Raw genomic sequence first — 114,366 nt, 5'->3', positions numbered from 1 at the left:
CCAGGCCGAGCACGGCGATCATTTCGGTCCCACCTTCGCGTACCGCAGCGCGATGGTGGCATCGGCTGGCACCAGCAAGGAGTCCTCCGTCGTGGTCGTCATCCGGACATCGAAGTTGCTCACCAGGTACTGCACCCACTGGCCGCCCGAGCTCTGCGCGAACCGGGCCGGCAGCGTGTTGGTGTCGCCGATCGCGAGCACCGTGTACGGCGGGTTGAGCGAGCTGTAGTCGACCGTGATCGCGCTGCCGGCGCCGCGGATCGCGGTCAGGCTGGTCAGCCGGTGGCCGTTCACCGCGATCGCCTCGGCGCCCGCGGTCCACAGCCCGTTGACCAGCTGCTGGAGGTCGACGTCGAGCAGCCGGCCCTCCTTGTCGTCGGCGTTCTTGGCGTCGTCGACCACGACCTTGAGGCCGGGCCCGGTGACGGCGACCGAGCCGACCTGCAGCTCCAGGTCGTCGACCTTCTTCTGCAGCGCGGCGTCGGCCTCGCTCAGCGCGCCGGCCTGCAGCCCGCGGACCTCACCGGCCAGCGCGGTCTGCCGGTTGCGCAGGTCGTTCAGCCGGGTGTCGGCCTGCTCGACGCGCTCGACCAGCTCGTTGCGCTGCTTCTCGGCGGCCGGGGCGCTGCGGTAGTTCTGCGAGGCGGCGATCGCCAGCAGGAAACCCAGGACGACGAACGCGACCACGAGCATGATCCGGTGCCGGGCCTTCTTCGGCCCGCCGGACAGCGGACGCGCCCGTGCGCTGATCGCGTACCCCTCGTCGAGCGGGTGCGCCATCAGGTTGTTCAGCAGCGACATGGACGCGTCCACGCGCCGCTGCCCGGGCGGAGCTTGCTGAGTCACGATCTCCCCGGCTGCCCGCTGATCGGTTTGACGGTCTGGACCAGGTGCCGCAGCTGGACGAAGTACAGGGCGCCGGCCCAGTAGTACAGCGCCGTGCCCCAGATCGCGAACGCCCAGCCGAAGACGCGGGCCAGCAGGTTGAGCGTGCTGTCGCCGTCACCGAGCAGCAGCAGCGGGAAGGCGTAGAGCAGGCAGAAGGTCGCCGACTTGCCGAGGAAGTGCACCGGCAGCGCGTTGAAGCCGCGGCGGTGCAGGGCCGGCAGCGTGAAGGTCAGCAGCAAGTCGCGCAGTGGCAGCGCGATCGCCAGCCACCACGGGATGATGTCGCGCAGCGCCAAGCCGAGCACGGTGGCGAAGATGTAGAGCCGGTCGGCGACCGGGTCGAGCATCTGGCCGAGCCGGGTGGTCTGGTTCATCCGGCGGGCGATCTGGCCGTCGGCCCAGTCGGTGAAGCCGGAGATCGCGAGCACCAGCAGCGCCCAGCCGTCCTCTTCCGGCCCGAGGATCAGCCACAGGAACAACGGCACCCCGAGCAACCGCACGAAGCTCAGTGCGTTCGGGATCGTCAGTACCCGGTCGGAGACCTCCACGTCCGGCACGCGACCCTCCCCCTTTGTCCTGTCAGCCCACCACTTCCGCCGGTAACTCTACTGGGGCAGGCGACCAGGTTTCGCTCGGGCCACACCGGGGAAGCCCTGAGATGCCCCTGACTGTGGAACGCGGCCGAACCGGTTCGGCTACGCGCGTCACCGACCGGTGACCTGATCGAGACCGGAGGGTGACTGCTTCGGCTCCTACTCTGGGGTGATGAAGTTCCTGATCCTGATCTACGGAAACCCCGAAGGCCGTGAGTTGTGGAACCAGCTGTCGGAGGAGCAGCGGCGGGAGTCGATGGCCGGGTACGGCGAGCTCGAGGAGGCGCTGACCGCTCGCGGTGAGCTGCTGGCCAGCGAGTCGCTCGACGATCCGGGGCTGACCAAGCAGGTGCGCGTGCGGGAGGGTCGCGCGGTCACCACCGACGGGCCGTTCGCGGAGATCAAGGAGCAGCTGGCGGGCTTCTACCTGGTCGACTGCGAGTCGTTCGAGCGGGCGACCGAGATCGTGGCGCGGATTCCCGAGGCCGAGCACAGCATCGTCGAGATCCGCCCGGTCCGGGACCTGAGCGCGCTGCAGTGAGCGCTGGTACGCCGGATCTCGAGGGCCTGCTTCGGGAGTTGGCCCCGCGGATCGTCGGGCCGCTCGTCCGGCGCTACGGCGGGTTCGACCTGTGCGAGGACGCCGCCCAGGAGGCGCTGCTGGCTGCTGCTCAGCAGTGGCCGCGCGACGGCGTACCCGATCAGCCGCTGAACTGGCTGATCACCGTCGCGTCCCGGCGCCGGATCGAGCTGCTGCGCAGCGAGAACGCCCGGCGCAAGCGTGAGGACGCGGTGGCTTCGCTCGACGCTCCGGAGGTTTCGGCCCCCGAGACCGACGACTCGCTCACGCTGCTCTTCCTCTGCTGCCACCCCGCGCTCACTCCCCCGTCGCAGATCGCGCTCACCCTGCGCGCGGTCGGCGGGCTGACGACGACCGAGATCGCCCGGGCCTTCCTGGTGCCCGAGGCAACCATCGGCCAGCGGATCAGCCGCGCGAAGGCGACCATCAAGTCCGGCGGTGCCACCTTCCAGATGCCTGCCGCCGAGGAGCTCGGCGAGCGCCTGGCCGCCGTACTGCACGTGCTCTACCTGATCTTCAACGAGGGCTACACCGCCAGCTCCGGCGAGACCCTGCACCGCGTCGAGCTGAGCACCGAGGCGATCCGTCTGACCCGCCAGCTGCACGCGCAGCTCCCGGCCGAGGGCGAGGTGAGCGGTCTGCTCGCGCTGATGCTGCTCACCGACGCCCGCCGCCCCGCGCGCACCTCGGAGACCGGCGCCCTGATCCCGCTCCCCGAGCAGGACCGCACCCGCTGGCACCGCGACTTCATTGCCGAAGGCACCGATCTGATCAGTACGACGCTCAGCACCGCGCCCGTCGGCCCGTACCAGCTGCAGGCCGCGATCGCCGCGGTGCACGCCGAGAGCCTGGACGCCGATGCCACCGACTGGCGCCAGATCCTCGTCCTCTACGAGCTGCTCGAGACGCTCTCCCCCGGCCCGATCGTCACGCTGAACCGCATCGTCGCGGTCGCGATGGTGCACGGCCCGCGGACCGGTCTCGACCGCCTCGATCGCGCAACCGAGGACCCGGCGCTGGCGAGCCACTACCGGACGACCGCCGTACGGGCTCACCTGCTCGAACTGGCGGGTGATCTCGACGCCGCGCGGACGGCGTACGAGGAGGCGGCCCGGCAGACCCAGTCGCGCCCGGAGCAGCAGTACCTCAGCGCGCGGGCCGCTCAGCTGGTGAAGGGATCGGCGCCATAGCCAGCTCCTGGTAGATGGCCGCGGCCTGCTCGCTGTACTTGGCCGCGCGGCCGTCGGGGTCGCCCAGCGCGCGGTGGGCATGGCCGAGCCCGACCAGCGCCCGCGCCTGCTGCCCGCCCGACGAGACCGCGCCGGCGACGGCGAGCGCGTCGGTGAAGAGCGTGATCGCGTCGGCGTACCGGCCCTGCTCGTGCGCGGCCTCGCCCAGACCGCTCAGCGACGCCGCTTCGGCGTCGCGCGCCCCGATCCGCCGGAAGATCGGCAGCGACTGCTCGAAGTACTCGATCGCCTGCTCGGGCCGGCCGGCCCAGATCTCGAGTTCGCCGAGGGCGTCCAGCGCGCCGCCCTCACCGCCCCGGCTACCGAGCTCGCGGTAGAGCAGCAGGCCGGCCTTGAACTGCGCCCGGGCGGCGTCGTGGTCGCCGAGCCGCATCGTGACCACGCCGACGGCGAGCTCGGCGCGGGCCTCGCCCAGCCGGTGGCCGATCTGCCGGAACAGGTCCGGCGCGCGGCCGGCGTACCGGGCGGACCGCTCCAGGTCGCCGACGAACTCGTAGACGACCGCGAGGTTGGTCAACACCGCCGCCTGGCCGTCGAGGTTGCCGAGCTGCTCGTACAGGGAGAGCGCGGCGTGCAGGGTCTCGAGCGCCTCGGGGTAGTGCGCGGTGCGTTTGTGGACGTTGGCGAGGTTGGACAGGATCAGCGCCTGGCCGTCCAGGTCGCCGATCCGCTCGAACTCGGCCAGCCCGCGCCGGAAATGGTCGGCGCTGCGCTCCCAGTCGTTGGTCTGGGTGTAGTAGTTGCCCATGTGGTTCAGCGCGGACGCCGTACCGACCGGGTCGTCCATCGCCGCGAAGGAGCGCAGCGCCAGCTCGAGCCACGCCAGCGCCTCGGCGGACTTGGTCAGCTGGGAGTGGAAGGTGCCCAGGTTCAGCGCCGCGTAGGCCTCGCTCTCCGCGTCGTTCCTGGCGCGGGCCGCCCGGTAGGCGTGCTGCAGGATCGTCACGGCGCCGGTGCCCAGGTTGGTGACCAGGTACCGACTCAGTGTCCTGGCGAGCAGCGACGCGTGCTCCGGCCAGTCGTGCTCGGCCGCGTGTACGGCGGTGGCCACCAGGTTCGAGTGCTCGGTCTCCAGCCAGGCCAGGGCCTGCTCGGACGCGGTGAAGACCGGTGTCGGGGTGGACGGAGTGGACACCCGCGGCCGGTGCGCTGCCTGCGACGGGTGCAGGACGTCCATGGACTGGGCGGCGGTGCCGAGGTAAAGGTCGAACAGGCGGGTCAGCGCCGCCTGGCGATCGGTCCGGCGCTCCTCGTCCGCAGCCTTCGCGGCGCCGTACACGCGGACCAGGTCGTGGAACGCGTAGCGGTCGGAGGCGGTTCGGATCAGCAGGTTGTCGCGCTGCAGGTCGTCCAGCACCTGCTCGGCCGTCAGCAGGTCGCTGTCGGTCAGTGCCGCGGCGGCGTACGCGTCGAAGCCCTGGCCGGGGTGCAGCGCGAGCAGTCTGAGCATCCGGCGGTGCTCAGCCGGCAGGTGCTCGTACGACAGGTCGAGCGCCACCTCCACCGCGTCGTCGATGCGGTGGCTGCGGTGACGCTCGTCGAGGCGGTCGGCGTGGTCGGTGAGAGTCCAGCCGGTCGTCGTACCGATGTGGGCGGTGACCAGGCTGAGTGCCAGCGGCAGGAAGCCGCAGCGGTGGGCGATGCGCTCGGCGGCCGCCGGGTCCTCACCGACCGGCATGGCGGGGAGGTGGCGGGTCAGGTAGCCGACCGCTTCGTCGCGGCTGAACACGTCGATCTCGAAACGGGTCGTCCCGGGCAGCGTGCTCAGACTGCGGCGGCTGGTGATCATGGTCAGGCAGCCGGGGGTCTGCGGCAGCAGCGGGCGGACCTGCTCCTCGGTGGCCGCGTTGTCCAGGACGACGAGAGTCCGGGTGCCGGTGAGGCGTTCCCGGTAAAGCGCCGTACGAGCTGCCAGGCCGTGCGGGATCTTGCCGGCCGGTACGCCGAGCCGGCGCAGGAAGCCGTCCAGCACGGCGGCCGGGTCGGCCGGAGGCTGCTGGGGATCCAGGAAGAACCCGCGCAGGTTCACGAACAGCACGCGCTCGAACGGCTCGTCCTCCGCCAGCAGGTGCCCGGCGTGGACAGCGAACCGGGTCTTGCCGACTCCTGCCATCCCCTCGATGGCAGAGATGACCACTGCGTTGCCCTCGGTCTGACTGGTGACCAGTAGGTCGCGCAGCCGGTCCAGCTCGGCAGTGCGCCCGGTGAAGCCGACCAGGTCCTCCGGCAGCACCTGGTCGACACTCACGTGCGCCGACGCCGCGGTCTCCCCGGCCACCACGCGCAGCGCATGCTGCCAGCGCGCGACGTAGCCGGCGTCCGGGTGCAGCGCCTGCACGATCTCCAGCAGCAGCTCGGCGTCGATCCGCCGCCGGCCGAGCCGGAAACAGTCGGCCACCGTCGACTTCCGCGCGGGCTGCCCGCTGCGCTCGGCGATCCGGCGCGCGATCACGTCGTACGACGGGTTGCCGCCCCAGACCTTCAGCGCCCGCAGCTGCTCGACCAACTGGTCGAGATCCGTGACGCCGTCGGGATCGGGCAGCTCGTTCACCCGGGCCACTCTATGCGCGCGACAGCGGGCCGGCACGGGATATCTCGCTGCTTGAGGTCAGAGCAGGAGGACTACTTTCGCTTGTGCGTGCTCGACCTCCAAGTAACGGATCGCCTCGGCAGCCTGGTCGAACGGGTACTCGCGATCGATCGCCGCCACCACCTTGCCGGTCTCGGCCAGGTCAGCGAGCGTGCGCAGGTTGTCCGCGCGCGGGACGGCGTCGAGCACCGAGATGCTGTGGCGCTTCACGAACTTCTCGGCGAGCTTGCCCCGGACGATCAGGCCCACTGGGCCGATCAGGCTCCCGCCCTTGGAGACTCCGCCGCCGGAGAGCACGAGCCGGCCGTGCGGTTTCAACGCCTGCCGCAGCTCGCGCAGCTTGCGGTTGCCGACGAGATCCAGCAGTACGTCGTACCGGGTCTGGCCGCGAGTGAAGTCGTCGGTCGTGTAGTCGATGACGTGATCGGCGCCGAGCTCGCGGAGCAGCTCGACGTTGCGCGTGCTGCAGACCGCCGACACCTCCACGCCGTACGCCTTCGCGATCTGGACGGCAAACGTGCCGACCCCGCCGGACGCGCCGTTCACGAGCAGGTGCTGACCGGCCTCCAGGTCACGCAGCCCCATCAGCGCGGTGTTGGCCGCGAGCGGGAACGCGGCCGCCTGCGCGAAGCTGAGCGCGGACGGCATGTGCGCGACGACGGTCTGCGGCGCGCACACGTACTCCGCGAACGCGGCCTGCGCCTCGCCGAAGACGGCGTCGCCGGGCTTGAACGTCGTCACGCCCCGCCCGACCGCCTCGACGACACCGGCGAAGTCGGTGCCGCGGACCGGCTGGTTGGGGCCGTGGCGGCCGAAGGTCTTCTTGTCCATCAGGCGGGCGACGTACGGGTCACCGCGCATCAGGTGCCAGTCGCGCGCGTTGACGGCGGCGGCCCGGACCTTGACCAGGACGTCGCTCGCGCCCGGCTCCGGCTGGTCGATCTCGCGGACCGCGAGCACGTCGGGTGCGCCGTACCGGTCCTGAACAATGGCTTTCATCCGAACCCCCACCTCGAGCCCCCAGGCCGCACATCGACCTTAGGGACGCGTGGGGCGCCCGCGCATCGGGGAGAAACCCCGAGCCGACCCTCTGTCAGGGCCAGGGTGTCGCGTTGGCCGCGAACTCCTCGGGGTCGGAGTGCACCGGGATGACGCAGAGCAGCTGGCCGCCGGGGACCTGCATCGTGTTGCAGCCCTGCCAGCTCCCGACCTGTCGCGCGCCGAGCTCGGTGAGCCGCGCGGTCTCGGCGGCAACGTCGTCGGTCTCGATGTCGAGGTGGTAGCGGGGCTCGCCCTCTTCTATCGCTTGGACAGCGGTCACGAGGTTCGGCACGGCCTTGTGGAGACTGATGTACTGCGGCTCGCCGGGCGGGCTGCTCGTGGTGACGCCGAGCGCGGCACTCCAGAACTCAGCGGCCCGCGGCGCCTGGTCGGCCGGAACGTCGATCAGCAAGGTGGAGACGCGACTCTTGTGCATACCTGGTGATCGTAGTCAGCTCACGAGCATCGTGAGGTAGGTGTCGAGCCGCTCCGCCGCGACCAGCGTCGTCAGCTCCGCGCGCCCCATCTGCCGCCAGACCTGCGCCACCGGCCCGAGATCCTCCGAGAACGACAACGCGTCGCGGATCAGCCAGTATCTGTGGTTGTCCTCATCCGCCAGCACACCGCCGGCCTTCTCGTACGCCGCCACGAAGCGCGGCGCCCACTCCGGTCCGTGCAGCAAGGCGAGATTCGTGCAGCAGTGCGCGACATCGAGATCCGCCGGGCCCCAGCAGGCGCCGGCCCAGTCGACGACGCCGGTGATCTCGGCGTCGTCGTCGAAGAGCACGTTCCCGGGGTGGAAGTCGCGGTGCAGGAAGCACCCGTCGTACGCGGGTTTGGGTGCGCGGATCACGTCGATCGCCCGCCGCCAGACGTCTGCATCACCGTCCTCCGGGACCACCACCGTCTCCGCGGTCGTCCACGTCTTGAACTCCGGCAACCGCTCAGCGAGCTGCGTCTGATGAATCCGCACCAACTGCTCAGCCAGCAAGAGCAGCCGACCCTCCAGCCCGGCGTCGACGTACACGGGTCTTCCCGGCAGGTGTGTCATCAGCAGCGACATGTGCTCCTTGGCATCGACCGCAACCAACTCCGGCGCCGTCACGCCGCTCCCGACCAGCAGCCTCAGCGCGGCGCTCTCGCGTTCTAGAGCCTCCACCGCGTAGTCCGCGCCGACGTAGGTCCGCAGCACCAGATCGCGGCCCGGCTCGACGTACAACCGCCGCATCGCGGCGGTCAGCCCACCATGCAGCACCTCAACACCGGTCACCTGCTCCCCGCCCGGCAACTGCTGCTGTACCCAGGCCATCGTCCCCGGCTCGATCATCAGCTCAGCCAACACTGCCCGAGCGACTGGGCCAACTGATTTACGGGTCTTGCTGCAGCTGGCGATGCGCGCGGTTACGCGCCTTCTGCAGCTGGCGATGCGACTTCGCGCTCCTGCTGCAACCGCGCCATACCCCCACCCGCGCCACATTCCCACCCGCCCTCTGCAGCCCGCGATGCGCTCTTACGCCTCCTGCGCCGCGCGCCCCGCCCTCAGCAGCCCGCGCCCCGGCTTCACGCGCCCACCCGCACCTCGCGCCCACCCTCTGCAGCCCGCGTGACACCTGCACCCGCCTCGGCCGCCAGCGATGCACACTTCCGCGCCTCCTGCACCGCGCGCTCCGCCCCCACCCGCAGCTCGCGACGCGCCCTCACCCGTTTTCCGCAGCCCGCACCACACCCTCACCCGCCCTCTGCAACTCGCGCCACACCTTCACGCGCCTTCTGCAGCTGGCGATGCGCCCGCTGAAGCCGCCGTCGCGTCGACAGCCGCCGTACCTGAAGCTGCCGGGCCCCCGCCAGCGAATGCCTCGCCGGACACGCGATGTGCCGCCGCTGAACCGCCAGCAAATGCCGCCGCGCGAACCGCAGATGCCGATGAGCCGCCAACCGATGCCGCTGCCGGTGAGCAGCCAGCAGATGCCGCCGAGCACACACCAGCTGGTCCTCGACCAGATCAGTCATAACTCGCTTCGATCCACCACTGCGTGTTCCGCACCGCAGCCAGCCACGCCCGCCCGTCCGCGGTCACCAACTGAAACCGAGCCAGCCGATTCTCCGCCTCCGCATCCCACCACCGCTCGTCCACCGGCCACGGCCCCGCCCACGCCGTCACCGGGTACAACTTGTTGCTATCAGCAACCTGAGCCCCCGCCACCCACCGAAACACCGAAGGCACCCCCGACAGCGCACCCCGAGCGCTGACCGTCACCTGCCGCCCGTCCCCCGCCAACACCTCAACAGCATGCGGAACCGGATAAACCAACGCCGGCACCGGCACCGGCCACCCCGAAGTACCCCCCAAAGCCAACGGAGTCCAAGTAGGCGCAGGCCGCCGAAAAAGCTCCTCCTCGTCATACCAACTAGCCCCACCCCCCAAATCCACAGCAGACCCAAGCCCCACATCCCCAGCCACAACCTCCGCGGCCACCGCGCTGCCCGCGCCCACCCCAGCCGCACTCCCCGCCGCAGCAGACCCAACCTCCTGCCCAACCACCTCCACCGGCGCAAGCCCACCAGCATCCGCAACCGCAGCCCCAGCAAGCGCAGACACAAGCTGCACCGCCCCGGCATCCCCAGGTCCCACGGCGGCGAGCACGACACCCCCAGGTACGGCGGAGGCGAGCGCGACTGGTGCGAGCACAGGCGACGCGGCCGCGGTGTCTGCGGGTACGCCGGACGCGAGCACAGGCCGCACGGGCGCGACCTCCGCGGGTGCGGCTGCGTTGGATGCAGTCGGCGCGGGCTCGTCGGAGGCGAGTACGGCCAGCGCCGGCACAAGCTGCACCGGCCCAGCAGTCGCAGGTACTGCGGTAGCGAGCACGGCTTCTTCCGGCGCGCTGTCTGCGGCGGTGGCGAGCACGTCGCCAGCGGGTGTGGCGGAGAAAAGCGCGGGTGGGGCGGATGCAGGCCGCTCGGACGCGACGTCAGCGGGTGCCGCTGGGGCCAGCGCGGCTGGTGCGAGCACGGGCTGCACGGGCGCGACCTCAGCGGAGGTGGCTGGAGCGGGCTCAGGGCACACATCCGCGGATGTGGCTCTGCTGGATGCAGCCGGCGCAGGCTCGTCGGAGGCGAGCACGGCTAGCGCCGGCACAAGCTGCACTGGTCCAGCACTCGCAGGTGCAGCGGAAGCGAGCGCGGCTTCCGGCGCGCCGTCTGCGGCGGCAGGCACGGTGGCCGCGGGTGTGGTGGAGGTGAGCGCGGCAGGAGTGGGCGCAGGTCGCGCGGGCGTGGTGTCTGCGGGTGCGACGGAAGCGAGTGTGGCTGGGATGGTCGTGGGCCGCGCGGGTGCGGTGTCCGCGGGTGGAGCGGCGGTGAGTGTTGCTGGGGTGGATGCAGGCCGCGCGGGCGTGGCGTCTGCGGGTGGGACGGAGGTGAGCGCGGCTGTGGTGGGCGCAGGCCGCGCGGGCGTGGTGTCTTCGGGGGGAGGGACCAAGTGCACTGCGGGCTGGCGGAGGAGGGTGATGGTGGAGCGGGCGGGGCTGGGCTCTGGCTTGGGGGTGGGGAGGCTGGGTTGGCCGGGTAGGGCGCCGGGCCAGGGCGACGTCGGGTCTCGGACAGGGATGAGGGGGTCGCCCCAGGGGATGTGGGATTGGCGGTCTTTGTAGCTTCGGCCGCCGGTGATGACGGGGGTGACGACTGCGCCGTGGCCGAGCATGCTTTGGACTCGGGAGAGGGCTCGGTGGATGCGTTCGTCGGGGCCGGTGCCCCAGAGGGTGTCGGCGTGGGCGCCGACTGGGTCCACTCGTTCGGGGATGAGGCGGAGGCGGGTCACGGGTGAGGTGAGGTCGGCGGTGCCGTTGCCTTGGAGTTGCCAGCGGACGCGGTCGACGATGTCGGTGGGGGCGAACCAGCGGGGGTGCAGCCACTCGCGTTCGTGGACGCGGCCGGAGTCCGTGCCGACCTCCAGGCGGAGCGTGGTGCAGACCAGGCCGAGCGCGGTCAGGCGGGCGACCAGCTCGTCGGCGACTGTGCGGACCGCGAACGCGACCTGGTCGACGCGGTCGACGGGGGGTTCGAAGTCGAGGGTGCGGATCAGCTCGGGCGGGACCTCGCGGGCGACCACCGCGCGGTCGTCGTCGCCGCGGGCCAGGCGGTGGGCGAAGGCGCCGTCGGGGCCGAAGCGGGTGAGCACTTCGGTTGGTGGGAGCTGGGCGAAGGCGCCCAGTGAGCGCAGGCCGAGCCGGCGCAGCAGGTCGGTGAGCTCGGGTCGCTCCAGCGTGTCGACGGTGAGCGGCGCCAGGAACTCGGCCGACCCACCAGGCGGGATCACCCGCACCCGGGTCTGCGCCGACGCGGCGCGCGCGGCTTGCTCCGCGGCGAACGGGCCGTCGGCGATCCCGACCCGTCCACCCGGTACGTCGTACGTCTCGAGCCGGTCGAGCAGCTTCTCCGCGGCGGCCTGCTCGCTGCCGTAGAACCGGCTCGGGCCGCGGGCCTTCAGCGCGCACATGCCGGGCCGGATCACCTGGATGCCGGGGGTGAGCGCCTCCAGGCAGCTGATCACCGGGTCGAACGCCCGCGCGTCGATCACCGGGTCGTACTTGAGCACGAGCAGCTCCGGGCACCGCGACTGGGCGTCCCGCGCGCGCAGCCCACGCCGCACGCCCTGGGCCCGAGCCGAAGCCGAGCTGGCCAGCACCCGGCCCTTCGACAGCACCGCCACCGGCTCCTCCGCCGAAACCCCTTCCCCAGAAGCCGCCGCCAGCACCGGCCAGTCCGGCACCCACACCACCATCGTCCGCACACCCATCAGCCGACCGCCTCCCGCAACCAGCGCACCCGCGTGCAAGCAGAACGAACCGCCGCCTCCACCGAACCCGGCACCCACACCACCATCGTCCGCACACCCATCAGCCGACCGCCTCCCGCAACCAGCGCACCCGCGTGCAGGCAGGACGAGCCGCCGCCTCCACCGAACCCGGCACCCACACCACCATCGTCCGCACACCCATCAGCCGACCGCCCCCTGCAACCAGCGCACCCGCGTGCAAGCAGAACGAACCGCCGCCTCCACCGAACCCGGCGCCCACACCACCACCGCCATCAGCCGACCGCCTCCCGCAACCGACGCACCTGCATGCGAGCAGAACGAGCCGCCGTCTCCACCAAACCGTCCCGCGGGCCGTCGAGGGGTGGCACGCACCGGGTGAGCCGGTGTCCCCTGCCGAGGCGCTGGCCCAGACGTTCGACCCTGGGCCAGCGGCGAGAACGCGATCACGCCGACCGGCGCCACCGCCGCCATCAGCTGACCGCCTCCTGCAACCAGCTCGCGGGCTTGTCGGCCGGACGAGCAGCCTCCTCCACTGTCCGGATGGTCCCGTCCATCGCCGGCAGCCAGAGCTGATGCTGCTGAGGCCGCACCGCAGCCCCGCGCCCGGTGACCGCCACGGTCGCCTGCCGCGCAGTCAGATGCCCCTCGCCGGCTCCCAGCCCGCTCCACGTGCTGGCCTGGACCTCCAGCCGGGCCTCGCTCCCCGGCCAGGACCCGACAGCGATCAGCATCGCCCCGCGCGTCCGCAGCCGCGCGGACAACCGGGATGCCTCCCCCGGCGTGACCTCCCCCGGCGGCCGAACCACCACCACGGTCAACGCGTCGACCAGCGCAGCGACCACGCTCAGCCAGTCGTGCCGTGGATCGGGGACGAGCACCAGCCGCTCGAGGTCGACCCCGAGACCGCGCGCCGCCTCGGCACCGAACGACGGCATCCCGACCACGCCGCACCAGGCGCCCTCGGCGGACGGCCCGGCCATCATCGCCATCACCAGTGCACTGGAGCCGCGCACGGAGTACACCGCACCACCGCGCAAGGCGCCGGACAGCAGCTCGGAGATCGCGGGAAGCGTCGGCAGCGTCCGCTCGGTGGCGGCGGTGTCGAGCGCCTGCTGGACCCGCGTCTCCGTGGTCCGCGGCGCCGGCACCGTCCGCGCCGGAAGCGTGGACAGCGCGGAGTCAGCGGCCTGCGCCGCCTTCTGCGCCTGCGCGCGGGCCAGCAGGTCCCGCGCCTGATCGGCTGCTGTCGATGTCCCCGTCACCCCCCTATGTTCGAACACCTGTTCGACTCATGTCAATCGGAGTGTCCGGACCCGGCCACCTAGACTCCCGGGCATGCTCCGCGTCGACCACCCGCGCTTCCGCGCCGCCCTCCGCGAGGTCGAGAACAGTATCGACACCGCCTGGCACGACCTCTGCGCAGACCTCGGTACGACGGACGCCCGCACCCTGGCCGAGGTCGTGCTGCAGGATCCTGCCGAGTTCGACTGGCGGGTCGTCGACGGCGCCCTGAAGCAGCTCACCTGCCCCGACTGCACCGAGCAGCTCGGAGCCGGCCCCACGGACTGCCACAGCTGCGAACTCGCCAACGGCTACCGCTTCGCCGCCCGCGAGACCGACCGCCCCGACGTCCCGCCCGGCAACGAGCACGCGATCCGCGTCTCCTCAGCAGTCGCCAGGACTCGCCACCGCTACACCCCACGCGCCCGCTGCGGCTACGAGCTGCTGCTCCCCGACGTACTCGCCGGAGCGCTCCCCACCACTCCGCAGGCCCAGCGCCTCAAGGCCCTCGTCAACGAGCTCACGGACGACGAGCTGGAACACCTCACCGACCCGGACGACCTGCTACGGAAGGCCACCCCCATGAAGATCGAGGAGGAGGTCGTGCAGCACCACCAGGACCTCGCCCGCTGGCTCGGCACCGAGGCCGACGGACAACTGCTCGAGACCTTCCGGCAGATGCACCGGCCCGACTTCACCCTGGTCACCACCGACGGCACGCAGCTCGACCTGGACGCACTCAGCACAGCACTGGCCCGAGCAGGCAACGCAGCGCCTGGTCTCACGATCGCGATCGAGGAGTTCACCCAGGTGGCCCAGACCGCCGAGCTGACGATCTGCCGGTTCCTGGAGCGCCACTCGATCGGGCAGTCCCGCCGCGTCACCGCCGTACTGACCCCTGACGACACCGCCCGGTACGGCGTGCGCTGGTTGAGCGTTCACGAGACGGCCCTAGGCTGAGCGGCATGCCACGAACCATTGCCACCAACACGAAGGTCGACCTCGACGGGCTGCTCGAGTTCGTCCGTCCCCGGCACCACATGCTGCTGATCACCACCCGCGTCGACGGGACGCCGCAGGCCTCGCCGGTGTCCGGCGGGGTCGACGCGGAGGGCCGGATCGTCATCTCCTCCTACCCCGAGCGCGCCAAGAGCACCAACGTGCAGCGCAACCCGCAGACCAGCGTCATGGTGATGTCCGACGACTGGAACGGCGCCTGGGTGCAGGTGGACGGCACCGGTGAGGTGATCGAGCTGCCGGACGCCGTCGAGCCGCTGGTCGACTACTACCGCTCGATCTCCGGCGAGCACCCGGACTGGGACGAGTACCGCGAGGCGATGCGGACGCAGGGCAAGTGCCTGATCCGGGTCACGCCGGTCCGCTGGTCCCCGATCGCGACCGGCGGCTTCCCGGCCCGACTGGCCGACTGACCAGCCCGGAACCGGACACCGAAGCCAGGACGGGCTGCTGAGCCCGGTAGTCGGCCACCCGGCTCAGCACCGCCTGGCACGTCCCCTCACCCTCGACCTGCCAAGCACGCATCCGCGCGAACTCCCGCAGCGGGCGCAGGTAGTAGTACCGGTCAGCTCCCCGCGACTCCAGCAGGTGCGCGTCGACCAGCGACTCCACCACCGCCTCGGTCTCCGCCTCCGCCAGCTCCAGTACGACGGACGCCCCCCGCAGCGTGAAGTCCGCTTCCAGAAATGCCAGCAACCGAAATGCCTGTGCCTGCGAAGGTGTCAGCTCCCCCACCGCCACCTCGTACGCCGAGTCGACCGGATCGCACTCACTGTGCCGCGGCTCCAGAGCCCCCCGCAGCTGCATCCGCTCGTACGCCGTCGCGAGGCTCCACCCCGGCCGCGACTGCAACCGCGACGCCGTGGCCTGGATGGCCTGCGGCACCCCGGAGCTGAGCGCCAGCAACCGCCGCGCCTCCGCCGGCTCCGCCTGCACCCGCCGTACGCCGACCAGTCGCTCCAGCAGCTCCATCGACTTCTCCGGCGACAGCGGCTCGACCTTGACCCAGTCGGCGTACGGCAACCCGAACAGCCGCCGTGACGCGGTCAGCACGACAGCAGCACCACCAGTCCCCGGCAGCAACGGCAGCACATCGCCAGCACTCTTGGCGTTGTCCAGCACCACCAGCACTCGGCGCCCAGCCGTCAGCGAGCGCCACAAAGCCCCGCGCTCCGACGGCGACTCCGGCAGCGTCGCCACACCGGCTGCACGCAGCAGCGACGACAGCGGGTCACCAGCGGACGACATGTGCACGTAGTACTGGCCAGCGGGGAACCGACTGGCCAGCCGACGACCCAGATGGACCGCCAGCGACGTCTTCCCGATCCCAGGAGCGCCTGTCAGTCCCAGCACCGGCAGGTGATCACCAGATGCTCGCAGCAGCATCGACAACCGGACCAGGTCCTCGCCACGACCAGTGAACTCCGGCAGGTCGGGCGGAAGCTGCTCAGGCGCCTCCAGCACCGGAGCCACCACAGCAGGAGCCTGTACGACGCCCAGCAGCGTCGGGTCGGACGCCAGGATCCGCCGCTGCATCTCGCGCAACTCTGGCCCCGGGTCGACCCCCAGCTCGTCGGCCAGCAGGTGCTGGGTCTCCTGGTACAGCCGCAGCGCGTCAGCCTGCCGGCCGGACCGGTACAGCGCGAGCATCAGCAGCTCCCGCGGCCGCTCCCGCATCGGGTGCTCGATCACGATCGGCGCGAGCACCTGCGCGGCCTCCTCCGGCCGGCCGAGCTCCAGGTCGGCCGCCGCGAGGTCCTCGACCGCGGCGAGCCGGTGCTGGCGGAGCCGTTCGCGCTCCCAGCCGGCGAAGTCGCCGCGGACGCCGGCGAGCGGCGTACCCTTCCACAGCTTGAGAGCGGCCCGCAGCGCGTCGGCCCAGGCCTCCAGACGCCCGTCCTGCCGGGCGGTCCGCGCGTCGTCGATCAGCCGCAGGAACTCGTTCAGGTCCAGCGCACCCGGCGCCACCGGCAGCACGTACCCGCCGCCGACCGACTGGATCGTCGACTCCGACAGCGCGCGCCGCAGCCGCGACACGTACGACCTGATCATCCCGGCGGCGGCCCGCGGGATCTGGTCGGCCCAGAGCGCCGTCAGCAGCTGGTCGGACGTCGCCAGCGCGCCGTCCCGGAGCAGCAGCAGTCCCAGGAGCGCCCGCTGCTGCGGCGCTCCGAGGTCGATCTCGGTGTCACCGCACCAGGCCCGGACCGGACCGAGCAGCTCGAACCGCAGCTCCAACTGAACCACCTCCCGACGCTGAGGTGCTCATAGTAACCCCTTAGACCGGTGACGATGAACTCAGTCCTTCGTGTACCGCCGGGCCATCGTCTCGCTGATCCGCTGGAAGGCACCCTCGAGGTGCTCGCGCAGCGCCTCGCCCGCGCCCTGCTCGTCGTGGGCCAGGCAGGCGTCCAGGATCGCCTGGTGCTCGCGGCGGGTCTGCTCGATCCGCGCCTTGGTCTGCCGGGAGCCGAACCGGTACCGCTCGCTGTTCTGCCAGACCGGCTCGATCGCGCGCGGCAGCCAGCGCGAGCCGCCGGCCCGGTAGATCGCGAAGTGGAACTCGGTGTGCGCCTGCCGGGAGGCGATGATGTCGCCGACCTTGGACAGCCGGACGTGCTCGGCCAGCGCCGCCTTGGCGACCACGCCGTCGGACTCGGCGAACCGGGTCGCCGCGGCGCGGACCGCGAGCGTCTCCAGCGCCAGCCGAGTCTCGTGGGTGTCGCGCAGGTCCTCCATCGACAGCTCGCGGACCCAGGCGCCCTTGTGCGGGACGATCTCGACCAGGCCGAGCGCCTGCATCCGGCGCAGCCCCTCCCGGATCGGCATCTGGCTCATGTCCAGCCGCTTGGCCAGCTCCTCCAGCCGCAGCGCGGTGCCGCTCGGCAGCTCGCCGGACAGGATGAGCTCGTGCAGCTCGGCAGCGGCTTCCTCGGCGAGTGTGCGCCGGCCACTGGGCCCCCCGGGCGTGAGCTCGAGTCGTCGGGTCATTGGGTGTGGGCTGCCTCTCTCGTCCACTGCACGCACGTCTGGGAGGTAACCGTAGCGGTGCCACGGGCTTCACGCGGGTTCCGACGAGCGAATGCCTGTCGCGCCCCCGCCGGACATCCTCGCACCGCGACGGCCACCCAGCCTTTCACCGGAGTGGCCGCCCGTCCACTACTCAGCGCAGCCGGGTGAGGTCGAGCAGTACACGCCGCTCCGCCGTACCGCCGCTCAGGCGGTCCAGTGCGTCGTCGACGCGTGCTGCCGCGACCATGTCGAGCTCCGGTGTGATCGGAGCCGGCGCGATGTCGGCCAGCACCTGCGTGACCGTACCGGCCTCGATCGTCGTCCGCTGCATGTTCACCGGCAGCACCCGCAGGTCCCGGCCGATCAGCTGGTGCAGGTCGAGCGTGGCGAACTCCCCTGCCGTGTAGCCGAGGATGGCGATCCGCCCGCCCGGGGTGATGTGGCTCATGACCCCACTGGTCACCGGGCCGCCCACTGTGTCGATGACCGCGTCGCACCACGGCAGCTCCCGGCCGACCTGGCCCAGCTCGTCCACGCGGACCACCTGGTCGACCAGCCGGGTCAGGTGGTCGACCGACTCGTTGGAACGCACCAGACCGATCACCTTGCCCGCACCGGCCGCCCTGGCGACGGCAGCACAGAGCCGAGCGACCAGACCGGTCGCACCGGTGATCACAACCGTCTCACCCTGTACGACGCCGGCCACCCGCCGTACGGCGGTGTGGGCGGTCAGCGCGGGAGCCAACAGCGCCAGCGCCTCGGCCGTGTCGAGGCCGACCGGCAGCGGGTGCACGGACGAGTCCGGCACCACAGCCATCGAGCCCCACGTCCCGGGGCGAGCCACGCCGACCCCACCGCCGCGGATCACCACCCGCGTCCCCGACGGGTACACCGCCGAGTCGACCACCACACCCGCACCCTCCGAGCCCGGTACGAACGGCGGTTGCAGCTGCTGGGCCAGCTTGCCGGCCAGCACGGTGCGGTCGAGCTGGGTCACCGAGGCGACGTCCATCTCGACCAGCGTCTCGCCCGGTCCGGCGACCAGCTCGACCTCCTCGGCCTTCAGCTGCTCCCCAGGCCCGTAGCAGCGCAGCACGATGCCCTGTCGCGCGCTCATCCACCCACCCCACTCGTGCCCATGGCCCCCACCTGCATTTGATATCTGATCACATCTCGTTGCTCAGCAACAGTCCTGTTCACGTCGCCCGGCCCCCTCGGCCGAGCGGACGGGTGAGCTCGCCGGCCGCCGCCGAACGACGCGGGTCCACCCGGTCGCTGCCCATCGGGAACGGCCAGTCGCTCCCGGCCAGCACGTCCCCGAACGTCGACTCCAGCAGCGGCAGTACGGCGGAGTCGTGCACCAGGTCGTCGGCCACGAACCGCTGCAGCGCCTCGGCGACCGCCAGCGACGGCGCCTCGATCCCCGGCCGGTCGGTGTCGATCCCGCGCTGCCAGCGCCCGGCCAGCGCTGCCGTAACGCCGCCGCCGTGGCACAGGCAGAACCTGATCCCCGGAAAGCGCGCCGGTACGTCGGTGAAGACCAGCTCGGCGGCCGCAAGCCCTGTCTCGTAAGGGTTTCCGAGCAGGTTCGACAGGTAGAACGCGTCCAGCCGCCGGTCCGTGCTGTGGCCCGGGTGGATCAGCGTGAACGCGTTGAGGTCGTCCAGCACCTTCCACACCGCGTCCAGCCCGGCGAAGCCCGGCGTACCGAGAGCGAAGCCGCCGAACACGCCCTCCTCCCCCAACGCCGCCGCCACAGCCGGTGCGGTCGCGTGGAGGAGCGGGATGTGGGCCAGCACCCGCAGCTGCGGCCCAGCCAGCTCACGCAGCCCCTGGTTGAGCAGGGCTGTCCACTCCACCCCCTGGTCGTAGCGGAACAGCGCCGGCGGTACCGAGACGACAGCGCCGTCCAGGTCCTGGTCGCTGACCCACTGCAGCAGCGCATCCGGGTCAGCGAGCTTGCCGAGCGGCAGCCGATGCTCGCCGTCGATCACCAGCGAGTTGCCCTGGATGGCCAACCCGTACGAGCCACTGCGGGCAGCAGCCAGCACTGTGGGCGGTATCAGATGCGTGTGGACGTCCCAGCCGGCCATGTCAGCGTGCGTCCTCGTCGTTGTCGTAGAAGGACGGCCGCTCCGGGTAGTGCGGGCCGTCGTACACCTCGAGCAGCACAGAGGTCTCCTCGGCCCGGGTCGGGCCGTGCACGACGCCCTTCGGGTTCCAGTAGAAGCTGCCCTTGGTCAGCGTGGTCCCGGTCGGCAGGTACACGTACCGGCCGGACAGGCAGAACATGAACTGGTTCGACGCGTGCTTGTGCGCCGACGGGATGCCCGAGCCCTGCTCGAACTTCACCAGCGCGATCGACGCCTCGGTCTCCGGGTCCCGCCAGAGCATCTTGTGCGACAGCCCGGCCAGCGACTTGTCCACCCACTCCAGGTCGTCGGTCTGCAGCAGGATCTCGCGCAGCGGTTCGTCGAACGTCATGACGCCTCCCGGGGAACAGGCCGACCGGTCACTCGCGTGTAGAGCTCCTCGGCAGCACCCGGTGCCACCGGGGCCACTGCCGCGATGTGACCGTCGGGCCGGATCAGTACGACGCTGTCCGCCGGTACGCCGTACCGGTTGGTCGCGATGCTGCCCGGGTCGAACAGCGAGCGGTCCCGCAGCCCGGAGTCGTGCGGCGCGTCCCAGCGCGACACGGCGTAGTGCCGCAGGGCCGGCGAGTCGTTGAGCGGGATCTCCGGCCGGCGGCGTACGTCGGTGAAGTAGAGCGCGACGAACGAGTCGCGGCACAGCTCGTGGATGGTGACGCGGCCGCTGATGCTCTGCAGCGCCAGGTCCGGCGCCCGGTCGCCCGCACGCACCGCCGGGGGCGCAGCACTGGTCGCCACCATCGACCAGTCGCCGACACCCTCCACGTCCAGCCGCACGCTCAGCAGCGTCCGGTTGTACGCGGTCGCCCACGCGCCGGTGTCCTCGGTGACCGCACCGCGCTGCTGCGCCATGTACTTGCGCGCTGCCTCGGCCATCTCACCGGAGCCCTCGATCGCCACCGGCCGCTGCTCCTGCTCGTACCCGTCGAGCAGCGATGGCTCGGCCCAGCCCCGCAGCACCCAAGCCAGCCGCCACGGCAGGTTGGACGCGTCCAGGGCACCGGTGTTCAGGCCGAGGGCCCACATCGGGGTGATCAGGTGGGCGGCGTCGCCCATCAGGAACACCTTGCGGTCCTTGGTCCACTGCTCGGCGACCCGGTGGTGCACGTTGTAGACGACCGAGCCGCGCAGCTCGATCCGGTCCACCTCGCCGATGAACTGCTTCACCTTCACCAGCATGTCCTCGGTGCCCGGCGGCTCGGCACCCGGCCCCAGCGGGAACAGGAAGCGCCAGTTGTCCGGCTGCCGGATCAGCACCATCCACTCGGACTTGTCGGCGAAGTAGGCCAGGTAGGGGTAGTCGCGGGCGTTGTCGACGTCCAGGTCGACCACCACGTCGATCAGCATGTAGCGCTCGGCCAGCGTCTCGCCGACCACCTTCACCCCGAGCGCGTCGCGGATCTTGCTCCGGCCGCCGTCGCAGGCCAGCAGGTACGCCGCCTCCAGCTCCTGCGGCCCGTCCGGGGTCTCCAGCTGCAGCACGACCCGGTCGTCGCGGACCTCGAACGACGTCAGCTTGTGCCGGGTGAGCACCGGCTCCGGCAGCGACTCGGCCAGTATCGGCTCCATCTTCTGCTGCGGCAGGTTGATCACGAACGGGAACTGGGTGTCGTTGACCAGCTCGGCCAGCTGCACCGAGGCGCGGGGCGTGTTGGTGGCCCGGTCGATGTCACCGATCTCGTCGATCCGGACCGCGGCGGCCAGGATGCCCTCCACCGCGCCGTACCGGTTCCAGATCTCCAGGGTGCGGCTCAGCGTCGTACCGGCCTTGGTGTCCGACGACAGCGTCGGGTCCTCTTCCAGCAGCACGTACGGCACGCCGTAGTGCGCCAGACCGAGTGCTGTGGTCAGGCCGATCGGTCCGGCGCCGACCACGGCGACGGGCAGTTGCTGGTCAGTCTCTGGCACTCGTCACTCCGTGAGGTCGGTCAACCGGGCGAAGGCGCGCTCCCGGGTCAGCTGCGACCCGGTCATCGCGGCCGCGTCGGACAACAGGAACAGCAACGGGCCGACCACGTCGGCAGGCTCACCGATCCCGGTGACCTCCCGCCAGTGGTCCAGGTCGGCTCCGGCGTTGGCCGCCCGGAACTGGTCGGTGTCGATCACTCCGGGCGCGACGATGTTCACCCGCACCCGGTGCTCGGCCACCTCCGCGGCCAGCGTCCGGGCGAAGGCGGTCAGCGCCGCCTTGCTCGCGGCGTACGCCGCCGCGTGCGGGAAGCCGGTGGCGGCCAGTCCGGAGGTGAACACGACGACCGAGCCGGCGGTCCGCTTCACCATGTGCGGTACGACGGCCTGGCAGACCCACACCACGCCGTCCAGGTTCACCTGCAGAGTCCTGGTCCACTCGGCCGGGTCCGTCTCCAGTACGGCGCAGCGCGGCTGCACAGCGGCACCGGCGACGAGCCCGTCGATCCGGCCGTGCCGCTCGACCACACCGGCGACCGCCGCGAACACAGCGGCCCGGTCCGACACGTCGACCTCGACGTACTCGACCCGCCGGTCAGTGGGCGCGCTGATGTCCAGCACCACCGCCGTACCGCCCCTGGCCACGACAGCCGAGGCCAGCGCGGCTCCGATGCCGCTCGCACCACCTGTGACGACCACGACCTCGCCGGTCGCGTCGAAGCTCACCTTCATGTCGACGTCCCCTTCTGCTTCGAGGTCATCGTCTCGGTGATCCGCTGCACCGCGCCAGCCAGATGGTTGCGCAGCGCCTGCTCGGCGGCGTCCGGGTCGCGCGCGACGCACGCGTCGAGGATCGCCTGGTGCTCCTGCCGGTTCTGCTCGATCTGGAACGCCGTCTGCCTGCTGCCGAACCGGTAGCGCTCGCTGTTCTGCCAGACCGGCTCGATCGCCCGGGCCAGCCACTGCGAGCCGCCGGCCCGGTAGAGGGCGAAGTGGAAGTCCGCGTGCGCCTGCCGGGCGCCGATCGAGTCGTCGGCCCGGGACATCCGCAGGTGCTCCTCCAGCGCCGCGATCGCCTTCTGCTCGTCAGCCGCCGCGAAGTGCTCAGCAGCAGCCCGTACGGCGAGGCTTTCCAGCGCCAGTCTGGTCTCGTGCGTGTCCTGCAGGTCCGCCAGCGACAGCTCCCGGACCCAGGCACCCCGGTGCGGGATGATGTCGACCAGGCCGAGCGCCTCCAACCGGCGCAGCCCCTCGCGGACCGGCATCTGGCTCATCTCCAGCCGGTTCGCCAGCTCGACCAGCCGCAATGGCGTACCGCTGGGCAGCTCACCGGACAGGATCAGCTGGTGCAGCTCGGCGGCTGCGGTCTCAGCGAGCGTACGACGGCCGCCGCGGCCCCCGCCGGGCAGCAGCTCCAGCCGGCTGGTCACGTGAGCTCCTGGTAGACCAGCGTGTTGCGCAGCTCGCCGATCTTGTCGGCCCGGGTGACGACCTCGTCGCCCTCCTTGAGGAACACCTGCGGCTCGCGGGCGTTGCCGATGCCGGACGGCGTACCGGTGAGCAGGAGGTCGCCAGGCCGCAGGGTCATCCCGTAGGAGAGCTCGCTGATCAGCGTGGCGATGTCGTAGGCCATCTGCTTGGTGGAGGCGTCCTGCATGACCTCACCGTTGAGCAGACAGGTCAGCTGCACGTCCTGCGGGTCGCCGAGCTCGTCCGGCGTGACGATCCACGGTCCGAGCGGCATAGTCGCGTCGATGCTCTTGCCCTTGAGCCACTGGCCACCGTGGGCCCGCTGCAGGTCCCGCTGGGACACGTCGTTGGCCAGCGTGTAGCCCCACACGTGGTCCAGCGCGTCCTCGACCGCGATGCTGCGGCCGGCCTTGCCGATCACCAGCGCCAGCTCGGCCTCGTAGTCCCACTTGGCCGACAGGGCCGGGTCGTAGGCGATCGCGTCGTACGGGCCGACCACCACGTCCGGGCCCTTGGTGAAGAAGGTCGGGTGCTCGGGGCGGTCGACGTCCTGGCCCTCGCGCTTGCCGCGGCTCTCCTCGAAGTGGTCCCAGTAGTTCCAGCCGGTGCAGAGGATGTCGCGGCGGAAGCGCCGCAGCGGCGCCCGCAGGTCCTGCTCCCGGAAGGGGATCCGCTCACCGGTCAGCACCACGTCGGTACCGGCCTCGATCACGGCCACCAGGTCGTCGTACGGGAGCAGGACGACGTCGTCCCCGTCCACCACACCGGGCCGCTCGGCACCGGCGTGCACCACTGTCACGAACCGCATCTCACACCCACTCCACTCCACGCATCCGGATCACCTCCTCCTGTCTGGTCAAGCGATCACGGCGATCGCCGAGATCTCGATCAGGTAGTCCGGGTGCGCCAGCTTGCTGACCTCGACCATCGTCGAAGCCGGCAGCGGCTCGTGGAAGTAGCGCGCCCGGACCTCGTGGATCTTGGCGAAGTCCTCCATGTTGCGCACGTACACGTCCACCCGGCAGACGTCGTCCAGCGTGCCGCCGGCCTCGCGGACCGCGGCGGCGACGTTCTCGCACACCTGCCGGGTCTGCTCGCTGACGTCGCCGACGCCGGCGATGCTGCCGTCGGGCCGGCGGGCGGTCATCCCGGAGACGAACACCAGCCGCCCGGTCGCCTCGATCGTGGTCGCCTGCGAGAACACCCCGTTCGGGCTGCGCAGCTCGGCGCTGGTCAGTTGGGTCTTCGGCATCAGTTCTGCACCCCTCCGGTCGGAACCACGGCGCCCACCGCGCGGGCCGCCGCCAGCAGACCGTCCAGCCCCGACCGCTCGATCAGGACCCCGGTCCGCCGCTGCTGCCGGGCTCGATCGGCCTCGATCTCACCGGGCAGGTACAACCTCTCGACGCCGGGCGCGGTCGCACTGCCGCGGACCCGCTCGGCCAGCGCCGACGACCGCTCCCGGAACCCCTCGGTCCCGCCCAGCAGCTGCGGGTCGATCGCGAGGAACAGGTGCGCGCAGTCGTTCGGCCGGTCCGGCTCGCGGTACAGCGGGCGGACCTGGTCCCCCCACCCCCCACCGCTCAGTACGCCGGTCAGCACGTCGATCATCAGCGCCAGCCCGAAGCCCTTGTGGCCCGCGGCCGGCAGCAGCATCCCGAGCACGGCCGCCTCGGGATCGGTGGTCGGTACGCCGTTCGGATCGGTCGCCCAGGTGTCCGGGATCGACCGCCCGGCCGAGGCGGCCAGCCGGATCTTGCCCAGGGCAACGGCCGACAGCGCCATGTCGAGCACGATCTCGGCCCCGGCCTGCGTCGGTACGGCGATCGCCAGCGGGTTGTTGCCGACGATCCGCTCCGCGCCGCCGGGCGCGGGCATCAGCGGTGTCGTGTTCGACATCGCGATCCCCAGGCAGCCGGCCTCGGCGGCCTGGACCGCCCAGCGGCTGGCCGCGCCGAAGTGGTGCGCGTTGCGGACCGAGACCAGGCCGATCCCGTACCGGCCGGCCCGGTCGATCGCCAGTCCCATCGCCTGCGGGCTGGACAGCTGACCCATCCCGCCGCGCGCGTCGGCCACGATCGCCGCGCCGGCGTCGTGCAGGACGTCCAGCTCGCGTTCCCGGGTCACTCCCCCGGCGTTCAGGCGTTCGACGTACATCGGGACCAGCATGATCCCGTGCGAGCTGACCCCGCGCAGATCGGCCTCGACCAGCGAGTGCGCGATCTGGGCCGCGTCGGCCGGCTCGAACCCGAGCGCGGTGAAGACCGCGGAGACGGTCGCCTCCAGCCAGGCCGGACGGACCAGCACGCGGCGGTCGGCGTCCGACGCCTGGGTCGTCACCGGGTCTCCTCGGCCCACGGCAGCAGCAGGTGCTCCAGCAGGACCAGCAGGTAGAACAGGACGATGCTCATGATCGACAGCAGCCCGATCGCGGCGAACGCCAGCGGGGTGTCGGCGGAGGCACCGGAGTTCCAGATCACGTAGCCCAGGCCCTCGGTGGACCCGGCGAACTCACCGATCACCGCGCCGATCACGGCCAGCGAGATGGCGACCTTGAGGCCGGTGAAGATCTGCGGCAGCGCGTAGGTCAGGCGCAGCTTGAAGAACTCCTGGGTGCGGCTCGCGTTCAGCGACCGGAGCAGCTCGACCAGCTCGGCCGGGGTCGACTTCATCCCCTGCGCGGTCGAGATCACGATCGGGAAGAAGCAGACCAGCAGCGCCATCGCGGTCTTCGGCAGCTGCCCGAAACCCATCCAGACCACCAGCAGCGGCGCGATCGCGATCTTCGGGATCGCGTTCACCGCCAGCAGCAGCGGGTAGACCAGGCGTTCCAGGATCGCCGAGCGGACGATCAGCAGCGCGATCGGGATGCCGATCACGATCGCCAGCCCGAAGCCGGTCAGCGACTCGACCAGCGAGACCCAGGTCTGCTGGAGCAGGTAGCCGGGCTGCTCGAGGAACTTCTGCAGTACGTCGTACGGCGTCGGCAGCAGGAACTGCTTGATGTCGAAGGCAATGATCACCAGCCACCAGAGCGCGATCGTGATCACCACGCCGACGACCGGCAGCAGGATCGCACTGGTCCGGGAGGTGGTGAGCCACGAGCGGCGACCGTTCATCGGGTCGCCTCGGGAGCCGTCGCGTCGACCGGGTGCGTCTTCTCGGCCAGCAGGCCGTGCAGGCGCCCGCTGATCTCGGCCACCTCGGTCAGGTGCGCGTTGGTGCCCAGGCTGCGCGGCCGCGGGATGTCGATCTCGACCACCTCACGCAGCCGGCCCGGGCGGGGCGTCAGCACGACGACCCGGTCGGCCAGGAGCACAGCCTCCTCGATCGAGTGCGTGACGAACACGATCGTGGTGGCCAGCTCCATCTGGATCCGCTGCAGCTCGTCCGACAGCTCGGTCCGGGTCAGCGCGTCGAGCGCCGAGAACGGCTCGTCCATCAGCATCACCTGCGGCCGGCGGATCAGCGACCGGCACAGCGAGACCCGCTGCTGCATGCCGCCGGACAGCTCGTGCGGCAGCCGCTTCTCGAACCCGGACAGGCCGACCAGCTCGAGCAGCTCGTGGGCCCGGTCCTTGTACTCCTTGCGGCCGGTGTCGTCCCCGGAGATCTCCACCGGGAGCATCACGTTCGACAGCACCGAGCGCCACGGCAGCAGCGCCGGCCGCTGGAACATGAACGACACGTCCCGCCGCGGCCCGGCGACGGGCTCACCCGCCACCGAGACCGCGCCGTACGTCGGCGGGAGCAGCCCCGCGATCAGCCGGAGGAGCGTGGACTTGCCACACCCCGACCGGCCGATCAGCGTGACGAACTCGTTCTGCCGGACGTGCAGGTCGATCGCGTCGAGCGCCTGGACCCGGCCCCCGCGCCCCTCGAAGACCTGACCCACTCCGTCCAGCTCGATCATGCTCAGCCCTTCGGTGCCAGCGCGTCGTTGACCACGTCGGCCGGCTTCAGCGCGCCCTTCGGCTTGACCGCGTCGGCCTCCTCGAGCAGGTTGATGACCTTCTGCACCCGGTCCGGGCTGACCTCGCCGAGCGCACCGCTGAAGTCGTCCGGCTTCACGTACGGCTTCATCAGCTCGAGCTCGGCGGTGGCGACGTCGAGGTCGGTGTTCGGCACGTACTTCTTCAGCGTCTTGGCCGCGCCGGCCGGGTCGTCGATGGTGTCCTGCAGACCCTTGAGCAGCGCGGTGGTGAACTTCTTGACCTGGTCGGGGTGGTCCTTGGCCAGGTCGTCGCGGGTGATGATCGCGTTGCCGTACAGGTCCGGCAGCAGGTTGCCGTAGGGCAGCACGACGGCCTTGCGCTTCTGCGGGTCGGCCTTCTCGACCAGCGGCACGCCGACCACGAACTGGCCGATGCCGTCGACCTTGCCGGCGGCCAGCAGTTGCGGCAGCGCGGGCGGCGGGTTGGCCACGAACTTGGTGTCGGCCGGGTTGATCTTGGCCGCCTTGGCGTAGACCGGGAACATCACCGTGTTGGTGGAGCCCGGCTGGTCGCCGATCCGCTTGCCCGGCAGGTCCTCCGGACGGTTGATCGAACCGCCCTCGAGCGCGACGATCGCAGCCATCGACTTCTGCTGGATCATGCCCACCGTGGTGACGGGCAGCTTCTGGTTCCCCAGCGTGATCACGGTGGCGGTGAAGTCACCGATACCGTAGTCCGCCTGACCGCCGGCAACCAGCTTGAGCACGTCGACCGTGCCGCTGCCCGGAGTGATGGTGACGTCGAAACCGGCGTCCTTGAAGTAGCCCTTCTCCAGGGCGACGTAGGCGTAGGCCTCGCGACCGAAGGTGTTGAAAGAGGTCAGGTAATTGACCTTCTCCAGGGATGTGTCCCCGTCCTGGCCTGTCTTGGTGTCGTTGCACCCGCTCACGAGGGCGAGTGCTAGGACCGCCACCCCAGCGACGGCCGAACGTCTGAACCTCATACTGGATTTCTCCTCTCCGATATTTGATCAAACATCAAATATGGAAGAGCGGTCAATCGGCCCCCGGGGACTTCACAGTGTCTTTACGTCCACCGTGCGGGTCCCCACAGAACCCTTGTGCCGCCCGTCCTGGAGCCGTTTCCCCATGCCTGTCCGGTCCGGACGGGCATCCCGCCCCGACCACAGACCGTACCCGCCCGAGCACCAGATCGCGACGTCCGATCGGGACGAATGTGTGCCTTCCGCGACAAATTTACGTAAACCCATCACGTACTGTGACCCACGTCATGCAAACGCTCTCAGTACTCTTGGCGTCGCCTTCGGCTCCGCGGGTCTTGGGGCTTTCTCGCCCGGTCTTCCCTCGTCGGTCGGTCGCTGCGCTCCCTCCTCAGTCCAGACCGGGCGGCCCCAAGACCTTTTCAGCCGGTCTCGGCGGGGTGCGTGCCCGGTGGGTTCACCCCCTCGGGGGAGGCCGTTCCCTCTCCGGAGGGAGGGCTGCGCACCCTCTTCTTGACAGGATGAGTGGGTGGCGAACGTGCTGTTCCGCGGGTCGACGTACCTGCGCTGGGTCTACCTGCTGCTGGGTGCTGCCCTCGTACTGGCGTTCATCCTGGTCGACACCGCGCTCATCTCCCTCGTGGACAGCCTCGGCCTCCCCCGCGTCCCGACCGTGATCATCGACGCGATCCTGGTCGTCGGCCCACCCGTCCTGCTCGGCGTCCTCCCCGCCGTGCGCGAGGTCGAAGGCATCGCGGTCGAGTCCCTGCTCGGCGTCCGCTTCGACGAGCGCCCCCTCGGCCCCTCGCGCAACTGGGGCCAGCGACGCCGTACGACGCTCTGGTTCTGCCTGCACCTGGTCACCGGCGGCTTCATCGGCATCCTCAGCACCGCCGTCGTGGGCTTCGGCGCCGTGTTGCTCGCAGCCCCTTTCCGCAGCCCCGGCGACCACGAACTGGCCCCCGGCATCGACTACCACGTCGCCGGCCGCTGGACCGACCTCTGGATGCCCCTGGCCGCCCTCGCGGGCCTGGTCGGCCTGATGTTGCTCTCAGCCCTCATCGGCGCCCTCCTGGCCTACTCCGCACCACGCGTCCTCGGCCCGACCCCCGCCGAACGCATCGAGCTCCTCGAACGCCGTACGGCAACGCTTGCCGAACGCAACCGCCTCGCCCGCGAGCTGCACGACTCCGTCGGCCACGCCCTCAGCCTCGTCACCATCCAGGCCGCGGCCGCCCGCCGAGTCCTCGCCACCGACCCGGCCTTCGCCGAAACAGCGTTGGCCGCGATGGAAACCTCAGCCCGCGCCGCCCTGGCCGACCTGGACCACGTCCTCGGCCTCCTCCGCGACGACCGCCGCTCCCCCACCACCCCCCAGGCGACCCTCGCCGACATCACCCGCCTGGTCGAGGCGACCCGAGCCGGCGGCATCACCGTGGAGATCCACAGCTCCGGCGACCTCTCGACCCTCCCCGCCGCGGTCTCGCGCGAGGCGTACCGCATCATCCAGGAGGGCCTGACCAACGCCATCCGGCACGCGGGACGCCCGGCGGACGAGGTCGAGGTGAGCCTGTCGATCACGTTGGGCTCGTCGGGCTTGCTGCTGGAACTGACCAATCCGGTCGGCCACGAGCGCCCCAAGCCCACCGACCCCACGTCCGCCCAGCCCGGAGCTCCAGGCACACCGCCTACCCCCGACACGCCTTCTGGTCCCGGCGCGCCGCTTGCCCCAGGCACCCCGCTTACCCCAGGCACGCCGTCTGCGCCCGGCGCGCCGCTTGCCCCGGGCACACCGCCTGCCCCCGGCACACCGCCTGCCCCCGGCACGTTCCCTCCCCCCGAGCCCACCCGCGGCGGCGGCCGCGGCTTGGCCGGCATCCGTGAACGGGTCGCCGTACTCTGCGGCACGGTCGAGGCCGGTCTGCTCGGCGACCACTGGCGCCTGGCCGTGACCCTCCCGGTCGCGGTGACGACGAAAGGACGAGCGTGAACATCTCCGTGGCCGTGGTCGACGACGAACCTCTGATCCGCAGCGGCCTGCGCGCGATCATCGACGCCGAGCCCGACCTCACCGTCGTCGGCGAGGCCGGCGACGGTGCCGAAGTCCTCCCCCTCGTCCGCCGTACCGGCGCCGACGTCGTCCTGATGGACGTCCGGATGCCCGCCCTCGACGGCATCCAGGCCACCCGCCTGCTCCTCGACGCCCTCGACCCGGCGCCGCGCGTCCTCGTCGTCACCACCTTCGAGAACGACGACTACGTGTACGACGCCCTCCGCGCCGGCGCCTCCGGCTTCCTCCTCAAGCGCACCCCACCCGACGACATCATCGCCGCGATCCGCACCGTCGCCGGCAGCGAGTCGCTGCTCTTCCCGGAGGCGATCCGAACCCTCGCCCTGGCCCACGCCGACGACCATCCACGCCTCGGCCTCGATCAGTACGACCTCACCGACCGCGAGCAGGAGGTGCTGCGCCTGATGGCGAAAGGCCTGTCGAACGCCGAGATCGCCGCCGAGCTCGTCCTCGGCGTGCAGACCATCAAGACCCACGTCGCGAACCTGCTCAACAAGCTCGGTGCCCGCGACCGCACCCAGGCCGTCATCCTGGCCTACGAGTCAGGCTTCGTCCCGCTCCGCTGACCCACGACGGATGCGCAGGCGCCGATCGCCCACATCACACCGCCGCGCACCTGACTCATCGCGCTCTCCGGCCGAGCTACGGGCTCCGCCGGCGCTCAGCTCAGCGCGGCCCGGAGTACCGGAAGTAGAAGTCGTCCTGCGCCTGCAGGCACCCGTCCCAGTCCGGCTGCACCCAGTACCGCTTCTCCATCTGGTTCTTCGCGATCACACACGCGTGCGGCGTCTCGTACCCCGCGCTCGGGCACCAGCTGAAGTGCGGGTTGCACGCCTGCACCACCGGCCTGACTTCCGCGGCAGCCACCGGCGTACTGCCCGAGTCCACCGCAGCCAACCCCAGCGGAATCCCGCCAACACCCAGCACCGCGAGAGCAATCGTCCGTCGCATCAAACTCCTCCTCAGGTCGAATTCGCACTCATCCTGGGAGGAGCCGCTTTCAGACCGCTGTCAGCCGTCGAGCTCCGCGTGCTCGGCCAACGTGCAGGCGTTCGCCACCGGGTCGATCGCGTCGGCCTGACGCGCCACCCGCTGGAGCAGCAGCCGGAACACCATCCGCTCGCCGTCGTCCAGCCCGCCCATCACCTCGTCCTCGGCCGCCCGCAGGCGCCGTTCGAGATCACAGAGCTGCTCGACACCCTTCGGCGTGGCGACGATCAACCGCGCCCGCCGATCCGCCGGATCCGGCTGCCGCTGCACGAGACCGGCTTTCTCCAGGTCGTCGAGCAGGTACGTCATCACGGTCCGGTCGATCTCCAGCTGCGCGGCGAGGTCGAGCTGGCGCTTCGGACCTTCGGCGTACGCCGTCGCCAGCACCTGGTACCCGCGTGGACCACCCGGGACGCCCTCGAGCGCGAGCGCGCTCTGCTTCGCGTACCGCCGGAACACCACGCCGAGCGCCCACCCGAGGTCGGCCTCGACGGACGTGCCGCGGACCCCCTGGGTCGTGCTCGCCTCGGGCGATGAACTGGTCACGAGATCCATCGTACGGGGTGTACGCCACCCGGAATACGATCTGACTTGAATATGTTCTGCTCAACAGACTATCTTCGAGACAGCTCAACTGAGCCTGCCCCTTCTGGAAGGAACGACATGACCACCCTGCTTCGCATCGACGCCAGCCTCCGGCTCGACGGCTCCGTCAGCCGCGCGCTCGCCGACAGCGCCGAGGCGGCCTGGAAGTCCGAGCACCCGACCGGCGTCGTGGTCCGGCGCGACCTCGGGCTGCACCCGATCCCGGCCGGCGTCTGGCCGGCGCTGATCGCCGACAAGTTCGGCTGGGAGGTCCCCTCCGGCGCCGACTTCGTCGACCCGGCCGAGGCCCAGACGCTGGCCGCCGACCTGATCGCCGAGTTCAAGGCGGCCGACGCGGTGCTGCTCGCCGTACCGCTGTACAACTACGGCATCGCCCAGCACGTGAAGACGTACATGGACCTGCTGCTCACCGACGGCGAACTGATCACCGGTACGGCGGTCGCCGGCCGCCCGATCATCTTCACCCTGGCCCGCGGCGGCGGCTACGGCCCCGGCACCCCGAAGGAAGGCTGGGACCACGCCACCCCGTATCTGAACCGCATCTTCGGCGAGGTCTTCAACATGCACATCCGTACGGCGGCCGCCGAGCTGACGCTGGCTCCGGTCACCCCCGGCATGGAAGAACTGATCGACCTCTCCAAGACCTCGGAGCAAGACGCCCACACCACCGCCGGCGAACACGCCACGGAGGTCGCGCGCGCCCTCACCACCAACGCCGCCTGACCTTCAGCCGGCCGACCCTCGTCAGGTCGCCTGCGCTCCGGTCGGTTAACCCCCGTCAGCAGCCCGATCATCGGTTGGCTGATCCTCGTGGAGGTCGCCTGCCCTCCGGTCGGTTGACCCGTCGGGCAGCCCGACCATCGGCCAGCTGACCCTCACGGAGGTCGCCTACCCTCCGGCGAGTTGACTGCTCCGTCTGACTCTTCTCCCCGAGTGCCGAGCTCGAGCCGGCACCCGGGGCGGTCAGCCCGCGACCACCCGCCAGGACGACACCGTGACCGACAAGGTCACCCCCATCGGATCCGCCAACCCCGCGATCCGCTCCGCCCGCACCGCAGCATCCGAGTGCCGCGCACTGGGCGTCATCCCCACCAACTGCCCGATCGCCGCATGATCGAGCAGCATCTCCGTCTCCACCACCCGCTGCCCCACCCGCTCGAACCCCGCCAGCGACTCCACCAACCGCCGCTCCTTCTCCCCATCGACGCTCACCATCCCGAGCACGTCGATCAGTTCCCCCAGATGCCCTTGATTGGGCGTCACCACGAGGAGCGTCCCACCCGGCTTCAACACCCGAGCCATCTCCGCAGCGTGCCGCGGCGCAAACACGTCGAGCACGACATCAGCCACCCCGTCCCGCACCGGCAACTCCCGCCACGCATCGGCAACCACAGACCCAATCCCCGGCCCCACCTTCGCCGCCCGCCGAGCCGCATACCGCGAAACATCCACCGCAATCCCCCGCCCCCCGGCCCCAACCACCCCCGCCAGGTAGTACGCCGTACCGGCCCCAACCTCAACAACCAACGCCTCACCCCGCTGCGAGAGCGAGAGATCCCCATCGCCCCCGGCGCCCCCGTCCCCATCAGCGCCACCTCGCCGCGAGCCCCAGTCGCCACCCGCGCCACCTCGCCGCGGAAGAGCCTCCACCAGCGCCTCCCGAATCGGCGCGTACCACCCCCGGCTCAGGAACTCAGCCCGAGCCTCCACCATCTCCGCACTGTCCCCGTCGATCCCACTCGATGCCGACGGCAACAGATTCAGATACCCCTGCTTGGCGAGATCGAAAGCATGCCCCGCCCCGCACCGCGCCGTACGGTCCCTCAGCTCCAGCCCGTCACCACACACCGGGCACCGCAACACCGCCACCAGATCAGCACGCACCGCGCCATTCTCCCCCGCACCCCCGCGACGTCCCGCCGCGCCCCTCAGCCGTTGACGTCCCGGCTGGTCAACCGAGCCCAGGCCGCCGCGTAGAACACCGCGAGATACGCCCCCTGCATCAGCAGGTTCCGCACGATCGCATCCCAGTACGGCGGATCCCGGAGCAGATCAGCGAACGAAGTCCACCCGTACATCAACAACCACGGATGAATCTCGTCGATCTGCGGAATCGCCCCCAGGATCCCGAACACGATGAACGCCCCGAACGTAGCCGCCATCGCCGCCAGCGGAGTCGAGGTCAGCGAACTCACGAACAGCCCGATCCCGGCCAGCCCGAGCAAGGAGGCAGCGATCAGCACCGCGATCCCCAGCGCCCGCACCAGCCCGTCAGCCAGCGAAACCGTCGATCCCGACAGCAGCACGACATCGCCCACCGGAAACAGAACGAATCCCGCGATCAAGCCGCCCAACCACACGGTCAACGTCGCAGCAAGACAGAACACCGCGAGAGCAACCATCTTCGCCGCCAACAGCCGAGACCTGCCAGCGGGCGCGGTCAGCAGGTTCCGCAAGGTCCCCAGGCTCGACTCACCGGCCAGCGACTCCCCCGAGATCACCGTGACCGCGGTCGGAAGGAAGAACGGGAGCGAGAGGGCAAGGCTCGCGACGATCAGGAAGAACCCGTTGCCGGCGACCTGTCCGATGAACCCCTCAGCGTCCCCCGAGGATCCCGACAGACGGATCGCCACCCCCACCAGCATCGGCACAACCCCGAGCACTCCAAGCAGCACCCACGTCCGCGCCCGCCCGAAGACCAGATGCAACTCGGTCCCGAACAACGCCAACGTATGCCGACCGGCCCCAGGCCGCTGCCCCACCGCAGCCGTCCCCGGCCCTCGACCCACAGCAGCAGCCGCAGGCTCCTGATGCACCACGGCTGTCCCGGACAGCTGGGCCGACTCGGACCGTGCCTCGCTCGTAGCCGGTTGGCGGGCCGGCCGTGCGTCACTCTGCGACATCGAAGCCCTCCCCGGTCAGCGCTACGAAGGACTCTTCGAGACTCGGGCGTTCCAGGCCGAAGCCGTGCAGGCGTACGTCGGCCGTCACGAGCGCTGCGGCGAGTTTGTCGATCGGGAGGTCTCCCGGGTCGCCTTCGACGGCTGGTACGCCGTCGCGCTCGTCGGCGGGGTGTTCGCTCGGTCGGCGGAGGTCGCACACTCCGAGGGCGGCGAGGGTTTGCTCGGCTCGGTCGAGGTCTGGTGTTCGCACCACGAGACGTGGGCGGAGCTCGGACCGGAGTTCGGCCATGGTCGACTGGCGCAGGAGCCGGCCGCGGCTCATCACTGCGGCGTGGGTGCAGAGTTGCTCCACCTCGGCGAGCAGGTGGGTGGAGGTGAAGATCGTCGTACCGTCGGCTGCCAGTTCGCGGATGAGCGAACGCACCTCTCGCGTGCCCTGCGGGTCGAGGCCGTTGGTCGGCTCGTCGAGGACCAGGAGCTCGCGGCGTTGCATGAGGGCGACGGCGATCGCGAGGCGTTGGCGCATGCCGAGGGAGTAGGCGCGGACCTTCTTCTTGGCGGCGTTCGAGAGGCCGACACGTTCCAAGGCTTCGCCGGCGCGGAGCTTGCGCGTGCGCGGGTCGGCGGTGCGGTCGGCCGCGTCGAAGCGGAGGAGGTTGGCCTGACCGGTCCAGAAGGGGTAGAAGGCTGGGCCCTCCACCAAGGCGCCGACCCGCGGCAGGACCGCGAGCTGAGCCTTCGGCATCTCCTGCCCGAGCAACTCCACGCTGCCTGAGGTCGGCGCGATCAAGCCGAGCAGCATTCGGATCGTTGTCGTCTTGCCCGACCCGTTGGGCCCGAGGAACCCGAAGATGCTCCCGGCGGGAACCTCCAGATCCACGCCGGCCACTGCCACCTGACCGCCTCGGAACCGCTTGGTCAATCCGCGAGTGACGATCGGAGCCGCACCGGGCCCGGCCTCCGGCAGGCCGGCAGAGATCTCCCCATCAGCAACCGGTCGAGCAGGCGCTCCTGCGCCAGCAGGTGGCACCGCGGAGGACATCCGATCCGTAACCGGTGTCGCGGAAGGCTCTGTGCCAGCAACCAGCGCGTGAGGTCTTCCGTCCACAACCGGATCACCTATGTCCGCCGAGCCTGTGACCGCAGCTGGCGCGCCTGTTGGCCGTTCTGTGCCTGCAGGCGTTCCTGCCGCGGAGAGTGCGGTGGATGCCTGGTCGGGGTCTGTGGTTGGCGGCAACCCGGAGCTCGCAGGCGGCGCCGGCGCGGCGTCGGCGCGAGGCCGCGGCGCGGCGTCGGCGCGAGGCCGCGGCGCGGCGTCGGCGTGAGGCCGCGGCGCGGCATCGGCCGCAGGCACCGGCGCGGAACCGGACGCGGGCACTGGCGGAGCGTCAGGCGCGGGCACCGGCGCGGAACCGGCCGCAGGCACCGGCGCGGAACCGGTCGCAAGCGCTGGCGCGGAATCGGCGGGGCGCTCCGGAGCGGTGTCGGCCGCGGGCACCGGCGCGGAATTGGGCGCGGGCATCGGCGGAGCGTCAGACGCGGACGCCGGCGCGGCGCCGGGCCCGGGCAGCGGCGCGGAACCGGCGGGGGGCTCCAGCGCGGCATCGGCTGCGAGCACCGGCGGAGCGTCAGACGCCGGCACCGGCGGGGTGTCGGCCCCAGGAACCGCCGCGGAATCGGTGGAGGCCTCCACCGCGGCATCGGCTGCGAGCACCGGCGGGGTGTCAGCCGCGGGCGCCGCCACCGGCCTGAGGTCGGTGGGTCTTGCGGGGTCGTCGGTGGTGGCTTCGGCCTCTGGGGAGTCGGCTGCGGCGGGCTCGGGGGCGGTGGCTTGGGCGTACGTCGCTGGGTCGGCGTCGGCCGACGGGCAGCCGTCGAGGGACTCGGGGGTGGTGGGCACGGTCAGCGAGGGGCTGTGGGGGCGGCTGCGGCGAGGGTGTCGGCGGTGACCAGGCCGACCAGGACTCGGCCGTCGTCGGTGATGAGGGCGCTGACCATCTTGCTGGTGAGGATCTTGCCGGAGCCCCAGGAGCCCTGGACTGTGCGGGCGTTGGCCAGGAGTTGGGTCAGGGCCTGGTTGTCGGTGGGGAGTTTGGCGCCTCGGATGACGGCGATGGACTCCCAGCCGGTGCCGATCACCGTCGGGTGGTCGGCGGGCTTCTTCGGGGTCGCCTTGGGCAGAGGCTTGGGGGCCTTGGGCTTGTCGAGGGCCGGGAGGGTCTTCTCGGTGACCTTGACGCCTGCGGGTGGGGTGAAGGCGAAGGTGCTCGCGGCGGGGACGTCGAACGAGACCGCGGAGAAGCCGAGTTGGATCGCCGGGTCTTTGCCGGTGCGTGGGAGGACGGTGACCTCGAGGGGGACCCAGGTCTTCGCGTCGATCGCCAGGGTGACCGAGCCGACGGTGGTCTTGTCGGTCTTCGGGGTGAGGCGGAGTTTGTAGGCGTCGCGGCCGGCCACCGACTCGGTGCCGGTGACGTCCACGGCGGTGCTGGGGTCGATGGCGGTGAGGAACTTCTTGGCCATCGCCTGCGGGTCGTACGCCTGCTTCTCGGGGGCAACCTCGGGCTTCGCCGGGCGGGCCGGGAGGGCGAGCTTCACGGCTTCGCGCTTCGAGGAGTCGTAGGCCCAGGCCGACTTGCCGTCGGTGGTCCAGACGCGTTCGGCCATGTCGTCCAGGACGGAGACACGGGCCTTGTCGGGGCCGGCGAAGGCCACTCGGGCGGTGTGTTCACCGGTGAGGAGGTCCGGGAGCTGGTTCTGTCCGTCGACGCCGGGAAGTGCGGGGAGGCCCAGGTCGGTTGCCGAGCGGACGGTGCCGCTGAGGCCGTCGACCTTGGCGGTCTGGACCTTGGCGAGCAGATCCTGGGCTGTGATGCCGGGGAGGTCTGGAGAGGCGTCAGCGACCACTGGTCCGAGCGCACCCACGCCCGCGACCACTGCGACTGCTGTGACCGGAACCAACCACCGTCGACCGCGCCTCGTTGCTGCCATGTCTTCAAGACTCGCACCGGCACCGGCCGGAACCAAGGGGTCTCAGGGTCAGTTCACCCAAAAGAGTGAGGAACTGGAAAACGTTGGGACGAGATGAGGCCGAGGGCGCGGCGTGCGCGTCGCGTAGCGCGCAAGCGCGGAGTACGGCGTACGCGACCGGAACCGGCCAGGGCGCACCCCAACCGGTTCCGGCGTACAGCCGCCGTCCGTCAGCGGCTCTGCAGCGCGTCCAGCGCGACCGTCATCGCCGCGGCCACGCGGAAGTCGACCCGCGAGTCGTGCACGGTCACCCGGTAGCGGTCCCGGATCGACACCTTCCGCTCCACCGAGAGAATCGGCTGCCCGCTCGCACGGTCGGTGAAGTCGAAGTGGAAGATGAACGGGAGCGGGATCTCGCCGACGAACGGCACGAACTCCCAGACCCGGCGGACGATCGCGATGGTGGGGTTGCGCTCGGTGCCGTCGGACTCGAAGCCGGGGCCGGTGAGCTGCCAGCTGGAGCGCAGCAGGCTCTTGCCGAACTCCTTCTTGAACCAGCCGATCGGCTGGCCGTTCGGGTCGAACACGTCGTAGCCCGAGCCGAGGTCGAGGCGCTTGCGGGCCTTGAACGAGAACACCGCCTGCGACTTGGAGTCGTCGGTGTAGAAGGTGACCTCTTCCTTGAACGCCATCCGCTTCTGCTGCGCGAAGGCGAGCAACGGTCCGTCGGTGCCGTCGGGGTTGGTCGCGATCAGTTCGTACTTGTTCGCCATCATCGTGATCCGCTGCTTCATCGAGAAGGCGGGCACGTGCATCGGCGCTGGGCCGTGGGGTGGGACCGTCATGCGGTGGAGTCTGTCACCGCCGTGGGCTCATCGGCACGTTCGACGACCGCTCCGCAGGCAAGTCCACCCCATCGGAGCCCCTGGGTAAGCCTTTCGGCTACTTCCGACTGCCCGACGCAGGACAGCTGCAGCTCGCCAGCACCCTGCAGCACCAGGTCGCGCGCCACCTCGACACCGAGCTCGACCGCCTCGTCAGCAGTCCTCGCCGGACGCCAGAGCACGCCGAAGTCGGCAGCAGGCTTCTCAGCTCCCACCTGTACGACGAGCACGTCCGCAGCGCTCAGATAGGACGCGGCCTCTCCCCCGTCCACCACCAGCACCCGCACCACCTGCGACCCAACCTGCTCGAAGCCCCCAGAAGCAGCAGCATCCCGTACGGCGGCAGTAGCGCTCGCCACCTCCCCCGGCAACCCCCGCAACCCCCACTGCTCCTGATGCACAGCCCAAGCCAGCGGCCGCCGAGCAGCCCACCCGGACCGCACCAGCTCCGGCGCAGCCGCGAACTCCTCCACATGCCCCACGCACAGGTACCCGAGCAGCTCCACATGAGCAGGCAGCCCCAGCACCTCCCCTACCTCAGCAGGGTCGAAGAACGACACCCAGCCGACGCCGAGCCCTTCAGCACGCGCGGCCAGCCACAGGTTCTGCACAGCGATCGCCGCCGAGAACCACACCGTGCGCGGGTCAGCATGCCGCCCCAGCACGTGCCGCCCACCCCGTGCCGGGTCACAGGTCACCGCGATGTTCAGCGGAGTGTCGAGGATCGCCTCGATCTTCAACCCGTCGAACGCCGACCGCCGGTCCGCCGGCAGCGACGCCGCGAAGGCGTCTCGCTGCGCCACCGCCAGGTCGTGCACCCGCTGCCGAGTAGCGACATCGCGAATCAGCAGGAAGTCCCAAGGTTGACTGAGTCCCACACTTGGGGCTCGGTGCGCGGCCTCCAGCACCCTGGTCAGCAGCTCGTCGTCGACCGGCTTGTCCAGGAACCCGCGCCGTACGTCGCGCCGCTCCGCGATCACCCGGTGCACCACCTCGCGATCAGCGAGCGAGTACCCCGGTGCAGCAGCCTCCAACACCCCGACAGCCACAGTCGCACCAGCAGACTTCTGCTTCGGTACGACGAGCGCCGCACCGCTCAGCACGACAGCTGCCTCAGCCACACTCGCCGTACCGGCCAGCTCCCCCACCTGCTCGCTCGGCGTCGGTACTACCTGCTGCGCAAGGTCCGTCGAGGAGGCGATGAACAGCTGCGCCCCCAGCGAGGCCACCAGCCGCTGCAGTCCCGGCTCGTCCTCGCGGCCCTCGACAGTCACCACCGTCTCGACTGGACCCACCACACCGGTCAGCGCACGATCCACGAGGTCCCGCAGCTCTCGGTACGACGTACCGGAGCGCAGGCCGATGCCCAGGACGAGGCTCACTTCTCCATCCCCACATGCACCCGTGCGGCCGCGACGAGCCGAGCCGGGACGTCCGGAGTCGCCGTCCAGTGCAGGTGCAGGTACGACGCGTGCACGGACGGCCGCGTGACCCCCTCCACTCCATCCGGCAGGTACCAGGCCGGGTCCCCGTCAGCGTCGAGCGTCACCGCGGTCCGGTGGAACTCATGGCCCCGGACACGTCGCCCCTCGTCGAAGAAGGCCGTCGTACTGGCAGCGATGGCCGTGCGGTAGCCCAGCGTCAGCTTGCCGGTCATGTGAGCAGTAGCAGGCAGTACGCCGGTCATGGCGTGGCCGTCCAGCTCACGGCACAGGTAGAGCAGCCCGGCGCACTCAGCGATCACCGGCAGCCCAGCAGCGACGGCTGACGCCACCTGTGTGCGCAGCAACTCGTTGCTCGACAGCGCCTCGGCATGCATCTCCGGGAAGCCGCCGCCCAGGTAGAGCGCAGCAGTACCGTCCGGCAACGAGTCATGCAGCGGGTCGAAGGTCGCCACGTCAGCACCGGCCGCAGTGAGCAGCTCAGCGGTCTCGGTGTAGCGGAAGGAGAACACCGGTCCCCCGGCGACAGCCACCACGGGCCGGCCCTCAGCAGCAGGAGTCACCTCGGCAGCTGGGTCCCAAACCGCAGTCTCCAGCGGAGCAGCAGCACGAGCAGCCGCGACGAACGCCTCCAGGTCGACACCGGCCCGAACCAACTCAGCCGCCGCGTCGACTGCAGTCGAGGCCTGTTCCCGCTGCTCGTCAGCAGGCACCAGCCCCAGGTGCCGGCTCGGCACGGTCAGCCGGGTGTCACGCCGCAACACCCCCAGCACCGGTACGCCGGTCGGAGCGACCCCCGCCCGCGCCTCGGCCTCGTGCCGGTCCGTGCCGACCTTGTTCAGGATCACGCCGACGATCCGCACCCCGGTGTCGTAGGCAACGAACCCCTGCACCACCGCGCCGACACTGCGACCGGCCGCGGACGCGTCGACCACCAGCACGACCGGTGCCTGCAGCAACTTCGCCACGTGCGCCGTCGACGAGAACCCCTCGGTGCCGAGCGCGCCGTCGTACAGGCCCATCACGCCCTCGACGACGGCGATGTCCGCACCGGCCGCGCCGTGCGCGAACAGCGGCGCGACACGTTCCTCGCCGGACAGCATCGCGTCGAGGTTGCGGCCCGGGCGGCCGGTCGCGACCGCGTGGAAGCCGGGGTCGATGTAGTCCGGCCCGACCTTGAACCCGGCGACCGTGTGCCCGGCCCGGCGCAGCGCGGCCATCAGGCCGACGGCGACCGTCGTCTTGCCGGCGCCCGACGCGGGCGCGGCGACGACGATCCGCGGGATCACCACTCGATCCCCTTCTGGCCCTTCTGGCCGGCGTCCATCGGGTGCTTCACCTTCGTCATCTCGGTGACCAGGTCGGCGGCGTCGAGCAACCGCTGGTCGGCGTTCCGGCCGGTGATCACGACGTACTGGTGGCCCGGCCGGTTGGTCAGCGTGTCGACCACCTCGTCGACGTCGATCCAGCCCCACTTCATCGGGTACGTGAACTCGTCGAGCACGTAGAGATCGTGCGCCTCGGCGGCGATCCGGCGCTGGATCTCGCGCCAGCCCTCGAGCGCGTCCGCGGCGTGGTCCTCGTCGGTGCCGGCCTTGCGCGCCCAGCTCCAGCCCTCACCCATCTTGTGCCACTCGACCGGGCCACCCTCACCCGTTGCCTCGTGCAACTTCCCGAGGGCGCGGAACGCGCTCTCCTCGCCGACCTTCCACTTCGCGCTCTTGACGAACTGGAAGACGCCGATGTTCCAGCCCTGGTTCCAGCCGCGCAGCGCCATCCCGAACGCCGCCGTCGACTTGCCCTTCATCTCGCCGGTGTACACCATCAGCAGCGGCCGGTTGCGGCGCTGCCGGGTGGTCAGCCCGTCCTTCGGTACGACACTCGGCTGTCCCTGCGGCATCAGTTCGTCCCCTTCACATCAGCACCCGTACGCCGGTTCGCCTCAGCACCCGTACGCCGGTTCGCCGCAGCACCCGTACGCCGGGGAGCGCTCTCCGGGCGGCGCTTGCCGCGGCCTCTCACGCCGCGCTCCGCTCGTTCACCGCACGCACCAAGTTGCCCGCGGCAACTTCTCCCAGGTCCAGGTACTCCGCGCGCAGGCTGGTCGCCAGCTCCGCGGCGAGCCCGAGCCGGACTCCGCGGCGCGGCTCGCAGTCGACCACGACGGTGGAGATGCCCTGGGCACCGATCCACTCGGCGGCCTGCTGAGCGCGCGAGAAAGCGCTCTCTCCGTACGTCGCCCGCCCGTCGGTGACCAGCACCAACAGCGGACGCCGGCGCGGGTCGCGGATCGCGGCGATCCGCAGCACCTCGGCGGTCTGCAGCAGCCCCTCGGCCAGCGGCGTACGGCCGCCGGTGGGCAGCGACTCCAGGCGGCGTACGGCGGTCTCGACACTGCCGGTCGGTGGCAGCGCGACGGTCGCGGTCGCGCGGGCGAAGGTGACGAGGCCGACCTTGTCGCGGCGCTGGTAGGCGTCGAGCAGGAGGGAGACGATCGCGGTCTTGACCTCGCCCATGCGGCGCTTGGTGCCCATCGAGCCGGAGGCGTCGACGCAGAACATCACCAGGTTGCCCTCGCGACCTTCGCGAACGCCGAGGCGTACGTCGGAGGCGCGGACGGCGAGACCGGGGCCGGAGCGGCCGCGGGCGTGCTGGTGCGGGGCCGCGGCGCGGATCGTCGCGAGGAGGTGGGGGCGGCCGGACTCGCGGCCGAGGCGGGCGCGGTCGCCGACGACGCGCCCGACCTCGGTGATCGCGCGGGAGCGTCGGCCTGCGACGCCCGCACCGGCGGACTGGACGGTGAGAAGGCGGGCCTTGTACGGCGTGGAGCTGGCCTCGACGTGGCCGCCGGGATCATTCGAGATCGCGCTCTCCGCGTTTCCCGGAGTGTTCGCGGCGTCTCGGTCCGCGTTCTCCTGCTTGTCCGGGCCGGGGTGGTCGGCATCTTCCGGACGCTGCGACGGATCGTCCTGGGCCGAGGGGTCGTGGGGGCCGGAGGAGTCGTCGGCGGTGGACGGGGTGGAATCCGGAGGGTTGTCGGAGTCGCCCGAGCTATCGGCCGGGCCGCGGTCGGGACCGCCGTCGGGGCCGCCGTCCGGCCCACCGTTCGGGTCGTCGTCCGGGTCTTCCGGTGGGGTGCTGTCGTTGATGACCTGGTCGAGGCGGTCCTCGTCGAGGCCCGGCGCGTCGAACGGGTTGCGGCGCGTCCGGTGCGGGAGAGCCAGCTTGGCCGCGGCGCGGACGTCCTCGACCTCGACGACGCTCCGGCCCGACCAGGCCGCGTGCGCGACCGCCGTACGGGCCGTGACCAGGTCGGCGCGCATCCCGTCGACGTCGAACGCGGCGCAGATCTCCGCGATCTGACGCAGCGCCGAGTCGGTCAGGATCACGTCCGGGAGCAGGCTCTGCGCCTTCACGATGCGCTCGGCGAGCTCGCGCTGCGGGCCGTCGTACCGGGTGACGAAGGCCGCGGGGTCGGCCTCGTACGACAGGCGCGCGCGCATCACCTCGACACGCACCGCGGGGTCGCGGCTGGCGACGACGTCGACGGTGAGGCCGAAACGGTCGAGGAGCTGCGGGCGGAGCTCGCCTTCCTCGGGGTTCATGGTGCCGACGAGGACGAAGCGGGCGGGGTGCGTGATGGAGACGCCGTCGCGCTCGACGGTCGCGCGCCCCATCGCGGCGGCGTCGAGGAGGACGTCGACGAGGTGGTCGTGCAGGAGGTTGACCTCGTCGACGTACAGGAGGCCGCGGTGCGCGGCCGCGAGCAGGCCCGGCTCGTACGCCGTGACGCCTTCGGCGAGCGCCTTCTCGAGGTGGAGCGAGCCGAGAACGCGGTCCTCGGTCGCGCCGACCGGGAGCTCGACGAGGCGGGCCGGGCGGGAGGAGGTGGTGGGGGCGGGGGCGCCCGGGGATCCGGGGAGATGTCCGAGCGGGGAGCCCTGGGCGGGCTCGGCTCGCAGGTCCGCGCCGGCGGCGAGGCTTCGCCGGTCCGAATCGGCGGAGATGCTTCGCGCGTCCACATCGGCGGGGAGGCTGCGGGAGTCCGCGTCGGCGGGGAGCCTGCCGGCGTCCGCACCGGCGGGGAACCTGCCGGCGTCCGCACCGGCGGGGAACCTGCCGGCGTCCACATCGGCGGGGAACCGGCCGGCGTCCACATCGGCGGGGAACCGGCCGGCGTCCGCACCGGCGGACAGGCTGCGAGGGTTCGCGCCGGTGAGCTTGCTGGCGCCGTCGAAGGCGGCCGGGTGTGGGCCGTCCGGGCAGGTGGGGTCAGGATTCGCCGGGTCGCAGGAGAAGCGGCAGCCGGGGACGACGTCGACGGCGGGGAGGATCTCGGTCAGCGCGCGGACCGCGGTCGACTTGGCGGTGCCTTTCTCGCCGCGGATCAGGACGCCGCCGATGGCCGGGGAGACCGCGGCCAGGATCAGCGCGAGCTGGAGGTCGTCCATCCCGACCACCGCGGTGAACGGGAAGCCGGTCGGGGTCGGAGCAGGCCGCATCGGCGGTGATCCCTTCGTCCTGCGGGTGTCCACGCCCGCGCTGGCAACGGTCGCCCGGGAACGCGGAGAGCGCTCCCTGGCGGACGGCGGGAGATGTCCTGGCTTCCGGATCGCATCCGGTCACAGTGGCGGGACCGCCCCGGACTTCGGCCAACTGGCCGGCACCGGTGTTCCTCCCCTGCCGTCCCGGCGATCATTCCACATCCCCGCCGAGGTGCCGCGGGCCGGAGAGAAACCTCACCTGAGGCAGCGGCGATCAGCAACTCGCGGGATGGAGCTTGCGGTACGCCGAACACGGCGAGAACCTGCGCTCGCTCTGCGGGAGTACGCCTGATCAGCGATCAGGCGAGGCGCTCCGACAGGTAGTCCGCGGCAGCCGAGGAGTCCACCTCGCGGATGCCGACGATCGGGGTGACGGTGACGAAGCCCGCGGCGAGGAGGGCCTCGTCGGTGTCAGCCTCCGCGCCAGCCGCAGGCGCGGCCAGCGTGATCATCGGCTCCCCCGTCGCGGCAGTTCCACCAACGATCCGAGACCGCTCGATCGGCGCGAGGCGCGCCCGGCGTACCCCCTCGAGCTCGTCCAGCGGACGGTCGGGCACATTGACGGTGATCACGCTGCCTGCGGGCTCCGAGGCCAGCCAGCCGAGAGCCCGTACGGCGACCGTGCCGGCGACGTCGAGGTGCTTCGGGTCCTCGGAGTCGATGCTGATCGCGATCGCAGAACGGCCCTGGCCGGCGGCCGTCAGCGCCGCCGCGACGGTGCCCGAGTGCAGGATCGGTACGCCGATGTTGTGCCCGTGGTTGATGCCCGACACCACGACGTCCGGCACCGCCCCGAACGCCCCGACCATCGCCAGCGTCACCGCGAGCGCCGGCGTCCCGTCCACACCGATGTACGTGACACCGTCGAAGGAGTCCGAAGCCGTCCGGACCGGCCGGTCGACCATCCCCGCCCGCGCCGAGCCGACACCGCTCTGGTCGTTCAGCGGAGCAACAGCCAGTACGTCGTGCCCGGCCGCGGCCAGCGCCGAGCCCAGGGCGCGGATCCCGCGAGCCCGGTAACCGTCGTCATTGGTGATCAGGACTCGCAAAGCCATGTCTCCACCCAATCACACCCGGCCGTCAGTCGCGGTCCTCGATGTCTCCCTCGGTCTCCAGTACGGCGGTCCGCAGCGTCTCCAGCGCCTCCGCCGACGGCTCGGCCCACAGCCCGCGCTGCGCGGCCTCCAGCAGCCGCTCCGCGATCCCGTGCCGAGCCCACGGGTTCGACTTCCGGAAGAACTCGGCGACCTCCGGGTTGGCGACGTACTCGGTGGTCAGCGTCTCGTACATCCAGTCGTCGACGACACCGGCGGTGGCGTCGTACCCGAAGAGGTAGTCGACCGTCGCGGCCATCTCGAAGGCGCCCTTGTAACCGTGCCGCTGCATCGCGGCCATCCAGCGCGGGTTGACGACGCGGGCGCGGAAGACGCGCTTGGTCTCCTCCTCCAGCGTCCGGGTCTTCACCTGGGCCGGTACGGCGGAGTCGCCGATGTAGGCCTTCGGGTTGGCGCCGGTCAGGTGCCGGACCATCGCGACCATGCCGCCGTGGTACTGGAAGTAGTCGTCGGAGTCCATGATGTCGTGCTCGCGGGTGTCGGCGTTCTTGGCCGCGACCTGGATCCGCGCGTAGGCGCGCTCCATCGACGGGCGCGCCTCGGCGCCGTCGAGGTCCTTGCCGTACGCGTACCCGCCCCAGACGGCGTACACCTCGGCCAGCTCGGCGTCGGTGCGCCAGTTGCGCGCGTCGACGAGCGGCAGCAGGCCGGCGCCGTACGAGCCGGGCTTGGAGCCGAACACGCGCGCCGTCGACGACCGCATATCATTGCCCGCGGCAACATCATCCAGCACGTGCGCCCGCAGGTAGTTGTCGGCGGCATCCTCGTCCAGCGCCGCGACCGTCCGGACCGCCTCGTCCAGCCAGGCGACCACGTGCGGGAACGCGTCCCGGAAGAACCCGGAGATCCGGATCGTCACGTCGACCCGCGGCCGCCCGAGCTCGGCGACCGGGACGACCTCGAAGCCCGAGACCCGTCGCGACGCCTCGTCCCAGACCGGGCGGCAGCCGAGCAGCCAGAGCACCTCGGCCAGGTCGTCGCCCTGGGTGCGCATCGCCGACGTCCCCCACACGGTCAGCCCGACCGAGCGCGGCCACTCCCCCGTCTCGGCCTTGTGCCGGGCCAGCAGCGAGTCGGCCAGCGCGACGCCGACGTCCCACGCGTTGCGGCTCGGGATCGCCTTCGGGTCGACCGCGTAGAAGTTGCGGCCGGTCGGCAGCACGTTGACCAGACCGCGCGTCGGCGAGCCCGACGGCCCGGCCTCGACGAAGCGGCCGTCCAGCGCGCGCAGTACGTTCGTCAGCTCGTCGCCGGTCCGTGCCAGCCGCGGCACGACCTCCTGACAGGCAAACGTCAGCGAAGCCTCGACAGCGGCCGACTGCCGGCCGAGCACCTCTCCGACGACCACCGGCACCTTGCCGGCGTCCCAGCTCAACGTCTCCAGCCCCAGCACCAGCTTGCGCGCCACAGCCTCCAGCAGGTCCACACCGTCAGCAGCACTCACCGCCGGCAGGTCAGCGAGCTCCGACAGCGCAGCAAGCTCAGCAGGCACCGCCCGGCCCGGGTCGGCGAGCAGAGCCGCCTCATCCACGCCGTACGTCGTACCGAGCGCAGCACGCAGCCCCGGTACGGCGCCGGCAGCACCGCCCCACATCTGCGAGGCCCGCAGCACAGCCAGCACCAGGTTGACCCGAGCCTCGCCAACGGGCCCACCGCCGAGCACGTGCAGCCCGTCGCGGATCTGGACGTCCTTGATCTCGCACAGGTAGCCGTCGAGGTGCAGGACGAACTCGTCGAACTCCTCGTCCTCCGGCTTCTCGCTGGTGTGCAGGTCGTGGTGCAGCTGCGCCGCCTGGATCAGCGTCCAGATCTGCGCCCGCAGCGTCGGCACCTTCTCCGGGTCGAGCGCCTGCACCGTGGCGTACTCGTCCAGCAGGTACTCCAGCTTGGCCATGTCGCCGTACGTCTCCGCCCGGGCCATCGGCGGCACCAGGTGGTCGACGACGACCGCGTGCCCGCGGCGCTTGGCCTGCGTGCCCTCACCCGGGTCGTTGACGATGAACGGGTACACCAGCGGCAGGTTGCCCAGTACGGCGTCCGGCGCGCAGTCCGCCGCCATACCGATCCCCTTGCCCGGCAGCCACTCCAGCGTCCCGTGCTTGCCCAGGTGAACCACCGCATGCGCACCGAAGCCGCCCTCGGCGACCGGTGCCTCCAGCCAGCGGTACGCCGCCAGGTAGTGGTGCGACGGCGCCATGTCCGGGTCGTGGTAGATCGCCACCGGGTTCTCACCGAAGCCACGGGGCGGCTGGATCATCAGTACGACGTTGCCGAAGCGCAGCGCGGCCAGCGCGATCGCCGGCTCGTCGCCGGTCATGTCGACGTACAGGGAGCCGGGCGCCTCCCCCCAGGCCTCGGTCATCGCGTCCCGCAGCGTCTCCGGCACCCGGCCGAACCACTGCTGGTACGTCGTCAGCGGGATCTTGGCGACGGCACCGGAGAGCTGTTCGTCAGTCAGCCAGTCCACGTCGTGCCCGCCTGCGGCGATCAGCCGGTGGATCAGCCCGTCGGCGCCCTCAGCACCCTGCAGCTCGTCCAGGTCGAGGTCCGGGCCCAGGTCGTAGCCCGCCTCCTTCAGCTGGCCGAGTAGGACCACCGCTGACGCCGGCGTGTCCAGACCGACCGCGTTGCCGATCCGGGCGTGCTTGGTCGGGTACGACGACAGCACCAGCGCGAGCTTCTTCTCGGCCGGCGGGACGTGCCGCAGCCGGGCGTGCGCGACGGCGATGCCGGCCAGCCGCTCGCAGCGCTCCGGGTCGGGTCGGTAGCTGGCGATGCCTTCGGCGTCGTACGCCTTGAAGGAGAAGGGGATCGTGATGATGCGCCCGTCGAACTCCGGGATCGCGACCTGGGTCGCGGCGTCCAGCGGGCTGATCGCGGCGTCGGACTCCAGCCACTGCTCGCGGGTCGAGGTCAGCGCGAGCCCCTGGATCAGCGGGATGTCCAGCGAGGCCAGCGCGCCCGCGTCCCACGCGTCGTCGGAGCCGCCGGCGCTGGCGTTCGCCGCGACCGTGCCACCGGCAGCAAGCAGTGTGGTGACCAGCACGTCGCAGCTGCGCAGCAGGTTGAACAGCTCCGCGTTGTCAGCGCTGGAGGGGTCCAGCCCGCGCAGCGTGCCGCAGTAGACCGGCAGCGGCTGCGCACCGGCCGCGTCGACGGCGTCAGCGAGCGCGTCGACGAAGGCGGTGTTGCCGGAGATCTCGTGGGCGCGGTAGTAGACGATGCCGACCACCGGGCGCCCGTCCAGCTCCGCGGAACGACCAGCTCGTACGCCGTACGCCGGGAGGCTCTTCGGCGGGTCGAACGCGTCGCCGGTGAGCAGGATGGTGTCGCGGAGGAAGCCGGCCAGGTTGAGCAGGTTCTCCGAGCCGCCCTCGCGCAGGTAGGCCAGCGCCTCGGTGACCGCGCCGGCCGGGACCGTCGACAGCGACATCAGCTCGGCGTCGGGCGCGGCCTCACCACTGAGCACCACCACCGGCAGCCCGGAGGCGATGACGGCGTCGAGACCCTCCTCCCAGGCGCGGCGACCGCCGAGCAGGCGGACCACGACGACCTCGACGCCGTCGAGCAGGGTGGACAGTTCGGCGACCTCGACACGCGCCGGGTTCGCCACCTTCCAGCCCGCCTGAGCCTGCGAGGCGGCCAGCAGGTCGGTGTCGGCGGTGGAGAGCAGCAACAGGTTCGCGGGCATGCGCGTCCGGTCCTTCCTCGGGGTGTCCACGCCCCGGGTGGGCAGTTCGACGGCTGCAGTTCCTGACTCCCACGCGCAGCGTGGTCACAGTGGCGGGACCGCCCCGGACTCGCACCGGGTTCCTGCAGACGACCGTCGATGACCCCCAGACTCTAGCCGACCCGGTCGCATCGGCCGCGCATCTGTTTCAAGCACCACACGCGGTTGACCGTCCCGCGCGGCTCGGGTAGGCACGCCGGCAGCACCAGGTCGGACCCGGCGGTGATCACGCACTGGAACACGATCGCCGGCCGGACGATGTTCACCGAGAACGCGACGCCGATCCCCGCGTCGGCGCTGTACTACGGGTTCGTGTCCCTTGCCGTGTACGACGCGGTGGTGGCGATCGAGGGCGGCCGGCCGTACCTGCGGCAGCCGGCGGTGCACGGCCGCGCGTCGTCGGAGGCCGCGGCGGCGACCGCGGCGTACGAGGTGCTGCGGTACTACTTCCCGACGTCGGCCGGGAACCTCGCGACGGATCATGCCGCGTCGCTGGCTGCTGTGCCGGACGGGCGGGCGAAGACCGCCGGGATCGCGGTGGGGCAGCGCGCGGCCGAGCGGCTGATCGCCGATCGGCAGGACGACGGGCGGGGTGCGGCGGTCACGTTCACCAAACCGCCGGGCGTCGGGGTCTGGCGGCCGACGCCGGACGCGTTCGCGCCGATGGCCGTGCCGTGGCTCGGGTTCGTGCGCCCGCTGGCGCTGCGGTCGCCCACGCAGCTGCGGCTGCCGGGGCCGGATCCGGTGCGGTCCAAGGCGTACGCGCGGGACTTCGCCGAGGTGAAGGCGATGGGCGCGGCGACCGGCTCTCGGCGTACGGCGTCGGAGACCGAGACGGCGCTGTTCTTCAACTACAACTCGGTGCTGCAGTACCAGGAGACGCTCAACAGCGAGCTGCGCCAGCGCGGCTGGGGTCTGGCTCGGACCGCCAGGGCCTTCGCTCTACTCGGTGCCGGTACGGCGGACTCGCTGATCGCGTGCTGGCGGGCCAAGTACGACTACGGGTTCTGGCGGCCGATCACCGCGATCACGCTCGCCGGGGAGGACGGCAACCGGGCGACCCGGCCGGACCCGGCCTGGACACCACTTGTGCAGACACCGCCGTACCCGGACTACGTGAGCGGGCACGCCTGTGTGACCGGCGCCGCGACCGAGACGTATGGGCATCTGTTCGGCAAGCACTCGATCGACGTCAACGTGTTCTCCGGCGTCACGATGACGACGCGGCACTACCGGACCACCGCGGCGCTCGACGCCGACGCGATGGACGCGCGGATCTGGCTGGGTCTGCACTTCCGCCGCGCCATGATCGACGGCAACCGCTTGGGGCACTACGCCGCCGCGTGGACGATCGCCCACGAGCTGCGGCGCTGACTTCCCGCCGCCGGGACGGGCGGCCCGGCGGCGGCCAGTTCGTGTCAGCTAGTGGGCTGAGTAGTGCGCAGCCAGGAGGTCCTGGCCCCAGTCGTTGTTGGTGTCTCGCCAGACCGAGTGGATGTGGTTGGCGTCCGACTGGGTGTTGTCGTACTCCGCGAGGAAGGTGGGGCCTGCGATGGAGTAGTAGTGGCCGCTGCCCGGCTGTAGCGCGCCGGCCCAGGCGAAGGTGAGGCGGTCGAGGCCCTGGGTGCGCAGGTTGGCCCAGGCCTGCTCGGCGACGGGCTGGGAGGCTCGGCCGACGTACTGGTCGAGGAGGCGGGTGAAGAGCTCCTGCTGGGAGTCGGTGAGGTCGCCGTACGGCAGGCCTCGGTGCAGGAGGGACGGGTCGGCCACTGGGTCGTGGCGGGTGAGGATGTCGTCGGGTGCCTCGGTGGAGACGACCGCTACCTCCTGCTGGCCCGCGTCGAGCGCATGGAGGAGCTGGAAGCCCAGGTCGTGCTCAGCCGCCAGGAAGCGGCGGCCGGCGTACGGGCCCTGGCGGACCTCGGCCGGGTTGGAGCCGATGAAGTTGGGGACGAAGGAGACCTGGTCGCCGACCAATGTCACGTGCAGCGCCAGGTGGTGGCCGTTGAGGCGCCAGCCCCACGGCTCCGTGCCGGACGGGTCGCCGAGGATGCGGAGGAAGTAGCGCTCCCCCACTACCGTGCCCTGCCAGCCGCCGGTCGCTCCGACGTCCGGGAGCTCGCGCAGGATGATCTCCGCGGCCATGGTCGCCAGTGCGTCACCCACACCGCGCTCGCTGCACGCCAGAGCGAGCAGTTGGTGCACGTACTGCTCCTGCGCGGCAGTCAGCTCGGTCAGCTGCAGGCCGGGCCGGTCCCCCGGCAGGTACGTCCAGTCGCGATGGTCAGGTGTGTCGAACGGCGCCGTCGCCTTCGCACGCTGCTCGGGCGTCAGCGCCGCCAGCAGCTCGACAGCGGTCTTGCGGGTCTGCTCTACAACCATGCGGAACGCTCCCCATCCTTAGGTTCGTAGTGCGTCCACTGCTCGAACGGCCGATCCAGCTTGTACCGGAAGTTCGGCTGCCGCAGCAGGACGCGCGTCTCGGCGTTGCCCGGGTTGCGCAGCGTCTCGAAGAACTTCACCGACCAGTGGAACCAGCGCATGCAGAACAACCGCATCGTCAGCCCGTGCGACACCAGCAGCACGTTCCGCGGCGCGTCCGGCTGCTCGAAGTCGCGGTGCATGGTCTCCAGGAAGCTCGACACCCGGTCGTACACGTCCGAGCCCGACTCACCGTGGGTGAACCGGTAGAAGAAGTGCCCGTAGGAGTCGCGCAGCTTCTCCTGCCGCTCGATGTCCTCGGTGTCCTGGAAGTTCGCCCAGTCCTGCTCCCGCAGCCGCGGCTCCTCGCGGGCGATCCCGATCAGGTCGTCGAGGCCGAGCGAGTCGAGGGTCTGCAGGGCCCGCAGGTACGGCGAGACGTAGACGCGGACCGGCTCGCCCTCGAACAGCGTGCGCAACTGCTTGCCTGCTTCGGCCGCTTGCTCGTGCCCGTGCGGGGTGAGCGGGACGGAGTGGTCGGGGAGGGTCTCGTAGATCGACTTGTCCAGGTTCGCGACGGACTCGCCGTGGCGGATCAGCGCGATCCGCAGGGGGCGCTGGCTGAGGTGCATCATGCGCTCCGTCCCGTACGCCGGGCGCCGGCTGCGCCCAGCTCTCGGCTGCGCTCGATCTGGTGCGCGGTGACCGCCACGAGCGCGGCGACCGCGGCCGCGCCGTACGAGACCCGGCGTGCGAGCACGGCCGTCCGGCGTACGTCGTTCACTCCCGGGCGCAGCCCGTCGCCGAGCGTGCCGCGGTCCTCGATCTCCTCGCCGTACGTGTTGCTCCCGCCGAGCCGCAGGTCGAGCGCGCCGGCGAACGACGCCTCCACCGGGCCGGCGTTCGGACTCGGATGCTTCGCGGCGTCGCGCCGCCAGATCCGCCAGACCTCACGCGGCCGACCGGAGGCCAGCGCGGTCAGCCCAGCGCAAACGCGCGCGGGCAGCAGGTTGACCAGATCGTCGAACCGCGCCGAAGCCCAGCCGAAGTTCCGGTAGCGAGCCGACCGGTAGCCGACCATCGCATCGAGCGTGTTCGCCGCCCGGTACCCGATCAGACCGGGCACCCCGAGCAACCCGCCCCACACCAGCGGCGCCACCGTCGCGTCACTCGTGTTCTCGGCGATCGACTCCACGGTCGCGCGCGCCAGCTCATCAGCGTCGAGGCCCGTCGCATCGCGACTGCACAAATGGCTGAGTCGATCGCGCGCCGCCGGAAGGTTCTTGGCCTCCAGCAGCCCCGACATCACCGACGCCTCCCGCTCCAGGCTGCGCCCGCCGAGCACGGCCCAGGTCGCGGCCGCGGTCACCAGCGTCCGCGCGACCGGCCGGTCCTTGGTCAGCCGCTCGACGGCTACGCCCGCGGCGGTGACCGAGCCGACCAGCAGCGTCGCGTACGCCGTACCGGCTGCTCGGGTGTCGGCGTACGTCGCGCCCTCCAGCCGGGAGGCCGCCCGGCCGAAGCCGGCGACCGGGTGGAAGCGGCGCGGGTCGCCGAGGAAGCGGTCGGCGGCGAAGCCGAGGATCAGGCCGAGTGCTCTGGACACGGAAGCAGTCTGCCAGGCGGCCCGCCGTCGCAAGCCCGCTACATCAGATCTGTTCGAGATGTGGAAAAGTAACCACCATGGGAATTGCTGACCTGCTGCGCGGAGTGGAGGGCGACGGCGCGTTCGGTGTCTGGCTCGGCCGGACGGACGGCACGCCCGTGTTCACGCACGCGGCGGAGCGGACGCACTACTCCGCGAGCACGATGAAGCTACCGGTCGCGATGGCGATGCTGCGGAAGGTCGACGCCGGGGAGCTGTCGCTGGATCAGCCGGTGCTCGTGCACAACGACTTCGCGTCGGCGGGCGAGGGACGGTTCGGTGTGAACCGCGCGGAGGACGAGGCGCCGGCGACGTGGGAGAAGCTCGGGGCGGAGGTGACGCTCGGGTGGCTGGCGCGGGAGATGATCACGCGGTCCAGCAACCTGGCGACGGACCTGGTGCTGGAGCTGGTCGGCGCGGAGGCCGCGAACGCGGTGCTCGCGGAGTACGCCGCCGGCGCGGAGCGTGCGGCCGGCGGGGGGACGGAGCCGGCGAACACGAGTGTGATCCGGCGTGGGATCGACGACTCTCCTGCGCAGCAGGCCGGGATCAGCAACTTGATGAGCCCCGCCGGGCTGGCCGGCGCACTTGTTGCTACCGGCAATGACTCGAGTGCCTCAGGTCAGTACCTGCGCGACCTGCTGGCCGCCAACGAGTGGAACGGCGAGATCCCCGCGGGCGTCCCCGCCGGCACTCGCGTCGAGCACAAGAACGGCTGGGATCTCCGGATCCGCCACGACGGCGGCATCGTCCGGCCGAACGACGCGGAGCCGTTCGTGCTGGTGGTGTGCACCACCTCCGAGCTCCCCGACCACGACGCGCAGCAGCTGATCGCAGCGATCGCGGCGATCGCCTGGGAGCACCGGCACAACCTGGAGGAGGTCAGCTGATGAAGATCTCCACCCACCTCATCTCGGCGAAGCTCCACACCCCGTTCGTCACGGCGCTCCGGACCGCGACCCACGCCGAGTCGCTGCTCGTCTCGATCACCGACGGCGAGCACACCGGCTGGGGCGAGGCGCCGCAGGTCTGGAAGGTGACCGGCGAATCGCTCGCCGGCGCGCAGGCCTGCGTCGAAGGCCCGATCACCACCGCGCTCGACGGCCTCGGCCCCGACGACCTCACCGAGGCGCTCCGCCGACTGCAAGGCGCCGCCCAGGCGAACTTCGGCGCGAAAGCTGCCGTCGACATCGCGTTGCACGACCTCGCCGCGCGCCGCGTCGGCCGGACGCTGCAGGGCTTCCTCGGCTCGACGGCGACGACCGTGCGGACCGATGTGACGCTCTCCGCGGGCGATCCCGAGGCGCTCGTGCGGGCCGCGACCGACCGCGTGCGCGACGGGTTCGACGTACTGAAGGTGAAGGTCGGGACCGGTGACGCGGCCGCCGACTTCGAGCGGGTGCGCCGAGTCCGCGAGGCTGTCGGCGACGGGCCGCAGATCCGGCTCGACGCGAACCAGGGCTGGAACCGCCGCGACGCCGTCACCGCGATCCGCGCGCTGGAGGACGCGGGCTGCGCGATCGAGCTCGTCGAGCAGCCTGTCGCCGCGGCGGATCTGGAGGGGATGGCCTGGATCACGGACCGGGTCAGCACGCCGATCCTGGCCGACGAGAGCGTGTACGGCGTACGCGATCTGGTGAACGTGATCCGGCACGGCGCCGCCGACCTGGTCAACGTGAAGCTCGCGAAGTGCGGCGGCCTCGGGCCGGCCCGCACGCTGCTCGAACTGGCTCGCGAGCACGGGCTCGGCGCGATCGTCGGCTCGATGATGGAGAGCCATGTCGGCGTCGGCGCGGCCGCGGCGCTCGTCGCGGCGTACCCGACGACGGCCGTCAACGACCTCGACGCGGCCTGGTGGCTCGAGCAGTCACCGGTCGGCGGCGGGATCAGCTACGAAGGGTCCACCATCCACCTGCCCTCGAATCCTGGGCTCGGCGTGACAGGCTTGATCGTATGAAGGTAGTAGCCGCCAAGGTCCCGGTCAGCACCGTCTGGACCTCCCCCGAAGCACCGCGCTCGATCGACGCCCCGGCGATCGCCGCCGCGCCGGACGTCGCCGCGTGGGCGAAGTCGATGGACACCGAGACCCGCCTGGGTCTGCACGGACGCACGCTCACCCAGCTCCTGTACGGCGAACCGGTGATCGTCCGCTCGGAACGCGACGGCTGGTCAGAAATCGTGGCGCCGTGGCAGCCTTCGTCGCAGGACGATCTGGGCTACCCGGGCTGGGTGCCGTCGGCGCACTTGGGTGAACTCCCGGGATCGGCCACGGCCCCGGTCGCCGTCACCGTCCCGGTCACACTGCTGACCGCCGAGCCCGGCTCGGCCGGCGCTGGCTCTGCCGGCAGCGGCCCCCTGGCCGAGCTGTCTTTCGGCACTGTCCTCTCCTCCATCGACCACACCGACAGCTTCACCCGAGTAGCACTCGCCGACGGCTCCTCCGGCTGGCTCTCCGACGAGGCCCTCCGCGCGGTCGACATCCCCGCCACCCCCGAGGACCGACTCCGCCTCGGCGCCCTCTTCCTCGGGCTCGAGTACCTCTGGGGCGGCACCTCGGCGTACGGCCTGGACTGCTCCGGCCTCATCCACGCCGTCAGCCGCGTCCTCGGCCAGCGCATCCCCCGCGACGCCCACGACCAGGCCGACGCGCTCGAGTCCGTCCCGATCGACGAGGCCCAGCCCGGCGACCTGTACTTCTTCGCCCGCCCCGGGAAGCAGGTCCACCACGTCGGTTTTGTCTCCCCGGAAGGCATGCTGCACGCCTCCGAAACCGGCAAGCGCCTGGAGAACGAAGCCCTCCTGCCTGAACGCCGGGCAACTCTCGTCTCCGCCGCCCGGCTGTAGAACAACAAAGAGGCCCCCACCAAACAGGTGGGGGCCTCTTGCTACGTCAGCTCACGGCTTCTTCGAGTCCGTCTCGTGCGGCTCCGGCTCCGACAGTCCGTCGATCTCCGCCTTCGTCTGCGGGTCGACCTCGTCCTGCGGCCGCGCCGTCGACTCGTCCAGCTCGCCACCAGCGGTCTCACCGGCAGGAGCAGCCTCGCCGTTCGCAGCCTCGGCAGCCGCGATCTTGCGCGACTTCCACAGGCTCAGGACCGTGGTGATGCCCAGAGTCACGATGATGAAGCCCAGCGACACCGAGATCGGGATCTCCGGCGCCCACTTGATGTGCTCGCCGCCGTTGATGAACGGCAGCTCGTTCTCGTGCATCGCGTGGAAGACCAGCTTCACACCGATGAACGCGAGCACCACCGACAGGCCGATCGACAGGTAGATCAGGCGCTTCAGCAGGTCACCGAGCAGGAAGTACAGCTGCCGCAGACCCATCAGCGCGAACACGTTCGCGGTGAAAACCAGGAACGGCTCCTGGGTCAGGCCGTAGATCGCGGGGATCGAGTCCAGCGCGAACAGCAGGTCCGTCGTACCGAGGGCGACGATGACGATCGCCATCGGCGTGACGAGCCGCTTGCCGTTCTTGATCACGGTCAGCTTGACGCCGTTGTACTCGTCGGTCGCGTTCAGCCGCTTGCGGGCGAACCGGATGACCGCGTTCTCCTTGTAGTCGTCGTCATCGTTCTCGCCCTGCATCGCCAGGTGCACCGCGGTGTAGACCAGGAACGCGCCGAACAGGTAGAAGACCCAGGAGAACTGGTTGATCGCGGCCGCGCCGACGGCGATGAAGATGCCGCGGAAGAACAGCGCCAGGATGATGCCGATCAGCAGCGCGGTCTGCTGGTACTTCCTGGGCACCTGGAACCTGGACATGATGATCAGGAAGATGAACAGGTTGTCGACGCTGAGGCTGTACTCCGTCAGCCACCCGGCGAAGAACTCCCCGGCGTACTGACCGCCGGAGAAGGCCCAGACCCCGAGCCCGAACACGATCGCCAGCCCGACGTAGAACGCGATCGCGGTCGCGGACTCCTTGGTCGTGGGTTCGTGCGGCCGCCGGCCGATGATGAAGACGTCGAACGCCAGCAGGGCGAGCAGGACCCCGACCGTGATGTACCAGACGTAATCGTGGACGTGCACAGGCAACCTCCGGAGCGCAAGCGAAAGTGGACTCCGAAGGTCTCTTCCGCCTGGCTCGAATCCTCGGGCCTGGCCGGCGGTACCGGGCGTGGAGACGAACTCCCTGACCGTGATGACGATACCGCCGCGAAGGAATACTCCCCTTCAACTGCCCCCATTCTGGCGGGTCGATGTCCGAGTTTCCAAATCGGCGTCCCGGTACCCGGATGTCGAGATGATCACGCTGCGCGCGGGGAACAACTTCACTGCGTGATCAGGTTTGTGTCGGTGGACGTCTGCTCTTCGGCAGCTTGCTCACCACGATCGCGTACGACGTGTCGACCAGCTCGAGGATCTCCTCGTCCGGCACGGCGCCGCCGAGGCGGACCGTGTTCCAGCCCGAGCGCCCGATGTAGGGCATCACGGTGACGTCGTCGGGGTAGGTCCCGATCAGCTCGTCGGCCTCGTCGCGGTTCGCGCCGCACTTCATCCCGACCGTGTCCGCGCCGAGGAACGCGAAGATCTTCTCGCTCACCTTGGCGACCACGTCGCCCTCCCACGGCTCGTCCTGCCAGGCGCCGGGCTTGCCCAGACAGTGCTCGAGCACCTCGTCCGCGCCGAGTCTCGCCATCGCGCGCTCCCCTGCTGTCGGTGGTCTCACCGCAGCGTAAACCCGGCCGCGGCGCGGGTGGGCTCGCCTAGGCTTTCGGCCATGACTTCCGTTGTGGTCGCCGCGGTTCAGGCCGGCTCCACTCTGTTCGACACGCCCGCGACTTTGGTCAAGGCCGAGCGGTACGTGCGCGAGGCGGCGTCGGCGGGCGCGCGGCTCGTCGTACTGCCGGAGGCGTTCCTCGGTGGCTACCCGAAGGGGCTCGACTTCGGGGTGACGGTCGGTTCGCGGTCGCCCGCTGGTCGCGACGTGTTTCGCCGCTACCGCGAGGCGGCCGTCGACGTCCCCGGACCGGAGACCGCGCGGCTCGCTGAGCTGTCGGCCGAGCTCGGGATCCACATCGTCGCCGGCGTCATCGAGCGCGACGGCGGGACGCTGTACTGCACCGCGCTGTTCTTCGACCCGCTCAGCGGACTGGTCGCGAAGCACCGCAAGCTGATGCCGACCGCGGCCGAACGCTTCCTGTGGGGTCAGGGCGACGGCTCGACACTGCCTGCCGTCGGTACGCCGTACGGCGTACTCGGTGCGGCGATCTGCTGGGAGAACTACATGCCGCTGCTCCGGCAGACCATGTACTCCAAGGGCGTCGAGATCTGGTGCGCCCCCACCGTCGACGACCGCGACCAGTGGCAGGCGACGATGCGCCACGTCGCCCTCGAAGGCCGCTGCTTCGTGATCAGCGCCAACCAGTACCTCACCCGCGCGGACCTCCCCGACGACGTCCACCCCGTCCAGGGCGACGACCCTTCGACCGTCCTGATCGACGGCGGCAGCGTCATCGTCTCTCCCCTCGGCGACGTCCTCGCCGGCCCCCTCCGCGGCACCGAAGGCGTCCTCCTCGCCGAACTCGACCTGGCCGACCTCGACCGCGCCCACTTCGACTTCGACGCCGCCGGCCACTACTCGCGCCCCGACATCTTCACCCTGCACGTCGACGAGTCCCCGCACCACACCACCACCCCGAAGGCCCCGCGATGAGCCCCCTGCACTTCCGCCAAGCCCGCCCCGAAGACGCCACCCAAGTCGCCGAGCTCCACGCCGACAGCTGGCGAACCCACTACCGAGGCGCCTACGCCGACACCTACCTAGACGGCAACATCCTCCCCGAACGCCAAGCAGTCTGGACCACCCGCCTCACCACCGAAGCCGCCTCGCCTGTCAGCGCCACCACCCTCGCCGTACAGGACAACCACCTCGTCGGCTTCGTCCACGTCCAGTTCAACACCGACCCCCACTGGGGCAGCCTCGTCGACAACCTCCACGTCCGCACCACCCGACACCGCTCAGGCCTCGGCACCCAACTCCTCTCCCACGCCGCCCAATCAGTCCTCCACCAGGCCGCGAGCCCCGCCCTCTACCTCTGGGTCCTAGAACAGAACACCCCAGCCCAACACTTCTACGAAGCCCGCGGCGCCACTCGCTCCGGCACGGCCCCCGTCCCACCGCCGGGCGGCGACTCCTCACGCCTCACCGGCTCTCCCAAGTGCCTGAGAATGACCTGGCCCGACGCGGCGTCACTGATCACCCGCTAGCTGGAGCTCTCCCCAGTCCGAACAAGCCCCGCGGCAGGGTGCGGACACGGCAGGTGACCCGCACGTCCCCTCGCGACGGACGGAGCCGCCTGACCGGACGACGAGCGTGCGGCGCCTGGCGTCGGGGCACGCGGCACGCTCCACGGCCCGGGCACGCGGCACACGGCCCGGGGCACCCGGCACCGGCACCGGCACCGGTGGTGTTACTTACTCGCGCGCCCAGGAAGCACTCCGCGCATCCGCCGAAGCCACCGGCGTTCCGGCCGCGGAAAGCCAAGCAGGCAAGGGATCGCTGCGCTAAGACCCGCAGTCGGTCGGTGCGGTCGGCTCACCCGGCACGCGGCACGCGGCACGCGGCACGCGGCACGCGGCACGCGGCAGTCTCCCCACCCACCGGCCGGCGTTCAAGCAGCGGCCTCCACCCGCCCGGTCCGGCGCGGTCACCTCGCTCGAGCAGCAGTGCCGTCCGTGCTTGGCCCGACGGGGCCGACACCCACCACTGACCAACCTCCGCAAACCGTCGCCTTCAACGGCGTGTCGCGGCGTGTCGCGTCGCAATCCGCTGCTTGGTCGGTGGTGCACGTCGACCAGCCACCAAATGCCGCCCCCGAGCCCCACCGCCGGCGCCCCGGCGATTTCCCCGTCCCTGAAGTCGAGCGTCACCAGCGCACCGAGCAGACAGCCTGACGCCTGACGCCTGCCGGTGCCGTCGGCGAACGCAGGCGGATGTGCGCCGGGATCATTCGCGGGCGGCTTCGGCAGGCCAGGAAGCCGAGCGTCGAGTTGACCCGCCGGTGCGCACGACGCGGGGTTGCAGGCGGAGTGGCATGTGTTGTCGGGGTGCAGGCCGGGCCCCGATCGGGCCGGGTCTGCGATGCCTCGCCGCGCGAGGCGGTTTGTCTCAGGCCGGCACCTGAGCGGGTACTGCGGCGAACGCCTCGCTGGAGGCAACCGGGCGCCGGCTGAACGTGGATCTGTTCGGGGCGCGTGGATCCGCGCGGGTGGGCATGAATCTGCCCGGGACGCGTGGATCTGCTCGGTCGCGTGGATCCGCGCGGTTGGGCATGGATCTGCTCGGGTAGCCAGCCGGGCTCGCGCTGGTAGCTCGCTGGCGCGAGTAGCCCGGGCCGCGATCGTCTGGCTCAAGCAGCCGAGCTCCCGCTTGGCAGCAGCGGCTCGCTCCAACAGGCGTACGCCGAACTGCCTCGCGGAGGCAGGCGAGAGCGCCCGATGCAAGCGCGGAGCGGGAGCGGCATTGCTCCTGCAGAGCCGTCAGCCGGCAGCGGGCAGCGGGCAGCGGATGTGATTACCCGGCAACGCGGCGTACGGCGTCCTCGCCGGAGGCAACCGGTGCCGGCTGAGCGTGGATCTGCTCGGGTCGCGTAGATCCGCGCGCGGCATGGATCTGCTCGGGCGGGCATGGACCTCGGGTCGGCATGGATCTGCTCGGGTGGGCATGGATCTGTTCGGGTATTTAGCCGGGCTGGCACAGGTAGCTCGCTGGCACGAGTAGCTCAGCCGCGATCGGCTGGCTCGAACAGCCGTGCTTGCGCTTGTCAGCAGGAGCGGGGGCGCGGAACAGGTGGCGTGCTGGTCTGCGGGAGTGACCGCTTCTCCGGATCGCCGTGCGCTCGGGGGACACCGGTTGCTCGCCCGGTGCCCCGGCTCTCGCTCCCGGCGTACCGGAGGGTCCAGCTTGAGGCGGTAGGCCCGGTGGTGTGGTGGTCTTGCAGGTGTTGCCCGGCGCCGCCGGCGCGCCATGGGCTCGGACGACACCAGCGGCTCCCGCGGAGCTGGTTCGCAGAAGAGCGGCGTTGTTCGCGCGAGGCAACTCGGTCGGCGCCACTGGGGCGCCGCGCCGGGCAGGGGCGCGGGAACTCAACCCTCCCGGCCGTGGATGGGCCGGGCACTTGGCGTCCCGCCGGAGAAGCGCGAGAGGTTGGAGCCAGCGCCGGGGAAACGGCCGGCGGGAGCTGCTTCGGACCTACAACGCGGCCGGCGGGAGCTGCTTCGGACCTACAACGCGGCTGGCGAGAGCTGCTTCGGACCTACAACGCGGCTGGCGAGAGCTGCTTCGGACCTACAACGCGGCTGGCGAGAGCTGCTTCGGGTCTGTAGGCGGGTAACCGGGGAGCCGCCTCTGGTCTGCTGGGCGGATGGCAGCAATTGCCTGGTCTGCTGGGCGGGTGGCGGGAACCGCCTCTGGTCGGCGGCGGCCCGGCTGGCGGAAGCTGTCGCTCCCGCCGGCCGGGGCCGCGCCTTGCCTACTTCGCGCCCGCGTTGACCATCTGGCGGAGTTCCTTCTTCAGCTCTGAGATCTCATCGCGGTAGCGCGCCGCTACCTCGAACTGGAGTTCGGCCGCAGCAGTGTGCATCTGGTCGGTGAGTTGCTGGATGAGGTCGGCGAGGTCCGACGATGGGAGGCCGCCGGCCAGTTCCTTGGCCTTTTCGCCGGCCTTCTTGCCGCCGCCGGGGACGGGGGCTTTGCCTCGGGACTGGGTTCGGCCGTTGCCTAGCAGCTCGGCGGTGTCGGCGTCCTCGCGGGCGAGCATGTCGGTGATGTCGGCGATCTTCTTGCGCAGGGGTTGCGGGTCGACGCCGTGTTCGGTGTTGTAGGCGACCTGTTTGGCGCGGCGGCGGTTGGTTTCGTCGATGGCTTGTTCCATCGACGGGGTGATCTTGTCGGCGTACATGAAGACGGCGCCGGAGACGTTTCTCGCGGCTCGGCCGATGGTCTGGATGAGGGAGCGACCGGAGCGGAGGAAGCCTTCCTTGTCGGCGTCGAGGATCGCGACCAGGGAGACCTCGGGGAGGTCGAGGCCCTCGCGGAGCAGGTTGATGCCGACGAGGACGTCGTACTCGCCCATCCGGAGCTCGCGGAGGAGCTCGACGCGGCGCAGGGTGTCGACCTCGCTGTGCAGGTACCTGGTCCGGATGCCCATCTCGAGCAGGTAGTCGGTGAGGTCCTCGGACATCTTCTTGGTCAGGGTGGTGACCAGGACGCGTTCGTTGCGTTCGACGCGGATCCGGATCTCGTGGATCAGGTCGTCGATCTGGCCCTTGGTCGGCTTGACGATCACCTCGGGGTCGATCAGGCCGGTCGGGCGGATGATCTGCTCGACGAAGCCGTCGGACTTGTCCTGCTCGTACTGGCCGGGGGTCGCGGACAGGTAGACGGTCTGGCCGATCCGCTCCAGGAACTCCTCCCAGCGCAGCGGGCGGTTGTCCATCGCCGAGGGCAGGCGGAAGCCGTGCTCGACGAGGGTGCGCTTGCGGGACATGTCGCCCTCGTACATCCCGCCGATCTGCGGGACGGTGACGTGCGACTCGTCGATGACCAGCAGGAAGTCCTCGGGGAAGTAGTCGAGCAGACAGTGCGGCGCCGTGCCGGCCTCGCGGCCGTCGGTGTGGCGCGAGTAGTTCTCGATACCCGAGCACGTTCCGATCTGGCGCATCATCTCGATGTCGTACGTCGTGCGCATCCGCAGCCGCTGCGCCTCCAGCAGCTGCCCGCCGCGCTCCAGCTCGGCCAGCCGGTCGGCCAGCTCCGCCTCGATCGAGGTGATCGCGCGCTCCATCTTCTCCGGGGCGGTGACGTAGTGCGTCGCGGCACCGATGTAGAGCTCGGTCTCCTCGCTGAGCACCTCGCCGGTGACCGGGTGCAGCGTCATCAGCCGCTCGATCTCGTCGCCGAAGAACTCCACCCGGACGGCGAGCTCCTGGTACACCGGGAACACCTCGAGCGTGTCGCCGCGGACCCGGAACGTGCCGCGGGTGCCGGCCAGGTCGTTGCGCGCGTACTGCACACCGACCAGTTTGCGGAGCAGCCCGTCCCGGTCGGTCTCGTCGCCGACCTTCACGTGGATCATCCGGTTCAGGTACTCGTCCGCCGAACCGAGACCGTAGATGCAGGACACCGTCGCGACCACGATCACGTCGCGCCGGGTCAGCAGCGACCAGGTCGCGGAGTGCCGCAGCCGCTCGACCTCCTCGTTGATCGAGGAGTCCTTCTCGATGTAGGTGTCGGTCTGCGGGACGTACGCCTCGGGCTGGTAGTAGTCGTAGTACGAGACGAAGTACTCGACCGCGTTCTCCGGGAAGAACTGGCGCAGCTCGTTCGCGAACTGGGCGGCCAGCGTCTTGTTCGGCTGCAGGATCAGCATCGGGCGCTGGACCCGCTCGGCCAGCCAGGCCATCGTCGCGGTCTTGCCCGTACCGGTGGCGCCGAGCAGGACGACGTCCTGCTCGCCGGCGTTGATCCGGCGCTCGAGCTCGTCGATCGCGGCCGGCTGGTCACCCGCCGGGTCGAAGTCGGACACCACCTGCAGCGGCGCGACCATACGCTGGAGATCCGAGACCTGTCTCATGCCCTCCACCGTACGGGCACCCGCCGACAGTTTTCGAACACGCGCTCCCGTACGCCGTACGGGAAGCCCTCAGAAGGACCGGACCAGGGTCCCGTTCATGTTCAGGATCTCCTGCTTGCGCTTCGGCCAGACCTCGCGCTGCAGGGCCGCGTCGGTGGCCGTGGTCTGCCCGGTGTGGTCCTCGAAGGCCTGCACGAACCCGGAGAACACGACCGGCTTCTTGCCCTTGACCGGCACCACCGCGGAGTAGTTGGTCGCGTAGCAGAGCTTGAGCGCCTTGTTCGGGCAGGGCCGGAAGCTGCCCTTGCCGATCACCACGTGGTCGAGGTTGTTGGACTCGACGTCGACCAGGTGCTCGGCGAACTGCTTGGCGCCCATCAACTTGGTCTGCCGGATCCAGAAGTAGCCGTCGATCGCGCCCGGCCGGCCCGGCTCGGGCAGCAGGTAGCTGTGCCCGGAGCGGGTGGTGTCCGGGTCCTTGACCCAGCCCTTGGCCGGCGTGAACCAGACTCCCCCGCCGATCTCGACGCCCTTGTCGTACGGGCCCTTGGTGATCTGGGTCTCGGTCGGCGACGGCGCCGGCGGCGTGTACATCGTGCCGACCGGAGCAGGCGTCAGCGTCTCACCGGCAACCGGCGCTGCCGGGCTGTCCTTCTTGCCGGACGTGACCAGCAGCACAGCACCAGTAGCGATCAGTACGACGGCCAGCACCGCGCCGACGATCACGATCCACTGGGTCCTGCGGTTCTTCCGGCCACCCGGCCGGTAGTGCGCCGGGTACCCAGGCCCCGGCCCCCAGCCGCCCTGCTGCTGCGGCGGCTGGACCGGCTGCTGGTACTGGTTCTGGGGAGGTCCGTACTGCTGACTCATCAGGGCCTCTCGCACTGGTTGGGCGGGGTGATCACAGGCTGTCGATGACCGACTGCTTCATCGGGGCCGCCTCGGACTCGGCCTTCGCGGCGTACGTCGTACTGGTGCGGAAGTCGAGCGCCGTCACGACCCCGTCCTTGCGCCGGTACACCTCGACCGACCCCTGGACCTTGCCCTTGCCGGGGACCGTGGAGCTGTAGCTGATCGCGGCGCACTCCACCAAGACGTCCTTCGGGCACGGCAGGTTCCGTACGGCGCCCAGCTGGGTGGTCTCGTTCTCGGTCTCGCCCTCGACGATGCCCAGCAGGTAGGTCTGCGCGGAGACGTTCAGCTTCTGCCGCACCCACAGGAACGCCAGCGGCTCGCGGTTCGGCGCGTAGGTGACCAGCTGCTTGCCCTGCGTCTCCGTGGTGAGCAGACTCCAGCCGTTGGCCGGGACGATCGAGACCCCGTGGTCGACGGCGATCGCGTTCGCCGGCGGCGTGTACGTCGACGCCGGCGGTGTCGTCACGGTCGGAGTCGGCGGCTTGGCCTTGTCGTCACCACCGGTCAGTACGACGAGCGCCACCGCCACCAGCAGCACCACGGCCAGGCCACCGGCGATCGGCAGCAGCAGCGGCGGGACCGGCGGCTTCTTCTTGACCGGCTCCGGGCGCCGCAGCGACGGCGGGCCGACCTTGTCGCCCCAGGCGGAGCTGGTCTCGGTCGCGCCGCTGGCAGCAGCCTTGTCGCCGCCCCAGCCACCAGCGGTCGGCGTACCGGAGCTGGAAGAACCAGTGGTCGGCGTACCCGTCGCTGAGAGGTCAGGTTTCGTCGGCTGGTCAGTGCTCGCCCGGCCCCACCCGCCGTTGGCAGGAGGAGCCGGCGTGCCCTGGTCCGTCCACGGCGAAGGGCGTGGCGGGACCTCCAGCGACCACGGCGACGGCGGCAGCTCCTCCTCGGGAGCTGCCCCCTCAGCCGGGTCCGGGTCGGTCTTGCGGACCCAGGGGTTGTCGGCCGGGCCCTTGTCGCGCTTGTTGCTCACTGGCTCGCAACCACCGACCGGAACATGGCGGTGGTGTCCACCTTCAGCGTCTCGGCCTTGTCCTGCCGGCCGTACACCTGGACGATCGTCATGATCCCGTCGTTGCGCTCGATCACCCCGACGAAGCCCATCACGCCGAAGCTGCCGCCCTGACCGGTCGCGGTCGACTGGAACGCCTGCGTCGAGACCTGCTTGACCGGCGAGTTGTCCCCGGCGGCCGGCGAGTCCTTCTCCACCGGCTTGACCTTGAAGCCGGTCGGCCGCGCCTTCTTCTCGCTGGCGATCAGCACCGGCAGCACGGTGTCGGCGGTGTCGTTGCCCGCCTTGAGCGTCTGCACCATGAAGTAGCCCTCCCCCTGCTTGAGCAGGTAGACGCCCTTGAAGCCCTCGAGCGTCTTGCGAAGGTACCCCGAGGCCGGATCGACGAAGACACCCTCCCCGACCTCGATGCCCTTGTCGGTGCCCTGGGTCGGCTGACCGGTCGGCTGCGGGTCAGGTCCCGGCTGCACGTTGTTGTCGTCGCTGCGGCCGAAGACCAGCGCCAGCACGACACCGATCACCACCACGACAGCGAGCGCGCCACCGGCGAGCAGCAGGATCTTCTTGCTGCCCTGGCCGCCGCGGGAGCCCTGCTGGAACTGCGGGCCCGGTCCCCACTGCTGCTGTTGCGGCGGGTAGGGCTGCTGGTACTGCGGCGGCGGGCCCTGCTGGTACTGCGGCTGGCCCTGGTAGGGCTGCTGGCCTTGGTACTGCGGCGGCGGGCCTTGCTGGTACGGCGGCTGGTGTGGCGGCTGTCCCTGGTACGGCGGCCGCTGCTGCTGAGGCGGAGGCCCCTGCTGGTACGGCGGCTGCTGAGGAGGCTGCCCCTGGTACGGCGGCTGCCCTTGCGGCGGCCCCTGGTACGGCGGCTGCTGCGGCGGCTGCCCCTGGTACGGCGGCTGCCCCTGGTACGGCTGCTGCGGCGGCCGGCCCTGGTACGGCGGTTGCTGGTTGCTCATGCGACGACCCCTCGCTCCGACTTGGGCACCGACCGCACCGCGTTCCCGCAGGCGGAGCAGAAGTCCGAGTGCGGCAGCAGCGGCATCTCGCACCGGGTGCAGAACGCCTGCTCACCGGACGCGTGGTTGGACCCACCGCGAGCGGCCGCCTCGAGCGCTGCCTCCAGCAGCCCCTTGTGCAGCACGGTGCGGACCAGCACGATCAGCGCGCCGAGCAGCAGCAGGCCCCAGATCACCCCGAGCACCGCTCCGATCCAGGAGCCCTGTCCACCGACGAACCCGAGCAGGTACACCCCGCCCTGGAACAGCGCGTTCACCGCGATCGCCTGCACCACACCGAACACCCAGCGCGGCGTGAACCCGTCGTACCCCTCGCCGAGCCCGGAGAACTCGGCCACGGCCAGCCCGGCCGCGGAGCCGTAGATCAGCGGCTTCACGAAGCCCTGCAGCACCACGATCGAGATCCACGTGCCGGCACCCGAGCCCGGACCGGCGAAGCCGCCGCTGATCCAGCCCCAGTGCAGCACCAGCGTCTCGAAGCAGGCGAACCCGACACCGGCGACCACCCCGAAGGTGAAGCCGTCCATCAGGTCGTCGTACCGGGGACGTGAGGCCAGGTAGAGCGGCCCGGCCTGCTGGATCAGCACCGACACGACCGGTACGAGCAGCAGCAGGATGAGCAGGTCACGGCCGGCCGGACCGGCGTCGTTGCTGCCGATGGTGTCCAGCGACAGCCCGATCTGGTCCGACCAGAGCCAGGTGAACACCGCAGCCAGTACGCCGGTCAGCAGGAACGCAGCCACGACCACGGGGATCGGCTCGTCCTCCCACAGGTTCACGTCGTACAGGTAGAGCACGTAGACGATCGGGATCGCGAACGCGGCCACCATGATCGCCACCGGCAGTGCGCCGAGCGCGGCGGTCACCACGGTCAGCAGCAGGGCGATGCCGAGCGCCACCTTGTAGGTGTACGGCTGCTGGCCGGAGCCCTGCGGCATGATCGTCGACACCAGCTTGAACGAGGCCACCGGCTCGTCCGGCCTGGCGGCGTACGCGTTCTTGCGCCCCGGGTCCGCCGACCGCAGTCCGCTGCCACAGTGGTGGCAGAACTGCGAGACGTCGGGGACCTCGGAGCCGCAGCGGGGACACTCCACGCTCTCTCCCTAGCTAGGACCTGCGGGACCGGCGTGATTCTCGTACAGGCCGGCCGGAAATCATCATTTCCCGCGCAGGGGTCACGCTTTCGTGTCCGATCCGTGGCCGGTCAGCTGCTCCCAGACCTCGTCGAGGCGCCGGTCCAGGTCGTCCAGGCTGCCCGCGTTGTCGATCACCACGTCCGCGGCCGCAAGGCGGTCCTCCCGCGAGGCCTGCGACGCGATCCGGCGCCGCGCCTCGTCCTCGGCCATCCCACGCTGCGTGGTCAGCCGCTCGACCTGCACCTCGACCGGTACGTCGACCACGAGCACCAGGTCGAACTTGTCCGCCTGCCCGGTCTCGACCAGCAGCGGGATGTCGTGCACCACCACCGCGTCGTCGGGCGCTGCCCGCTCGATCTCGGCCGCCCGCGCGCGGACGCGCGGGTGGATGACCGCCTCCAGCGTGCGCCGGGCCGCCTCGTCGCCGAAGACGATCTTGCCGACCGCCGGCCGGTCCAGCTCGCCGTCGGCGGTCAGTACGCCGTCGCCGAACGCCGCGACCACCTCGGCCAGGCCGTCGGTGCCGCGCGCGACCACCTCGCGGGCGAGCACGTCGGAGTCGATCACGACCGCGCCCCGCTCCCCCAGCCGCCGCGAGACCGAGCTCTTGCCCGATCCGATTCCCCCGGTCAACCCGACTCTCAGCACGCCAGCACCCTACCGACCCGCGATCGCGGGTGGTCGCCCCCGGTGTCCCCGAGAATGGGCGGGAGGACACAGGAGGACCGACGACGTGGAGATCCGGCTGCTGGGGCCGTTCGAGGCGCTGCGCGACGGCGAACCGGTTCCTGGGCTGACCGGTCGCGTGCGGGCGCTGCTGGCGGTGCTGGCGCTGGCTGCGCCGGAGTCGGTCTCTGTGGCTGCGATCGGCCAGCGACTGTGGGGTGAAGACCCGCCTGCGAACCTGCGGGCGAGTGTGCACACCACCGTGGCGCGGCTACGGACGCTGCTTGCGCCCGACGTACAGGTGGACACCACTGCTGGTGGCTACGCGCTGCGGATCGATCCGGAGCGGGTGGACGTGCTCCGCTTCGCTCGGTTGCTCGAGGACGAGCAACTGGTGGGTGCGCTCGAGTTGTGGCGTGGCGAGCCGTTCGGTGGTGTCCGGTCGGACTGGTTGGAGCGGGAGCAGGCTCCGCGTCTCACCGAGGCGTACCTGTCGGCGACTGAGCGGTGGGTGGATCTGGAGCTTGCTGCTGGTCGGCACGACGGCGTGCTGCCGCTGCTTCGTGAGCTGACCGCCAAGCATCCACTGCGCGAGTCGCTGTGGTTGCGCCTGCTTACTGCGCTGAGCCGCTCGGGTCGTCCTGCTGAGGCGCTCACCCTGTACGACGAGCTGCGGCGCCGCTTGGCCGAGGAGCTGGGTGTCGACCCGGCGGCCGAGCTGCGCGGGCTGCATGCGGAGCTGCTGGCGGCGACCGAGCCCACGCGTCCGGCACCCTCCGTGAGCCGCTCGGCACCGCCTCGCCAGCTACCACCCGGTCCAGCCCGCTTCATCGGCCGCGCCTCCGCGCTCGACCGGCTCGACTCGCTCAGCCCGACCAGCGACGCGCTGACCATCCTCGCGATCACCGGTCAGGGCGGAGTCGGCAAGACCTCGCTCGCGCTGCACTGGGCACACCGGATCGCCGACCGCTTCCCCGACGGTCAGCTGTACCTCAACCTCGAGGGCTACAGCCCTGGCGATCCGATGGACCCCGACACCGCGCTCGACATCCTCCTGCGCGGCCTCGGCGTTTCCGGACCCCAGGTCCCCGACCGCGGCCCCGCACGAACAGCGATGCTCCGGACCGTGCTCGCCGATCGCCGCGTCCTGCTGGTCCTCGACAACGCGCGAGACGCCGAGCAGGTGCGCCCGCTCCTCCCTGGGCCGGGCGGCCTCGTACTGATCACCAGCCGCAGCCAGCTGCGGTCGCTAGCTGCCCGCGAAGGCGCCCACCGGGTAGCGATCGACCGCTTCGGATCCGACGACGCTGCGGCGTACCTGACCGCTACCTTCGAGCCGCACGACGTAGAGGCGACCAGCGCTGAGATCAGCGAGCTGTCGGAGCTGTGCGGGCAGCTGCCACTTGCGCTGGCGATTGCTGCCGAGCGGGTCACCCGAGAGCCGGCCGCCGGCGTACAGGCGCTCATCACCGAGCTACGCAATCACCCGGACCGGCTGCGAGTGCTGGACGTCGCCGAAGACGACGACGGCGCACTGCGGGTTGTCTTCGACTGGTCCTACCAGGTGCTCCCAGTCGACCAGGCGCGAGTGTTCCGGTTGCTGGGGTCGCAGCCTGCGCAGGACATCTCGCTGGGGGCTGCTGCGGCGCTGGCCGCGCGGCCGGAGCGAGAGACGGCCGACTGGTTGGACGGGTTGGTCGGCGCACATCTGGTCGAGCAGCAGGGTGACAGGTACCAGCTGCACGACCTGTTGCGGCTCTACTCCAACACGTTGGCCCAGCAGGACTCCGCTGAACGAGAGGCGGGCCGCGCCCGGCTCTTCGACTGGTACGCGCACTCAGCGTTGAACGGCAAGATGATGCTGGAGCGCGCCGAGCCGCTGCTCGACTTCGGCGTACCGGAAGCCGGTGTGACGCCGTTGAGCTTCCAGGACACGCCCGCGGCGGCGGACTGGTTCCATACCGAGCGGCACGGGCTGGTGGCAGCCGTGCACGACGCCGTACGACACGGGCACGACCGGGCGGCGTACCGGATCGCCTTCGCGCTCTGGCCGTACCTGGTCTACCTGCGAGCGCTCGACGAGCTCTTCGAGCTGCAGCGGGTCGGGCTGGAGGCGGCCCGTCGGACCGGCGAGGTCGCGGCGGAAGCCGCGCTGGCCCAGGGGCTCGGGATGGCCTACATCCAGCGGAACGACCACCAGCAGAGTTCCGAGCACCTCAGCCGCGCTCTCAAGCTCTTCGACTCGATCGGCCATCTGCGCGGCACCGCCGGTGTCCTCACCGATCTCGGCCGGCTGTTCCGCTACACCGGCGACCTGGCGGCGAGCACCAAGCACCACCTGCGGGCGATCAACGCCCTCGACCCGGACCGGGACCAGGTCGAGGTCGCCCGCAACCTCGCCAACCTCGCCGAGACCTACCTGGCCGACGGCCGCCCCGAGGAAGCCGCCGAGGCCGCCGAGCGCGCGGTGCGCCTGAACCGCGCCTCCGGCGAACGCCGCGCCGAATCCTTCGCCCTCAACACGCTGGCCGGCGCCCAGCTCTCCCGCGGAGACCACAGCACCGCCGTACGCCACTACCAGGAGTCCCTGGCGATCAGCCAGGCCCTCTCCGACCGCTGGGCCGAAGCCCGGGCCGAAGCCAACCTCGGCGACGCCTACCAGCAGTCCGCCGACCTCCCCCAGGCCCGAACCCACTGGCGTCGCTCCCTGACCATCCTCACCGAAGCCGACCTCCCCGGCACCCCCACCCTCAACCGCGAAACCCTCCAGGCCCTCCTGACCGACTGAACGACCACAACCGATCGACCTTCGCCGCCGACTCGTCGGCCGCGCGGTACCGGCGAACGCTCAAGGCGTCAGCTTGCCGACGCGGATGGCCAGCAGGTTTGCAAGAACAACCACCACGAAGATCAAACCAAGCACCGGATGACCGAGGTCCCACAGCGCCAAGCCCGCCAGACCGAAGACCGCTGTCTTCACCACAGCACGCACAACCGGCGTAGTCCGCGTAGCCGTCGGCGCTGCGAACAGACCCCACAGCAGCCCCGCCAGAACCGGCAGCCCGATCGCCAGGATCAGCCGGCCGGCGAGATCATCCGCCGTCCGCCACCCCCACCAAGCGAAGATCCCCAACGCCACCAGCTCGGCCAGGAAGGCCATGAGCAGGTTCCCCCACCGCCACAGTTCGCGCACGGCTCAGGGTAAAGGCGAGACCCCCGCACCCAGTACGGGGGTGCGGGGGTCTCGGGTCCTGCTAGGAAGTGCTCAGCCCTGGCCGGTCAGCTTCTCGCGAAGCGCCTGCAGGGCCTCGTCGGAAGCGAGCGCGCCCTCGACGGGAGCGTCGTCCTTCGGGGCCGCCGCGGACGAGTACGTGGAGGCCTCGCCGGCCTCGACGTCGGCCGTCTTGGCGTCCTCGATCTGCTTCTTGTGGGCCTCCCAGCGCGCGTGGGCCTCGGCGTACTGCCGCTCCCACTCCTCACGCTGCTTGTCGAAGCCCTCGAGCCACTCGCCCGTCTCGGGGTCGAAGCCGTCGGGGTAGACGTAGTTGCCCTGCTCGTCGTACGTCGCCGCCATGCCGTACAGCGTGGGGTCGAAGTCGTCGGAGACCGGGTCGAGACCCTCGTTGGCCTGCTTCAGCGACAGCGAGATCCGGCGACGCTCTAGGTCGATGTCGATGATCTTGACCATCGTGTCGTCGTTGACCTGGACGACCTGCTCCGGGATCTCGACGTGACGCTCGGCGAGCTCGGAGATGTGCACCAGACCCTCGATGCCCTCCTCGACGCGGACGAACGCACCGAACGGCACCAGCTTGGTGACCTTGCCGGGCACGATCTGGCCCATCTGGTGGGTCCGGGCGAACTGCTGCCACGGGTCTTCCTGGGTCGCCTTCAGCGACAGCGAGACGCGCTCGCGGTCCATGTCGACGTCCAGCACCTCGACGGTGACCTCCTGGCCGACCTCGACGACCTCGGTCGGGTGGTCGATGTGCTTCCAGGACAGCTCCGAGACGTGCACCAGACCGTCGACGCCGCCGAGGTCCACGAACGCACCGAAGTTGACGATCGAGGAGACGACACCCTTGCGGATCTGGCCCTTCTGCAGCTGGGTGAGGAAGTTCATCCGCACCTCGGACTGCGTCTGCTCCAGCCACGCACGACGCGACAGGACCACGTTGTTGCGGTTCTTGTCGAGCTCGATGATCTTGGCCTCGATCTCCTGGCCGACGTACGGCTGGAGGTCGCGGACCCGGCGCATCTCGACCAGGGAGGCGGGCAGGAAGCCGCGCAGGCCGATGTCCAGGATGAGGCCACCCTTGACGACCTCGATGACGGTACCGGTGACGACGCCGTCCTCTTCCTTGATCTTCTCGATCGTGCCCCAGGCCTTCTCGTACTGGGCGCGCTTCTTCGAGAGGATCAGGCGGCCTTCCTTGTCCTCCTTCTGGAGAACCAGGGCCTCGACGTGGTCGCCGACGTTGACGACCTCGTTCGGGTCGACGTCGTGCTTGATCGACAGCTCGCGGGACGGGATCACGCCTTCGGTCTTGTAACCGATGTCGAGGAGAACCTCGTCCCGGTCGACCTTGACGATGGTGCCCTCAACGATGTCGCCGTCGTTGAAGTACTTGATGGTCTGATCGATCGCCGCGAGGAAGTCTTCCTCCGACCCGATGTCGTTGACCGCTACCTGCGGGGTGGTGCGCACTGCGGGGTCGAGAGGTGCCTCGATGCTGGCCGTCATGTGGTGGGTTGCTCCGTGGGCTGATGGTGTCGTGCGGCTGCGTCACGGGCCGTTGGATCGCACCAAACCGCTGGAAAGCTCTGAGAGGACAGATTCACCACCGACTGCTGCGAGCACGAGCCTGCTCCGTCCGAGGTCGCGCGGGCCCATAGCGCATCTCACAGAATAGTGGTAGCGGCACGGGCAGCACAACCCGGGGCACCCGGTGGTCACCGGCCGCCCGCCGAGGTCACCCGACGTCCTGCTGTTCTCAATGTACGGCGTCCGGTTCGGCCCGGCCTGCCGCCAGGTCGCCCGTGTCGCCCATCCGGGTGATCAGGCCGTGCGCGGCGGTCGCGACGGGATTCTGGCCGGTCCGCGCGGCGAGGTCGATCAGCGCCCACAGGTCGGCTGCCCGGCAGCGCTCGACCAGTCGGTCGCCCAGGTCCAGCCCGCTCCCCCGCACGACCCGCAGCACCGCCCGCTCGAGCACCGGGTCGGCACCGAACCGCAGCAGGTTGCCGAGATCCCCGTACGGCGTACCGCTGTGCGCGAACTCCCAGTCGATCAGCCCGGTGATCGTGGCCGTCGCCGGGTCGACCAGCAGGTTCTTCGGGTTGAAGTCGCTGTGGACCAGGCAGAAGCGGTCGACGCCGGTGTCGGCCAGGTCCTCGGCCGCGTCCACGACCGACCGCAGCCCGCTGACCTGGTCGCGGGTCAGGCCGAGGTCGTCGACGTGCTTGTTCAGCCACTGGTCGAGGCCGCCGACCCCGAAGGACTCGATCGCCAGCCCGCTGCCGACGAACTCCCCGAAGGAGAGGAACGGCATCCCGCTCAGCCGAACCAGCAGCTCGCCCAGCTGCTCGCCGACGCGCTCGCGCTGCTGATCATCGGCCGCCTCCAAGAAGACAGCAAGATTCTCACCGGGCAGCCGCTCGGTCAGCACGAACGTCGGGTTGCCGTCCACCTGATCGACCTGTGCGTCCAGCACCCGCGGCACCGGCAGCAACCCCCGCACCAGCCGCAGCAGCGCCGCGTCGACGGCCGCCCGTCCCGGGCGCTTCGCGTAGAGCTTGAGCACGGCCTCCTCGCCGGCCGCGCTGACGGCGAACGTCTCCCCGCCGTACCCGCCGGTCAACGGAACAGCGCTGGCCGCGATCGCCTCGAATCCATCCACCCACCCGATCCTGCCAGCACCGAGGGACATCCCCGGTGCCGACAGGACTACCGTTCTCAGACCTTCGCCGGCACACCCATCGCCGCGAGCACGCTCGGCACCGCGTTCCGCAGCCCAGCCGCGTTCGGGTGCAGCGGCACCAGCCCGTTCGTCGTCGGACTCGGGATCAGCCCTTCGATCCACCGCGTCCCCGCCGACTTGCACATGTCGTGCCCGACGCTCGGCCCGGCCAGGTCGACGTACGTCGCACCGTGCGCTGCAGCCTGCTCGGCCATCCGCGTGTTCAGCCGCGTCAGCGCCGACTGCAGGTAGTCCGCGTCCGCGCCCCACACCGGCACGACCGGCCAGCAGCCACCCTTCTTGATCCCGGTCGGGTAGCCGACCATCAGGATCTTCGCCTGCGGAGCCCGGGCCCGGATCTGCTCGATCACCGTCCCGTACGTCGGCGCGAAGGCGTCGATCTTCTGCGCGAGCCGGTCCACGCCGCCCGCGGTGTTGGTCGCCTTGCACGACTTCCCGAGCGGCTGCGGCAGCAGGTTCACGCAGGAGACCGCGAGCCCGACCAGCCCGATGTCGTTGCCGCCGATCCCGACCGTGACGACGGTGGTGTCCGCGCTCAGCGCGTCGTACTGCGGGGCCGCCGTACCGGCGATGATCCCCGGCTGCGGGTTCGCGAAGTGCGCGGTGGTGGCGGCGCCGCAGGTGACGTCGCGGAATTTCGCGGGCCGGACCTGCTGGGCGACCAGCGACGCGTAGTTGACCGCGGACCGGGCGCAGGTGAGCACCTCCTTGGCCGGGAGCACCAGCGACCCGGCGGCGAACGAGTCGCCCATCGCGACGTAGACCATCGGCGGCGCGGCGACGGCCGGAGCCGTCACCGACCCCGCGACGACCAGCCCTACCGCGGCTGTCGCCGCGACCATCCGTACCACCCGTACTGATCTGATCTGCATGCCGCTGCCCTTCGACGTTAAGTGACTGGCCGGTAACAGTTCGCATCAGCATGAACAACGCTCACCTTTTCGGCAAGACCTCAGGCCGCTGGACCTCATTTCGCTACTGCGGTAGCGTAATGATCATGGCCCGACCGAGAGACACCACGATCGACGCCAAGGTGCTCGCCGCCGCGGCCGAGGAGCTGCGCACCGGCGGGTACGACGGCCTGTCGATCGACCGCGTCGCCGAGCGGGCCGGCGTCGCCAAGACGACGCTGTACCGGCGCTGGCCGTCGAAGGCCGAGCTCGTCGTCGCGCTGATCGCCACGCTGCGCGCCGACGTCCCGTTCGAGCCGACCGACGACCCCCGGCGCGACCTGACCGAGCTGGTCACCGCGATCGCGGCCAACCTCGCGGCCACTCCCCCGAGCCTGGTCGCCGACCTGGCGGCGGCCGCCGCGCGGGACCCGCGGGTCGGCGACAGCGTCCGCGCGCTCTGGGCCGACCGGCACGGCGCCGTCACCGCGGTCGTCGCCAAGGCGCAGGAGGCCGGGCTGGTGCTCGACCACGTCGCGCCCGGCGTACTGGTCGATCAGCTGGCCGGCCCGCTCTACTACCGGCTCCTCGTCACCGGCGAGCCGCTCACGCCCGACTACGCGCGGACGCTGGTCACCAGCGTCCTCGGACCTGAGGAGTCCTGATGAAACGCCGTCTGCTGATCGGTCTCGGTGCGGTCGTCGTACTGCTGGCCGGGTACACCGTCTTCACCATCGTCCGCCCGACCGTGCTGCACACCGAGGTGGAGATCGACGCGTCGCCCGACCAGGTCTGGAAGGCGCTGACCGACCGCGCGAACTACCCGGCCTGGAACCCGTTCATCGTCTCCTCGACCGGCGACCTGACGGTCGGCGCGACGATCACCAACGTGCTGCGCGACACCAACGGCCAGGAGACGACGTTCACGCCCGAACTGCTCGCCGTCGAGCCCGGCCGCGAGCTGCGCTGGATCGGCAGGATCGGCTTCGGCGGGATCTTCGACGGCGAGCACACGTTCCGGATCGAGCCGCTCCCCGGCGGCCGCAGCAAGCTGATCCAGGAGGAGACGTTCCGCGGCGCGGCCGTGCCGTTCACCACCGGCATGCTCCGCGACACCATCGAGCCCCAGTTCCACGCGATGAACGCGGCGATCGCTGAACAAGCCCAACAAACGAGTTGAAGTTGCCGTAGCGGCAACCTCTAGCGTCGTGGGCATGGACGGAACGACCTGGTCGATCGCCGAGGTGGCGAAAGCGTCGGGAGTGACCGCGCGGACGCTGCGGCACTACCACGCGATCGGGTTGCTGGAACCGGTGCGCACCGCACCCGACGGACGCCGGTACTACGGCGACGCCGAGCTCCTCAGGCTGCAGCAGATCCTGCTGCTGCGTGATCTCGGGCTCGGCCTCGACGCCGTCGGCGAGGTGCTCGCGCACCGGACCACCGGCGACACGATCGAGGCGCTCGGCCGGCACAAGGAGTGGCTGCTGCGTGAGCAGCTGCGGCTCGGGCGGCTGGTGCGGACCGTCGAGGCAACGATCGAGAACATCAGGAACGGAGGAACGATGGCACCCGACAAGGTGTTCGAGGGGTTCGAGCACAACCCGTACGAGGCGGAGGCGCGGGAGCGCTGGGGCGACGAGGTCGTCGACGAGGCCTACCGCAAGATGCAGTCCTGGACCCCGGCCGAGGCGGAGCAGGCGAAGAACGGGTACGTGCGCGTGCACGAGCAGCTCGCTGTACTGAAGGCGGACGGTGCACAGGTCGGTGAGCAGCGCGTGCAGGACGTCGTACGGGAGCACTTCGCGGTGACCAGCCTGTTCTGGTCGCCGACCGCGGAGGCGTACCGCGGGCTCGGACAGATGTACGTCGACGACGAGCGCTTCCGGCGCACCATCGGGTCCGGCGACGACTCACTGGTGAAGTACCTGCGGGACGCGATGGAGGTCTACGCCGCCGCCAATCTCTAGATAGGGTGACCGCGTGGTCGAGCCGCAGCGTATCGAGTTGACCGAGGCGCAGACCTCGAAGGCCAGCCGGACTTACTGGGACTCGGCCGCGGGCGAGTATCTCGAGGAGCACGGTGCGTTCCTCGGCGACGACCGGTTCATCTGGTGTCCCGAGGGTGTCGACGAGGCCGACGCGCAGCTGCTCGGCAGCGTTCGCGGGAAGCGTGTCCTGGAGATCGGCTGCGGTGCCGCGCAGTGCGCGCGCTGGCTCACCGAGCAGGGCGCGAAGGCCGTGGCCTTCGACATCTCGGTCGAGCAGCTGCTGATCGGCAAGGAGCTCGACCGCAAGACCGGTACGACGGCGCGCACGGTCGCCGCCGACGCGACGGCGATCCCGTTCGCCGACGCGACCTTCGACATCGCCTGCTCGGCGTTCGGCGCGCTCCCGTTCGTCGCCGACGCCGAGCAGGCGCTGCGCGAGATCGCGCGGACGCTGAAACCCGAAGGCCTGCTGGTCTTCTCGGTCACGCACCCGATCCGCTGGAGCATGCCCGACGACCCGACGCCGGCCGGGCTGCGGATCACCCAGTCGTACTTCGACCGGACGCCGTACGTCGAGGTCGACGAGCACGGCGTCGCGGTCTACGCCGAGCACCACCGCACGACCGGCGACTGGATCCGCGCGATCACCGGCGCCGGCCTGGTCCTCGACGACCTGCTCGAACCGGAATGGCCGGCGAGCAACGACCAGGTCTGGGGCGGCTGGGGACCAGACCGCGGGCGCCTCATCCCGGGCACCGCGATCTGGTCCGCCCACAAGCCTTAGGCGGCCCGGCGTCCGCGCGGCCGCAGCGACAGGAAGCCCGCGAGCCCGAGCAGCAGGAGCCCGAGGACCAGCGACAGCAGCGGCACCCAGAAGCCGATCAGGTGCAGCTGCGACGCCTTCTCGGCGTACCCGCCCTCGGACTTGCCGTCGACCGTCGCGCCCTCGACGTTCTTCTTCACCGTCGCCTCGTCGTACCCGATCGTCGCGTCGGTGGCGGTGATCTTGACCTCGCCGTTGTAGTCGATCGTGGCGAGCTGCTTCTCCTCGCCCTTGATGATCGCGCCGGTGACCGGCTCGATCCACAGGGTCCGGGTGTTCTGGTACATCCGCTGCACCTCGACCGACGGCTGGCCCTTCTCGCCGACCAGCGCGCCCGGGACCTTCAGCGCCGGCTTCACCGGCACCTGCGAGCGAGGGATCTCCTGGACGAACTTGTAGACCTTCAGCCCGAGCAGCTCGGTCTCACCCTTGAACTCGATCGGGAACGCCTGCCGCAGCGTGCTGTCCCAGAACTTGTAGGTCTTCTTCTCGGTCCCGAACGGGAACTTCAGCACCAGCCCCTCGTGCCCCTTGAAGACCTCGTCGCCCGGCCGCTTGCGGTCCTCGGCCTTCAGCGTCGTGGTGATGTACTCGCCGCTGTTGTCGGTGGCCCGGTCGGGGTTCCAGCGGATCGCCTCGCCGGTGTGCGCGTCCAGCACCACCCGCTCCTGCACGAAGCTCAGCGGCGCCTTGTCGTCGCGCTTGGCGTCGTCCTCGCTGGGGAACGCGTAGGCCGGGTCGTCGTCGGTGACCACCGCGGTGTCGAAGACGACCACGTCGCGCTTCAGCGCCTTGCCGATCTTCTCGGCCGCGACCACGTCACCGCGCACGGTCCGGGTCGAGGTGAGCGGCAGCCGCGTCTCCTGCTGGGTCGCCACCACGAACACGGTGCCGTCCTCGACGGTCTTCGACGTGGTGTGCGCGACCTGGTCCGGCGGCGCGACGGCCAGCGTCGGATAGGCGTAGAACTTGGCCATCACGGCCACCCCGACGAAGAAGATCCCCAGTGCCAGCAGCACCGTCCGACTGCGATTCCCCACAACAACCCCTCCCGGTCTCGTCCGCGGGACGCTACCAGCGAGTAGCGTTCTTGAACAGAGGCAGTCGCGGTCGTCCTACGCTGACATATAGTCCGGCTCCATGAGGGGGATCCCGGGCGCGCTCCTGCGCCGCCGCAACGCGCCCGAGACAGCCGTTCTGCGAGCCGCGATCATCGGCGTCGCGGCGGTCCAGGCGGTCGTGCTCGGCCTGCTCGCGCGCCGCGGGTACTGGATGAGCGACGACGTCGAGTTCCTGGTCCAGGGCGGCCGTGGCTTCGCGCCGGGCGAGCTGCTGACGCCGGTGAACGACCACATCGCGCCCGGCCTGCGGTTCGTCTACGCGACCTTCGCCCAGCTCGCGCCGTTCAGCTGGGACTTCACCGTGGTGACCCGGGTTGTCCTGCAAGCGTTGGCGATCACGCTGCTCGGCCTGCTGCTGCTCCGCCTGCTCGGCTCCAGCTGGTGGGTCCTGACCGGGACGGTCATGTACGCGCTGACATCGCTCAGCATGCCATCGTTCATGTCCCTGTCGAGCGGCGTCAACAACCTCCCGGCGCACGTCTGCGGCCTGCTGCTCCTCCATGCCACCGTCGACTGGTACGCCGGCCACCGCCGCCGCGCCGTTGCCTACGGCCCCCTTTCGCTGCTGATCTCGCTGGCCTGCTGGGAGAAATCCGCCCTCATCCTGGTCGCCGCACTGGCCCTCGCGCTCTACTTGCGCGAGGTCCCGCTCCGCGCCTGGCTCCGCTTGACCTGGCCGTACGCCGCCGCACTGACCACCCCACTCGTTGCCTTCGGCATCCTGTACGCCGCCAACGGCAGCCCGTCGACCGGCCACCTGCCGCCCTTCGGCACCCTCGTCGACCTGGCCGGCAAGTCGTTCGCCGTACCGCTCGGAGCGCTGGCCGGCGGTCCCTGGACCTGGACCAAGGTCTCCGGAGCCTTCGGCCTCGCCAACGCCCCGGCTGCCGCGGTGATCCTCGGAGCCCTCGTCGCGGCCGCGCTGCTCGTGACTGCCTGGCGCCGCGACCGGCGAGCCCTGCTGCTGTGGGCTTCGGTCGGCGTCTACACCCTCGTCACCCTGTTCCTGGTCAGCTACGGCCGCTTCGCCCTTTTCGGCAGCGCCTTCACGGTCCACTACCACTACTGGTCGGACCTCTCGATCCCGCTGACCCTCGCCGTCGTCCTGACCGCGCGCTCCATCCGCTTCCCGCAGCCGGTCGCCGCCGGCCTGGTCGTCGCGTGGAGCGCCGCCGCCGTCGTCTCCCTGGCGAGCTTCGCGCAGTACTGGGACGACAACCCGTCCCGCCCGTACTTCCAGACGCTGCGCGCCGAGCTGGAGACCGCCGGCTCGTCGGTCAACCTCTGGGACACCCGGCTGCCCGGCTCGGTCTCGATCGCGCTCGTCGAGGACCCGCGTGTCTCCCCCGTGCTGCGTACCGCCGGCATCCCGTTCCAGCTCCAAGCGCCGAGCAGCGAACCGCGGATGATCGACGACACCGGCCGGATCCGCCCGGCGCACCTCAGCACCTGGGCCACCGCGGAGATCCCGCCCAAGTCCAAGGGCCAGTTCTGCGCGGTCCTGCTCCAGGGCGCGCGCGAGGTGACCCTGCCCCTGAAGGCGACCACCACCGAGCGACCAGCGGCCAACTGGTTCGCTAAGGTCAGCTACTTGAGCACCACGGAGAGCGCAGTCGAGGTCGAGCTGATCGGCTCCGACGGCCGGACCACCGTCGTACCGGCGACCGCCGGCAGCTGGCCCGCCGCCGGTCTGGCGAACGCCTACCTCGGCCCCGCCGGCACACCGACCGACCTGGCTGCCGTCCGGATCCGGACCACCGACCCGAAGACCAACCTCTGCATCGCCGACGTCGCGATCGGGCTGCCGCAGGTGAACGAATGACACGGACGCAGGTGTGCGAATGAGACGGATGCGCTTCCCCGCGCTCGACGGCCTGCGGGCGTTCGGCGCGCTGGCCGTCCTGACCACGCACGTCGGCTTCCAGAGCGGCGACGCGTTGCAGGGCCCGTTCGCCGGTCTGCTGTCGCGCCTCGACATCGGCGTGGCGATCTTCTTCGTGATCTCCGGCTTCCTGCTCTACCGCCCGTACGTCGTCGCCTGGTTCGGCGAGCCCGAGCCGCCGCTGACCCTGCCGTACCTGCGCAACCGGGCGCTGCGGATCCTGCCCGCGCTCTGGGTCGCGGTGATCCTCGCCGCGTTGCTGGTGCCCCGGCAGGACGGCGTCAGCTGGGCGACGTACCTGCGGCACGCCACGCTGACCCAGATCTACGTCGACTCCCCCGCTGCCGGTGGCCTGACGCAGATGTGGAGCCTGGCGACCGAGGGAGCGTTCTACCTGTTGCTGCCGTTCCTGGCCCGGCTGCTGATCAGTTACGAGCGTCCGACCCGCCAGGCCGTACGGCGTCGCCTGGTCGTGCTGACCTGCTTCACCCTGCTCGGCCCGGTCTGGATGGCGGCGATCAACGCCACCGGTCACCCGATCGCCGGGCTCTGGCTGCCCGGTCACCTCGGCTGGTTCGCCGTCGGCATGGGCTTCGCGCTCTGGCAGGTCGCGCGCAGCAGCGGTCGGCTGGGCAGCTCCGCACTCGACACCCTGGCGACGATCCCCGGCACGATCTGGGCGGTCGCGGCCGTCCTGCTGCTGATCGCGGCGACGCCGATCGCCGGCCCGTTCAACCTGAACTCCCCCAGCCCCGGCCAGGCGTTCGTGAAGAACCTGCTCTACACCGTGATCGCCGCCTGTGTGGTCTTCCCGGCGATCATGCCGTCCACCCGGACCGCGAAGATCCTCGGCGGCCGCATCGGCCACGTCGCGGGCGACATCTCGTACGGCGTCTTCTGCTACCACCTGATCGTGCTCAGCCTGGTCGAGCAGCTCTTCGGCTTCGCACCGTTCGAGGGGCACTTCGCGCTGCTCTTCTGGCCGACGCTGGTCGTCTCCATCGGCGTCGCTGCCGCCAGCTACTACCTGATGGAACGGCCGATCATGCGGCTCGGTCGCCGCGACCGCTCCTACGACGTCTCGCCGGTGGGCCTCGACAGCACGGCCAACGCGACAGCGAGCAGCACTGACCCCTGGACGACACCGGACGTCAGCCCCGCGTCCCCGTCCGGCCAGGGCTGAGCAGCGGCGATCGCCGTACCCAGCAGGACCGCTGCGACGACCGCACCGATCAGTGCGATCCGGAGACCGTCCAGGAACCACGCCAGCGCCGCGGCAACGACTGTGACGGCCAGGCCGATCCAGCCGGCCATGAAGACACCCGCAACGACCACCAGCCCCGAGGCAACCCAGGCGTTGAGCCTGCGGGCCTCACGCAGCCGGTGGCCGGAGTGCCGCGACCGGCGACGCGAGAAGACCGCCAGCCCGGCGACCAGCACCAGCGCGACCAGTCCGACCAGCAGGCCGGCCCGGTAGTCGCGGTCGGGGGTGAAGCGCGCGGTGACCTGCTGCTCGGGCCCTGCCGGGAGCAGCCAGCCCTGCTGCCAGCCGCCGACGCGGATCGGGACCAGCTTGCGGCCAGTACCGTCGTACGCCGCCCAGCCGGTGCTGAAGTTCTGCGCGACGGTCAGTACCGAGTCCTCGGTGGCCAGCGGCGCTTCCAGCGTCAGCTCGGACGGGCTGGGCCGCCAGACGTTGACGCCCTGCGCCGGGGCGTTCTCCGGCTTCACCGCGTCGGTCCTGGTGAGCGCCAGCTCGGTCGGCGTGAAGTCCTTGCTGGCAACGACATCCAGCGTGTGGCGACCACCCTGCAGCGGCAGCGACGGCTGCTGGCAGAGCGTGTACTTCACCGGCCGCCGCTGCAGCACGTCGCGCATCGTCGCGGTGAGCTTGGTCGCCGCCGGAATGCCGTCGACCAGGACGGTGGGGCCGAACCCGCACACCGCGCCGGTCACCGCGTCCTGGTCGATCGCCTTGCGCAGGTCGTTGGCGCCGAGGACGCGCAGCTCGGCCACCCCGACCGGCAGGCGCCGGGACAGCCCGGTCGCGGAGTCGACGTCGACGAGGTCCTGCGTCCCGGTGAACGCGAGCTCGACCGTGCGTACGTACTTGAACCGGTCGGGGAACGTCACGAACCCCTCGGGCGTCACCTTCAGCGTGGTCGGCGTACCGCCGTCGAAGCGGACCTGCACCTCGCTCGGCCGGGCCGCCGCGAGGTACGGGTCGCTGAGGAACTGCATGCCCTGCAACTTGCGGGCCCCCGGCAACTTCAGCGTCAGCGTCGGGTGCTCGTCGCCCGGCGCGGCCACCCAGCCGGTGCCGAGGTCCTGGTCCACCACGGCGCCTGGCCGTCCCTCCGGCGCGGTCACGGCTCGCGAGGACGCCGTCGCGGTGATCCCACCCGGCACGTCGAGCAGCCGCTCCAGCGAGGCACCGTCGCGCGGCAACGCCGTCCCCTGCACCGTGTACGACGCCGCCTCCGGCAGGTCGATGCTGCGGTACAGCCCGGTCGGCTCCTCGGAGTCCTTCGCGACGCCCTGCCGGCACAGCGGGCGGATGCCGACGTGCAGGCAGGCCGAGCGGCCCAGCTGCTCGTTGCGGAAGACCAGTGCGTCCGGCTGCTTGTCGAGTCCGCCCGGCACCTCGAGCCGGCTGACCGGGGTCAGCCCGGGCAGCGAGACCTCGGAGATCGCGACACCGTTCGGGTTCTTGCCGTCGGTCACGCCGACACTCAGCCGCAGCCGCTGGGTGAACCCGTCGGGCGCTTGCACCGGTTGCGGCTTGTCCGTGCCCTCGACCACGGTCGACAGCGAACCCGCGTCCGTCTCGACCGTCAGTGTGCGGACCGGGTCGGTGGTCGGCGCCTGCAGCGAGAACTGCACCTTCAGGTCGGACACCTTGCGCGGCGCGGTGAAGTCGAGCTCCAGCCACTCGCCGCTGCCGCGCCCGAACGTGCCGGAGATCCAGCGCGTCGACGGATCGCCGTCGACCGCGGCGAACGGCCCGTTGCCCGGCCCGGTCCGCAGCGTCGCGTCCGCGTCGGCCGCGGAGGAGGAGGCCCGGACGTCGGCCACACCACCCGCCCACACCCGGGTGGTCGACGGCGACGGCGGGTCGAGCAGGTAGTCGAGAGTACGGCGGCCCATCCGGCCCGGGTCGCTGGCGGTCATCACCGGCGAGTAGTTCTCGGCCGGGCGTCCCACGGACACCTCACGCCGTTGCAGGCCGTCGGTCTGGACCAGCGGCAGGTTCAGCCCGCCCGTGTCGGTGCTGAGCACCGCCTCGCGGTTGCCGCCCAGCGCGGTGAGCACCGACGGCACGTCCTCCGGCCCACCCCGTACGGCGACCAGCTGCGACTGCGGGACCAGTCGGGCCGGGCTGACGTCGTCGCCGACGTCGTAGATCTCCACGCTCGGGTAGGGCAGCCGGGTCCGCTCGTCCAGGGTCAGCGTCGGCGACTCGATCGAGCTGCCGGTCGGCGGGCCGAAGTACGCGGTCCGCGCGATGCCGGCCTCGGCCAGGCTCTCGTGCACAGCGACCGTGGGACTCACCTGCGCGTCGTACCGGAGGTCGTTACGGACGACGACGTACCGGACGCCGGCGCGAACCAGCGCCTGCTGCAGAGTGCGGTCACCAACGCCGGAGCCGAGTCTGCGTTCCACCTCGTCCAGCCAGCGTGTCGTACCGGCCGAGCCGAGCGGTACGGCGTCGCGGACCGCCATCGGCCGCTTCAGCAACGCCTGGAACGGCTCGTCCTTCGTGGACCCCCAGGTGAAGTCGGCGAACGACGCAGCCGGTACGACGAGCACGCTGCCGCTCGTCTGCTGGCTGTCGAGCCAGGACGCAGCCTCACGCCAGTGCGCGGGGATCGCCTCGTAGCTCTCGTCCCTGGGGAGCTGAGCGAAGATCGCCGGCGTCGCCACGGACAGGACCAGGCAGGCGGCGAGTGCTGGGACCAGCCGACGCTGTACGCCGCGCGCAGTCGCCCAGCTGGTCAGCCTGGTCAACGCGTGCGCAGCGGCGAGTGCGAGCGGCAGGCGGACCACCAGCTCGAACTTGTGGGTGTTGCGCAGCGCTGCGAGCGGTCCGTCGAGCAGGTCCTGCACCGGGCCGGACAGCGGCGAACTGTGATGTCCCAGCGTCAGCAGGAGCAGACCGGCGACGACTGAGAGCTGCAGGAAGCCTCGGTTCTTCAGCGAGCCCATCGCCAGACCAGCCAAGCCCAGCAGCGCGACAGCGGCCGTCGCCATGATCAGCGCCGGCTGCGTGACGAACAGCCAGCCCGCGGGCCAGCTCGGACCGCCTCCTGTCGCCAGGAAGTTCAGCCACTGCGACGTCCCGCGGAACGACTCGAAGATGCTGGCGGTGTTGGTGGTCGTCGCCGCGTTCTCGATCCAGTCCAGGAACGGCGGGCTGTACTTGCCGAGCAGCAGCAACGGCACGAGCCACCAGAACGACACCGCGACGATGCAGCCGAACCAGCCCGCGGCGATCTTCAGCGTCGACCGGTCCAGCCGCCGGGTCAGCAGCCAGAGCGCCGGGAGAACCAGCGTCGCACCGGTCGCGACAGCGTTCACTCCCCCGACCAGCCCGAAGGCCACGGCCGACCAGCCGACCCGCCACCAGCCGGAGCGGGCTCTGGGCGTCACCAGCGGCAGCAGCACCCAGGGAGCCATCGCCAGCGGCCACACCTCGATCGACGTGATCGCTACCTCGCCGAGCATCCGGGGGCTCAGCGCGTAGAGCAGCGCGACGGTGAAGCGAGCCCAGGGCGCGCCGTACCCGAGAGCGCCGGCGAGCTTCCAGACGCCGAGGAACGCCGTACAGAGGACCAGCGCCCACCAGGCTCGTTGGATCGCCCAGCTGGGAACGTTGACCAGGTCCAGCAGCCAGTGGAACGGGCCCATCGGCAGCAGGTAGCCGTACGCCTGGTTCTGCAGCTGGCCGAACGCGCCCTGCGGGTCCCACAGGTGCAGCGCCCGCGCCAGGAACGCGCCCGGGTTCGCCGTCAGGTCGAGCTTGGTGTCCGGCACGATCTTGCCCGGCGCCTGGTGGAAGGCGAGCGCGACCAGCAGCAGGCAGCCCAGCAACAGCCGTGCTCGCCAGACCACCTGCTCGGGGCTGCCTGCCCTCAACCGCTTGAGTGGTCCGCGCAACAACCCACTCATAGGCGCCGAAGCACCAGGACTAGGTTCCAGGTCACGACCTCGCGCACACCCGGCACCGCCAGTACGCCGTACGCCCAGCGCGGGTGGTACCGCGGCACGGTGGCCACCAGTTCGGCCTCCGCGCACTGCCGGGCCCAGCGCAGTCCGCCGGCCACGGTGATCGGGAAGAGCGACTCCCCGAACCGGTTCTTCGGCGGATGCCCCTTCTGCTTCTCGTACCGGCGGGCAGCGCGGTCGCCACCGAGGTAGTGCCAGGGCGCCGTCTCGTGGCCGCCATGCGGACCCCACCAGCCGGTGTAGGACAGGAAGACCGTGCCGCCGGGCTTGGTGACCCGGACCATCTCGTCGGCCATCAGCCACGGGTCCGGGACGTGCTCCAGCACGTTCGAGGAGAAGCAGATGTCGACCTGCTGGTCGCCGACCGGCAGCGCCATCCCGCTGCCGAGCACTGTGCCCGGCGAGGGCTCGCCGCGGCCGCTGAGCTCACCCAGGTCCGAGTCGATCGCGTAGTAGCGCGCGCCGGCCGCGCGGAAGGCGTCGGCGAAGTAGCCCGGGCCGCCACCGACGTCGAGCATCCGCGCCCCGCGCAGATCGGCGTACGACGACAGCTGGCCGACCGAGTCCGCGGCGAGCGTTCCGTAGAAGGTGTCCGGGTCGCTCTGCTCGACCCCGAAGGCCCGGAACAACCGCAGCGCGCGGCGCACGTCCGGCGTCCACCCGGCGGTGGTGACGGAGTCCGGAATCGATGCGCGCACAGGCGGGACGATAACCGATCTCGCGACCTCTGGCGGACATCGTTACTGCCTGGTAACCTCGCGCCCCATTACCCGGGGGTAAGTTCGTCGAGGGTGGGGGTTGTGGAGTGCGTGCACAGAGCGTGCTGTTGCTGAACTGGCGGGACACCACGAATCCGGAGGGCGGGGGCTCCGAACGGTACGTGGAGGAAGTGGCAAGAGGCCTTGCTGCACTGGGCTGGCGGGTCACCGTGCTGTGCGCGGCCTACCCCGGCAGCCCGCGTGAGGCCAGGCGGCACGACGTCCGGTACGTGTACCGGGGCAGCAAGGTCACCGTGTACCTCCGGGGGCTGCTGCACACCGTGCTGCGCGGCCCGGACCGCGTGGTGGACGTGCAGAACGGGTTGCCATTCTTTACCCGCCTCGTACGTCGTACCGGGGTGGTCGTCCTGGTGCACCACGTGCACGAGGAGCAGTGGCAGGTGGTCTACCCCGGTTGGCGCGGCCGCTTCGGGTGGTGGCTGGAGTCACGGGTTGCGCCGAAGCTCTACCGGGACTGCAGGTACGTCACGGTGTCCTCGGCGTCGCGGGACGAACTGGTTGCCCTCGGCGTCGACCGGCAACGGGTGGACGTCGTGCACAACGGCACCGACCCGGCGCCGGACCGACAGGTCGAGCAGGCCGCCGTACCGACAGTGGTGTGCGTCGGACGGATCGTTCCGCACAAGCAGGTCGAGCACGCCGTCGACGCGATCGCCGCAGCGCGCACTGTGCTGCCGGACGCGCGACTGGTTGTCGTGGGCTCCGGCTGGTGGGAGGACTCACTGCGCGAGTACGTCGCCTCGCTGGGGCTGCAGGACGCGGTGGAGTTTCGCGGCCACGTCAGCGAGGCCGACAAGCACGCGGCGTACGACGAAGCGTGGGTGCAGGCCCTGCCGAGCCTGAAGGAAGGCTGGGGGCTGGTGGTCGGCGAGGCCGCCGGTCACGGCGTACCGACTGTTGCCTACCGCAGTGCGGGCGGTCCGACCGAGTCGGTGCGGGACGGGGTGTCAGGAGTGCTGGTGGACGACTCCGCGGAGTTCAGCGCGACGATCACCGCGCTGCTGCTGGACGAGAGCCGGCGGCGGGCCCTGGCGGCCGGTGCGCTGGCCAGTGCGGGCAGCTACACCTGGGCCGCCACGGCGACCGCGTTCGACCGGGTCCTGACCGGACGGCCGGCTCTCGAACCGCAGCGGTCCTACTTGTTCCCGTAGGCCACGATCGGCACGTCGGCCTGGCCCTGAGCCGCCTCGGGGCCGGGCTTGGCCGGGTCTTCCTGCACGGACTGGACCACCCCGATGACCGCGGCCGACGCGATCCCCGCCCCCGCGAGCACCGCGATGACAGCACCGATCAAAGCTCCCATGAAACGTGTCCCCTCCTCGAAGTAAACCGAAGAGTAACAACGAGGCGCCTCGTCGGCTAGAGCTTGGATCGGACGCGTTGAAGGGCCGGTAGCGCGCTCAGCAGAGTGACCACCAGTACGGCGGCCGCGGCGATCCACGCCGTGGCGACGAGCACGACCCGCCAGGCCGGGAGGTGCTGCTCCCGGGGCGTCCCGTCGAGACGGAACACGCTGACCGTCGGAGCGGTGTACTCCTCGGTCAGCCGCGGGATCAGCTGCCGCGGCTGCGGCCCGCCGGCCTCCCGGTCGACCACGATCCACCCGATCCCCTGCCGCAGCAGCTCCGGCGACGGATCGGCACCGGTCCGTACGGCGGTCCGCAGCGCGCTGGCGACCGCCGCCGCCCGCGGGTCCTCCCCGGCCAGCCGGTTGCCGCCGACGATCAGCTCGTCGGGGACCACCGCGGGCTTGTCGAAGTAGCGCGGCATCGGGTCGAGTACCGGACGGTGGCCGTTCCAGCTCGGGGCCCGGTAGGACTCGAACGGCCAGGGCATCAGGTCACCGGTCTGCGAGTCGGCACCGAGCACCAGGCGAGCCTGCTCCCAGTCAGCCGGGTACTGCGAGAGGCGGAAGCCTCCACCGACCAGCTGCGGCAGCGCGGCCAGCGGCATCAGCGCAGCCGTCGCCCCGACCAGCCAGGGCAGCGGCGCGACCCGCAGCAACGCCGCGACCGCAGCACCGAAGCCGATCGCCTGCAGCAGCGCCAGCGGCCCCAGGTACCGCTGGCCGTCCCGGAACAGCCCAGCGCCGGGCAGATGCGCAACCACCCAGGAGAACGGCTCGGCCGCCACGACCCCGGCCATCGCGATCACCAGCACAACACCCGCCGCCACGACCAGTGCCGCCGCGAGCCTTTCAAGTCGGCACCACAGAACAACACCGACGCAAGCGATCAGCAGCATGGCGAAAGCCACCACCAGCGGCACCAGGTCGCCCCGCCGCGAGGGGACCACGTTGGCGTTCCACACCCCGCCCAGCGTGAGCAGCGTCGGCACCACTCCCCCGTAGCCCTCGTCACGCGCAGCAAAGGCCAGCACCGACGCCGGGTCGGTCGTTGCGACCGACGTACGAGCCAGCCCGGCGACGATCCACGGCAGGTTGAGCACGACCGCAGCGACCAGTGGGCCCGGCCTGCGCCCGTTCGGCCAGAGCAGGATGAGCCCGGCGACCAGCAGCCCGACGATTCCGCCCGACGCCGTCAGCGCGCAGAGCGCTGAGGCCAGCAGGAACCCGACCCAGCCTTCGCCTCGCCGAAGGCGCAGAGCCGACCGGACCAGCCACGGCAGCGCGGCGTACCCGAGCAGGAGCGCCCAGGCGCCGAGGCGGAACCGCTCGGCGACGTACGGGTTCCAGACGAACAGTGTGGTCGCGACCGCGCCGGCCAGTGGTCCACCGAGGCGCAGCTCCCGCCAGAGCGCCGTCATCCCGAGACCGGCCAGCAGCGGGACCGCGACGAGGACCAGTTTGTTCAGCACCTGGCCGCCGGTCAGCTCGTCCAGCACGGCGACCACGACGTCCGAGGGAACTGCGCGCGGTAAGGCAGTTGTGACACCGAAGAGGTCACGCCGTAGCGTGAGGTCCGGCACGAACACCAGGTCGTAGCCGACCACGTACCCCGGAGCGAGCAGCGGAGCGGTGATCAGCACAGTGAGCAGTACCGGCCAGGCCCACGGCAGTGCCCGGGCCAGCCGGCTGGTTCCCCCCTCCACGACCGCCTCCTCGCAGTACTCTCTTCCAGCGCAACCTACCGACCCACCAGCAGAACAGAAGCCGCATGACCTCTGAGACGACTCCCGATCAGCAGCCGGCCGCTCCCAAGCTGGCCTTCCTCCGCAGCGCCACGGTGGTCGCCGTCGGTATGGCCATCATGAACGTGGCCGCCTACGGTTTTACCCTGATCGCGGTGCACCGGCTGATCCCCGAGCAGTTCGGCGCCGTCACCGCCCTGCTCGGACTGCTGCTGATCGGCAACGTCGCCTCCCTGGGTCTGCAGGCCTCCGGCGCCCGCCGGATCGCCACCCACACCGGTCCCGGCGAGGCCGCGCTGGCCGACAGCATGCTGAAGGCCGGCCGCCGGGCCGCCCTCGGCCTGACCGCCGTCTGCCTGGTGGCGACGCCGCTGATCATGTGGTTGCTGCACATCGACTCGATCATCGCCGCTGTGATGGTCGCACCGACACTGGGTTTTCTGACCGTGATGGGATCCCAGCTCGGCGTCCTCCAGGGCGGCCAGAACTGGACCGAGCTGGCGGCCGTCTACACCTCCACCGGCGTGGGCCGGTTGGTCTTCGGCGGCGGCGCGCTGTTCGTGCACCCGAGCGTCACCTCGGCGATGATCGGCCTCGCGCTCGGCGCCGCCGTACCGGCGTTGCTCGGCACGTTCCTGCTCCGCGGCTCGACCGGCGGGACGATCGAGCAGGTCAAGGAGGTGCTGCGCGAGACCGTGCACGGCACCCACACACTGCTCGCCTTCTTCGTGATCGCGAACGCCGACGTGCTGCTCGCCCGCGGTCTGCTCGACTCCAAGGACAGCGGGTACTACGCGGCCGGCGTGATCGTCGCGAAGGCGTGCCTGTTCCTGCCGCAGTTCGTGATCGTGATCGTCTTCCCGTCGCTCGCGACGAGCCCCGGCGACACCCAGCGCCTGCGCCGAGCCATCCAGGCCGTCGCCGCCCTCGGTGTCTGTACGGTGCTGGGCGCGCTGGTGCTCCCCGACCTGGTCGTGAAGATCGTCGGCGGCCCCGACTACGCGCCGGTCGGCCCGATCGCGTGGCTGTTCGCGCTCGCTGGTTCGTCGTACGCCGTGCTGCAGCTGGTCGTCTACGCCGCCATCGCCCAGCAGGAGAAGCGCGCCGCCCTGCTGATCTGGATCGGCCTGGCCAGCCTCGCCATCGCCACCCTGATCATCCTCGGCGCCGACATCGCCACCGGCATGACCGGCGTCAAGGTCCTGGTCGCCATGACCAGCACCTGCGCGCTGGCCCTCTCGATCGCCCTCGCCACCGGTCTGCACCGCCAGAGCAGCACCGCCGAGTAATTCACCCGCGCGATCCGCATCCGGCAGCTAGCCTCGCCGGATGCGGATCTGCGTCCTCACGGTCAACCACGGCACCACGCCGTACGCCGAACTCCTGCTCGCGTCGCTCCAGCACCACCACGGCCACGAGGACCTGGACGTCGTCGTCCTCGACAACGCTTCCACCGACCTGAGCCGCCTGGATCGCTTCCCCACGGTCGAGGTCGTCCAGACCGGCTACACGACCACGCGCACCCTCACCACCCACGGCGAGATCCTCCGCGACGCGGTGCTCGCCCGGCCGGCGTACGACGCCTTCCTGTTCGTCGACTGCGACGTCTGCTTCGTCGCCGACGGGACCATCGACGCGCTGGCGACCGAGCTCGCGGCTGATCCGGAGGCGTTCGCCGTGCAGGCGCGTTGGCTCACCCACGACGGCGGCGAGTTGCCGGCGTCGGGTGAGGACTCGCACCCGACCTCGTACATCCGCGAATCGGTTCGGCGCTCGCCCGACGACGAGTGGTCCGACCCGGCCGAGTACTCCGTCGAGATGCGGCTGACCGATCGGGTGCATCCGTTCTGTGCGCTGATCCGCAACGACGCCGCGTTCCGCCGTACGGTCGAGCATCTCGGGCTGTCGCCCGCGGTGGTGCAGGCCGAGCGCGGCGGCAAGTGGTGGGACACGCTCGGCCTGCTCACGCAGGTGATGAAGACGCACGGGAAGCACTGGGTGTTGTCGGAGCAGGGCGTCGTCCACTTCGGGAACGTCAGCTGGAGCTCCGACTGGGCGATCGAGAAGGCGGCCGCCCGGGATCGGCTGCTGGTTGCCTACTCACCACAGGCTGGACTTGGCGAAGCGGCGGGCGAGGGTGTTGGCGAGGACGAGCAGGACCAGGCCGACGAGTGAGCGGAACAGGCCGATCGCGGCGGCGTAGCTGAACTGCGGGATCTGGGAGACGAAGCCGAGTTTGTACACGTAGGTGTCGATCACCTCCGAGGTCTGCAGGTTCAGCGGGTTCTGCAGCAGCAGGACCTTCTCGAAGCCGACCGACATGATCGAGCCGATGTTCAGGATCAGCAGGATGACCGCGACCGGGCGGATCGCCGGCAGGTCGACGTGCCAGACCCGGCGCAGCCTCGAGGCGCCGTCGACGATGGCGGCCTCGTGCTGCTCGGGTGAGACGGCGGTCAGCGCGGCCAGGTAGATGATCGCGGAGAAGCCCATCGTCTGCCACGCGGCCGACCACACGTACAGGTGCCGGAACCAGTCGGGATTGCTGAGCACCTCGACCGGCCCGATGCCGAGCAGGCCGAGGAACTGGTTCACCACGCCGGTGTTCGGGTCGACCAGGACGACGATCAGCCCGACCACCACGACGGTCGAGATGAAGTGCGGCGCGTAGGTGATCATCTGCACCGAGCGCCGGTACCAGCGCCGCCGGGCGAGATTGAGGCCGAGGGCAAGGATGATCGGCAGCGGGAACGTCACCAGCAGCTCGTAGCCGTGCAGCACCAGCGTGTTCTTGATCAGCCGCCAGAACTGGTACGACTCCGCGAACCGCTCGAAGTGTTTGAACCCGACCCAGCGGCTGCCGAGGATCCCGTCGATGACGTTGTAGTCCTTGAACGCGATGATCGCGCCGTACATCGGCCAGTAGGCGAAGATCCCCAGCCAGATCAGCGGCAGTGCGAGCATCGCGTAGAGCTGCCAGTTCTTCTTCATCCGCGCACCCAGGCTGGTCGGGTGCTTGCGGGACGGCGTACCGGCCACCGGTGTGGCGGTCGCAGGGCGCTCAACAGTCTGCGTGGCCATGGCTTCAGCCCTTCAAAGAGCCGACCATGGCCCCCTTGACGAAGTGCTTCTGCACAAAGGGGTAGACCAGCAGGGGTGGGATGGTGGCGATCACGATCAGCGAGAACTTCAGCTGCTCCTGGAGCTCCTTCATCCGCAGCAGCTCGGCGACGTCGCGGACCTGCGACGGGTCGACGTTGCTCTGGACAAGGATCTGGCGCAGCACCAGCTGCAGCGGGAACAGGTGCTCGCTGGTCAGGTAGATCAGCGCGTTGAACCACGAGTTCCACTGCGCGACGGCGTAGAAGAGCAGGTTGACCGCGATGATCGGTTTGCTCAGCGGCAGCACCACCCGCCAGAAGAACCCGATGTCGCTGCACCCGTCGACGCGCGCCGACTCGGCCAGCTCCTCGGGGATCGTGGTCTGGAAGTAGGTGCGGGTGATGATCACGTTCCAGACCGCCATCGCGGTCGGCAGGATCATCGCCCACCGGGTGTCGAGCAGCCCGGTCCGGTCGACGACCAGGTAGTTCGGGATCAGCCCGCCGTTGAACATCATCGTGAACAGGAACAGCCCGAGGATCAGCCCCTTGCCGGGCAGGTCCCGGCGCGACAGCGGGTACGCCGCCAGCAGCGTCAGCACGGTCGCGAGCAGCGCGCCGCCGATCGCGTAGACGACCGAGTTGCCGAAGCCGCGGACGATGCCGTCGTAGTCGAAGATCGACCGGAACGACTCCAGGCTGAGCCCGACCGGCCACAGCCAGACCTCGCCGGACTGGACGTTCTTCGGCTCGCTGAACGCCGCGCTCAGCACGTAGACCAGCGGGTAGAGCACCGCGAGCGAGAACAGCCCGAGCGCGGTGTAGTTGCAGATCAGCACGATCCGGTCGGCGCGGGTCTCCTTCACCGCGGCCGGCAGGTAGTCGTCGGACTCGCGTTCCGGTGCGGCCTGGGTCGTCGTCATCGCCCTCACCCCTGGAAGCTCTCGTAGGCGGCCTGCTGGATGTCGAGGTACGGGCGCAGCCCGATCTTGTCGAGCCGGCCCAGGTAGTCGTTCCACTGGCCGTCGTCGGCCGGGTCGGCCTTGCCGGTGACGAAACGCGCCATCGTCTGCACCACCTCGCCGCTCAGGTCGAGCAGCAGCGACGCGTCGAGCGCGGCCTGGTCACCCTCCAGCGCGACCGGCGGGAACTGCTGCTCGATCGGTTCGGCGTACGGGAAGTAGCGGTCCCGGGTCTGCTCGTACAGCGGCTTCTCGAACGTCGGCTTGGTCGGGTCGACGCGCTCGGACAGCCGGAAGTCGCCGGAGCGGTAGTTGGGGTTGCGCTGCGCCCAGGTGTCCTTGGTCTTGTCCGGCGCCCAGGTCCCGGAGATGCCGAACAGCGCCTGCTTGCCGCTGATCGCCTTGTCGCCGCGCTTGGCGAAGCTCCAGCTGCCCGGGCCGGCGTACGCCGCCATCATCACCTCGAGGTCGAGCTGGAAGTCGGCCCACTTCACCAGCAGGTCGGGCCGGCGGCACTTACGGGTGATCACCAGCCGCGGGTCGAAGCCGGTGTAGTGGTCCCAGTTCGCGACCCGGAACCCGTCGGGGCCCTCCAGCGGCGCCAGCGCCTCGTAGTCGTGCCAGCGGGCGTTCGGGTCCTCGACGTCGACGTCCATCGCGGTGCCCCAGTAGTTGCCCTGGAAGACGCCGAGCAGCGAGCCGTCCTTGTTCGTGCCGGCCCGCTGCAGCTGCTCGGCGGTCATGCTGAACGCGTCGCGGTTGAGCAGGCCCTCGGCGTACAGGGTGCGCAGGTACTTGAGGCCCTCGCGCCAGCCGTCCTGCGCGTACGCCGTCTTGACCTTGCCGCCGTCGACCACCAGCCAGGGCGAGGCCGGGTTGTAGAGGAACGCGTTCATCACGAACTTGTCGACGGTGACCTGGTTGGTGCCGTCCTCCTTGTAGCCGACGAACGGCAGGGTCCGTCCGCGGCCGGCCGGGTCGGCCTGCTTGAACGCCCGCAGGACCTCGCGGAACTCCTCGGTGGTCTTCGGCATCGCCAGGCCGACCTGCTTGAGCCAGCGGGTGTTGATCCAGGTCCGCGACTTGCTCGCCCGGCAGTGGTAGCAGTCGTTGAAGGAGGGGTAGGTGTAGACGCCGTCGTCCGGGGAGGTGGACAGCTTCTTGGCCAGCGGGTAGTCGCTGAACATCTGCTGCAGGTTCGGGGCGTACTTCTCGGTGTACTTCGTCTGGTCGACGAACAGGTTCTGCGCGCCGTACAGGTAGAGCTGCGACGGGCTGAACTTCACGCCCATGAAGGCGTCCGGGATGTCACCGGCCGCGATCATCGCGTTCACCTTGATCATCACGTCCTCGTCGGCGCCGGCCACCTGGCGGAACTCGATGGTGATGCCGGTGCGCTGCTCCAGCCACTTGGTGAACTTGTTGCTCGACCAGTCGCCGACGGTCAGGTCCTGCGGGACCACCACGACGAACTTGGTCGGCTCGGTGACGATCGGGCCGAGCTTGCGGGCCACCGGCCCGACGTAGCCGTCCGGGTACGGGATGCCGCCGGTCTTCGCGCCGGGCGTGACCGGCGGAGCCGCGAGACTCTCCGGGCTCGCCCCGACCGCCTCGTCCGGACCGCAGCCGCTGAGCAGACCGCTGGTGGTCGCCGCGGTCAGCCCGACCGCACCGGCGACGAAGCTGCGCCGCCGGATCGGTACTGCCGGCTGCTTCGAACGAGTGCTCCCGCCTGTCCTCACTGCTGGTTGCATGCCGCCTCCCAGTCGGAGCCACCGAGGACTCCATGAGATATCCGATAGGATCCAGGATTCTTTGGCAGGTGAGGATGGCACAGATCGGTAGGACCCGGAAGGGCTCGGTGTCACCGTCCGTGGATTCGGGGTCAACTGGCGGTGATTTCCAATGAAACGTTCACCACCTGCACTGAACCGTTTCACTTTCTTGCGGCAAGTAACCGTGCCCTGAGTAGGGTCGAGCCATGACGACGCCGAAGTTCATCCTCGCGCTGCGCGAGAAGATCGGTCACGATCTGTTGTGGATGCCCGGGATCACCGCGGTCGTGCTCGACGACGCCGACCGGATCCTGCTGGTCCGCCGCACCGACAACGGCCGCTGGTCCCTCCCGGCCGGCATCCTCGAGCCCGGCGAGCAGCCCGCCGAGGCGATCGTCCGCGAGATCCACGAGGAGACCGCCGTTCACACCGTCGTCGACCGCCTGGTCCGCATCGAGTCGCTCCCCCCGACGGCGTACCCGAACGGCGACCAGGTCCAGTACCTCGACCTCTGCTTCCACTGCCACCCGGTGGGCGGCGAGGCCCGCGTCAACGACGACGAGTCGCTGGAGGTCGCCTGGTTCCCGTTGACCGACCACCCCGAGCTGCATCCCCGCGAAGAGCTCTGCATCGCCGCGGCGCTGGCGAACGACCCGTCCCCGGTCCTCGTGACAGGGGCGACCTGAAGGGCGCCGTGGCCGGGGCCGACGTGTTCATCGGGGTGTCCGCGCCGACCAGCTAGACGAGCCTGCGCCGCAGCGGCGAGGCAGCCGGCCAGGCGATGTCGTCGATCGCGAGCCACGGTGCGACTGACACCGCCGCGGGAGTCAGCCCGGTGAACGACTTGACCTCGCGGTGCAGGTGCGACTGATCGACGTAGCCGCTCTCGACAGCGACGCCGGCGGCGGCGTGACCTGCCGCGAGAAGGCGGGCAGCGTGGTCGAACCGCACGAGCCGGGCGGCACGTTTGGGCGTGATCCCGAGCTGACCTTGGAAGCGAGCGGACAGCCGCTTCCGGCTCCAGCCGACCTCGTCCGCGAGGCCCTCGACCCGCGTCTGTCCCCGGCTGGCGCGCGTCTGCCGCCAGGCGAAGGCGACCTCCGGAGCAACTGCTCGCCGGCTGTCCAGGCGCCGGCCGAGGAGGTCCGCCGCGATCGTGAACCGTTCGTCCCACGACGCGGCGGCGCGCAGCCTGTCCTCGGTTCTCTCGGCGTCGCGGCCCCAGACCTCTTCGAAGGGCACCACGGCCCCGGTGAGCTCGGTCGCCGTACCGAGCACGACAGCCGCGGCGGCGGGCTCCAGCCGGATCTGGAGGCACTCGCCGATCCGGCCGCCGGCCCGGAGAGCACCGGGAACGAGCCCGATCACAGCACTCCTCCGGATCTCCCGACCATCGCCTCGATGGACGAGGCCCTCGCCGTCGCTCAGGTCGATCAGCAACGTGACGGACGGATGCGCGACCATCGCGATGTCCACGGACTCCGGGCCACGGTGACTGAACCCGGCCATGCTGACCCCTGGCAGCCGATCCGGCGAGCGCGGGACGGCGACGTCCACCAGAGACCAGTCGAAGGACGCCGCAGTCGACAGCATGTGAGCAGCCTAGACGTCGTCGGCGGCGCGAGGAGAGCGCTCTGTAGCGACCGGCTCTCCCCGCTCGGCTGCCGCGAAATCGAGCAGCAACTCGCCGGTCGCCTCCGGCGCTTCGAGCATGGGCAGGTGCCCGACGCCGGGCAGTTGCACGACCCGCGCGCCCGGCACCGCGTCGTACTGATGCACCGACGACGGATCCCACCGCGGGTCGTTGGCGCCGAAGACCGCCAGTACAGGCAGGCCGAGGGCCGCGAGACGCGCGGGCACACTCCGCTCGGCGACGTACTCCGTGTTCCGGCGCAGCACCGTCCTGAACGTCCGGTACGACGTACCCCGCAACTCGGCGACCAGGTCGTCCGGGACCTCCACCGGACGAGCAGCCGTCGCCCCGATCCCCTTGCGGATCATCGCGTCCGAACGCCTCGCCCAGAGCAGCGGGCCGAACGGTGGACCCAGCAGCACCCGAAGGACGAGCGGCTGCGGGAGGAGCGCGTCGAGACTCGGACCGGTGCTGACCAACGCGATCGACCGCACCAGGTCGGGGCGCTGCTCGGCCAGTGCCGTGGCGACATAACCGCCACTGGAGTGTCCGACCACGGTGACGGGCCCGAGACCGAGGTGATCCAGGTGCACCGCCACCTGCATCGCCTGCTCGGGTACGCCGTACGACGCCGCGGGCGGCGACTGGCCGCAGCCCGGCAGATCGACCCGGAGCACGTGATGACGCCCGGCGAGTGCCGGCACCATCGGACTCCAGGTACCGCCCGAGGCCCCCGATCCGTGGATCAGCAACAGCGGCGGCGCCTGCCGAGGACCGTCGTGGACCACATGGATTCCGGGGAGCTGCGCATCGTCGTCGTACTGGTTCATACGAGCGATGATGCGCGAGCCGCCGGCCATCGGTCTTGGACAAATGTCGTCGCCGAGTGGGCGGACTCGCGACGTCTAGTTCTTCGTCCGAAGGGCCTGCTGGAGGGTCTTCGACCAGCGCTCGGAGCTGGTGGGCTCCCGCGCGATCCGGTCGGCGATCCGGCGGCGGATCGGCGGGGTGCGGCCGCGCTCGACCAGGCGGGTGGCTTCGGCGAGGGCGAACCGGGCCTTGGCCGATCGCGGCGGGACCGCCACGTCGGGGTCGTTCCAGCGGGTCCGGCGGAAGGAGCGTGCGGTCTTCGCCTGGGTGTTGCCGAAGTAGCTCCAGACCCGCCCGTCCAGCGACACGTTCCGGATCGCCGACGCCGGCAACTCGCCGGTCCACGCCGCGGACTGCTGCCAGCGCCAGGTCTTCGGGCTGGTCTTGTCCCGCCAGGTGATCCCGACGAAGTGCAACTGCCGCCGGATCACGTCCCACTGGGCGCGGTCGTCGTCGATCCACTCGCGCAGTACGGCGTACAGGTTGCCGAACGTCGACCCCTCGTAGACCAGGTCGACGAAAACCGTCGGCCGTCCGCGCATCAGGTCGGCGGGCGCGAGCCCCGCGGCGGCGAGGTTGGTCCGCAGCTGCCGAAGCTCGGCGGGGTCGAACGCCTGCCCGTCGTAGCCGTAGAGCGACAACGGCAACGGATGCAGGCGATCCTGCCAGACGGTCCCGGCGAGAGCGCCGCTCAGCAGGTCGTACAAGCTGTCGACCGAACGCCCGACGAAGTACAGGTCTCCCCCGGCCGAGTGCGCGAGCACGCGACCTGCGCAGTCGATCAGCTCGTCCAGGAAGAGCAGGTTCGGCTCCTCGACGCCGTCGAGCAGAGAGCCCAGCTGGTCCGGCCGCACCAGATCCCACCGGAACGGCCGAGTCGCCTCTTCCCCCGGCCGCGGAGGTACGACGCTCGGCGGCGCCACGCCTCCCGGCGGCAGCACCCCGCCCGGTCCGGACGCGGTCCCGCCCGGTCCCGACGCAGCCCCGCCCGATCCCGACGCAGCCCCGCCCGATCCCGACGCGACCCCGCCCGGGTCCGGCGCAGCCCCGCCCGGGTCCGGCGCGGCAGCGTCCGGGTCCCCGCCCCGAGGACTCGCAGGCGGGGATCCGGCGTCGCTCATCGACTCAGTGCGCCGCTTCGTGCCACGTACGCCCCACGCCGACCGACACGTCCAGCGGGACCGCCATCTCGACCGCGGCGCCCATGTTCTCCCGGACCAGCGCTTCCAGGGTCTCGCGTTCGCCCGGGGCGATCTCGAAGACCAGTTCGTCGTGGACCTGCAGCAGCATCCGGGACTTCAGGCTCGACGAGCGCAGGGCGGTGTCGACCTTCAGCATCGCCATCTTGATCACGTCGGCGGCCGAGCCCTGGATGGGGGCGTTGAGGGCCATCCGCTCGGCCATCTCGCGGCGCTGGCGGTTGTCGCTGGTCAGGTCGGGCAGGTAGCGGCGGCGGCCGAGGATGGTCTCGGTGTAGCCGCTCTTGCCGGCCTCGAGCACGATGCTGCGCAGGTAGTCCCGCACCCCACCGAAGCGCTCGAAGTACTCGTCCATCAGGCCCTTGGCCTCGTCGACGCCGATCTTCAGCTGCTGACTCAACCCGTACGCCGACAGCCCGTAGGCCAGCCCGTAGTTCATCGCCTTGATCTTGGCCCGCTGCTCCTGCGTCACCTCGGCGGCCTCGACCGAGAACACCCGCGCGGCGGTCACCGAGTGGAAGTCCTCGCCGGAGTTGAACGCCGAGATCAGCCCCTCGTCCTCCGACACGTGCGCCATGATCCGCATCTCGATCTGGCTGTAGTCGGCCGACATCAGCGCCTCGAACCCGTCGCCGACGACGAACGCCTCGCGGATCCGCCGGCCCTCCTCGGTGCGGATCGGGATGTTCTGCAGGTTCGGGTCGGTCGAGCTGAGCCGCCCGGTCGCCGCGATCGTCTGGTTGAACGTGGTGTGGATCCGCGCGTCCTTGGGGCTGATCGTCTTCAGCAGCCCCTCGACGGTCTGCCGCAGCCGGGTCGCGTCGCGGTGCGCCAGCAGGTAGGCCAGGAACGGGTGCTCGGTCTTCTCGAACAGCGACTGCAGCGAGTCCGCGTCGGTGGTGTACCCGGTCTTGGTGCGCTTGGTCTTCGGCATCTGCAGCTCGTCGAACAGCACCACCTGCAGCTGCTTGGGCGACCCGAGGTTGATCTCCTTCCCGATCACCTCGTACGCCGACGCCGCCGCGTCCCGCACCCCGGTCGCGAACCGCTCCTCGAGCTGCTCCAGGTACGCGCGGTCGACCGCGATCCCGTCCCGCTCCATCGCCGCGATGACATCGATCAGCGGCAGCTCGACATCGGCCAGCAGCGCCGTACCGGCCTGCTTCTCCAGCTCCGCGTCCAGCGTGTCGGCCAGATCGGCGATCGCCCGCGCGCGCAGCATCGTCGCGTCGGCGGCCGGGCCGCCCTCGACGTCGTCGAAGCTGAGCTGCCCGTTGTCGGCCTCCTCGGTGCGCAGCTCGCGCTTGAGGTACCGCACGGTCAGGTCGGACAGGTCGTACGACCGCTGGTCCGGACGCGCCAGGTAAGCACTCAGCTGGGTGTCGGAGGTCAGCCCCGCCAGCGTCCAGCCGCGCTCGAGGAAACCGAGCAGCGGGCCCTTCGCGTCGTGCAGCGCCTTCGGCTGCGCCGCGTCGGCGAGCCAGGCCTGCCAGGCCGCGTCGTCGTCCGGCGTCAGCGCCGCCGGGTCGAACCAGGCGGCAGCACCCGAGGAGGTCGCCAGCGCGAGCCCGGTGATCTCACCGGTCCCCCGGCCCCACGAGCCCTGCACGGCAACGCCCGTCCGCGCACCGGTCGACACGTGCTCCTTGATCCAGGCCGCGACCTCGCCCGGCTTCAGCTGGGTGCCCTCGAGGTCGAAGCCCTCCTCGATGGTCTCCTCGACCTGCTCGTGCTCGGCCACCAGCCGCTCGCGCAGCACCCGGAACTCCAGGCTGTCGAACAGCGTGTGCACCTTGTCGCGGTCCCACGGGTGCCGGACCAGGTCGTCGACGGCGACGTCCAGCGACAGGTCGCGGACCAGCTCGTTGATCTGCCGGTTCCGGATCACGTCGGACAGGTGCTCGCGCAGCGACTCGCCGGCCTTGCCCTTGATCTCGTTGACCCGGTCGATCACGTCGTTCAGCGAGCCGAACTGGTTCAGCCACTTCGCCGCGGTCTTGTCACCGACTCCCGGTACGCCGGGCAGGTTGTCGCTCTTCTCGCCGACCAGCGCGGCCAGGTCGGGGTACAGCCGCGGCGGGATGCCGTACTTCGCCTCGACCGCGGCCGGGTCCATCCGGGCGATCTCGGAGACGCCGCGCTTGGGGTACAGCACAGTGATGTTGTCGTTGATCAGCTGGAAGGAGTCCCGGTCGCCGGAGCTGATCAGCACCTCGAAGCCCTGCTCGTCGGCCTGCGTGGCCAGCGTCGCGATGATGTCGTCGGCCTCCCAGCCGTCGATCTCCGTCGTCGGGATCCGGAGCGCCTCCAGCACCTCCTTGACCAGCGAGACCTGCCCCTTGAACTCGTCCGGCGACTTCGAGCGGCCGGCCTTGTACTCGGTGTACTGCTCGGAGCGGAAGGTCTTGCGGGACACGTCGAAGGCGACGCAGATGTGCGTCGGCTGCTCGTCGCGCAGCATGTTGATCAGCATCGAGGTGAACCCGTACACCGCGTTGGTGTGCTGACCCGTGGTGGTGGAGAAGTTCTCCACCGGCAGCGCGAAGAACGCCCGGTACGCGAGCGAGTGCCCGTCCAGCAGCAGGATCCGCGGCCGGGGCGAGTCGCCCGTCACGGGGTCCTTGGTCATCGTCGGGGTGTCTGTTTCTGGAGCCACGTACCGACTCTAGTGGTTGCCGCCGACAGTTCTGTCACAACCGCGAAGTAGTCTGCGCGAATGAGCGATCAGAGCACCGCGCTACCCCCGGGAATGGACGTCGAGGGCACCCTGCTCAGCACGATGGGCATCACCGTCACCGAGGCCTCGCCCGAGCGGGTGGCCGCGACGATGCCGGTCAAGGGCAACACCCAGCCGTACGGGCTGCTGCACGGCGGCGCGTCCTGCGTGCTGGCCGAGAGCCTCGGCTCGATCGGCTCGGCGATGCACGCCGCCCAGTACGGCAAGGTCGCGGTCGGCGTCGACATCAACGCCACCCACCACCGGGCCGTCCGCGAGGGTGTCGTCACCGGTGTCGCGACGCCGGTCTACCTGGGCCGCACCACCACGACGTACGAGATCGTCGTCTCCGACGACCGCGGCAAGCGGGTCTGTACGGCGCGGATCACGTGCCAGCTGATCCAGGCTCCGCCGGAACGGTGACGTCTGGTTCAGGCTGCGTCTGAAGGGTGAGCTCGGGGTGCCGGCCGAGCTGGGCGCGGCGGGCGATCACCGACCGGCGTGACGACAGCATCGCCAGCAGGTTCGGCGCGTGGTCGGCGGCGAGCCTGCGCCGTACGGCGTGCGTCCCGGCGAACCGCAGCACAGCGGCCTGGCTCAGCCCGAGCCGGGCCAGGAACCGGTTCGCCTCGCGGGCGATCGACGGCGCGACGACACCGAGGTACGGGCAGCTCTCGTGCTCGGCCCAGGCCGCGGCCTCGGCGACCAGCGCCTTGCCCAGCCCGTGCCGCCGGGCGTGGTCGGTGACGTGCAGGTACTCCACCGTCATCGTGTCCTCGGGGTGCAGCGGGCTGATCGGCGTACGGCGGAGGTAGACCATCGCGCTGACCCGGCCGTCCAGCTCACCGACGACGAGCCGGCCTGCCGGGTCGCTGTCGAGCCGGGCGATCGACGCGCGGACCGACTCCGGCGTCGGGGTCGGCAGCACCCGCTGGTGCCCGGTGCCGGTCGACATCTCGCCCCACAGCGTCACCAGGGCAGCGGCATCGTCGGGGCGTGCGTCGCGCACCTCGATGGCAGCTGCCACGTCGGCCTCCTGGTCTTGATCCACCCCCGAGGTGAACAGGACTGGGCGGATACGCTCGTCCCCGCGCAACAGTAGGGCTTCGGCGGTCGGTTGCAAAGCGACGCGACCACCCCCACACCGGCTGTGATCGCCGGCGATCGGAGAGCACGCTTGTTCATCGGAATCGGCACCGTCGTGAACGTCGCGACGGTCCTCGTCGGCTCGGTCCTCGGCGTCCTGATCGGGCACCGGCTGCCCGGCCGGACCAGGGACCTGGTCACCGACGCCCTCGGCCTGGTCACGCTGCTGATCGCCGTCACGTCAGCACTCACGGTCGGCGACGCCGCGCTCAGCGACGCGGTCGGCGACAGCGCCCCGGTGCTGATCGTGCTCGGCGCGATGCTGATCGGCGGGATCGCCGGATCGCTGCTGCGGATCGAGGAGCGGCTGGAGGGCTTCGGCAGTTGGCTGCAGCACCGGTTCAGCCGCGGCGAGGGCGAGAGTACGTTCGTCGAGGGCTTCGTGACGTCGTCGATGGTGTTCTGCGTCGGCCCGCTGACCTTCCTGGGGGCGCTGTCCGACGGTCTGGGCCGCGGCGCCGACCAGCTGTTCCTGAAGGCGGTGCTGGACGGTTTCGCGTCGATCGCCTTCGCCGCCTCGCTCGGCTGGGGTGTCGCGGCGTCCGCGCTCGTCGTACTGGTCATCCAGGGGCTCATGACGGCCGTGGGCGCCCTGCTGGGCGACGTACTGCCCGAGGCGCACGTGACGGCTCTCGGCGCCACCGGCGGCCTGCTGCTGATCGGTGTGGCGCTCCGGCTGCTCAAGATCAAGCAGGTCGCCGTGGCCGACCTGCTGCCGGCGCTGATCGTCGCGCCGCTGCTGGTCCAGCTGCTGGTTGTCGTCCGCAACTGATCGGTTGCTGACAGCAAAGAGCCCCGGCTCGGTGAACCGGGGCTCCTCGTCGTACGGGGTGGGTCAGTCCTCGCCGAGGTACGCCTTGCGGACGTCGTCGTTGACCAGCAGCTCGCGGCCGGTGCCCTGGACGACGATCTTGCCGACCTCGAGGACGTAGCCGAAGTCGGCGCGCTTCAGCGCCGCCTGCGCGTTCTGCTCGACCAGCAGGATCGTCGTGCCCTGCTTCTGCAACTCGGTGACGGTCGTCATGATCCGCTTCATCATGATCGGCGACAGGCCCATCGAGGGCTCGTCCAGCATCAGCAGCTTGGGCCGGCTCATCATCGCCCGACCCATCGCCAGCATCTGCTGCTCACCGCCGGAGAACGTCCCGGCCGGCTGCTTGCGCCGCTCCCCCAGGATCGGGAACAGCTCGTACGCCGCGTCCAGGTCGGACCGGACCGCCGCCGCGTCGTTGCGGGTGAACGCCCCGAGCATCAGGTTCTCCTCGACCGACAGCCGGGGGAAGATCCGCCGGCCCTCGGGCGAGTGCGCCAGGCCCATCGTGACGATGTCGTGCGCCGGGACGTCGTCGATCCGCTGACCCTGGAACAGGATCTGGCCCGACGTCGGGCGCAGCAGCCCCGAGATGGTCCGCAGCGTGGTCGTCTTGCCGGCACCGTTGGTGCCGATCAGCGACACCACCTGGCCCTGCTCGACGGAGAAGCTGATCTTCTTCACCGCGACGATCTTGCCGTAGGCGACCTCGAGGTCGCGGACCTCCAGCATCGCGGTCATCGGCCCTCCTCCTCAGCTGCGGGCGGAACGTCCTGAGGCCGGGTCTCGGCCGCCGGTACGTCGTCCTCGTCGTCGTCCTCGCCGGTCCCGATGTAGGCCTCGATCACCCGCGGGTCCGACTGCACCTCCCCCGGCGAACCCTCGATCAGGGTCTCGCCGCGGACCAGGCAGAGCACCCGGTCGCAGAGGTTGAAGATGAACCGCATGTCGTGCTCGATCACCACCACCGACAGGCCCGAGTCGCGGATCTTGAAGATCAGCTCCATCGCCTGCCGGGTCTCCTGCGGGTTCATGCCCGCCGTCGGCTCGTCCAGCAGGATGAGCTTCGGGTCGGTGGCCAGCGCGCGGGCGATCTCGAGCCGGCGCTGGTCGCCGTACGGCATGTTGCGGGCCAGGTGCTCGCCGGACTTGCCGAGCCCGACGAACTCCAGCAGCTCCTGCGCGCGGGCGCGGGTGGCCGCCTCCTCGCGCCGGAACTTCGGGCCGCGCAGCACCGAGGTGAGCGCGCCCGAGCTGGTCCGGCAGTAGCGCCCGACCATCACGTTCTCCAGCGCCGTCATGTTCGCGAACAGCCGGATGTTCTGGAACGTCCGCGCCATCCCGGCCCGGACCACGGCCCGCGGCTTCGGCGGCAGCGCCGTCCCCTCGAACCGGACCTGGCCGCTGGTCGGCTTGTACAGCCCGGTCAGGCAGTTGAAGAACGTCGTCTTGCCGGCCCCGTTCGGGCCGATCAGACCGACGATCTCGCCCTCGCGGACGGTCAGGTTGACGTCGTTGACCGCCAGCAGACCACCGAACCGCATGGTCACCCCGGAGGCCTCCAGCACCGGCCGGCCGGTGCTCGGCGCGCTCGGCGCCGGTTCCGTGACGGTCATTTCGCCTCCTCGACCAGTTCGTGCTCGACCGCTTCGGCCAGCTCCTCGTCCTCTTCGTGGAACTCCAGCTGGCGGCGTCTGCTCGCGACCAGGCCCTCGGGCCGGAACCGCATCATGATCACCAGCAGCAGACCGAACAGCAGCAGCCGGTACTCCGAGAAGAACCGCAGCTTCTCCGGCAGCAGCTTCAGGATCGTCGCCCCGAGCAGCACACCGGCGATGGTGCCCATACCGCCGAGCACGATCGCCGCGAGCAGGAACGCCGACTCCAGGAAGATGTACTGCCCCGGTGAGACCGCGACGTCCTGGTGCGCCTTCACAGTTCCGGCCAGACCGGCCAGGAAGGCACCGATCGCGAACGCCAGCAGCTTGAGGCCGAAGACGTTCACGCCCATCGCCTCGGCGGCCTTCTCGTCCTCGCGGATCGCCACCCAGCCGCGCCCGATCCGGCTGTCGTTGAGCCGCGAGAAGACCAGGATGATGAAGCCGATCAGGATCAGCAGCAGGAAGTAGTAGTTCGAGAACCGGCCGAGCTCCAGCCCCAGCACCGTGTGCGGCTTGCCGAAGTCGAAGCTGCCCAGCTGCAGGTCCGGGATGCCCGGGATGCCGTTCGGGCCGTTGGTCAGCAGCGGACCGTTGTTGCCGTCCAGGTTGAACATCGCCAGCCGGAAGATCTCGCCGAAGCCCAGCGTCACGATCGCCAGGTAGTCGCCGGAGACCCGCAGCGTCGGCGAACCAATGATCAGGCCGAGCACCGCCGAGACGCAGCCACCGAGCAGGACCACGACGATGAACGGCGGGTTCCAGTCGATGGTCGCGAACGCCGACTCCGACAGCATCGCGGCGACGTACGCGCCGGAGCCGAGGAAGGCGATGTAGCCGAGGTCCAGCAGACCGGCCAGACCGACCACGATGTTCAGGCCCATCGCGGTGGCCGCGAAGATCAGCACCTGGGTCGCGATCGACATGTTCGCGTCCGACCCGTTCTGGGTGAACGGGAAGAAGAACGCCACCGCGAACGACGCCAGCGTCAGCACCTTCTTGTGCCGCTGCCCGACGTGCCCGATCCAGGTCATCACGCCGGTCCGGAACAGCATCGCCACCACGGCGGCGATGAAGACCAGACAGAGCACGAAGTTCCAGACGTCACGCAGACCGAGCGCGTACGCCGCACCGAACAGCACCGCGGCCATCAGGACCGCGATCGACAGGATCTCGAACCAGCCCGGCAGCCGGGCCTCGCCGAGGTCGCGCAGCTCGCGGACCGGGATCATCCGGGACGAGACCAGCAGCGCGATCGAGCCGGCCAGCGACACGTAGCCGCCCGGGTTGACGTTGATCAGCCCGTCGGACTCGACCGAGATCGCCACGATCACCAGCACCATGAACAGTGCCGTGGTCAGGCCGAGCGCGCGCAGCCCGAGGGTCGCGTCGAGCCAGTGCCCGAGCCGGGTGGTCAGCGGGCCCTTCACCGCGAGCAGCAGGATCAGCGCGAGCACCGCGAGGATGATCGCCAGGATCTGCAGCGCACCGGGGTAGAAGTTGATCGAGAGGTCGCCCAGGATCGAGCCGTCGTAGCTCCAGGACAGGAACGACCCGATGATCAGCAGCGCCACACCGGCGACACCGAGCGGCCAGGCCGCGGCCGGCAGGGCCGGCGGCGCCGCGAGGGTTTTCGTCGACTCACTCATGCGCGATCCACCACCCTTGCTCCGAGCAGGCCTTGCGGCCGGAACACCAGGACCAGGATCAGGATGACGAACGCCCAGACGTCCTTCCAGGAGCTACCACCGAACTGACCCGGGATGTACTGCGTGGCCAGCGACTCGACCACGCCGAGCAGCAGCCCACCCAGGACCGCGCCCTGGATGTTGCCGATGCCGCCGAGCACGGCGGCGGTGAACGCCTTCAGGCCCGCCAGGAAGCCCATCCGGTAGTCGATCAGGCTGTTCTGGACACCCTGGGCCAGACCGGCCACGGCGGCCAGGACCGCACCGAGCGCGAACGCCACGACGATGATCCGGTCGACGTTGATGCCCATCAGCCGCGCGGTGTCCGGGTCCTGCGAGACCGCCTGCATGCCGCGGCCCAGCTTGGTCCGGTTGATGAAGTACCACAGCAGCGCGGTGCAGACGACCAGCAGCAGCACGGTGAAGATCGCCGCCCGCTGGATGGTCACCCCGCCGACCTCGATCGCGGTCCCGGAGACCACGTCGATCGAGGGGAAGGTGGTGCGCTGCTTGCCGGTCGGCCAGTCGACGTGCTTGATCAGCTCCTGGTACACCAGCCAGAACAGCTCCAGGACCAGCGCGCCGGCCACGGCCGACTGCCAGATCGCGTCGCGCAGGGCGGTGGCCCGCTCGGTCGTCGCGCCGAACCGCGCCACCAGCAGGCCGACCGCCGTACCGACGGCGGCGCTGACCAGGAAGAACACGATGCTCAGCAGCGGGTTGTAGTCCGGCTGGACGACCCGCAGGACGATCCACGCGGCCAGCGCCCCCGCACCCGAGCCGAGCAGCGGCGCACGGTCGCGCCACTTGGTCACCGGGTGGTTCAGGTTCACCTTGGTCCGGCGGCTACCGACCCAGTACGCCGCACCGACGGCCAGCAGGGCGAACACCGGCACGGTCCAGACCGGACGGTCGTAGAACAGCCGGATGAACTCCTGCAGGAACACCGAGATGCCGATCGCGGTGATCAGCGGTGCCAGCCGCGGCGCGTTCCGCAGGGGACGGTACGCGACACGTTCCATGGCCACCGCCGTACCGACCGAGGCCAGGATGGCACCGACCAGCATCACCGGCAGGATCCACACACTGGTGTGTCCCTCGAAGAACAACAGGTACGTCGTCAGCGCGCCGAAGCCGCCGATCATGAACACCTCGCCGTGGGCGAAGTTGATCAGCTGCACGATGCCGTAGACGACGGTGTACCCGACCGCGATCAGGGCGTACAGCGATCCGAGACTCAGCCCGATCACGAGCTGCTGGAAGAACTGGTCCACGTCGACCTCCCAACTCATTTCCGACATGCCACGGGGGTGGGACCGCGTCCCACCCCCGCGTCATGAGGTCGACCTACTTGGTTTCGAAGTCCTTGGTCTGGACCGCGGTGAACTTGCCGGCCTTGACCTCGTAGACGGTCAGGACCTTGGAGGTGGTGTCGCCGAACTCGTCGAAGGCGACCTTGCCGGTGACGCCGTCGAAGGAGACCTTGCCGAGCTCCTCGACGGTCTTCGGCCGGGCGGCCTCGACGCTGTCGGCGTCCTTCAGCGAGACCTTGAGCGCGGCGATGATCGCGTTCGCGGCGTCGTAGGAGTAACCGCCGTAGGCGGCGTACGGGTCGGCGAACTTCGCGGCCTCGTAGTCGGCGACGAACTTCTTGGCCGACGGCAGCGAGTCGACCGGGGCGCCGACCGAGGTGGCCAGGTCACCCTGGGCGGCGGTGCCGGCCAGCTTGACGAACTCCGGGTCGTAGATGCCGTCGCCACCGAGCAGCGGGATGTTCAGGCCGGCGGCCTTCATCTGCTTGGACAGCGGGCCGGCCTGCGGGTACTGACCGCCGTAGTACAGCGCCTGCGGAGCCGACGGCTTGACGGCGGAGACGACGGCCTGGAAGTTGGTCTCGTCCTCGTTGATCGTCTCGGCCGCGACGACCTGGCCACCGAGCTTCTTGAACTCCTCGGTGAAGGTGCCGACCAGGCCCTGGCCGTAGGCGCGCTTGTCGTGGATCGTCGCGACCTTGGTGATCTTGGCGGTCTCGTACAGGTAGCGCGCGGCGAACGGACCCTGGACGGCGTCCGTGGTGCAGGTGCGGAAGTAGGTGGCGTAGGGCCGCTTCGGGTCCTTCTGCCACTCCGCACCCTTGGTCAGGCCCGGGCCGGTGTTGGCCGGCGAGACCTGGACGATGTTCTTCGGCGCCAGGATCGGCTGGACCTGCTGGCTCACGTCGGTGTTCAGCGTGCCGACCACGCCGATCACGTCGGGGTCCGACGAGACCGCGGTGGCGGCGTTCTTGCCGACGTCGGCCTTGCCCTCGTCGTCCTGCGGGGAGACCTCGAGCGTCCAGCCCGGGATCGCGTTGGACTCGTTGGCCTGCTTGACGGCCAGCTCGACCGAGTGCTGGATACCCAGACCAAGCGCCGACAGGTCGCCCGACAGCGGCGCGATCACGCCGATCTTGGCGGTCTTCTTCGCATCGCCGGAGCCCCCGCCACCGTTGTCGTCACTGCGTGAACCGCAGGCAGTCAGGGCCAACGACGCAACGATCAGCGACGCGCCGACCCGTACTACGGAACGCTGGTGCACTGTTCCTCCCATGTCTGGATAGCCCGAGTGGATCCCCGGACCCCCGCGATTCCCGCGAGCACCCGCAGGTTAGACCCCGCTGAGCAGTCAAGGCGAACGTGACCCAGCGTGTGTTGTGAGGTCGTTACCGCTGTAAGCATCGTCCCGATCGGTAGGCACTGGCTTTGCGGGACGCGATCACTCAATGTGATCGCAGGTCGCACCCAGAGCCACATTGACAACCAATGGGTGCCACCGGTATCCAGACGGTCACCACGCTGTGTGACGGCCGTCTCGTTCCTCGGACGGGGCCGTCGTTTCCGCCACGCCAGGACGGGTGGCGGAACCGCGCTTTTCGTGGCACGGCTCCGCCGGTTTGCCGGGTCCTACTTGGCCGGACCGAAGTCCTTGGTCTGCTGCGCGACCCAGCGGCCGCCGGCCACCTTGTTCATGGTCAGCACCCGGGTGGTGGTGTCACCGAACTCGTCGAAGCCGACGTGACCGGTGACGCCCTCGAAGGAGCTCTTGCCGATCGCGTCCACGGTCGCCTGCCGGGCCGACTCGACACTGTCGGCGGTCTTCAGCGTGGACTTCAGCGCGTCGATGATCGCGTTCGCGGCGTCGTACGCCGTACCGCCGTACGGGGACATCGGGTCCTTGAAACCGGCCTTGGCGTAGTCGGCCACGAACTGCTTGGCCGAGGGCAGCTTCTCGACCGGGGCGCCGATCGAGGTGGCCAGGTCGTTGCTGCTGGCCGGGCCGGCCAGCTTGATGTACTGCGCGTCGAACAGACCGTCGCCGCCGACCACCGGGACCTTCAGCCCGGCCGCCTTCGCCTGCCGCGAGAACGGGCCCCCGACGCCGTACTCGGTGCCGATGTAGACCGCCTGCGGGTCGTCCTGCTTCACCTTCGAGATCACCGACTGGAAGTCGACGTCGTCCGGGTTCACCGTCTGCGCCGCGACCACCTGACCGCCGAGCTTGGTGAACTCGTCGGTGAAGGTGGCGACCAGGCCCTCGCCGTACGCCTTCTTGTCGCTGATCGTCGCGACCTTGGTGATGTGCCGGGTCCGGAACAGGTACTGCGCCGCGAACGGGCCCTGGACCGCGTCGGTCGTGCAGGTGCGGAAGTAGGTGTCGTACTGGCGCTTCGGCGCGGTCTGCCACTTCGGGCCCATCGACAGCGCCGGGCCGGTGTTGCCCGGCGAGACCTGCGCGATGTGCTGCGCGGCGAAGACCGACTGCATCTGCTGGCTGACGCCGGTGTTGTACGGGCCGACCACGGCGGCCAGGTCCGGGTCCGAGGCGAACTTGGTCGCCACGTTCTTGCCGACGTCCGGCTGGGCCTGGTCGTCCTCGGCGTCGACCTCGATCCGCCAGCCCGGGATCGCGTGCGCGTCGTTGGCCTGCCGCACCGCGAGCTGCACCGAGTTCCGGATGCCGAGCCCGAACGCCGAGATCTCCCCGGTGATCGGCCCGACCATCCCGATCTTCACCACCTTGTCCGCCGCCGCGGAGCCGTTCGCCGTACCGTTGCTGCGGGCTCCGCAGGCGGTCACCGCCAACGTTGCCGTCAGCAACAACCCGCCGAGTTTGAGCACCGACCGCTGGTTCACTGTTCCTCCCTGGATCTGCGTGATCCAGGACGACCGGACCCCTCACGTGATGACGCGAGCACTTCGCAGACTAGGCAGCAGAACAGGTGCGCAGCACGCTCGGCAGCCGCTCCCGACGGGTTCTTGCCAAGTTGGTTGCCCAGAGCAAACCAACCGGCACGGGAGGTGGTTCGGAGCGCGGGTTTCGGGTTGATGTGTCCTTGGTTTTCAGGAGCCGGGTTCGTCGGCTTTCAGGAGCCGGCTTCGTCGACGACGAGCTCGGCGACCTGGCGCATCGAGACCCGCTTGTCCATCGCGGTCTTCTGGATCCACCGGAACGAGTCCGGCTCGGACAGCCCGAACTTCGTCTGCAGCACCGACTTGGCCCGGTCGACGAGCTTGCGCGTCTCCAGCCGCTCCGACAGGTCGGCGACCTCACGCTCCAGCTCCGCCAGCTCGACGTACCGGCTGGCCGCGATCTCGATCGCCGGCAACAGGTCGGCCTTGGAGAACGGCTTCACCAGGTACGCCATCGCCCCCGCGTCCCGCGCCCGCTCGACCAGCTCCCGCTGCGAGAACGCCGTCAGCATCAGCACCGGAGCGATCCGCTCCCCCGCGATCTTCTCCGCCGCACTGAGCCCGTCCAGCTTCGGCATCTTCACGTCCAGGATCACCAGATCCGGCCGGTGCTCGACCGCCAGCCGAATCGCCTCCTCGCCGTCGCCCGCCTGCCCGACGACGTCGTACCCCTCCTCAGCCAGCATCTCGGCCAGGTCCATCCGGATCAGAGCCTCGTCCTCGGCGATCACCACACGCTTAGCAGTCACACCGGACACCATATCGACCTCGCGCTCAGCGCTTCGGACCGACGAACCGATCCAGCACCTCGCCCCCTTCCCGCCGGCTCACCGCGACCACGTTCGACCGCGGTCGCCGCCAGGGAACACCGACCTGATCCAGCGCGTCGGTGAGGATCGACCGGATGTCCGCGGACTCGTTGTGGAACATGTACCGGATGTACTCGTAGCGCCGCTCGCCGCCGCCGGCCAGCCGCTTGGTGGTCCAGTTCACGAACCGGCACCCGTCGGAGTGGAACAACCCGCGCAGCAGCAACTCCGGCTCCCGCCGGACGAGCTCCTGCTGCCACTCGTGCAGCACGATCCGCCGCAGATGCTTCCGCCCGGGCCCGTGCTGCGGGAACAGGCACGGCCAGTGCTTCCACCGAGCCTCGATCCGGACCGCAGCCGACCCACCCCGCAGACACGGACCGGCAGTCGGCTTGACCCGCCGGATCGTGGCCGCGATCTCCTGATTCAGCTCCGGGTACTTCTGGTCGTTCGCGATCTGCAAGGTGTAGACCCCACGCCGCGCCGCGACGATGTGCCCGTCCCCGAGGTACCACCCCAGGAGCAACACGTACGCCACCTCGTCCAGCGCGGCCCCGTCGCACCGCGGGCAAGGCGTACAGGGTCCATCGGTGCGGACCCGTCCCTCGAGCTGGTACCGCCGTCGCCAGGTTCGGATCGTTCGCAACGCTACGCCGTGAAGCTCGGCGTTCACGCGATCAGGGACGCCGTCGTCAGACATCCACAACGCCGACTCGACCGTCTGCCGTGACCTGACCCGACCCATGCCAGATCATCCGACCTGCCGCCGACAATTTTCGGATCGAGCGCCTGGGTAAGCTACGATCGTCGAGCGCAAATCGCCCTGGTAGCCCAATCGGCAGAGGCCGTGCTCTCAAACAGCATCCAGTGTGGGTTCGAGTCCCACCCAGGGCACCTCACCATCTGGATCTGTCGATCCCAGCTGCGAGGCTTCACTCGTGTACGACGCTCGCACCCGGCGGTCCGCGCTGGACTCACTCGCTGCGGGCGCGACTCTGAGTTCGGTCAGCCGCCGGTTGTCGGTCAGTCGCAGCACGATTCGTGCGTGGCGGGACGAACCCGCGCCTTCGGTCGATCCCACTGCTTGTCCGCGATGCACGGACTCAGCGCTTGCGGCCGGCGAGTACTCGAAGTTGCTTGGTTTCTATCTGGGTGACGGCTGCCTGTCCGAGCACCGGAAGGCGGTCTTCGCTCTCCGGATCGCGTGCGACGATGCCTACTCCGGCGTCATCGCCGAGGCAGCGGAAGTCATCACCGCGGTGAACGCCAGCCGGCCGGTCCACCGAGTCCAAGCGCCCGGTTGCACTCATCTTGTGTCGTACTGGAAGCACTGGCCCTGCTTGTTTCCTCAGCACGGCGCGGGCCGCAAACACCTTCGCAAGATCCAGCTGCTCGACTGGCAGCGCGAGATCGTTGCCTACCACCCCGAACCGTTCGTCCGCGGTCTGTTCCTCTCGGACGGCTGCCGGGTGAACAACTGGACGACCAGCAACGGCCGCCGGTACGACTACACCCGCCACCTGTTCTCCAACGAGTCCACCGACATACTGCGCCTGTGCCAATGGGCCCTGGACCTGCTCGATATCCCCTGGCGAATGCCCCGCCCGAACGCGCTCTCGGTAGCGCGCCGGGAGGCCGTAGCGGCACTCGACCGGATCGTCGGTCCGAAGACCTGAAATGGAACTGGGGGGGGGGGGTCCGCGGGGGGTGGGGACCACCGCGGCGGGTGTTTTTTTTTTTTTTTTTTTTTTTCCTCCGGCTGCGGGATGCCCCTGGCTTTGTTGGCCCCGCGAG

99 protein-coding genes, 1 tRNA gene and 2 riboswitches (1 of these 102 running past the window's edge) are annotated in these 114,366 nt (G+C 70.4%); of the genes, 28 read left to right on the top strand and 72 right to left on the bottom strand.

Translation table 11 applies throughout. The features are described from left to right. The 3 genes in view from ACZ6Z4_RS28905 to ACZ6Z4_RS28895 are tightly spaced (at most 29 nt apart) and all read right to left on the bottom strand, a layout consistent with a single transcriptional unit that may run on beyond the window. Positions 1-22, bottom strand: partial view of a small basic family protein gene (locus tag ACZ6Z4_RS28905; RefSeq protein ID WP_077016542.1) — the start only. It extends 311 nt beyond the left edge of the window; the window shows 22 of its 333 coding nt (coding positions 1-22); it begins with the start codon at positions 20-22; the stop codon falls past the left edge of the window. After that, complete coding sequence (locus ACZ6Z4_RS28900; RefSeq protein ID WP_465570691.1) at positions 19-813, bottom strand: DUF881 domain-containing protein; 795 nt, start codon at positions 811-813, stop codon at positions 19-21. The genes ACZ6Z4_RS28905 and ACZ6Z4_RS28900 overlap by 4 nt, the downstream gene beginning before the upstream one ends. Positions 814-842: 29 nt before the next feature. Beyond that, positions 843-1,445 (bottom strand): CDP-alcohol phosphatidyltransferase family protein, encoded by a 603-nt coding sequence (locus ACZ6Z4_RS28895; RefSeq protein WP_363675251.1) that lies wholly within the window; start codon positions 1,443-1,445, stop codon positions 843-845. Between the two features lie 208 nt (positions 1,446-1,653). Between ACZ6Z4_RS28895 and ACZ6Z4_RS28890 the strand changes: the two genes are divergently transcribed. Further along, positions 1,654-2,022, top strand: coding sequence for a YciI family protein (locus ACZ6Z4_RS28890; RefSeq protein WP_465570686.1), 369 nt, complete (start codon positions 1,654-1,656; stop codon positions 2,020-2,022). Continuing rightward, on the top strand, positions 2,019-3,251 hold the full coding sequence (locus ACZ6Z4_RS28885) for an RNA polymerase sigma factor (protein ID WP_465570682.1): 1,233 nt from the start codon (positions 2,019-2,021) through the stop codon (positions 3,249-3,251). Before ACZ6Z4_RS28890 ends, ACZ6Z4_RS28885 begins: the two co-directional genes overlap by 4 nt. Here ACZ6Z4_RS28885 and ACZ6Z4_RS28880 read toward each other — a convergent pair. The 6 genes from ACZ6Z4_RS28880 to ACZ6Z4_RS28855 all read right to left on the bottom strand — a co-directional run bounded on the left by ACZ6Z4_RS28880 (position 3,208) and on the right by ACZ6Z4_RS28855 (position 13,023). Further along, complete coding sequence (locus tag ACZ6Z4_RS28880) at positions 3,208-5,862, bottom strand: ATP-binding protein (protein ID WP_465570678.1); 2,655 nt, start codon at positions 5,860-5,862, stop codon at positions 3,208-3,210. The genes ACZ6Z4_RS28885 and ACZ6Z4_RS28880 overlap by 44 nt on opposite strands. 57 nt (positions 5,863-5,919) lie before the next feature. Then, the gene (locus ACZ6Z4_RS28875) at positions 5,920-6,900 is read right to left on the bottom strand and encodes an NAD(P)-dependent alcohol dehydrogenase (RefSeq protein ID WP_465570675.1); all 981 of its coding nucleotides are present in this window, start codon (positions 6,898-6,900) and stop codon (positions 5,920-5,922) included. A 94-nt stretch (positions 6,901-6,994) separates the two neighbouring features. Beyond that, entirely contained in the window at positions 6,995-7,378 is a 384-nt protein-coding gene (locus ACZ6Z4_RS28870) for a VOC family protein (protein ID WP_465570672.1), read from the bottom strand. A gap of 15 nt (positions 7,379-7,393) precedes the next feature. Next, positions 7,394-8,269 (bottom strand): phosphotransferase family protein, encoded by an 876-nt coding sequence (locus tag ACZ6Z4_RS28865; RefSeq protein ID WP_465570669.1) that lies wholly within the window; start codon positions 8,267-8,269, stop codon positions 7,394-7,396. Between the two features lie 675 nt (positions 8,270-8,944). Continuing rightward, entirely contained in the window at positions 8,945-11,740 is a 2,796-nt protein-coding gene (locus tag ACZ6Z4_RS28860; RefSeq protein ID WP_465570666.1) for a Y-family DNA polymerase, read from the bottom strand. 491 nt (positions 11,741-12,231) lie between these two features. Further along, entirely contained in the window at positions 12,232-13,023 is a 792-nt protein-coding gene (locus ACZ6Z4_RS28855) for a hypothetical protein (RefSeq protein ID WP_465570664.1), read from the bottom strand. 73 nt (positions 13,024-13,096) lie between these two features. Here ACZ6Z4_RS28855 and ACZ6Z4_RS28850 point away from each other — a divergent pair, with 73 nt between their 5' ends. Beyond that, on the top strand, positions 13,097-14,002 hold the full coding sequence (locus ACZ6Z4_RS28850) for a hypothetical protein (protein WP_465570661.1): 906 nt from the start codon (positions 13,097-13,099) through the stop codon (positions 14,000-14,002). A gap of 5 nt (positions 14,003-14,007) precedes the next feature. Then, positions 14,008-14,472: a PPOX class F420-dependent oxidoreductase gene (locus ACZ6Z4_RS28845; RefSeq protein ID WP_465570659.1), complete on the top strand. Its 465-nt coding sequence runs from the start codon at positions 14,008-14,010 to the stop codon at positions 14,470-14,472. Here ACZ6Z4_RS28845 and ACZ6Z4_RS28840 read toward each other — a convergent pair. The 14 genes from ACZ6Z4_RS28840 to ACZ6Z4_RS28775 all read right to left on the bottom strand — a co-directional run bounded on the left by ACZ6Z4_RS28840 (position 14,411) and on the right by ACZ6Z4_RS28775 (position 27,540). Beyond that, positions 14,411-16,306, bottom strand: coding sequence for an AfsR/SARP family transcriptional regulator (locus ACZ6Z4_RS28840; RefSeq protein WP_465570655.1), 1,896 nt, complete (start codon positions 16,304-16,306; stop codon positions 14,411-14,413). The genes ACZ6Z4_RS28845 and ACZ6Z4_RS28840 overlap by 62 nt on opposite strands. Before the next feature lie 51 nt (positions 16,307-16,357). Next, complete coding sequence (locus ACZ6Z4_RS28835) at positions 16,358-17,050, bottom strand: GntR family transcriptional regulator (protein WP_465570652.1); 693 nt, start codon at positions 17,048-17,050, stop codon at positions 16,358-16,360. A gap of 172 nt (positions 17,051-17,222) precedes the next feature. After that, a complete protein-coding gene (locus tag ACZ6Z4_RS28830; protein ID WP_465570648.1) occupies positions 17,223-18,188 on the bottom strand; it encodes an alcohol dehydrogenase catalytic domain-containing protein in 966 nt (321 codons plus the stop codon). Positions 18,189-18,267: 79 nt separating this feature from the next. Next, complete coding sequence (locus ACZ6Z4_RS28825; RefSeq protein ID WP_465570644.1) at positions 18,268-19,164, bottom strand: amidohydrolase family protein; 897 nt, start codon at positions 19,162-19,164, stop codon at positions 18,268-18,270. A 1-nt stretch (position 19,165) separates the two neighbouring features. Continuing rightward, on the bottom strand, positions 19,166-19,555 hold the full coding sequence (locus ACZ6Z4_RS28820; RefSeq protein ID WP_363675283.1) for a cupin domain-containing protein: 390 nt from the start codon (positions 19,553-19,555) through the stop codon (positions 19,166-19,168). Beyond that, entirely contained in the window at positions 19,552-21,132 is a 1,581-nt protein-coding gene (locus ACZ6Z4_RS28815; RefSeq protein ID WP_465570632.1) for an FAD-dependent monooxygenase, read from the bottom strand. The genes ACZ6Z4_RS28820 and ACZ6Z4_RS28815 overlap by 4 nt, the downstream gene beginning before the upstream one ends. A 3-nt stretch (positions 21,133-21,135) precedes the next feature. Further along, entirely contained in the window at positions 21,136-21,864 is a 729-nt protein-coding gene (locus ACZ6Z4_RS28810; protein WP_465570630.1) for an SDR family NAD(P)-dependent oxidoreductase, read from the bottom strand. Further along, positions 21,861-22,562 carry a GntR family transcriptional regulator gene (locus ACZ6Z4_RS28805; RefSeq protein ID WP_465570628.1) on the bottom strand — a complete coding sequence of 234 codons (702 nt, stop codon included), beginning with the start codon at positions 22,560-22,562 and terminating at the stop codon, positions 21,861-21,863. The genes ACZ6Z4_RS28810 and ACZ6Z4_RS28805 overlap by 4 nt, the downstream gene beginning before the upstream one ends. Beyond that, positions 22,559-23,410 carry a fumarylacetoacetate hydrolase family protein gene (locus tag ACZ6Z4_RS28800; protein WP_465570624.1) on the bottom strand — a complete coding sequence of 284 codons (852 nt, stop codon included), beginning with the start codon at positions 23,408-23,410 and terminating at the stop codon, positions 22,559-22,561. The genes ACZ6Z4_RS28805 and ACZ6Z4_RS28800 overlap by 4 nt, the downstream gene beginning before the upstream one ends. Before the next feature lie 48 nt (positions 23,411-23,458). After that, positions 23,459-23,854 carry a RidA family protein gene (locus ACZ6Z4_RS28795; protein WP_363675293.1) on the bottom strand — a complete coding sequence of 132 codons (396 nt, stop codon included), beginning with the start codon at positions 23,852-23,854 and terminating at the stop codon, positions 23,459-23,461. After that, positions 23,854-24,942, bottom strand: coding sequence for an Ldh family oxidoreductase (locus ACZ6Z4_RS28790; RefSeq protein WP_465570619.1), 1,089 nt, complete (start codon positions 24,940-24,942; stop codon positions 23,854-23,856). The genes ACZ6Z4_RS28795 and ACZ6Z4_RS28790 overlap by 1 nt, the downstream gene beginning before the upstream one ends. Beyond that, entirely contained in the window at positions 24,939-25,721 is a 783-nt protein-coding gene (locus ACZ6Z4_RS28785; RefSeq protein ID WP_465570615.1) for an ABC transporter permease, read from the bottom strand. The genes ACZ6Z4_RS28790 and ACZ6Z4_RS28785 overlap by 4 nt, the downstream gene beginning before the upstream one ends. Continuing rightward, on the bottom strand, positions 25,718-26,515 hold the full coding sequence (locus ACZ6Z4_RS28780) for an ABC transporter ATP-binding protein (RefSeq protein WP_465570610.1): 798 nt from the start codon (positions 26,513-26,515) through the stop codon (positions 25,718-25,720). Before ACZ6Z4_RS28780 ends, ACZ6Z4_RS28785 begins: the two co-directional genes overlap by 4 nt. Before the next feature lie 2 nt (positions 26,516-26,517). After that, the gene (locus ACZ6Z4_RS28775; protein WP_465570604.1) at positions 26,518-27,540 is read right to left on the bottom strand and encodes an ABC transporter substrate-binding protein; all 1,023 of its coding nucleotides are present in this window, start codon (positions 27,538-27,540) and stop codon (positions 26,518-26,520) included. Positions 27,541-28,066: 526 nt separating this feature from the next. Between ACZ6Z4_RS28775 and ACZ6Z4_RS28770 the strand changes: the two genes are divergently transcribed. Both ACZ6Z4_RS28770 and ACZ6Z4_RS28765 read left to right on the top strand, forming a co-directional pair. Beyond that, positions 28,067-29,527 carry a sensor histidine kinase gene (locus ACZ6Z4_RS28770; protein ID WP_465570601.1) on the top strand — a complete coding sequence of 487 codons (1,461 nt, stop codon included), beginning with the start codon at positions 28,067-28,069 and terminating at the stop codon, positions 29,525-29,527. Then, positions 29,524-30,174: a response regulator transcription factor gene (locus ACZ6Z4_RS28765; RefSeq protein WP_465570594.1), complete on the top strand. Its 651-nt coding sequence runs from the start codon at positions 29,524-29,526 to the stop codon at positions 30,172-30,174. Before ACZ6Z4_RS28770 ends, ACZ6Z4_RS28765 begins: the two co-directional genes overlap by 4 nt. Before the next feature lie 100 nt (positions 30,175-30,274). Here ACZ6Z4_RS28765 and ACZ6Z4_RS28760 read toward each other — a convergent pair whose 3' ends face one another. Both ACZ6Z4_RS28760 and ACZ6Z4_RS28755 read right to left on the bottom strand, forming a co-directional pair. Further along, positions 30,275-30,559 (bottom strand): hypothetical protein, encoded by a 285-nt coding sequence (locus ACZ6Z4_RS28760; protein WP_465570591.1) that lies wholly within the window; start codon positions 30,557-30,559, stop codon positions 30,275-30,277. Between the two features lie 60 nt (positions 30,560-30,619). After that, positions 30,620-31,144, bottom strand: a complete 525-nt coding sequence (locus ACZ6Z4_RS28755; protein WP_465570586.1) for a MarR family winged helix-turn-helix transcriptional regulator — start codon at positions 31,142-31,144, stop codon at positions 30,620-30,622. 117 nt (positions 31,145-31,261) lie between these two features. Between ACZ6Z4_RS28755 and ACZ6Z4_RS28750 the strand changes: the two genes are divergently transcribed. Beyond that, positions 31,262-31,927, top strand: a complete 666-nt coding sequence (locus ACZ6Z4_RS28750) for an FMN-dependent NADH-azoreductase (RefSeq protein ID WP_465570583.1) — start codon at positions 31,262-31,264, stop codon at positions 31,925-31,927. A gap of 240 nt (positions 31,928-32,167) precedes the next feature. Here ACZ6Z4_RS28750 and ACZ6Z4_RS28745 read toward each other — a convergent pair whose 3' ends face one another. The 11 genes from ACZ6Z4_RS28745 to cobN all read right to left on the bottom strand — a co-directional run bounded on the left by ACZ6Z4_RS28745 (position 32,168) and on the right by cobN (position 48,753). Further along, on the bottom strand, positions 32,168-33,052 hold the full coding sequence (locus ACZ6Z4_RS28745) for a putative RNA methyltransferase (RefSeq protein WP_465571840.1): 885 nt from the start codon (positions 33,050-33,052) through the stop codon (positions 32,168-32,170). An 80-nt stretch (positions 33,053-33,132) separates the two neighbouring features. Further along, complete coding sequence (locus ACZ6Z4_RS28740) at positions 33,133-33,927, bottom strand: ABC transporter permease (RefSeq protein WP_465570580.1); 795 nt, start codon at positions 33,925-33,927, stop codon at positions 33,133-33,135. A gap of 166 nt (positions 33,928-34,093) precedes the next feature. Further along, positions 34,094-34,987 carry an ABC transporter ATP-binding protein gene (locus ACZ6Z4_RS28735; RefSeq protein WP_465570575.1) on the bottom strand — a complete coding sequence of 298 codons (894 nt, stop codon included), beginning with the start codon at positions 34,985-34,987 and terminating at the stop codon, positions 34,094-34,096. 1,022 nt (positions 34,988-36,009) lie between these two features. Further along, on the bottom strand, positions 36,010-37,014 hold the full coding sequence (locus ACZ6Z4_RS28730; protein WP_465570572.1) for a LolA family protein: 1,005 nt from the start codon (positions 37,012-37,014) through the stop codon (positions 36,010-36,012). A 293-nt stretch (positions 37,015-37,307) separates the two neighbouring features. Further along, positions 37,308-37,922, bottom strand: coding sequence for an LURP-one-related family protein (locus tag ACZ6Z4_RS28725; protein WP_465570566.1), 615 nt, complete (start codon positions 37,920-37,922; stop codon positions 37,308-37,310). Then, positions 37,919-39,343 (bottom strand): 5,6-dimethylbenzimidazole synthase, encoded by a 1,425-nt coding sequence (bluB, locus tag ACZ6Z4_RS28720; RefSeq protein WP_465570559.1) that lies wholly within the window; start codon positions 39,341-39,343, stop codon positions 37,919-37,921. Before bluB ends, ACZ6Z4_RS28725 begins: the two co-directional genes overlap by 4 nt. Next, positions 39,340-40,695 (bottom strand): cobyrinate a,c-diamide synthase, encoded by a 1,356-nt coding sequence (locus ACZ6Z4_RS28715; protein WP_465570557.1) that lies wholly within the window; start codon positions 40,693-40,695, stop codon positions 39,340-39,342. Before ACZ6Z4_RS28715 ends, bluB begins: the two co-directional genes overlap by 4 nt. Further along, positions 40,689-41,303, bottom strand: a complete 615-nt coding sequence (cobO, locus tag ACZ6Z4_RS28710; protein ID WP_465570555.1) for a cob(I)yrinic acid a,c-diamide adenosyltransferase — start codon at positions 41,301-41,303, stop codon at positions 40,689-40,691. The genes ACZ6Z4_RS28715 and cobO overlap by 7 nt, the downstream gene beginning before the upstream one ends. A gap of 118 nt (positions 41,304-41,421) precedes the next feature. Further along, positions 41,422-43,905 carry a magnesium chelatase subunit D family protein gene (locus tag ACZ6Z4_RS28705; protein ID WP_465570552.1) on the bottom strand — a complete coding sequence of 828 codons (2,484 nt, stop codon included), beginning with the start codon at positions 43,903-43,905 and terminating at the stop codon, positions 41,422-41,424. Positions 43,906-43,973: 68 nt separating this feature from the next. Then, positions 43,974-44,106: riboswitch (cobalamin riboswitch) on the bottom strand. Between the two features lie 140 nt (positions 44,107-44,246). Further along, entirely contained in the window at positions 44,247-45,002 is a 756-nt protein-coding gene (gene surE, locus ACZ6Z4_RS28700) for a 5'/3'-nucleotidase SurE (RefSeq protein WP_465570547.1), read from the bottom strand. A 25-nt stretch (positions 45,003-45,027) separates the two neighbouring features. Continuing rightward, positions 45,028-48,753: a cobaltochelatase subunit CobN gene (gene cobN, locus ACZ6Z4_RS28695; RefSeq protein WP_465570542.1), complete on the bottom strand. Its 3,726-nt coding sequence runs from the start codon at positions 48,751-48,753 to the stop codon at positions 45,028-45,030. 34 nt (positions 48,754-48,787) lie between these two features. Next, positions 48,788-48,905, bottom strand: a riboswitch (cobalamin riboswitch). A gap of 109 nt (positions 48,906-49,014) precedes the next feature. Here cobN and ACZ6Z4_RS28690 point away from each other — a divergent pair. Further along, positions 49,015-50,166: a vanadium-dependent haloperoxidase gene (locus tag ACZ6Z4_RS28690; protein ID WP_465570539.1), complete on the top strand. Its 1,152-nt coding sequence runs from the start codon at positions 49,015-49,017 to the stop codon at positions 50,164-50,166. 48 nt (positions 50,167-50,214) lie between these two features. Here ACZ6Z4_RS28690 and ACZ6Z4_RS28685 read toward each other — a convergent pair whose 3' ends face one another. The 3 genes from ACZ6Z4_RS28685 to ACZ6Z4_RS28675 are packed head-to-tail and all read right to left on the bottom strand — an operon-like array spanning position 50,215 to position 52,819. Continuing rightward, positions 50,215-51,174 carry a DUF3500 domain-containing protein gene (locus ACZ6Z4_RS28685; RefSeq protein WP_465570537.1) on the bottom strand — a complete coding sequence of 320 codons (960 nt, stop codon included), beginning with the start codon at positions 51,172-51,174 and terminating at the stop codon, positions 50,215-50,217. Further along, positions 51,165-51,845 carry a phosphoglycerate mutase family protein gene (locus tag ACZ6Z4_RS28680; protein WP_465570534.1) on the bottom strand — a complete coding sequence of 227 codons (681 nt, stop codon included), beginning with the start codon at positions 51,843-51,845 and terminating at the stop codon, positions 51,165-51,167. The genes ACZ6Z4_RS28685 and ACZ6Z4_RS28680 overlap by 10 nt, the downstream gene beginning before the upstream one ends. Then, positions 51,845-52,819 (bottom strand): cobalamin biosynthesis protein, encoded by a 975-nt coding sequence (locus ACZ6Z4_RS28675; protein ID WP_465570529.1) that lies wholly within the window; start codon positions 52,817-52,819, stop codon positions 51,845-51,847. The genes ACZ6Z4_RS28680 and ACZ6Z4_RS28675 overlap by 1 nt, the downstream gene beginning before the upstream one ends. Before the next feature lie 77 nt (positions 52,820-52,896). On the opposite strand from ACZ6Z4_RS28675, the gene ACZ6Z4_RS28670 reads away from it, so the two are divergent. The 3 genes from ACZ6Z4_RS28670 to ACZ6Z4_RS28660 are packed head-to-tail and all read left to right on the top strand — an operon-like array spanning position 52,897 to position 55,702. Continuing rightward, positions 52,897-53,748, top strand: coding sequence for a serine hydrolase (locus tag ACZ6Z4_RS28670; protein ID WP_465570524.1), 852 nt, complete (start codon positions 52,897-52,899; stop codon positions 53,746-53,748). Then, the gene (locus ACZ6Z4_RS28665; RefSeq protein WP_465570521.1) at positions 53,748-54,815 is read left to right on the top strand and encodes a mandelate racemase/muconate lactonizing enzyme family protein; all 1,068 of its coding nucleotides are present in this window, start codon (positions 53,748-53,750) and stop codon (positions 54,813-54,815) included. Before ACZ6Z4_RS28670 ends, ACZ6Z4_RS28665 begins: the two co-directional genes overlap by 1 nt. Beyond that, on the top strand, positions 54,812-55,702 hold the full coding sequence (locus tag ACZ6Z4_RS28660; protein ID WP_465570518.1) for a C40 family peptidase: 891 nt from the start codon (positions 54,812-54,814) through the stop codon (positions 55,700-55,702). Before ACZ6Z4_RS28665 ends, ACZ6Z4_RS28660 begins: the two co-directional genes overlap by 4 nt. 51 nt (positions 55,703-55,753) lie before the next feature. On the opposite strand, the gene ACZ6Z4_RS28655 is transcribed toward ACZ6Z4_RS28660, so the two are convergent. After that, a complete protein-coding gene (locus tag ACZ6Z4_RS28655) occupies positions 55,754-56,890 on the bottom strand; it encodes a TerC family protein (protein WP_465570513.1) in 1,137 nt (378 codons plus the stop codon). Positions 56,891-57,143: 253 nt separating this feature from the next. Continuing rightward, complete coding sequence (locus ACZ6Z4_RS28650) at positions 57,144-57,500, bottom strand: MmcQ/YjbR family DNA-binding protein (RefSeq protein WP_465570510.1); 357 nt, start codon at positions 57,498-57,500, stop codon at positions 57,144-57,146. 81 nt (positions 57,501-57,581) lie between these two features. Here ACZ6Z4_RS28650 and ACZ6Z4_RS28645 point away from each other — a divergent pair, with 81 nt between their 5' ends. Both ACZ6Z4_RS28645 and ACZ6Z4_RS28640 read left to right on the top strand, forming a co-directional pair. Continuing rightward, complete coding sequence (locus tag ACZ6Z4_RS28645; RefSeq protein WP_465570505.1) at positions 57,582-58,517, top strand: nitrilase-related carbon-nitrogen hydrolase; 936 nt, start codon at positions 57,582-57,584, stop codon at positions 58,515-58,517. Then, positions 58,514-59,071 carry a GNAT family N-acetyltransferase gene (locus ACZ6Z4_RS28640; protein WP_465570502.1) on the top strand — a complete coding sequence of 186 codons (558 nt, stop codon included), beginning with the start codon at positions 58,514-58,516 and terminating at the stop codon, positions 59,069-59,071. The genes ACZ6Z4_RS28645 and ACZ6Z4_RS28640 overlap by 4 nt, the downstream gene beginning before the upstream one ends. Positions 59,072-61,335: 2,264 nt before the next feature. Here the strand turns inward: ACZ6Z4_RS28640 and uvrB are convergent. The 6 genes from uvrB to coaE form a co-directional block, all read right to left on the bottom strand. After that, positions 61,336-63,438, bottom strand: coding sequence for an excinuclease ABC subunit UvrB (gene uvrB / locus ACZ6Z4_RS28635; RefSeq protein ID WP_465570494.1), 2,103 nt, complete (start codon positions 63,436-63,438; stop codon positions 61,336-61,338). Positions 63,439-63,507: 69 nt separating this feature from the next. After that, the gene (locus ACZ6Z4_RS28630) at positions 63,508-64,308 is read right to left on the bottom strand and encodes a hypothetical protein (protein WP_465570489.1); all 801 of its coding nucleotides are present in this window, start codon (positions 64,306-64,308) and stop codon (positions 63,508-63,510) included. Positions 64,309-64,339: 31 nt separating this feature from the next. Then, positions 64,340-65,332: a hypothetical protein gene (locus tag ACZ6Z4_RS28625; protein ID WP_465570481.1), complete on the bottom strand. Its 993-nt coding sequence runs from the start codon at positions 65,330-65,332 to the stop codon at positions 64,340-64,342. Next, positions 65,329-66,330, bottom strand: a complete 1,002-nt coding sequence (locus ACZ6Z4_RS28620; protein WP_465570475.1) for a hypothetical protein — start codon at positions 66,328-66,330, stop codon at positions 65,329-65,331. The genes ACZ6Z4_RS28625 and ACZ6Z4_RS28620 overlap by 4 nt, the downstream gene beginning before the upstream one ends. After that, positions 66,327-67,484 carry a PrsW family intramembrane metalloprotease gene (locus ACZ6Z4_RS28615; RefSeq protein ID WP_465570472.1) on the bottom strand — a complete coding sequence of 386 codons (1,158 nt, stop codon included), beginning with the start codon at positions 67,482-67,484 and terminating at the stop codon, positions 66,327-66,329. The genes ACZ6Z4_RS28620 and ACZ6Z4_RS28615 overlap by 4 nt, the downstream gene beginning before the upstream one ends. 81 nt (positions 67,485-67,565) lie before the next feature. After that, positions 67,566-68,174, bottom strand: a complete 609-nt coding sequence (coaE, locus tag ACZ6Z4_RS28610) for a dephospho-CoA kinase (protein ID WP_465570469.1) — start codon at positions 68,172-68,174, stop codon at positions 67,566-67,568. 85 nt (positions 68,175-68,259) lie between these two features. Here coaE and ACZ6Z4_RS28605 point away from each other — a divergent pair, with 85 nt between their 5' ends. Next, positions 68,260-70,980 carry an AfsR/SARP family transcriptional regulator gene (locus ACZ6Z4_RS28605; RefSeq protein WP_465570461.1) on the top strand — a complete coding sequence of 907 codons (2,721 nt, stop codon included), beginning with the start codon at positions 68,260-68,262 and terminating at the stop codon, positions 70,978-70,980. A 60-nt stretch (positions 70,981-71,040) separates the two neighbouring features. On the opposite strand, the gene ACZ6Z4_RS28600 is transcribed toward ACZ6Z4_RS28605, so the two are convergent. The 4 genes from ACZ6Z4_RS28600 to ACZ6Z4_RS28585 form a co-directional block, all read right to left on the bottom strand. Then, positions 71,041-71,385, bottom strand: coding sequence for a YrdB family protein (locus tag ACZ6Z4_RS28600; RefSeq protein WP_465570456.1), 345 nt, complete (start codon positions 71,383-71,385; stop codon positions 71,041-71,043). Between the two features lie 72 nt (positions 71,386-71,457). Next, on the bottom strand, positions 71,458-72,936 hold the full coding sequence (rpsA, locus tag ACZ6Z4_RS28595) for a 30S ribosomal protein S1 (protein ID WP_132188227.1): 1,479 nt from the start codon (positions 72,934-72,936) through the stop codon (positions 71,458-71,460). 250 nt (positions 72,937-73,186) lie between these two features. Beyond that, on the bottom strand, positions 73,187-74,092 hold the full coding sequence (locus tag ACZ6Z4_RS28590) for a phosphotransferase family protein (protein WP_465570449.1): 906 nt from the start codon (positions 74,090-74,092) through the stop codon (positions 73,187-73,189). Positions 74,093-74,148: 56 nt separating this feature from the next. Beyond that, positions 74,149-75,045 (bottom strand): SGNH/GDSL hydrolase family protein, encoded by an 897-nt coding sequence (locus tag ACZ6Z4_RS28585; RefSeq protein ID WP_465570443.1) that lies wholly within the window; start codon positions 75,043-75,045, stop codon positions 74,149-74,151. Positions 75,046-75,170: 125 nt separating this feature from the next. Here ACZ6Z4_RS28585 and ACZ6Z4_RS28580 point away from each other — a divergent pair, with 125 nt between their 5' ends. The 4 genes from ACZ6Z4_RS28580 to ACZ6Z4_RS28565 are packed head-to-tail and all read left to right on the top strand — an operon-like array spanning position 75,171 to position 77,838. Continuing rightward, a complete protein-coding gene (locus ACZ6Z4_RS28580; RefSeq protein ID WP_465570435.1) occupies positions 75,171-75,728 on the top strand; it encodes a TetR/AcrR family transcriptional regulator in 558 nt (185 codons plus the stop codon). Beyond that, positions 75,728-76,243, top strand: a complete 516-nt coding sequence (locus ACZ6Z4_RS28575; RefSeq protein ID WP_465570428.1) for an SRPBCC family protein — start codon at positions 75,728-75,730, stop codon at positions 76,241-76,243. The genes ACZ6Z4_RS28580 and ACZ6Z4_RS28575 overlap by 1 nt, the downstream gene beginning before the upstream one ends. A gap of 34 nt (positions 76,244-76,277) precedes the next feature. Then, a complete protein-coding gene (locus tag ACZ6Z4_RS28570) occupies positions 76,278-77,033 on the top strand; it encodes a MerR family transcriptional regulator (protein WP_465570425.1) in 756 nt (251 codons plus the stop codon). Between the two features lie 13 nt (positions 77,034-77,046). Next, positions 77,047-77,838, top strand: coding sequence for a class I SAM-dependent methyltransferase (locus tag ACZ6Z4_RS28565; protein ID WP_465570422.1), 792 nt, complete (start codon positions 77,047-77,049; stop codon positions 77,836-77,838). On the opposite strand, the gene pgfA is transcribed toward ACZ6Z4_RS28565, so the two are convergent. Further along, positions 77,835-78,917, bottom strand: coding sequence for a cell envelope lipid trafficking protein PgfA (gene pgfA / locus ACZ6Z4_RS28560; RefSeq protein ID WP_465570419.1), 1,083 nt, complete (start codon positions 78,915-78,917; stop codon positions 77,835-77,837). The genes ACZ6Z4_RS28565 and pgfA overlap by 4 nt on opposite strands. A 100-nt stretch (positions 78,918-79,017) precedes the next feature. On the opposite strand from pgfA, the gene ACZ6Z4_RS28555 reads away from it, so the two are divergent. Further along, a complete protein-coding gene (locus ACZ6Z4_RS28555; RefSeq protein ID WP_465570415.1) occupies positions 79,018-80,820 on the top strand; it encodes a hypothetical protein in 1,803 nt (600 codons plus the stop codon). A 19-nt stretch (positions 80,821-80,839) separates the two neighbouring features. Beyond that, a complete protein-coding gene (locus ACZ6Z4_RS28550) occupies positions 80,840-82,063 on the top strand; it encodes an acyltransferase family protein (protein ID WP_465570412.1) in 1,224 nt (407 codons plus the stop codon). On the opposite strand, the gene ACZ6Z4_RS28545 is transcribed toward ACZ6Z4_RS28550, so the two are convergent. Both ACZ6Z4_RS28545 and ACZ6Z4_RS28540 read right to left on the bottom strand, forming a co-directional pair. After that, positions 81,952-86,049, bottom strand: coding sequence for an alpha-(1->3)-arabinofuranosyltransferase (locus ACZ6Z4_RS28545; protein ID WP_465570409.1), 4,098 nt, complete (start codon positions 86,047-86,049; stop codon positions 81,952-81,954). The genes ACZ6Z4_RS28550 and ACZ6Z4_RS28545 overlap by 112 nt on opposite strands. Beyond that, positions 86,046-86,804: a class I SAM-dependent methyltransferase gene (locus tag ACZ6Z4_RS28540; protein WP_465570406.1), complete on the bottom strand. Its 759-nt coding sequence runs from the start codon at positions 86,802-86,804 to the stop codon at positions 86,046-86,048. The genes ACZ6Z4_RS28545 and ACZ6Z4_RS28540 overlap by 4 nt, the downstream gene beginning before the upstream one ends. 107 nt (positions 86,805-86,911) lie before the next feature. On the opposite strand from ACZ6Z4_RS28540, the gene ACZ6Z4_RS28535 reads away from it, so the two are divergent. Next, entirely contained in the window at positions 86,912-88,036 is a 1,125-nt protein-coding gene (locus ACZ6Z4_RS28535; protein WP_465570403.1) for a glycosyltransferase family 4 protein, read from the top strand. On the opposite strand, the gene ACZ6Z4_RS28530 is transcribed toward ACZ6Z4_RS28535, so the two are convergent. Beyond that, positions 88,021-88,188: a DUF2613 family protein gene (locus ACZ6Z4_RS28530; protein WP_363675403.1), complete on the bottom strand. Its 168-nt coding sequence runs from the start codon at positions 88,186-88,188 to the stop codon at positions 88,021-88,023. The two genes, ACZ6Z4_RS28535 and ACZ6Z4_RS28530, sit on opposite strands and share 16 nt — an antisense overlap. A gap of 56 nt (positions 88,189-88,244) precedes the next feature. Continuing rightward, positions 88,245-89,936 (bottom strand): MmpA family trehalose lipid delivery protein, encoded by a 1,692-nt coding sequence (locus ACZ6Z4_RS28525; RefSeq protein WP_465570398.1) that lies wholly within the window; start codon positions 89,934-89,936, stop codon positions 88,245-88,247. Positions 89,937-90,001: 65 nt separating this feature from the next. On the opposite strand from ACZ6Z4_RS28525, the gene ACZ6Z4_RS28520 reads away from it, so the two are divergent. Beyond that, the gene (locus tag ACZ6Z4_RS28520; RefSeq protein WP_465570391.1) at positions 90,002-91,264 is read left to right on the top strand and encodes an MATE family efflux transporter; all 1,263 of its coding nucleotides are present in this window, start codon (positions 90,002-90,004) and stop codon (positions 91,262-91,264) included. A 40-nt stretch (positions 91,265-91,304) separates the two neighbouring features. Next, entirely contained in the window at positions 91,305-92,150 is an 846-nt protein-coding gene (locus tag ACZ6Z4_RS28515; RefSeq protein ID WP_465570384.1) for a glycosyltransferase family 2 protein, read from the top strand. Here the strand turns inward: ACZ6Z4_RS28515 and ACZ6Z4_RS28510 are convergent. Genes ACZ6Z4_RS28510 through ACZ6Z4_RS28500 form a run of 3 tightly spaced genes read right to left on the bottom strand, consistent with a single transcriptional unit; the run spans position 92,076 to position 95,792 of the window. Then, the gene (locus tag ACZ6Z4_RS28510) at positions 92,076-93,056 is read right to left on the bottom strand and encodes an ABC transporter permease (protein WP_465570381.1); all 981 of its coding nucleotides are present in this window, start codon (positions 93,054-93,056) and stop codon (positions 92,076-92,078) included. The genes ACZ6Z4_RS28515 and ACZ6Z4_RS28510 overlap by 75 nt on opposite strands. 4 nt (positions 93,057-93,060) lie before the next feature. Then, positions 93,061-93,999, bottom strand: a complete 939-nt coding sequence (locus ACZ6Z4_RS28505) for a carbohydrate ABC transporter permease (RefSeq protein WP_363675413.1) — start codon at positions 93,997-93,999, stop codon at positions 93,061-93,063. A gap of 5 nt (positions 94,000-94,004) precedes the next feature. Continuing rightward, positions 94,005-95,792, bottom strand: coding sequence for an extracellular solute-binding protein (locus tag ACZ6Z4_RS28500; protein ID WP_465570373.1), 1,788 nt, complete (start codon positions 95,790-95,792; stop codon positions 94,005-94,007). 227 nt (positions 95,793-96,019) lie between these two features. Here ACZ6Z4_RS28500 and ACZ6Z4_RS28495 point away from each other — a divergent pair, with 227 nt between their 5' ends. Beyond that, entirely contained in the window at positions 96,020-96,499 is a 480-nt protein-coding gene (locus tag ACZ6Z4_RS28495) for an NUDIX hydrolase (protein WP_465570370.1), read from the top strand. 52 nt (positions 96,500-96,551) lie between these two features. Here ACZ6Z4_RS28495 and ACZ6Z4_RS28490 read toward each other — a convergent pair whose 3' ends face one another. The 4 genes from ACZ6Z4_RS28490 to polA all read right to left on the bottom strand — a co-directional run bounded on the left by ACZ6Z4_RS28490 (position 96,552) and on the right by polA (position 102,144). After that, a complete protein-coding gene (locus tag ACZ6Z4_RS28490; RefSeq protein ID WP_465570367.1) occupies positions 96,552-97,406 on the bottom strand; it encodes a helix-turn-helix domain-containing protein in 855 nt (284 codons plus the stop codon). A gap of 9 nt (positions 97,407-97,415) precedes the next feature. Continuing rightward, positions 97,416-98,276, bottom strand: a complete 861-nt coding sequence (locus tag ACZ6Z4_RS28485; RefSeq protein ID WP_465570364.1) for an alpha/beta fold hydrolase — start codon at positions 98,274-98,276, stop codon at positions 97,416-97,418. A gap of 75 nt (positions 98,277-98,351) precedes the next feature. Further along, complete coding sequence (locus ACZ6Z4_RS28480; protein ID WP_465570361.1) at positions 98,352-99,170, bottom strand: hypothetical protein; 819 nt, start codon at positions 99,168-99,170, stop codon at positions 98,352-98,354. Between the two features lie 271 nt (positions 99,171-99,441). After that, on the bottom strand, positions 99,442-102,144 hold the full coding sequence (gene polA / locus ACZ6Z4_RS28475) for a DNA polymerase I (protein ID WP_465571836.1): 2,703 nt from the start codon (positions 102,142-102,144) through the stop codon (positions 99,442-99,444). An 87-nt stretch (positions 102,145-102,231) separates the two neighbouring features. Here polA and ACZ6Z4_RS28470 point away from each other — a divergent pair, with 87 nt between their 5' ends. Further along, positions 102,232-102,654 carry a hotdog fold thioesterase gene (locus ACZ6Z4_RS28470; RefSeq protein ID WP_465570357.1) on the top strand — a complete coding sequence of 141 codons (423 nt, stop codon included), beginning with the start codon at positions 102,232-102,234 and terminating at the stop codon, positions 102,652-102,654. Here ACZ6Z4_RS28470 and ACZ6Z4_RS28465 read toward each other — a convergent pair. Next, complete coding sequence (locus ACZ6Z4_RS28465) at positions 102,617-103,258, bottom strand: GNAT family N-acetyltransferase (protein WP_465570353.1); 642 nt, start codon at positions 103,256-103,258, stop codon at positions 102,617-102,619. The two genes, ACZ6Z4_RS28470 and ACZ6Z4_RS28465, sit on opposite strands and share 38 nt — an antisense overlap. A 150-nt stretch (positions 103,259-103,408) precedes the next feature. On the opposite strand from ACZ6Z4_RS28465, the gene ACZ6Z4_RS28460 reads away from it, so the two are divergent. Beyond that, positions 103,409-104,149, top strand: coding sequence for a DUF554 domain-containing protein (locus tag ACZ6Z4_RS28460; RefSeq protein WP_363675431.1), 741 nt, complete (start codon positions 103,409-103,411; stop codon positions 104,147-104,149). Positions 104,150-104,212: 63 nt separating this feature from the next. Here ACZ6Z4_RS28460 and ACZ6Z4_RS28455 read toward each other — a convergent pair whose 3' ends face one another. The 8 genes from ACZ6Z4_RS28455 to ACZ6Z4_RS28420 all read right to left on the bottom strand — a co-directional run bounded on the left by ACZ6Z4_RS28455 (position 104,213) and on the right by ACZ6Z4_RS28420 (position 113,101). Then, the gene (locus ACZ6Z4_RS28455; protein ID WP_363675433.1) at positions 104,213-104,929 is read right to left on the bottom strand and encodes an ABC transporter ATP-binding protein; all 717 of its coding nucleotides are present in this window, start codon (positions 104,927-104,929) and stop codon (positions 104,213-104,215) included. Further along, entirely contained in the window at positions 104,926-105,804 is an 879-nt protein-coding gene (locus ACZ6Z4_RS28450) for an ABC transporter ATP-binding protein (protein ID WP_465570350.1), read from the bottom strand. The genes ACZ6Z4_RS28455 and ACZ6Z4_RS28450 overlap by 4 nt, the downstream gene beginning before the upstream one ends. Then, positions 105,801-107,495, bottom strand: a complete 1,695-nt coding sequence (locus tag ACZ6Z4_RS28445; protein ID WP_465570348.1) for a branched-chain amino acid ABC transporter permease — start codon at positions 107,493-107,495, stop codon at positions 105,801-105,803. Before ACZ6Z4_RS28445 ends, ACZ6Z4_RS28450 begins: the two co-directional genes overlap by 4 nt. After that, positions 107,492-108,826 (bottom strand): branched-chain amino acid ABC transporter permease, encoded by a 1,335-nt coding sequence (locus ACZ6Z4_RS28440; protein WP_465570346.1) that lies wholly within the window; start codon positions 108,824-108,826, stop codon positions 107,492-107,494. Before ACZ6Z4_RS28440 ends, ACZ6Z4_RS28445 begins: the two co-directional genes overlap by 4 nt. A gap of 55 nt (positions 108,827-108,881) precedes the next feature. Continuing rightward, the gene (locus ACZ6Z4_RS28435; RefSeq protein WP_465570344.1) at positions 108,882-110,111 is read right to left on the bottom strand and encodes a branched-chain amino acid ABC transporter substrate-binding protein; all 1,230 of its coding nucleotides are present in this window, start codon (positions 110,109-110,111) and stop codon (positions 108,882-108,884) included. A 365-nt stretch (positions 110,112-110,476) separates the two neighbouring features. Next, the gene (locus ACZ6Z4_RS28430) at positions 110,477-111,706 is read right to left on the bottom strand and encodes a branched-chain amino acid ABC transporter substrate-binding protein (RefSeq protein ID WP_465570342.1); all 1,230 of its coding nucleotides are present in this window, start codon (positions 111,704-111,706) and stop codon (positions 110,477-110,479) included. A gap of 230 nt (positions 111,707-111,936) precedes the next feature. Beyond that, a complete protein-coding gene (locus tag ACZ6Z4_RS28425) occupies positions 111,937-112,524 on the bottom strand; it encodes an ANTAR domain-containing response regulator (protein ID WP_344170138.1) in 588 nt (195 codons plus the stop codon). A 13-nt stretch (positions 112,525-112,537) separates the two neighbouring features. Continuing rightward, entirely contained in the window at positions 112,538-113,101 is a 564-nt protein-coding gene (locus ACZ6Z4_RS28420; protein WP_465570338.1) for a transcriptional regulator, read from the bottom strand. 291 nt (positions 113,102-113,392) lie between these two features. On the opposite strand from ACZ6Z4_RS28420, the gene ACZ6Z4_RS28415 reads away from it, so the two are divergent. Next, a tRNA-Leu gene (locus ACZ6Z4_RS28415) sits at positions 113,393-113,466 on the top strand. Positions 113,467-113,705: 239 nt separating this feature from the next. Beyond that, on the top strand, positions 113,706-114,248 hold the full coding sequence (locus ACZ6Z4_RS28410; protein WP_465570336.1) for a transcriptional regulator: 543 nt from the start codon (positions 113,706-113,708) through the stop codon (positions 114,246-114,248). The last annotated feature ends 118 nt before the right edge of the window (positions 114,249-114,366 follow it).

Source organism: Kribbella sp. NPDC104740 (assembly GCF_055583505.1).
Note: the sequence above shows the minus strand (reverse complement) of the source record. Positions and strands in the feature narration are given on the sequence as shown.

Excerpts from the sequence above, each read along its gene's own strand:
- ACZ6Z4_RS28810 (WP_465570630.1), bottom strand. The coding sequence starts at position 21,864 with ATGAAGGTGAGCTTCGACGCGACCGGCGAGGTCGTGGTCGTCACAGGT.
- ACZ6Z4_RS28830 (WP_465570648.1), bottom strand. The coding sequence starts at position 18,188 with ATGAGCGCGCGACAGGGCATCGTGCTGCGCTGCTACGGGCCTGGGGAG.
- ACZ6Z4_RS28550 (WP_465570412.1), top strand. The coding sequence starts at position 80,840 with ATGAGACGGATGCGCTTCCCCGCGCTCGACGGCCTGCGGGCGTTCGGC.
- ACZ6Z4_RS28865 (WP_465570669.1), bottom strand. The coding sequence starts at position 8,269 with ATGATCGAGCCGGGGACGATGGCCTGGGTACAGCAGCAGTTGCCGGGC.
- ACZ6Z4_RS28670 (WP_465570524.1), top strand. The coding sequence starts at position 52,897 with ATGGGAATTGCTGACCTGCTGCGCGGAGTGGAGGGCGACGGCGCGTTC.
- ACZ6Z4_RS28835 (WP_465570652.1), bottom strand. The coding sequence starts at position 17,050 with ATGACCCGACGACTCGAGCTCACGCCCGGGGGGCCCAGTGGCCGGCGC.
- ACZ6Z4_RS28780 (WP_465570610.1), bottom strand. The coding sequence starts at position 26,515 with ATGATCGAGCTGGACGGAGTGGGTCAGGTCTTCGAGGGGCGCGGGGGC.
- polA (WP_465571836.1), bottom strand. The coding sequence starts at position 102,144 with ATGACCAAGGACCCCGTGACGGGCGACTCGCCCCGGCCGCGGATCCTG.
- ACZ6Z4_RS28870 (WP_465570672.1), bottom strand. The coding sequence starts at position 7,378 with ATGCACAAGAGTCGCGTCTCCACCTTGCTGATCGACGTTCCGGCCGAC.
- ACZ6Z4_RS28530 (WP_363675403.1), bottom strand. The coding sequence starts at position 88,188 with ATGGGAGCTTTGATCGGTGCTGTCATCGCGGTGCTCGCGGGGGCGGGG.
- ACZ6Z4_RS28760 (WP_465570591.1), bottom strand. The coding sequence starts at position 30,559 with ATGCGACGGACGATTGCTCTCGCGGTGCTGGGTGTTGGCGGGATTCCG.
- ACZ6Z4_RS28490 (WP_465570367.1), bottom strand. The coding sequence starts at position 97,406 with ATGCTGTCGACTGCGGCGTCCTTCGACTGGTCTCTGGTGGACGTCGCC.
- ACZ6Z4_RS28890 (WP_465570686.1), top strand. The coding sequence starts at position 1,654 with ATGAAGTTCCTGATCCTGATCTACGGAAACCCCGAAGGCCGTGAGTTG.
- ACZ6Z4_RS28520 (WP_465570391.1), top strand. The coding sequence starts at position 90,002 with ATGACCTCTGAGACGACTCCCGATCAGCAGCCGGCCGCTCCCAAGCTG.
- ACZ6Z4_RS28485 (WP_465570364.1), bottom strand. The coding sequence starts at position 98,276 with ATGAACCAGTACGACGACGATGCGCAGCTCCCCGGAATCCATGTGGTC.
- rpsA (WP_132188227.1), bottom strand. The coding sequence starts at position 72,936 with ATGACGGCCAGCATCGAGGCACCTCTCGACCCCGCAGTGCGCACCACC.
- ACZ6Z4_RS28725 (WP_465570566.1), bottom strand. The coding sequence starts at position 37,922 with ATGACGGTCCCACCCCACGGCCCAGCGCCGATGCACGTGCCCGCCTTC.
- ACZ6Z4_RS28450 (WP_465570350.1), bottom strand. The coding sequence starts at position 105,804 with ATGACCGTCACGGAACCGGCGCCGAGCGCGCCGAGCACCGGCCGGCCG.
- ACZ6Z4_RS28685 (WP_465570537.1), bottom strand. The coding sequence starts at position 51,174 with ATGGTTGTAGAGCAGACCCGCAAGACCGCTGTCGAGCTGCTGGCGGCG.
- ACZ6Z4_RS28505 (WP_363675413.1), bottom strand. The coding sequence starts at position 93,999 with ATGACGACGACCCAGGCCGCACCGGAACGCGAGTCCGACGACTACCTG.
- ACZ6Z4_RS28665 (WP_465570521.1), top strand. The coding sequence starts at position 53,748 with ATGAAGATCTCCACCCACCTCATCTCGGCGAAGCTCCACACCCCGTTC.
- ACZ6Z4_RS28860 (WP_465570666.1), bottom strand. The coding sequence starts at position 11,740 with ATGGGTGTGCGGACGATGGTGGTGTGGGTGCCGGACTGGCCGGTGCTG.
- surE (WP_465570547.1), bottom strand. The coding sequence starts at position 45,002 with ATGGCTTTGCGAGTCCTGATCACCAATGACGACGGTTACCGGGCTCGC.
- ACZ6Z4_RS28640 (WP_465570502.1), top strand. The coding sequence starts at position 58,514 with ATGAGCCCCCTGCACTTCCGCCAAGCCCGCCCCGAAGACGCCACCCAA.
- ACZ6Z4_RS28515 (WP_465570384.1), top strand. The coding sequence starts at position 91,305 with ATGCGGATCTGCGTCCTCACGGTCAACCACGGCACCACGCCGTACGCC.
- ACZ6Z4_RS28580 (WP_465570435.1), top strand. The coding sequence starts at position 75,171 with ATGGCCCGACCGAGAGACACCACGATCGACGCCAAGGTGCTCGCCGCC.
- ACZ6Z4_RS28750 (WP_465570583.1), top strand. The coding sequence starts at position 31,262 with ATGACCACCCTGCTTCGCATCGACGCCAGCCTCCGGCTCGACGGCTCC.
- ACZ6Z4_RS28800 (WP_465570624.1), bottom strand. The coding sequence starts at position 23,410 with ATGCGGTTCGTGACAGTGGTGCACGCCGGTGCCGAGCGGCCCGGTGTG.
- ACZ6Z4_RS28705 (WP_465570552.1), bottom strand. The coding sequence starts at position 43,905 with ATGCGGCCTGCTCCGACCCCGACCGGCTTCCCGTTCACCGCGGTGGTC.
- ACZ6Z4_RS28825 (WP_465570644.1), bottom strand. The coding sequence starts at position 19,164 with ATGGCCGGCTGGGACGTCCACACGCATCTGATACCGCCCACAGTGCTG.
- ACZ6Z4_RS28660 (WP_465570518.1), top strand. The coding sequence starts at position 54,812 with ATGAAGGTAGTAGCCGCCAAGGTCCCGGTCAGCACCGTCTGGACCTCC.
- ACZ6Z4_RS28510 (WP_465570381.1), bottom strand. The coding sequence starts at position 93,056 with ATGGCCACGCAGACTGTTGAGCGCCCTGCGACCGCCACACCGGTGGCC.
- ACZ6Z4_RS28440 (WP_465570346.1), bottom strand. The coding sequence starts at position 108,826 with ATGAGTTGGGAGGTCGACGTGGACCAGTTCTTCCAGCAGCTCGTGATC.
- ACZ6Z4_RS28570 (WP_465570425.1), top strand. The coding sequence starts at position 76,278 with ATGGACGGAACGACCTGGTCGATCGCCGAGGTGGCGAAAGCGTCGGGA.
- ACZ6Z4_RS28650 (WP_465570510.1), bottom strand. The coding sequence starts at position 57,500 with ATGGCGAGACTCGGCGCGGACGAGGTGCTCGAGCACTGTCTGGGCAAG.
- ACZ6Z4_RS28455 (WP_363675433.1), bottom strand. The coding sequence starts at position 104,929 with ATGACCGCGATGCTGGAGGTCCGCGACCTCGAGGTCGCCTACGGCAAG.
- ACZ6Z4_RS28630 (WP_465570489.1), bottom strand. The coding sequence starts at position 64,308 with ATGAGTCAGCAGTACGGACCTCCCCAGAACCAGTACCAGCAGCCGGTC.
- ACZ6Z4_RS28875 (WP_465570675.1), bottom strand. The coding sequence starts at position 6,900 with ATGAAAGCCATTGTTCAGGACCGGTACGGCGCACCCGACGTGCTCGCG.
- ACZ6Z4_RS28575 (WP_465570428.1), top strand. The coding sequence starts at position 75,728 with ATGAAACGCCGTCTGCTGATCGGTCTCGGTGCGGTCGTCGTACTGCTG.
- ACZ6Z4_RS28500 (WP_465570373.1), bottom strand. The coding sequence starts at position 95,792 with ATGCAACCAGCAGTGAGGACAGGCGGGAGCACTCGTTCGAAGCAGCCG.
- ACZ6Z4_RS28445 (WP_465570348.1), bottom strand. The coding sequence starts at position 107,495 with ATGAGTGAGTCGACGAAAACCCTCGCGGCGCCGCCGGCCCTGCCGGCC.
- ACZ6Z4_RS28845 (WP_465570659.1), top strand. The coding sequence starts at position 14,008 with ATGCCACGAACCATTGCCACCAACACGAAGGTCGACCTCGACGGGCTG.
- ACZ6Z4_RS28620 (WP_465570475.1), bottom strand. The coding sequence starts at position 66,330 with ATGAGCAACCAGCAACCGCCGTACCAGGGCCGGCCGCCGCAGCAGCCG.
- ACZ6Z4_RS28470 (WP_465570357.1), top strand. The coding sequence starts at position 102,232 with ATGAGCGATCAGAGCACCGCGCTACCCCCGGGAATGGACGTCGAGGGC.
- ACZ6Z4_RS28645 (WP_465570505.1), top strand. The coding sequence starts at position 57,582 with ATGACTTCCGTTGTGGTCGCCGCGGTTCAGGCCGGCTCCACTCTGTTC.
- ACZ6Z4_RS28555 (WP_465570415.1), top strand. The coding sequence starts at position 79,018 with ATGAGGGGGATCCCGGGCGCGCTCCTGCGCCGCCGCAACGCGCCCGAG.
- ACZ6Z4_RS28785 (WP_465570615.1), bottom strand. The coding sequence starts at position 25,721 with ATGAACGGTCGCCGCTCGTGGCTCACCACCTCCCGGACCAGTGCGATC.
- ACZ6Z4_RS28425 (WP_344170138.1), bottom strand. The coding sequence starts at position 112,524 with ATGGTGTCCGGTGTGACTGCTAAGCGTGTGGTGATCGCCGAGGACGAG.
- ACZ6Z4_RS28495 (WP_465570370.1), top strand. The coding sequence starts at position 96,020 with ATGACGACGCCGAAGTTCATCCTCGCGCTGCGCGAGAAGATCGGTCAC.
- ACZ6Z4_RS28545 (WP_465570409.1), bottom strand. The coding sequence starts at position 86,049 with ATGAGTGGGTTGTTGCGCGGACCACTCAAGCGGTTGAGGGCAGGCAGC.
- ACZ6Z4_RS28775 (WP_465570604.1), bottom strand. The coding sequence starts at position 27,540 with ATGAGGTTCAGACGTTCGGCCGTCGCTGGGGTGGCGGTCCTAGCACTC.
- uvrB (WP_465570494.1), bottom strand. The coding sequence starts at position 63,438 with ATGAGACAGGTCTCGGATCTCCAGCGTATGGTCGCGCCGCTGCAGGTG.
- ACZ6Z4_RS28795 (WP_363675293.1), bottom strand. The coding sequence starts at position 23,854 with ATGCCGAAGACCCAACTGACCAGCGCCGAGCTGCGCAGCCCGAACGGG.
- cobN (WP_465570542.1), bottom strand. The coding sequence starts at position 48,753 with ATGCCCGCGAACCTGTTGCTGCTCTCCACCGCCGACACCGACCTGCTG.
- ACZ6Z4_RS28680 (WP_465570534.1), bottom strand. The coding sequence starts at position 51,845 with ATGCACCTCAGCCAGCGCCCCCTGCGGATCGCGCTGATCCGCCACGGC.
- cobO (WP_465570555.1), bottom strand. The coding sequence starts at position 41,303 with ATGCCGCAGGGACAGCCGAGTGTCGTACCGAAGGACGGGCTGACCACC.
- ACZ6Z4_RS28850 (WP_465570661.1), top strand. The coding sequence starts at position 13,097 with ATGCTCCGCGTCGACCACCCGCGCTTCCGCGCCGCCCTCCGCGAGGTC.
- ACZ6Z4_RS28585 (WP_465570443.1), bottom strand. The coding sequence starts at position 75,045 with ATGCAGATCAGATCAGTACGGGTGGTACGGATGGTCGCGGCGACAGCC.
- ACZ6Z4_RS28820 (WP_363675283.1), bottom strand. The coding sequence starts at position 19,555 with ATGACGTTCGACGAACCGCTGCGCGAGATCCTGCTGCAGACCGACGAC.